The sequence below is a fragment of the Bacillus sp. SIMBA_031 genome (assembly GCF_046535225.1).
Taxonomy (GTDB): Bacteria; Bacillota; Bacilli; order Bacillales; family Bacillaceae; genus Bacillus; species Bacillus velezensis.
The window spans coordinates 458,257-573,599 of sequence record NZ_JAWRXC010000002.1; the positions used below are offsets into that span (position 1 = coordinate 458,257).

A 115,343-nucleotide genomic window follows, 5' to 3' on the forward strand; every position below is an offset into this window, starting at 1 on the left:
GTCTTTATGCGCGCCGCTTTTAATGGTTTCAAACTTGATGCCGAGCTCATCGGCGAGCTTGGAATAATTGACGCTTTCCATGATGACGCCCAGTGAACCCGTGAGCGTTTCCGGCGAAGCATAGATTTTATCGGCGGCCGTTGAAATATAGTAGCCTCCCGATGCCGCCATGGAACCCATGGATACATAAATCGGTTTCTTCGTTTCTTTCTTTAGTTCTTCCAGTTTTTTATGTATTTCCGCGCTTTCGTATACGCCTCCGCCAGGTGAATTGATTTTCAGCACAATTCCTTTGACGCTTTTATCTTCTTTTGCACGCTCAACCTGTTTTAAAAATGATCTGTGATCATACCCGCCTGAGCTGAGCAGGCCAGCGGACCCGCCGTTATCCTCAATCGTGCCGTCCACTTCAAGCACGGCGATTTTACTGCCGGGGCTGCCCTTATCCAGCGTCACTTCCTCTGTGTCATCTGTCAGTGATGCAAAGTCAGACCCTGTATCTCCGATATTCTTCAGCACCCCGACGGTCACACTTGCAATGACTGATACGCCGAAAATGCCGAGCGCGATGACGAGCGCAATCCATCTTTTTGCATTCATTTGTTCTCCTCCTTTTCTGTCAATATTCGTACGTTCCCCCGTAAAAAAAGATTCATTTTTTTCATGAAGCGCTTTCCCTTAACGGATAAACAGGAAACATGTTACACTATTGCCACAGGTATTTTAACACAATACCTGCTGGGAGAAAAACGTAAATATGACAGCAAAGGGGAATGGGGATATGACCGATCTTCGCCGCAATGTTTATTTTTTCCACAAACAAAACAACGAAACAAAAGAACAAGTCAGCTCTTTGAAGCAGCTTGCTGAATCGCACGGTTTTACAGTTGCGGCTCAACCGGAGGATGCCGGAATTATCGCCAGCATCGGCAGCGACGGCTCATTTCTGCAAGCCGTCAGAAAAACCGGATTCCGTGATGACTGCCTGTATGTCGGCATCGCTAAAAAAGGGAAAGCCCATTTGTACTGTGATTTTCACAGCGATGAGCCTGAAAAAATGGCGGCCAGCATGACCGCGGAACAGCTTGAGGTCAGAAAATACCCGCTCATTCACGTCACGGTGGACGGCAGCAATCATTTTCACTGTTTAAACGAGGTTTCCATCCGTTCAAGCATTATTAAAACGTTTGTGATGGATGTGTTAATTGATGATCTTCATTTTGAGACGTTCAGAGGAGACGGGATGATCATTTCCACCCCGACGGGCAGCACCGCCTACAATAAATCTGTTTCAGGCGCCGTTGTTGATCCTTTGATTTCCTGCATGCAGGTATCCGAACTGGCGTCGTTGAACAACAACACATACCGTACACTCGGATCTTCGTTTATTTTAAGCTCAGACCGGAAGCTGACACTGCAGGTGGTGCAGGACGGCAATGAGCATCCGATTATCGGGCTTGATAATGAAGCGCTCAGCACGCGGAATGTCAAAAAGGTTGAGATTACACTATCCGATAAAAAAATCAAAACGGTGAAACTGAAAGACAACTCTTTCTGGGAAAAAGTAAAACGATCATTTTTATCATAAAAAAAGAGGACGGGCATCACTGCCTGTCCTCTTTTTCATATACGATACGGCCGCCGACGACGGTTTTGACAGCTTCCAATTCATGAAGCTTTTTCGGGTCCGTTCTGAACGGATCACCGCTGAGTACGGTAAAGTCGGCATCATAGCCGGGGGCGATCCGTCCGCGGCTATGTTCTTTATGGATGATGGCCGCGCTTCCCTCCGTGTAAAGCTGAATGGCTTCGTACACGGTCAGGCACTCTTTTTCATAATAGGCCGGCCCTTCCGGGTGCTGCTTGCTCGTACGGAGCACAGCCGATTGAATGCCCAGAAGCGGATCGGCCGGTTCTATCGGGGCATCTGAACCTCCGGCGCACAGCAGCCCTTTTGACAGCAGTGTTTTCCAGGCGAAAGCCGTTTTCATCCGCTCTTCTCCGAGCCTGTCAATCACCCACGGAAAATCACTGGCCACAAAATGCGGCTGAAGATCAAGTCCGATCGGCAGCCGGGCGGCTCTTTCAATCAATCCGTCATCTAATACTTGCGCATGAATGAGCCTGTCTAGCTGTCCGGGCTTTGCCGGGTATCTTTCGATAACATCCAGCACCTTTTCAAATGCAAGGTCGCCAATCGCGTGCACGGCGATCTCCATCCCTTTCTCTCTCGCTTTATAAACAAGAGCGGCAAGGGTTTCGTCATCATGCACCTGAACGCCGGAAACTGACGGATCATCGTGATAAGGCTTTTTCAATAGAGCGGTTCTGCCGCCGAGCGCGCCGTCTGCGAAGATTTTCATCGCTCCGTATTCCAGATAAGGTCCGGTCGTTTTGTCCAGAGCGCTCCAGCTGTCGACGGCTTCGTGATGAACGAGCAGATGGGCGCGAAAAGGATAAAGGCCGCTGCCGGTTAATGACTCGTACGCGGCAACGGGAACGGACGCGTCTCCGTAGTATGCCAGATCTTCTGAATGCCCGCCGGTCAGGCCTTTTGACCAGCAGTCCGTAATCGCCGTTTGAAGCGCGCGTTTGACATAGTGAAGTAGACGGGCGGCAGGGCCTGTGTCACAAGCTCTTGGGCTTTATCCAGCAGGAGGCCTGTCGGACCGGTTCCGTCCCGGACGATAATCCCGCCGTTTGGATCAGGTGTTTCGGTTGTAATTCCCGCCGCGCGCAATGCGGCCGAATTAACCGCCGCGGCGTGCCGGCATACCCGCTTCAGCAGGACGGGGCGGTCGGGAAAGAGCGGGTCAAGGTCATGCTTCGTGACGTAAACCGGCCGTTCAAACAGATTTTCATCCCAGCCTTCGCCGATCAGCCATTCGCCATCTTCCAATTCACGCTCTGCTTCTTTTGCGGCCCGCAATATCGCTTCTTTTGACGTCAGCTGCGACAAATCGAGGCGAAGCTGTTTTTCCCCGTGTCCGATTAAATGCATATGACTGTCCGTAAATCCCGGGAACATGACAGCTCCATGTAAATCGATTTCCTCTGTATCAGGCGAACCGTATGTTCCTTGGAGCTCCCGGAAGCTGCCCGTCTGCCTGACGACGCCTTCTTCGGTATAAACGGCTTTAGTGACATGATTCTTGTCCAGCATTGTATAGATGGTGCCGCCGTGCCAAATCGCTTTCATCCCCGCTCACCCTTTATCCTGTATTATGCTTTTTTATCAGCCTTCAGCCGTTCTTCACGCTGTCTCAGCTCCACACGTCTGATTTTTGCGGACGCCGTTTTCGGCAGGCTTTCGACAAACTCAATTTCTCTCGGATATTTGTAAGGCGCCGTAATCGTTTTTACGTGGTTTTGCAGTTCCTTGACAAGTTCGTCACTGCGCTTTTCATCGTCTTGTAAAACGACATAAGCTTTTACGATTGAACCTCTGATTTCATCCGGGCTCGCCACGACGGCACATTCTTTCACTTCCGGATGCTTCACGAGCGCGTCCTCTACTTCAAAAGGCCCGATTGTATATCCGGAGCTGACGATGATGTCATCATTGCGGCTCTCAAACCAAAAGTAGCCGTCCTCGTCTTTTTTCGCGCGGTCTCCTGTAAGAAAGTAATCTCCGCGAATCTGCTTTTTCGTTCTTTCAGGATCTTTATAATATTCCTTGAATAAGGCCGGTGTGCTCAAATGCACGGCGATATCGCCCGTTTCGCCAGTTTCGCATATTTCGCCTTTATCGTTTATAATCTCCACTTGATTTCCAGGGGTCGGTTTGCCCATGCTTCCCGGCTTAATATCCATGTCCTTCAGGACGCCGACTAACAGGGTGCTCTCCGTTTGGCCGTATCCGTCTCTCACTTTAATGCCGAAATGCTTCCGGAATACGTCAATGACTTCCCGGTTTAATGGCTCACCCGCAGAAACTGCGCTGTGAAGGGCAGAAAGATCATATTTGTCCAACTCCTCCACTTTTGCCATCAGGCGGTATTCCGTCGGGGTACAGCAGAAGACATTTACTTGATGGCGCTCCAGCAGCTCTAAATACGTCTTGGCGTTGAATCTGCCGTGATAAATGACTCCTGTCGCGCCGCTTCCCAGAATTGCGAGCAGCGGGCTCCACACCCATTTCTGCCAGCCGGGCGCCGCGGTGGCCCACACTGTATCGTCTTCAGAAATATCCAGCCATGCACCGGCTGATGTTTTTAAATGGGCAAAGGCCCAGCCGTGTGTATGTACAACGCCTTTAGGCTGGCCGGTCGTGCCTGAAGTATAGGACAAAAACGCCATGTCTTCTCTTGTTGTATCAGCTGTTTGAAAACTGTCTCCGTCCGCTTCAATCGTTAGGAGGTTTTTCCAGCCGACATTGTTTTCACCGATTGACAATGTCACCAGCTGCTCGGTATTCACCTCGTCAAACGCGTTTATAAATGAAGGATAAACGATAGCGCCTTTCACTTCGGCGTGTTTGATCCGGTATTCAAGGTCTTTGGCGCGCAGCATTTCCGAGCAAGGAATGACGACCATCCCCGCTTTTAAGATCGCTAAATAAACGGCATACGCTTCAAGCACTCTCGGAACCATGACAATCAGCTTATCGCCTTTTTCAAATCCGAGACCTTTCAGACGGGCTCCGATTTTATTCGTTTCTTCCATCAATTTTTCATACGTCCAGACTTTCTTGCCGCCTGTTTGATCTTCCCATATAAGCGCGTTCTTCTCTTTGGAACGGCTGAACTTTTCGATTTCATTTACAAGGTTATAGTTCTTTGGGGCGATTAAATCTTCTCGTTTTAACACGAACAACTCCTCACTTTCTTTCCCCATTATACATAAACATAGGCCATTACAATAAAAATATGCATAAATTGCTTCCCGCCTTCTATCTATACTCATGAAAAAAGAGCGGGGAATTCCCCGCTCTCTTAGCCATTATGTGAAGTTGTGATTAAAACTGCTGCTGGCTGCTTCCGCCCATGCTTTGCTGAGCAAAAGAGACAAGACGTTTTGTGATTTCTCCACCGACAGAACCGTTAGCGCGAGAAGTTGTTTCCGGTCCAAGGTTTACACCGAATTCAGAAGCGATTTCATACTTCATTTGGTCGATAGCTTGAGCAGCGCCTGGCACTAAAAGCTGGTTGCTGTTTCCGCTGTTTGATTGTTGTGACATGTGTATCACCTCCTTGTGAGTATAGAATGTGATAAAACACATGTCTTCATTCAAAAAAACTTTGGTAATTGTATACAGTTTTAAAACAGGCCGGCAAACTTATCGTGAGCTTCCTGCTCTGAGTAAACAGTGATGGTTTCGATGCCGGCAGCGGCCTCTGCAATCAGCGGTTCAAAATCAACGAAGCTTTCGAAGTGCTCGATTTTTTCTTTTTTCGGGCGTGTTTTCGGACTTGGCGGCGTAAAGATGGTGCAGCAGTCCTCAAACGGCTGAATGCTTGTTTCATAAGTGCCGATTTCTTTTGATTTCTCGATGATTTCTGTTTTGTCCATTCCGATTAAAGGGCGCAAAACCGGCGTTGCCGTCACGGCATTGATCGCATACATGCTTTCAAGCGTCTGGCTCGCTACCTGCCCGAGGCTTTCTCCCGTAATGATCGCGAGCGCTTTTCGTTCTTCTCTGATTCTGTCCGCGATTTGCAGCATAAGACGCCGCGTCGCCGTCATCGTATAGTTCTCCGGGATTTGTTTTTGGATGAGTTCCTGCGTCTTTGTAAACGGCACGATATGAAGTGTCATACTGCCGCCGAACTTTGCGAGGCATCCCGCGAGATCCATGACTTTCCGCTTTGCCCGTTCACTCGTATACGGCGGACTGAAGAAATGTACGGCTTCAACAGATAATCCCCGTTTCATCGCGTAAAAACCGGCGACCGGACTGTCAAAACCGCCGGAAAGCATCAGCATCGCTTTACCCGCGGAACCGACAGGAAGGCCTCCGGCGCCTTTTTCGTTACGAATGGTCAGGAATGTCGCTTCCTCCCTGATTTCAATCCGAAGCGGAATATCGGGATGTTTCACATCGACGGTTAATCCATCCGTGTTTTTCAAAATATGGCCGCCGATTTCAGCGTTCATCGCATTCGTATCTAATTCAAACTGTTTGTAAGCCCGTTTCGTCTCGACCTTAAACGTATTCCCCGGTTTATATTCGCCTTCTATCGCGGCTAAAGCCGTTTTTTTAATGTCTTCCAGCTTGCTTTCGCATTTAATTGCGAGACTAAAGCTTTGAATGCCGAATATATTCTTTAATAAGGAACAAATTTCCTTCGGATTTTCTCCATTAAGTGTAATTGACAACCGGTCCCGGTTTGAAAAGTATTTTACTTTTTTATAATCCTTTAATACCAGGCGGATATTCTGTTTTAATCTTTCAATAAAACTGCGTCTGTTTTTTCCTTTTGTGGATATTTCACCAAAACGGATTAAAATATGATCGTAATTCATATGCTACCTCATCATTTTTTTTAGTTTTTGAACAGCCGGCGCCAGCACGGCCATAAACGGCTCCGTGATGTCAGCCGTATGGCTGAAGTTCAGGCTGACTCTGATGCTGCTTGATGCAATCTGTTCGCCTTTATTCATTTTCAGAAGAACACGGCTCGGTTTGTGCTCTCTTGCCGAACATGCCGCGGTTGTGGAGACATATATTCCTTTTTCCTCAAGCATGTGCAGCAGCACTTCCGCCTTCACGCCCGGAACGGAAAAATTAATGATATGCGGCGCGCTGTTTTCGGCGGGAGTATTGATGACGACCCCGTCCGTCCCGCTCAGCCTTTCCATGAGCGCATTCTTGGCAGCCTCCATGGAAGAAAGCCGCTCGTTCATGTCACGCGCGGAAAGATTGATCGCTTTCGCAAGGGAAACGGCGCCTGCCGTGTGTTCTGTTCCGGCGCGGACGCCTTTTTGCTGCGAGCCGCCCGTTATAAGCGGAATGAGCCGCGTTCCTTTTTTGACGATAAGCGCTCCGGTTCCTTTTAAGCCGTGAAACTTATGCCCTGAAACGGTGCAAAGGTCAATGCCCGCTTCTTCTATAGACAGAGGAACTTTATGAATGCCCTGCACATGATCAACATGAAACAGAATATTCCGGTGCTGCTTCAAAAACCCGCCGATTTCCTTTACGGGCTGAATGGAGCCGACTTCGTTATTGACATGCATGACGCTGACGATTATCGTATCCGGCCTGATAGCCGATTTGACGTCTTTCAAAGAAACGAAGCCGTTTTGATCGGCCGGAAGATATGTGACTTCAAAGCCGAACAGCTCTGTCAGCTGATCAAGCGTCTCCGTCACAGAAGGATGCTCAATCGCCGAAGCAATGATATGTCTTCCTTTACTCATGTTTGCCCAGGCTGCTCCCTTTAACGCCGCGTTATTCGCTTCAGTCGCGCCTGATGTAAATACAATATCATAATTTTTTAAACGCAAGGTTTTTTTTATTTGCTGAGCGGCCGCTTCAAGGAGCTGTTCCGTCTCAGTTCCTAACTGGTGCAGGGACGAAGGATTGCCGAAATAACGGCTGCTCGTCTGTTTATACACTTCCAAAACCTCTTCATACGGCTCGGTCGTTGAGCTGTTGTCTAAATATATCATTTTTTTTACTCCTTTAATGAAAACGGTACATCGTATGATATTTATGCTACCATAACAAAAGTAAATATAAATTCGCAATAAATCGAGTATTGACTTCTCTGTACATTGCCATATAATAAGTAATGTTCGTTTTGTTATATTATCTGACAATTAATTGACAGAATATTTAAACATAGTATTTAGGAGGATTTTTATGAAACACTCACTACCTGTCAAAGATACCGTTATTATCGGTTTCATGCTTTTCGCACTTTTTTTCGGGGCAGGAAATATGATATATCCGCCGGAGCTCGGGCAAGCTGCGGGGCATAATGTCTGGAAAGCGATGGGCGGTTTCTTACTGACCGGCGTAGGTCTGCCGCTTTTGGGTATTATCGCCATCGCATTAACGGGCAAAGACGCAAAAGGGCTTGCCGATAAAGCTCATCCGGTATTCGGGACTATTTTCACCGTTGTGCTTTATTTATCAATCGGGCCGCTTTTCGCGATTCCGAGAACCGGAACCGTTTCATATGAAATCGGTGCAGTTCCGTTTTTAAGCGGCATTCCGGAAAGATTATCTTTATTTGTTTTCACGTTGATCTTTTTTGCTATTACGTATTATTTAGCTCTTAATCCTTCCAAAATCGTTGACAGAGTCGGAAAGATTTTGACTCCTATTAAATTCGGTATTATTCTAATCATCGTCGTAAAAGCCATTGTCACTCCGATGGGCGGACTGGGCGCCGTACATCAGGCATATTCCGGAATGCCGGTGTTCAAAGGATTTTTGGAAGGCTATAAAACAATGGACGCGCTCGCCTCAATCGTCTTCGGCGTCGTTGTCGTCAACGCTGTTAAAAGCAGGGGCGTCACCCAGCGTAAAGCGCTCGCGGCCGCTTGTATTAAAGCGGGTCTGATTGCAGCGGCAGGTTTGACATTCATTTATTTATCTTTGGCCTATTTGGGAGCGACAAGCACGGACGCTGTGGGGCCGCTCGGCGAAGGCGCAAAGATTTTATCAGCTTCATCAGATTACCTGTTCGGTTCACTGGGAAACATCGTTCTCGGCTCTGCCATCACCGTTGCGTGTTTAACGACAAGCATCGGGCTTGTCACATCTTGCGGCGAATATTTTTCAAAATTGATTCCCGCTTTATCATACAAAATGGTGGTTACGATTGTCACGCTGTTCAGTCTGGCGATTTCAAATTTCGGACTTGCTGAGATTATTGCATTTTCAGTTCCTATTTTATCAGCGATTTACCCGCTGGCGATTGTCATTATCGTCCTTTCCTTTATTGATAAAATCTTTAAGGAAAGACAGGAAGTCTATATCGCCTGCCTGATCGGAACAGGGCTGTTCAGTATCTTGGACGGTTTGAAGGCAGCAGGCATTCCGCTCGGATCATTAGATTCATTCTTAAACGCAAATCTTCCGCTTTACAGCATGGGAATCGGCTGGGTGCTTCCGGGCATTGCCGGAGCGATCATCGGCTGCATCATCACGTTTTTTACCAGCCCGCCCATCGAATTAAATAAAGCAAAATCGTAACATTCAGCGCTTGCGGCTTGACGTATATCAGCCGCAGGCGCTTTTTATATTCCGTGAGAAACTAAAAAACTGCACCTCTGATTTCCATCAGGGTGCAGTTTTTGCTTATGCGTCTATGAAGCAGATTGATCAGCTTTAATTTTTTTCACGGCGCCGGGAGCTGCTTTTTCAACAGCATCTGCCGCCATCTCATAAGCTTCATTATAGCTGTAAGCGTAAAACAGCCGTTCCGCTTCTTTCAGCTGTTCGGATAAAATATGATTCTGGCTTCGGAAGCGGTTGCCGTACTGGATGATCCGCTCAATCAGCTTCACCTGAATCACAAGATCTTCCGCCTCTTCGCTGACTTCCTCAACCGCCTTTTCGGCTTCGGTCAGATGTTTGGCGGCTTCCTCCATGTTCAGCGGCAGCACTTCCAATTGGCTGACGGTTTCTTCTATATGATGATTTGCCGTCTCGAGCTTGTCCTTGACTTGTTCAGGAATTCCCGGCACGTTGCTTTTTTGCAGCATTCGGGCCGTGTCAGAAATGGTTTTCCGAAGATGCATCAGCGTTTCCCGCGCCTGCAGTTCTTCTTTTCTGAGCGCCTGCAGATTTTCACGGTATTCGGCATGTTCTTTCTGAGCCTCTTCCATCTGCTTTTCGATGGCCTCGACTTCTTCAATCAATAGAGAGTAAGCGACATGCTCACCATCAAGCTTTTCTCTCGCCTGCTCAAGGAGCCGGCCGATCGTTTCCAGCTGTTTTTCGAAGGCATGCTGTCTGCCGATTTCACCCGCCGTCAGCTGATAGCTTTCCTTGACGAGCTCCGTTTCGGTTTTTGTGCGGTCTTTTTCTTCCTCAAGCTTCTCATACGCGATGATCAGCTCAGGCATTTTGCTTAATACGGACTGTCCGGCTTCCACTTCGCCTTCCAGCTGGTCATACATCGATTGAATGGTTTCATCAATCAGCTGAAGAATGGCGGACGCTTCGTCAACATCCAATTCTTCCAAAAGCGCGTTTTCGGCCCGTTTCAATTGATTTGTGAGTGTATCCAGCTCTTTTTCGATTTGAATATGCTCCAATTTGTAGCCTTTTTCCGTCATTTCCCGGTAGCCGTCTTTCAGCTTGGCAATTTGGTTCGGCACGGTCTGTTTACAGTCCGCAAGCAGTTTCGGAACGTCATCTATGTATGTCTGAAGCTGATCCAGTCTGCGGTCCTGTTCAAGCAGCACTTTTCTCGCTTTGATGTAATTGCCGCTTTCCGTCTCTTCTTCGAACTCTTTTATGCCGCTCCAGATTTCGTCGAGATCCGTCTCCAGGCTGTTATAAAGCTCTCCGTAGAGATGGCTGTACGCCAGAAGGTTTTTTCGCGCTTTTGAATACCGCTCACGCACCTGTTCAATCTCTCCGCGGCTTTTTTCCTCGCTCGTCACAAGGTCGCTGATCTCACGCAGTATGCCTTCTATATTTGATTCGGCTGCAGTGAGAAGGTCGTCGATGTGGACAAGCACCTGATTCGCTTTTTTAAACCGGTATTTGTCGGCGTTCTCTTCGGCATCATAAAGGAGCTCTTCTACTTTCGGCAGATGGGCTGTGACAATTTCATCCCACTCTTCGCGCCATCTTTCAAAGAACTCTTCCGTCTCTCCGGTCATTTTCAGATGTTTGATCTTGGACATTTCTTCCACTATCGAACGGTTTAAAATTTCAATCTTCCATGACTCCAGCCGGTCAATTTCCGTATAAATTTTTTTCCTGAAAAAGTAGCCCGCCGCAAAGAGCGCGAGCAGTATAACCAATAATCCGATGACTAACTCCATAATGAGCCCCCTTGTTGTTCTCTTAATCTGTCAGGGTGTTTTATGTATTCAGAAAGATTTCAATATATGTATTGAGAAAATCTGTCGTTTTCATTGTTATTATGATACCATGTAACCAACATTTTTTGACCAGAAATCAAAAACTTTTTGCATAATTTCGGCAGGATTCTGCAATTTTTTAATGGAGTGACACAAATGGAAAAACGAGACGCTCATATCCACACGCCTTTTTGCCCTCACGGCTCGAAGGATGCGCTGAAACAATATGTCGAAAAGGCCCTGGAAAGAGGCTTTGACTCGATCACATTTACAGAGCACGCCCCCCTTCCTCCGTCATTTCAAGATCCCGTACCGCTTCAGGACAGCGCGATGGATCTCAGACAGATGGAGGTTTATTTGGAGTGGCTGTCAAACCTGAAAAAGGAATACGATGGACAAATCAGCATTCTGACCGGGCTAGAAACCGATTTTATCACAGGGTATGAAGAGGAAACCGCGGCGTTTCTGAACACGTACGGCCCCTCACTGGATGACGGCATTTTATCCGTTCATTTTTTGAAGACCGGTCCGTCTTATATATGTCTGGATTTTGACGAGCACGCCTTTCAGCAGCTTGCCGACCGCTTCGGAAGCGTTGAAGCCGTATATGAACAATACTATGAAACTGTGTATTCTTCCATTGTAACACCGCTCGGCCCCTTTAAGCCAAAACGGGTCGGCCATATCACGCTCGTCAAAAAATTTGCGCGCCTTTTCCCTTACAGCATGTCACCTCAAATAAGAGAGCTTGCGGTCCGCTGTCTTGACGCCGTGAAAGAACACGGAATGGAGCTGGATGTGAATACATCCGGGCTCAGAAAGAAATTTGCCGGGGAAGTATACATGGAGGATTGGATGGCTGAGACGGCGAAGCAAAAAAAAATCCCGCTCATATTCGGGTCGGACGCCCATCAAGCGGAAGATGTCGGCAGTTCCTACGAAACGTACAAAAGCATCATTACTTCATAAGCGCCGCATCAGGCCGTCGGAACACGCTTTCGATCCAGATCTTCACCTCTTCAAAATACCTTTTATAAAAGTACGGTTCATGAGGCTGCATATAGAGCACCTCCGTAATGTATTGGGGCTGAAGATACGGCATCATCAAGAGGGATTTCAATTGCAGAATAAAATGCGGCACGGGCAGCGTCAGCCGTCTGTGGCGTGACTGCCCTTCTTCAATCACCAGCTGGAAAATATATTTTTCTTTCATTAAGTAAGTAGACATAATTTCCCTGATAAGCACGGAATCAATCGTCACTTCCCGGTACACAAACCGCGTTAATTGACGGTTATCGTGCTGATAGGATAAAATATCGAAAATCACCCGCAGGATGCGTTCCTGCGCGTCTTCACCGTTCATACTGACGGCGGCTTTTTCCAGCGCTTCAGTATAGCCTTCGTAAAACTCGGAAACTAAATGTTCCATTAATCCGCCTTTCCCTTTAAAATAGTAGGAGATGTGCGCAACATTTACATCAGCTGACTTTGCGATTTCACGGACGGACGTGCCGGAATAACCTTTTTGGTTAAACAGCTGGACAGCGGCGTTAATAATTTTGTCTTTGGTGCTTACTTTCATACGGCTCACCCCTTTATGTGTAACAATTCAAGCAGAAAGGCGCCGTTCCTGTAAGAACTTCTCGACAAATGCCGGCAGAACGGCCGGAACTTTGTTTGATATTATAGAAAAAGTGAGGGTTTTCCATGTTTCATGTCGAAAAACAATCCGGAGATAAAGAAAAAAGTTATCAGCTTCTGCTTAAACAGCTCGAAGCCATGACAGAAGATGAAACGGATGCGATCGCAAATTACGCGAATGCGTCAGCGCTTTTATACCATTCATTACATGAAGTCAACTGGGCGGGGTTTTACTTCGCTAAAGAGGGCGAGCTCGTGCTCGGACCGTTTCAAGGACTTCCTGCCTGTGTGCGCATTCCGTTCGGCAGAGGCGTATGCGGCACTGCCTACTCTAATGGCGACGTGCAGCGGATTGCCGATGTGAATGCGTTCCCGGGACATATCGCCTGTGACGCGGCTTCCCAGTCAGAAATTGTCCTCCCGATCCGCGTAAACGGTGAAGTGATCGGTGTGCTGGACATTGACAGCCCCGTGAAAAACCGTTTTGATGAAACGGACGAAACCTATTTAGCAAAGTTTGTTGAAACGCTTGAAAAACGATTAGGATAAAAAAAGGAGCCCGGCCGGCAGGCCGGCTCCTTTTTTATGTCGTCGTGCTGTTTTGATGGATGATCAGCCGGTTTTTGCCGTTCCGTTTGGCGATATAAAGCGCCTCATCCGCTTGCTGAACGAGCAATTTCAACGGCATCGGGCCGGTCTTTGACCAGCAGGAAACGCCGCAGGAAATCGTCACGCGCGGCTCGGTATTTTCCCGGATGGCGCGAACCAGCCTTTTAGCGATGCGTTCTCCGGATGACACATTGATATTCGGCAGATAAACAGCCAATTCCTCGCCTCCCCACCTCGCAGCGACATCATGCTCACGAATATGGTTCTTCATAACGGAGGCCACCTGAATCAGGATCGAATCTCCCGTTTGATGACCGTATGTATCATTAATCTTTTTGAAATTATCGATATCAACGAGGATGAATACACCCCGTTTATGAATTTTCATGCTGTATTGAATTTTCTCATCCAAATAGGTTCTTGAATACAGCTCCGTCAGCTGGTCTGTCTGAACAAGATGCTCAAGCCTGTCGCGCAGCATGGAGTTCGTAACCGCCAATGTCGCATGGTGAATGAGCGCTTGAAAAAGCTTATACATTTCAAACGTAAAAGCATACAAATCCTTTTTCAATAAAATCGCGAACCCGAAGACGGTGTCATTTTCGATCATCGGCACCGCCATCAGCGAGCCGAAACCGTTTTCGCCGAATACAGTCTTTCCGCTGCCGATAAACACGCCCTTTTCTCCCTCGAAGAGCTTTTCTTTCACAATGCTGATATAGGGGTTCGCACGTTCTGTCTTAAAAAAAGCGGTATGTCCCGGAAGCAGATTTTGCGTCTCAAAATGATCAATATGAAAAAAAGCCACTTCTTCCGCATGAAACGATTGGGTCATAATGGCGGCGAGCTCCCGCATCGTATCAGTGAGTCTGAGGCGCTGATTCAGCTGGCGCGATGTTTCATTAATGAGCTCCAGATTCGCAATGCTTTTTTTCGATTGCTCATAGAGCTGCGCATTTTCAAATGCTTTTCCCGCTGCGCCCGCAAGCAGCAGCATTTCACTGAGAGTACTGCACGAAAGAACGGCATCCTGCAGCCCCTCCGTCTTCAGAACCCCGTAAGTCCCCTGCTGGCCTTTGATCGGCAGGTAAGCAGATGACCTGCCTTTTCTGAGCAGTCTCCCCGATAAATAAACCTTCTGGGCAGACGGATCGGCATCTTTTCCGTCCATATGTAATTCTTTTGCGGGAAGCTGTCTGTCCGTATCCTGATCCTGCGTGATAAACAGTGAAAAACGGAAAGACCGGAAAGCCGTACTCAAACTTGCCTGCAGTTTTTCCAAAACCTCATTTTGGTCCAAAAGCGAATGGAACATTTCTGTCATTCTGTGAATTTTCCGCTGATGCTTCGTTTTGTCAAACAGCCCGCTTTGTCTCACAGATTGATTAATAAACTGAGTAACGATCTCAGGCAATGATTCCGGGATCGGCAGCCCGACTTCCGAGCGCAGATAAAAGGATCTGCCGGACGTCTGATTCCTGATCATAAAACGGCCGTCACTCTCTTTCAGCGGAGCATAATGCGGTTCATCTTCTGTTTTTATGGTGAAACGTGTTGATTCTGCCGGTGAAAGGGTCAATGAAAGAGATGTAAAGCAGGATTCTAGAGCTGAGGCCAGCCATAACAGCGAGTCGGATAATGAGACGGATTCAGATTTCGTTAAGAAAAAAGAAAGCATTTTCTGATGAAAGGCCGTCACTTCATCAATTGTTTGTTTTTTCATTTTTATCACCTAAACATGTACTACTCATTTTTGTACATTATATCATAAACCGGCACTCTTCATGGAGAAATGGTTGACGGCGGCGGGGAAAAATCATATAATGTTCTTTGTGTGAAATATTGCAGCCTTTTTGTTCAGCTTCTGTGTTTGCATTTTGTTCCTTAGCTGTAAGGTGTATCGTGTAACTCTCTGCTGCTGGAGCGAGGATACATGAAAACAAAATGTGCACGGTCGGATCGAACAGACGGTTTTTATTTTCCACAAAATAAAACCAAAGGAGGAGTCACATTATGGCTCGCTATACAGGTCCATCTTGGAAACTGTCTCGCCGTTTAGGAATCTCTCTTAGCGGTACAGGTAAAGAATTAGAAAAACGCCCTTACGCACCAGGCCCCCACGGTCCGGGACAGCGTAAAAAACTATCAGAATACGGTTTGCAATTGCAAGAAAAGCAAAAACTTCGTCACATGTACGGTGTAAACGAACGTCAATTCCGCACATTGTTTGACAAAGCTGCAAAAATGACTGGTAAACACGGCGAAAACTTCATGATTCTTTTAGATGCACGTCTTGATAACGTTGTGTACAAGCTCGGTCTTGCGCGCACTCGCCGTCAAGCTCGCCAATTAGTTAACCACGGTCACATCCTTGTTGACGGAAGCCGCGTTGACATTCCGTCTTACCAAGTAAAACCTGGTCAAACAATCGGTGTTCGCGAAAAATCAAGAAACCTTTCTATCATCAAAGAATCTGTAGAAGTAAACAACTTCGTTCCTGAGTACCTTACTTTCGACGCTGAAAAGCTTGAAGGTACATTCACTCGTCTTCCAGAGCGCTCTGAGCTTGCTCCGGAAATTAACGAAGCGCTTATCGTTGAGTTCTACTCCCGTTAAGTAAAACGCTCTTTAAAGAGCATTGGATTAAACCCCGGACATGTTGTGATAACAATGTTTCCGGGGTTTTTCTTTTGGGCTGTCGAATAATGGACAGATGCTCCCTCTCTTTATTAAAAAAAGCCCCTGTCCGGGGCTTTTTTTATGTGCCTACTGGCTTTTCAGCTATATGTACATTAGAAACCCCCATTTGACAAGCAGAAGAAATTTTCCACATAATAAATCACCATACCTTACAAAAAGGAGAGACGAAATGAACAGCATCCCCTCTATCGTCAGCAAGCACAAAGCCTATTTTGCGGCGGGGCATACGAGACAGCTAGAATCGAGACTGAACATGCTGCAAAAGCTGAAACAAGCCATCAAAACACAAGAAGCCGATATAACAGCCGCTCTCTATCAGGATCTCCACAAATCCGAACAGGAGTCGTACACAACAGAAATCGGAATTGTACTGGAGGAAATCAGTTTTGTGATGAAGCGGCTGGGAAAATGGATCAAACCGAAACGAGTCAAAACGCCTCTGACTCACCTAGGCTCGAAAAGCATCATTATCCCTGAGCCATATGGAACCGTTTTGGTGATTGCACCTTGGAATTATCCCTTGCAGCTGGCGCTTTCACCCTTGATTGGAGCCATTGCGTCCGGAAACACAGTCGTTCTTAAACCGTCAGAATATACGCCGGCGGTTTCCGCTGTTCTTTCCAAACTTATCAGCAGCGTTTTTCCGAGTGACTATGTCGCTATGGCGGAGGGCGGGCCCGACGTCAGCACTGTGTTATTACAGCAGCCCTTTGACTATATTTTCTTCACTGGAAGCGTTGCCGTGGGAAAAATCGTCATGGAGGCCGCCGCCAAACAATTAATTCCCGTTACCTTGGAGCTCGGCGGCAAAAGTCCCTGCATTGTCCATAAGGATGCTGATATACAGCTTGCCGCCAAACGCATTGTCTTCGGGAAATTTACAAATGCAGGGCAAACCTGCATCGCACCGGATTATTTATTTGTCCACCAAGATATCAAAACGAAGCTCACAGAAGAAATGAAGCGTGTGATCAGTGAATTTTATGGCCCTCAGCCTGAACAAAATCCGCAGTACGGCAAAATCGTCAGTGAACGCCACTATCAGCGGCTGCTCAGCTTTCTGAATGATGGCATCCCGCTCACAGGCGGACAATCTGATCCCGCTCATCATAAAATTGCGCCGACCATTCTCGAACAAGTGAGGGATGACTCTCCAGTGATGCAGGAGGAGATTTTCGGGCCAATTCTTCCGCTGTTTACATACCGTGATATCGGGGAAGTCATTGAGAAAGTCCAATCGCGCCCAAAGCCGCTCGCTCTTTATGTCTTCACAACAAACAAAGAAACTGAGCGCACTGTTTTAGAGAATCTGTCGTTTGGCGGCGGCTGTGTCAATGATACGTTAATGCACGTCGCAACACCGTATTTGCCATTCGGCGGCGTCGGGGAAAGCGGCATCGGCAGCTATCACGGATTTGACAGCTTTAACACGTTTACGCACAAAAAAAGCGTCGTCAAACAAACGAACCGCTTCGACTTCGCTTTCCGTTATCCTTCTTCCAAAAACGGGCTGCGAATGATTAGGAAAATACTTAAATAAAAAAGCGCAGAGTATCTGCGCTTTTTATAAATCCTCTATACACCAATTAATCGGTTCGTCTTCCATTTCATCTTTTGATCTCTTCAAAATATTTCTCAGCAGACTCAGCGTCTTGTTGTTTTATCGCGATATACCAATCATTTAATATATTTGCAACATTTTTAGAGGCCAGTTTACTCATATGACTAAAAGGCCCTTCCGTCTAGGAAAGGCCTTTCTATTTGAAAAATTCAATTTTTATATGACTTTCTCTTCTCAAAGATAAAGGAAACAATGATGAGAATCAGAGCAACAAAAATATATGGAATATCATTGTTACTAAAATCCAAAGAAAAGGAAACTATGATATACACCAATAACAAGCCTACCAAGATGTAATTAATAATTTTATGCATTTAGCCCACCCTGAACTCTTTTAATTTTTAAAACGCTGGCACACAAGTGAAAAGGTTAGCAGCATAGATCAAATAAAAACCCTTGTCATTCCAATCACATAGGCCAGCTCCGGCTGCTAGTGCAGCTAAACCAGAAGCCACGAGAACCGGAACACCTAATTCAGAAGCAAGCAAAGAAACTCCTGCACCCGCCAAAATTAATTTTTGGGCTTTTGCAGATTTAGAATGAGAGATGAACCATGATGCTTGAGCAGAAACATCACTATCTTCTGCTCCAGAAACTTTTATATCAGATATATTACTACCCAATTTATATTGACCGTTTTTTTACACCTTTATTTAAATTTTCCAATGATGCATTAAATTCCTCGAAAGCTTTTTCGCTAACATTTGCATCTTTTGCATTCTTGTAAAAGTTTTCAGCAAAACCCTCTTTATTAACTACTGCCTTTTCTTCTAAATCAGATTTTGCAATCTCTAAGGCAATTTTCATATCAGTATCCGTATCTTTTAATTCAATAGGTTTCCCGTATTTATCGGTCACCTCTCCCTCTGATAATGGTTGTGAACACTCCTTAGAAACTTTTAGGGGCTGAGAAAGTTTCAGCCGAAGCAAATGACGGCAAGGTTAAACTAGATGCAATTGCGATAGACATTACTGAACCAAAAATCTTAAATTTCAAAATACATTTCTTCTTTTAAAAAACCATATCAAACTCTGGTTTTCAAAAAAACCCCAGCACCATACTTCGGTTCAAATTAACCAGTAAAGCTTTTTTCACCCCTGATCATTTAGTTTTACCCACTTGACCACCGGAAGGTATAAACAACTACTTATCTCAATAATTGCAGGATTTTATATCTAGTTTCCTGCCCGTAAATACCATCAGGGGTCAACCCATACATGGACTGTAATCGTTTGACTGCATTTGATGTTTTAGCCCATATGTGCTATCAATCCCACTGATACTCCTTTTGTCCGGATAAAAATAAAGAGCCGCCAACGCTGTCATGTATTTATTTTACGGCTGCGCCCCTGATTAATGGGTTTGTGACTTTGAAACTTTGTTTTGGGCTTTACGGCAGCGTTCTTTTTTCCGCTGCTTTTCAGCTCATTATCACTCTTTATATAAAACATTTTCACGTATCCGTGAAATGTCTGGCCTTTTGAATTGGTGTACTCAATATATCCCCACCCGTTCACAGTTGAAACGAGTTGATATATTACAATCGTGTCGGCCATTCGCTTTTTAACGCGGGTCTTAAAGATAAAACGGAAGGGCCAATAGCTGTTCCTGAAATTACTGCAGATAATCAATAATCTTTTTTAAGCAAATTCATGTTTCATTTTTTCTGACCTTTGACCATATTTCGTTAACTGTAAACGCCTGTGCGGTCAAAAGTTCCGAGATCAGCAGAGCCGAGAACCCCGTTTACTGGTAAAAGCAATATTTCCAAGGATGGAATGGCATTTCAGGAACTGCTTTTTCAAGGAAGAAAATACCCACTCCCCAAACGGGGCCGATATAATATAAAAAGCACCCAATCCGGGTGCTTCATACATTAAAAGATCATCGCCCTTCCTTCTTCAATCACACCATACTCAGCTGCGGTTCGAATAATTCATAGTGAATGGATTCCGGCGGTGTATTGAATTCAGAAATCAGCTTTTTCATTTCTTTAATGAACGACGGTGATCCGCACAGGTAAAAATCAGCATCTTTATCTGTCATCACTTCTTCTAACAGCTGTTTGTCAATCCGGCCTTCCCGAAAACGAATGTTTTCTGAACGGTCTTGTTCGGACGGCTCGCTGTAAATAAAGAGGGTGTCAACGGATGAGTGTTCCGCGGCTTCTTCAGCTTCATGCCGCAACGCATGATACTCTCCGCTCCTTGCCGCATGGATAAAGAGAACGTTTCGCTGCGGCTGGGTTTTGGCAACCGTCTTTAACATGCTGATCATCGGAGTAATTCCGACACCGGCACTGATGAGAACGAGATTCTTTTTGGAATCAGGATCTAATACGAAATCCCCGGCCGGAGCGCTGATCTCAATTGAATCCTTTTCGTGTAATTGGTCATGCAGATATGAGGAAACAACCCCTTCTTTTTTCACGGAAATCCGGTAATAATCCTTACCGGACACGTCGGATAAGCTGTATTGGCGGATATGCGTATAGCCCGTGTCCGGAATGTATACTTTTACACTGATATACTGTCCCGCTTTGAATTCGGGGAGAACTTGTCCGTCTTCCGGTTTTAAATAAAACGACGTTATCTCTTTGCTTTCTTTTACCTTTTTATCAATTGTAAACGCCTTATAGTCTTTCCAGCCGCCTTTTTGCGTTTCCGCTTGTTCATACATGTCCTTCTCAATTCCGATAAAAGCGTCTGCAATAACGCCGTATGCTTTTTCCCACGCCTGAATGACCTCAGGAGCAGCTCCGTCTTTTAGCACATCCTTTATCGCGATTAACAAGTACTTTCCAACGATTGGGTAATGCTCGGGCTTAACACCTATACTCCGGTGTTTATGGCTGATTTGTTTGACGACGGGAACGATGTTTTCCAGCCTGTCAATATTGGCTGCGGCCGCAATCACAGCATTCGATAAGGCCGTACGCTGTGTTTTTTTCTTTTGATTCGTCTGATTAAAGATATTCAGCAGCTCAGGGTGATGCTGAAACAGCAGGTCATAAAACCGGCCTGTGATTTCTTCACCATGCTCTTCTAAGACCGGCACTGTGCTTTTAATGATTTCAATCGTTTTTTCATCGAGCATTCTGAAATCCCCCTAAAGATGTATGCATCTCGATTGACCTGAGAAAAGAATCGTTTTTGAATTCTTTTTTATAGATTTCCCCGCTCAAAAAGGGTTAGCCATTCCAATTTGAGGCGGATTCAGGAAAAATCGAAATTGCATATGAAAAATTGTGGACTTGCCATGGTGTACTTGTCCGATGCAAAATCCTCCTTGTCAGCATTTAATAAAGTACGGGAGGTGAGATGAATGGGTAAAAAATCGAAAGTGTATTACTGTGACCCTAAGTATATTGTGACTGACAAGTATACTGACAAAGAAGTGGTTTACGTCCATCCCATCAAACACATTAACAGAGAGCATATCCGTTATGTTCCCCGCCACGTTTATCAGGAAGAAACAATTCACGAAGTCATTGATCCGGGAGATCCGGGGAAATGCGGGTGTAAAAAGAATAAAAAAAGACACAAAAAGTAATTGGTTCGATTTCTTGCCTTATCTCAGGTTAAACACGTAAGTTTCAGCAGACCTCCGTACCTTTTGGCTCCTCTTTTTCAGAGGGGTCTTTTTTCATAAGCAAATACGTTGTGAGGCGGGAATCTGCCTGATATTCTTGTCATATACAAATTCACAGGAGGCTTGATGTATGAGCAAAAAAATCGCAGTTCTGATGACAGATCAATTTGAGGATATTGAATATACAAGCCCGGCGGAAGCATTTAAAGAAGCGGGCCACAGTGTGGTGACAATAGATTTGGAAGCAGGGAAAGAAGTGACGGGCAAGCACGGTGAGAAAGTAAAGATCGATCAAGCGATCTCAGACGCAGACGCCAAGGAATTCGATGCGTTATTGATTCCCGGAGGCTTTTCACCGGATCTTCTGCGCGGAGATGACCGCCCGGGTGAATTCACTAAAGCATTCGTGGAAAATCAGAAACCCGTTTTCGCCATCTGCCACGGCCCGCAGCTGCTGATTGATACCGACCTTCTTAAAGGAAAAGATATCACGGGATTCCGCAGCATCCGCAAAGACTTAATCAATGCCGGCGCACATTATAAAGATGAAGAAGTCGTCGTGAGCCATAACATCGTAACGAGCAGAACACCTGACGATTTGGAAGCCTTTAATCGTGAATCATTGAACCTGCTGAAATAAGAGAAAAAAGCACAGACCCGTTCAGTCTGTGCATTTTTTATGGACTCTTAAAGAAACACCGTTCGTTTAGACCTATTCTCCCGCCCATCCATAATAAGTAAAATAAAGAGAGAATGTTTTAAAACCCGACAGGAGGTTCACTTATGTGGATGATCATTTTGCTGCTTATCATTTTAATCGGTTTTACCGGTAATATCGTCTCGCTTTTGAGAGCGCAAAAACACGCATCTCAAAGAATAATTGAGCTTTTAGAAAAGCAAAGCCGAAAATAATCTGTTAGCGCTGTGTTACCCATAATAGTAATAATAATTCCGGCAGATTTCCTGAAATATGATTTGATGCCCTTTCTCGTTCGGATGAAGACCTTCTGACATGCACATGCTGCGGAAAGCGGGATTATACGGGTCGATGAGATCTGTATCAAACAGGTCGGCATACGGTACAGAGAGGAGTGTGCAGGCTTCTTTTTGGGCTTTCACATAGTCAGCCAGCTTCAGACCCAGTTTATTTTTATCAGTATCACGGCGGACGATTTTTCCTTTTGATATTTTTGCTTGTCTCGTTGGGGTCACCACAATGATGCTCGCGCCTTTATTTCCGCTCCGCAGCTGCTGGATCACTTGGCAGAAGCCTCCGTAAAATGTGGTGATATCCTTTTCATCTGTGCCGATGGGAATGTGGTTGCACCAATCATCATCTGTTCCCTGGACAATGATGACATCATGTCCCTTTGTTTTAAGCGCCTGCTGATAAATGTTATCGCTTCCGTTGTTGCTCATATTAACGCCGCTGACAGACAGATTGGTTATTTCAGCGTTTGTCCGATCTTTCAGAATGTCACCAAAGCCGTATTCCGCACGCAGCCCCCGGGCGACGCTGTCACCTAAGATCGCGATTTTTGAAGCCTTCCGCAGCCTGCTTATACTGATGAAGTCAACGCTGATATGCCCGCTGTCCGTGATATGCAAAAGCTTGCTGCTTATGTTTGGCAAAGAGACTGTCTTTCCTTCAGAGTTATAAAAATCCTCATTCAGCTTCATTCGGCGTCATCCCTTCCTTTTTATCCTCCGGCATCTTTGTTGACATGAAAAACGGACACGAACAAACAGCGCCATGTTGTCAGTTCAGTGTCCGCAGATGATGATACCGGATCTTTTATGCAGTTCTCTTGCCATTATAGCAGATCTCCGTTACTTGTAATAGAGTCTGCAGTCAGCATTTAAAACAGCGTTTGCGGGTACGTTTTTGATGAGACCGTCTGCTGCGGGAACGGTGTGTCCGGCGATGCGTCCGTCTTCTGCTGCGGGAACGGTGTGTCCGGTGATGCGTCCGTCTTCTGCTGCGGGAACGGTGTGTCCGATGATGCGTCCGTCTTCTGCTGCGGGAACGGTGTGTCCGATGATGCGTCCGTCTTCTGCTGCGAGAACGGTGTGTCCGTTTTCTGCTGCGGGAACGGCGCGAACATTTTTTAGAAACCGGTTCTTGGTATAAATACTCCCCTAAACCTTCTCTTTCCGCAACGGCAACTCCATGTTCAATTTCTTTAACAGAAATAGCGTTCAATTCTGTTCACCTCCCTTTTTCTTTACAACATAACGTATGAAATGAACCCCTCACGTGTATAAGCTTCTCTCTCATATGAGCGAGAAATAGTCATTTATACAACAAAAAGACCCGTGGGAACGGGCCTTTTGCAGGCATTTTGCCGGGAACAAACGCAAACATAAGATCGGTTTATTTCTTCCTCTCGCTCTCCGGCTCGGGGTGAATCATTACCTGTGCTTGTTTGAATTCATTCGTAATATCTCTTTCAATGCGGTCACACAGGTCGTGCACGTCTTTAATCGTCACGTGAGAGGCTACGACCAGGTGAAAATCAATATACTCCTGCGGGCCGGAGCGTCTTGTACGAAAATCGTGAATTTCAATAAATTCCTGTTGAAATGTTTCAATAATCTTTAAAATTGTTTTTTCTTCCTCTTCCGACAAACGGGTATCAATCAGCGGCGGGAATGCTTCTTTCATTAACTTAAACGCTTCATATATGATATACACCGCCAGCACCATACCTATAATGGGATCAAGTATGTACCACTCCGTTACGGTAACGACCAAAAGGCTTGCCGCTACGCCTAATGATGTGTACACGTCAGTCAGTAAATGCAGGGCATTTGATTTCATTGCCACGGAATTAACCTTTTCGGCTTCTCTTTTTACGAACTTCGAAACGATCAAATTAATGAGAGCCCCCGCAAGCATCACAACAATTCCCAATAGAGGCAGATGAACCGGCGCGGGGTTGACCAGTTTTTGAACGCATTCATATATCATCCAAATCCCTGCCGCAAAAATCAGAATCGTCTCGATAGTCCCCGACAGATTCTCGACTTTTCCATGACCGTACGGATGCCCTGTATCAGCCGGCTTTTTTGAAATCCTGACGGAGATAAAGGCAATGAAGGCGGCGATCAAATCCAAAAAAGAATGAATGGCTTCAGAAAGTATCGCGACAGATCCGGTTATTATCCCCACCACTATTTTGAGCATGACGACCAGGGAATTGCTTATAACCGATAAAAAAGCGATTTTAGAGGTGTTTTCCACCGTGATCCTCCTCTTTTTAACTTCTTGAATTTATCGTATCAAACGGCATTCGTGTGGGTCTACGGCAACGTTTTTCACAAAAGCCATACATGTAACTCACCATAAACTAAGTTGGAAAGCGACAAAACAGAGGCACCTTTCTTTCAGCACTCAAGTCCCATTGACAAGATATAACCGCTTACATTATAGTAGTTTCATGAATAACCACTACGGAGGATGCTTATGGAGGATGTTCTGAAAGAATTACAGAAATTTGGATTTTCTCAATATGAATGTAAAGCATATATCGGCTTGTTGAAACACTCGCCTGTTACCGGATATGAAATCAGCAAAAGGTCAGGCGTTCCCCGCTCAATGATCTATGAGGTATTGGGGAAATTAGTTGATAAAGGCGCTGTCCATATTGTGCCGTCTGATCCGGTTACATATGCCCCGCTGGCCGGAAAAGAATTAATCGACCGGCTCCGGCACGATTTCGAGAGCTCATTCGGCTACCTTGAGGAAAAGTTATTGGCGCTGGAAAGCGAGCAGGAGATGAATGTTATCCGCCGCATCAGCACGAATGATCATGTCATCAATGAGATGAAGGATATGATTGAAAAAGCCGAGGAAGAGTTGTGGCTGTCTGTCTGGGAACAGCAGATTCCCTTTATTCAAGAAGCCGCTAACAAACGGGCCGCCGAACAATTGCCCGTCTTTTCGATTGTGTTCGGCCCTCCGGAAGTGAAGCTCGGAAATACGACACATCATAATATGTCTCCTGAAGTGGCGGAGAAACGGATGGGCGGGAGATTAACGATAGCTGCCCGCGATAATAAAGAAGTCTTAATCGCCAATTTTTCTCCGCAGACGAATGCCTGGGCCATTAAATCAGAAGATCCCGCTCTCGTTCTCGTGGCCATGGAATATATGAGGCACGATCTGATGTTCGCGGAGCTTGTGAAAGAAGTAGGGGCTGAGAAAGTTGAAGGCCTGATGAAACAAAACCATTCGTTATTTCATGTCGTCACCGGAAATCGGTTCATTTAAATGTGAACCGTATTTTCTTTGATTTTTTCATTAGTCGTTATCATTATAATCTCTATGAAAGGAGTATAAAAAATGATTAACACAGAAGTGCAAAAAACCGCCGTTTCCCGGGAAATGAACGATACGTTTTTACAGGGGGTGCGGGATTGTGTGCCTACGCTGCTGGGCTATATGAGCATCGGTTTTGCTTTCGGCATCGTTGGCGTTGCCTCTCATCTAAGCATTCTTGAAATTTGTTTGTTATCCTTGTGTGTCTATGCCGGCGCCGCCCAATTTATTATTTGCTCACTCCTTGTTTCCGGGAGTCCGATTTCCGCCATTATTTTAACGACGTTTATCGTCAATCTGCGGCACCTTCTGCTGAGCCTGACCATCGCGCCTTATTTCACGAAATACTCTTTGCTGAAAAATATCGGCTTCGGGGCTTTGCTTACTGACGAATCTTTCGGGGTAGCGGTGAACAAAGCGGCTCAGAACGGCAGGTTATACGATAAGTGGATGAACGGCCTCAATATAACCGCTTACATGTGCTGGGTTATTTCCTGCGTGATGGGCGGGCTTCTCGGACAATGGATATCTGATCCTTACGCGCTCGGCCTGGACTTTGCTTTGCCCGCTATGTTTGCGGCGCTGCTTGTGCTGCAATTGCAGTCGTCCGCTTCGGAAAAGCTGAAGCACAGCCTCTCCTTAATTCTCTATATGATCATTTTTATGGTCTTGTTATCGTATTTCGTCCCGTCACACATCGCGGTTATCGCCTCAACCGTGATTGTGGCAACGATCGGGGTGGTGACGGACAAATGAGCATCAGCACACAAATGATCTGGATTATACTCGGCTGCATGATTGTTACGCTCGTGCCGCGCATTGTTCCGTTTATATTTGTCCGGAACATTCAGATGCCTGAGTTGGCTTTAAAATGGCTCTCCTTTATTCCGCTTTGTATTTTGACGGCTCTGGTAACGGAAAGCATGATTGTGAAAACAAACAGCGCTTTGACCTTTGATTGGAAAGCCATGATCGTTCTCATCCCGACATTGCTTTGCGCGATGCGGACAAAAAGCTTATCCATCACGGTCATCACAGGAGTCGTGCTGATGGCCGCCGTCAGGCTGATATGGTGACAAACAAAAGCCTCCAATCCACAGAATGGAGGCTTTCCCTTTATGATGTCGGATTTTCTTCTTCCGTCTCTGATTCCTCGGCTTTGGCTTCGGCGTTTATGCTTTGCTGCTGTTCCCAATGATCCCGCTGCAATCTTTCTTTTGCGATGGTAAACATGAAATTCACGGCGCAGCACCCCTTCCCTGTTTTGCTTATACTATGTACTGTACTCATTTCCCCGTGCAGTATTCACAAAACATAAAAAAGCAGCCTGCCGCATTGAGCGGCCGGACTGCTTTTTATTTTCAGTACGTGATCAGGAAGTATTTTTTCTTTCCGCGGCGCAGTACGGTAAATTGATCTTCAATGCGGTCTTCAGCAGTCAGAAGATGCCCGATGTCCGTCTGGCGCTCGCCGTTAATGTAAACAGCTCCGTTTTGAATGTCTTCGCGTGCCTGCCGTTTTGAAGGCGACAATTTAGATTCCACAAGCACGTCTACTAAAGACAGTTCTTCAGAGCGGTCTTTTTCAAACGAAGGTACATCTTTAAATCCTACCTTGACGTCTTGAGCGGAAAGCTCTTTAATATTGCCGCTGAACAGCGCCTGGGAGATATGAACGGCCTGCTCAAGCGCTTCACGGCCGTGCACAAGAACAGTCACCTCTTCAGCGAGACGTTTCTGCGCTTCTCTTTTCTCAGGAGCCGTCTCCGTTTTTTCAGCATAAGCTTCAATTTCCTCTTTTGATAAGAAAGTGAAGTATTTTAAGTATTTGACGACGTCGCGGTCATCTGTATTGATCCAGAATTGGTAGAATTCGTACGGCGATGTTTTTTCTTTATCAAGCCAAATGGCTCCGCCTTCTGTTTTGCCGAACTTCGTGCCGTCAGCTTTTGTGACGAGCGGAATGGTAAGACCGAAAGCTTTCGCCCCTTCTTCTTCTGATTTTCTGATCAGTTCAAGACCGGCCGTGATGTTGCCCCACTGGTCACTGCCTCCGATTTGGAGTTTGCAGTTCTTTTCTCTGTACAGATTCAGAAAATCGTAGGATTGCAGGATCATGTAGCTGAATTCCGTGTAAGAAATCCCGGTTTCAATTCTTGAGCTTACAGTATCTTTCGCAAGCATGTAGTTAATTCCGAAGTTCTTTCCGACGTCGCGGAGAAATTCAATGATGCTCAGCTTTCCGATCCAATCAAAGTTGTTCGCTATGACAGCGGGGTTTTCTCCGGCCTCGAAATCTAAAAATCGGGAAAGCTGATTTTTAATTTTTTGCGACCATTCGACAACGATATCCTGAGTATTTAACGTACGTTCCGCTTTTTTACCGCTCGGATCGCCGATCAGTCCCGTCGCGCCGCCTACAAGCGCAATCGGATGGTGGCCTGCAAGCTGGAAACGGCGCAGTGTCAATATCGGCAGAAGGTGTCCGATGTGCAGGCTGTCAGCCGTCGGGTCAAACCCTGAGTATAAACGGATTTTTTCTTCGTTCAGCTGTTTATTCAGTCCTTCTTCATCCGTCATTTGCTGGATTAAGCCGCGGAATGATAAATCCTCTAATAAGTTAGTCATTTTGTCTGCTCCTTTGTTTATGAAATAAAAAACGCCCCTTCGTTTTAAACGAAGGGACGATATAATCGCGGTACCACCCTACTAATAAAAGCATAAAAAAGCTTTTATCACTCTTTTTGATAACGGACCGTGTCCGTTCTTTCACTACTGAAAGCCTTGGAATGGCTTTGTTCGCAAAAGCGGTTCATGAGTGTATTCGGCATATCTTATGTGCTGATTTTCACCGGCCATCAGCTCTCTTGAACAATCAGATACCCTACTTGTCTCAATCAAAACCTTTTCGTATGAAGCTTACTCATTTTTAACATAAATAAGATACGATGTCAACGCCGGCTTTAATCTTCCATTGTGGACAGATCTCCTGCCGGCAGGTTCAGCTCCCACGCCTTCAGCACACGTCTCATGATTTTTCCGCTCCGTGTTTTCGGAAGTTTATCTTTGAATTCAATTTCCCGCGGTGCGGCATGCGCGGCAAGCCCCTGTTTTACAAAGAGGCGAATGTCCTCCTTCAGCTGATCGGATGGCTCATGCCCTTCTCTGAGCGCGATAAACGCTTTAATAATTTCTCCCCGGACAGGGTCCGGCTTTCCGATGACGCCGGCTTCGGCAATCGCCGGATGTTCAACAAGTTTGCTTTCGACTTCAAACGGGCCGACGCGCTCGCCGGATGTCATGATGACATCATCGACTCTGCCTTGGAACCAGAAATAACCGTCTTCATCCATATAAGCAGAATCTCCGGAAACATACCAGCCGCCCGGCATGAAATAAGAATCATATTTCTCTTTGTTGTTCCAAATGGAATCCATCATCGACGGCCAGCCCTTTTTAATGGCGAGATTTCCCATTCGGTACGGCGGAAGCTCATTTCCCTGATTGTCAACGATCGCCGCTTCCACTCCCGGAATCGGTTTCCCCATTGAACCCGGCTTGATCTCCATGCAAGGATAATTGCAGATGAGCTGTCCGCCCGTTTCTGTCATCCACCACGTGTCGTGGATGCGCTTGCCGAATACTTTATGTCCCCACTTGATGACCTCGGGGTTCAAAGGTTCTCCGACACTCAGGACGTGACGAAGTGAAGTAAGATCAAATTTGGATGCCATTTCATCTCCTGCGCCCATAAGCATTCTGAAAGCCGTCGGAGCGCTGTACCAGACGCTGACACCGAGCTTCTCAATCGTGCCGTACCAGTTTTCCGGACTGAACCTGCCGCCTACGATCACATTCGCCGCTCCGTTCAGCCACGGCGCAAATATCCCGTACACCGTCCCGGTCACCCAGCCCGGGTCCGCAGTGCACCAGTAAATATCGTCTTCTTTAAGATCAAGCACCCACTTGCCGGTCTGGTATTGCTGAATCATGCCTTCATGAACGTGGAGCACACCTTTGGGCGTTCCGGTAGATCCTGATGTGTAGTGAAGCAGGTAGCCGTCTCTTCTGTCCATCCATTCAATATCAAGTCTCGTGCTTTCTCCCTCAGCCGCTTTATCATAATGGATGATTTTATCTCCCGCTTCTTTGCTGCCGCCGACAATGAAAATATGCTCGAGGTCAGGCAGGCTGTCCGCCGGAATCCGTCCGGCCAGTTCAGGTGTCGTCACGACAACCTTCGCCTGGCTGTTCAAGAGGCGGTCTTTGACGGCGCCTTCCATAAACGCTTCAAATAAAGGACCGGCGATCGCACCGATTTTAATTGCGCCGAGCATGATAAAGTAAAGCTCCGGCGAACGCGGCATGAAAATAAAAACGCGGTCCCCTTTTTCCACGTTTCCATACCGTCTCAGTACATTTCCCGCCCGGTTCGATTCCTCCATCATTTCTTTAAATGTGTATTTTTCATCCCGGTTCGCGTCCTTGTAATACAGCGCTACTTTGTTTTTTCGAAATGATTCGGCATGACGGTCAATCGCTTCGTACGCCGCATTCAGCTTCCCCGTCTGATGCCAGGAAAACGCCGCTTCGACCTCTTTCCAATCGAAGCTTCGGTACGTTTCCTCATAATTTCGCAGATGATAATTCCCCTTTTCCGCCGGCAACGCTTTCAAATTCATGCAACATCCCCCTTTGCTTATCTATAGACTAATTATAGTAGATGTTCACAGTTTTCTCAATTTTTAAAATATAAATTACAACACTATTGAAAACGCTTTATATTTTGTTATGCTTAAAAGAGATGTGTTTTTATTAAGAACCGACAGGCGGTGAATCAGTGAAACATCATAAAACGTACCATTCTTCATCAATTCAGACAGCAGCCGGCCCTCTTTTAGTAGAAGGGCCCGTACCTCCAGAGGACCTAGCACAGTATGAGTTTCATGAAGGCCTGACAGCCTTTCGCCTTCCTCATGAACAGCACAAAGCGTTAATCGAGATCGCCGGGCTTCCTGAAGGTCGGATCATTATCGCCAGGGACGGACAGACGATTATCGGCTATGTGACGTATTTATATCCTGATCCGCTTGAACGGTGGTCTGACGGAAATATGGAAGACCTCCTTGAACTCGGGGCGATCGAGGTCGCTCCCGGCTACAGGGGCTGTTCTGTCGGAAAAACGTTGCTGACAGTCAGCATGATGGATGAACAGATGGAACGGTACATCATCATGACGACGGAATATTACTGGCATTGGGATTTAAAAGGAATGAAAAAAGATGTGTGGGAATACAGAAAGATCATGGAAAAGATGATGAATGCCGGGGGTCTTGTCTGGTTCGCAACGGATGAACCGGAAATCAGCTCTCATCCGGCCAATTGTCTGATGGCCCGCATCGGCAGGCACGTCAGTCAGGAGTCAATTGAACAGTTCGACAGGCTTCGTTTTTATCAGCGATTTATGTATTGACTGACATACAAAGGGGATAAAAAGATGATTGCAGAACAAATCATGAAACGGGACGTTATCACCGTCTCAAAACACGACTCCATTGAAACAGCCGTCCGTAAAATGAAGGTATATCATATCCGCCATCTCCCTGTCATCGACGACGAACTGCACGTCATCGGTATTGTCACAGACAGAGACATTAAACAGGCCGGCCCCGGCAGCTTTGAACAAAAGGAACGCGGCGTGTTTCTGACAAACAAAGTGGAGACCATTATGAAGCGGAATGTCATCTGCGCTCATCCGCTTGACTTTGTGGAAGAAATATCCGCTTCCTTTTATGAGCACGGCATCGGCTGTCTGCCGATTACGGTAAACCATAAGCTGACGGGCATTTTAACGAAAACCGACGTGCTCCGGACTTTCGTCAGCCTGACAGGCGCGGCCCAGCCGGGATCACAGGTGGAAATCCTGGTGACGGATATGACAAAAAGCCTTGCTGATCTCAGCTGCATGTGCCGTGATCTTCAGCTGCAAATCCTGAGTGTGCTCGTCTATCCCCATGATTCCGCCGGGTCGAACATTCTCGTCTTCCGGGTGAAGACGATGAATCCGCTCCCTTTTATCCGTGCCGTTCAAGAAGCCGGATACAATGTCTTATGGCCGAAACATTTGAGGGATCAGCCATGAGAGACAGCGTTTTTGTTTACTCGCCTTCTTATCAGACGTATCAATTTCATCAGGAACATCCGTTCAATCAGCGTCGCGTGCTTTTAACATACGATCTGCTTCAGGCGGCGGATGCGTTTGACGAAGGAGATATCGTCACACCGCGCACGGCCGCTAAAGAAGAGCTGGCTCTCGTTCATACGGAGGATTATATACAGGCGGTGGAACTAGCGGGTGCGGGCCGGCTCCCTGCCGCAGAAGGAGAAAGCTACGGTCTCGGAACGGAAGACACCCCCGTTTTTGCCGGCATGCATGAAGCCGCGTCACTTCTGGTGGGCGGCACCTTAACGGCGGCTGATTATGTCATGACGGGACAAGCTAGGCACGCCTGCAATTTAGGAGGCGGCCTTCACCACGGCTTCCGCGGCAGGGCCTCAGGCTTTTGTATCTATAATGACAGCGCTGTGGCCATCCAATACATCCAGAAGAACTACGGGGCAAAAGTGTTATACATTGATACAGACGCCCATCACGGCGACGGCGTTCAATTTACGTTTTACGACAGGTCTGATGTCTGCACTGTTTCTTTTCACGAGACCGGGCGTTATTTATTTCCCGGGACGGGACAGGTACTGGAAAAAGGAAGCGGGCAAGGCTATGGCTATTCTTTTAACATTCCGCTGGATGCTTTCACAGAGGACGATTCCTTTCTTCACGCTTACAATACGGCCGCCTCAGAAATCGCGGCTTTTTTTAAGCCGGATGTGATTCTTACCCAAAACGGTGCCGACGCCCATTATTACGACCCATTGACACACCTGTCCAATACAATCTCCATTTATCAGGAGATCCCGCGGCTCGCTCATTCATTAGCCCATCAATATTGCAGCGGCAGATGGATCGCGGTCGGCGGCGGCGGATACGATATTTGGAGAGTCGTCCCGAGAGCATGGAGCCGCATTTGGCTTGAGATGAAAGGGATTGATCCCGGGGAGTGCATACCGCAGAAATGGATCGATAAATGGCAAAAGCACTCCCCATGCACGTTGCCCGCTTTTTGGAGTGATCCTGAACAATTATATCCTCCGATTCCCCGCAAAGAAGAAATTTCAGAAAAAAATGCCCAAACCGTGGAAAAAGCACTTTTTGCCATCCGGTCTGAGCAGCGGTATAAAACAAAATAAAAAACGACCTTATGAGGAGGTCGTTTTTTTGATCACAATTTCTACACGGCGGTTTTCTTTCATATGTCCGGGACTTTTGTTGTCCTTCACAGGTTTCGTATCCGCATACCCGGCAGAGATAAACCGTTTGGCGGAAAAGTCTTCATTCGCGGTAAAATACCGGATCACACTCGCCGCTCTTGCAGACGACAGCTCCCAATTTGACGGAAATTGATAGGTGGAAATCCGGCGGCTGTCCGTATGGCCTTCTACCTGTATGTCATTCGGAATTGTTTTTAAAAGCACCGCGATCTGATGCAGAACCGGCTCGGCGTTTTTCAGCACATCCGCTTTTCCTGTCTGAAACAGAACGGCCTCCTGCAGCACAAGAACCACTCCGCGCTCATCGCGCTTCGCCGTCAATTTTGAACTCAAATGATGCGCTTTTATGTATGTCTTCACGTTTTGTAACAGCAAATCCTGTTCTTTATTTTCGTTTGCTTTGTCTGATGACGCCGATTCACCCCCGCTGCCGTTTGTATGAATCGATGAAACGGCAGATTGAAATTTTTCCGCGTCTATTTGCGACATCGAAAAAAGCAATATAAAGAACACGAGAATGAGCGTGATCAAGTCAGCGAACGTCACCATCCATCTCGGTGAACCGCCGGAATGTTCCGGTTTGTTTCTTCTTTCAAAACGCTCTTTTCTAAGCTTCATGGACAGCGCCCTTTTTCTTGTTCGCAGGCTGTCCTTTACGCCAGTCTTCTCTTGAGCTGAAGACAACGAGCTGACTTTCGAGGTTGCGGGGATTTTTGCCCGATTGGATGCCGACAACCCCTTCGATCATGACCTGTTTGATGAAAATTTCACTTTCCGTTTTTTCTTCAAGCTTTGCCGCGATTGGGATAAACACCAAGTTGGCAAGCAGCGCTCCGTACAGCGTCGTCAATAGCGCAACGGCCATGTTCGGTCCGAGGGTATGCGGGTCATTTAAGTTTTTGAGCATGAGAACGAGTCCGACGAGCGTCCCGATCATTCCCCAGGCGGGTGCGAAATCACCGGCTTTTTCAAAAACGCGTCTTCCTTTTCTGTGTCTTTCTTCCATCGCGGCGATCTCAGAATCCATCACCAGCCGGATCGTTTCCTCGTCCCAGCCGTCAATCGCAAGCAAAAGCCCTTTTTTTAAAAACGGATCCTTGATCTCACGCGCCTGGTCATCCAGAGACAGCAGCCCCTGCCTGCGCGCCTGCTCCGAAAGGCTGACAAATACTCTGACAAGCTCTTTCACATTGTCATCCTGACGGGAGAATACCTGTTTCAGAACAGAAGGAGTTTTCTTTAAATCCCTCGGCGGAAAGCTGATAAAGATCGCCGCAGCAAGGCCGCCTGTGACGATTAAAAAAGAAGTCAGATCTAAAAATGAACTGATTCCCGCCAGTCCCGTCCCTGACAGAATACCGATTGCAACAATAATACAGCCTAACATAAAGCCAACGGGCGTCAGATAATCAAAACGTTTCATATCTTCTCCTTACTCAAGTAAAAAAGCAAGATTCCACCCCTCAGAGTGAAGCTTGCTTTTCCGTTTTTTTATGACTTGGTTGATTGTCTTAATTCGATGCGGTGAGGCAATTCGACGATATGCTCTTCAACCGGCTCTTTGTTCATCAGTTTTGTCAAAAGTCTCATCGCCACAGCGCCGATATCGTACGTAGGCTGCACGACTGTTGAAAGCTGAGGGCGGACCATCAGGCTCAATCTCGTATTGTCAAAACCGATAATATCAAGATCATCAGGAATCGAAAGACCTTGATCTTGGGCCGCATGGATAATGCCGAGGGCCATTTCATCCGTCGCAGAAAGAATCGCCGTCGGTTTCCGGTCAAGGCCCATCAAGCTTTGAAGCGCCTCCATACCGGAATCATAGGTGTAATCGCCTTCCGCTACGAATTGCTCGTTAAACGGAATCGCCGCTTCTTCAAGCGCCCGTTTGTACCCTTGCAGCTTTTTCGAACGGTTGATCGGCTCTTGCATCGGTCCGGAGACGAATGCAATATCGCGATGCCCTTTATCAATGAAAAGCTTAACGGCATCATAAATCGCCTGTTCATAATCAATGGCGACAGAAGGCGTCTCGCCCTGTTCTTCCACTGATGCCGCCAAGACGATCGGCACAGGAGAGCGCTTAAATTCTTCGACATGCTCGTCCGTAATGTTGCCGCCCATAAATACGATACCGTCCACTTGTTTGCCAAGCATCGTATTTAACAGATGCAGTTCTTTCTCAAGATTTTGGTCCGAGTTGCTTAATATAATATTATATTTGTACATCGTCGCGATATCTTCAATTCCACGCGCAAGTTCAGAGTAGAAAATGCTTGAGATATCAGGGATGATGACGCCGACCGTTGTCGTTTTTTTGCTTGCAAGCCCTCTTGCCACCGCGTTCGGGCGGTAGCCGAGCCGGTCAATGGCTTCCAATACTTTTTTTCTGGTCGTCGGTTTTACATTCGGGTTGCCGTTCACGACGCGGGAAACAGTCGCCATACTGACATTTGCTTCTCTGGCCACATCGTATATCGTAATGTTGCTCACTGAAACCACTCCTTTTACTGGATACACTTATCCTTATCTATAGCATAAACACTTTATGTAAAGAAATGTCGTACGATTTCGCATTCTGTCGTTTATGATTGTAAGCGTAAGTCAGTAGTGTACATTATTTTTCATTATTCATCAAATTTAAATATCTCTCATGAAATTATACACGTTTTTCCCAGTGATGAAAACGTTCACTTTCATTTTATAATTAAATAAAATGAAGATACGAAAAAAAGCCGCGCGAGGCGGCCTTTAAAGAGCGGAACGTTGTATTATGCTTTTACTTTCAGCATTGGCTTTAATTCGTTCAGCCATTTCTCGAATTCAGGTATATCCATCTGCTGCGCAGAGTCTGAAAGGGCAACGGAAGGATCAGGGTGAACTTCGGCCATCACGCCGTCAGCGCCGATCGCAAGCGCCGCTTTTGCTGTCGGAAGCAGGAGATCGCGGCGGCCTGTTGAGTGTGTGACGTCAACAAACACCGGCAAGTGAGTTTCCTGTTTCAAAATCGGCACGGCAGAAATGTCGAGTGTGTTTCTCGTTGCCGTTTCGTACGTTCTGATTCCGCGCTCACAAAGAATGATTTGGTCGTTTCCTTGTGACATGATGTATTCAGCTGCATTGATGAACTCTGAAATTGTTGCGGCAAGACCGCGTTTTAACAATACCGGCTTTTTAACGGAACCGGCGGCTTTCAGCAATTCAAAGTTTTGCATGTTCCGCGCGCCGATCTGAATGACATCAATGTAATCAATCGCTTGCTCAATGTGTGCGGGCGTTACGATTTCACTGATCACCGCGAGGTCATATTCATCAGCGACGCGTTTAAGAATTTGCAGGCCTTCTACGCCGAGACCTTGGAAATCATACGGACTTGTGCGGGGTTTAAACGCGCCCCCGCGCAGGATTTTAATGCCTTGTTTTTTCGCTGCGGCCGCTACTTCGGCAACCTGCTCATAGCTTTCTACGGCACAAGGTCCGACGATGAATCTCTGATCGCCGTCACCGATTTTTTCACCTTTTATGTCAACGATCGTATCTTCTGCTTTTTTCTTCCGGGAGACGAGCAACGCTTTGCTGTGGTCCTCTTCTTGAAGTTCAAGTCCGGCTTTGAAAATTTCTTTGAAAATATGCTGGATCGTTGAGTTTTCAAATGGGCCGTCATTGCTTTCAATTATGCGGTTAAGCATTGTACGCTCTCTGACAGGGTCAAATCGGTTGACACCTTGTGCTTCCTTTGCTTTACCGATTTCTTTTACAACGGCTCCGCGTTCATTGATTAATTTAAGGATTTCTAAGTTTAGTGCGTCTGCCTGCTGTCTTAGGCTCTCTAATTCCTTGTTGCTCATCTTTTTCATCCCTTCTATGCTATGTTTTATTTTAATGGTTAACATGCATCTTACTACAGTTATGCGAAAATAGGAATATGAAATAATAAATTTTTTCACATTCGGCTTTATCACAAAAACGCTTTTAAGCTTTTATGCGTTGAAGCAGTATATATTGATATCCTACATGATCCGGCTGAAATGATCAATAGTTTTTTTCAAAAAAAAAACCGCCGGTATCAACCGGCGGCCAGCAATTATGAAAGGTGCTGCTCTATTGCGTTTTTTGTGATTTGTGAATGAGACGCGTGCCATTTCACTTCGCCGTTTGCAATGACGAATACTTGCGGGCTTTCATGTTTCACGCCGTATGTCTCGGCGATATAGTTTGAAAGCGGCCGGCTGTCCTGCACCTGCAGGTAATAAGAAGGCACTTCCGAATGCGCCGATGCAAAGGCGTCAAACTCCTGAAACGCGGCTTGGCTGATCGGGCAGGTTGTGCTGTGTTTCAAAAACACGAGCGTGTTTTCTTTCTCAGCGGCATTTTTGAACTCTTCTTCAGACGATATCAGCTGTTTTGTCATGTCGGTTATCTCTCCTTATTGAAGATCAGCGATTTGCCTGACCGGCTTTTTCCCCGGCGTCTTCCGCTTCGGCCTTGATGCTTTGGGCCGTGTCCTGCATTTCGCTTCTCGTCTCTTCGGCTTTCTCGGTTAGTGTGCTCTTAGAACGGTCTTTTAAATCCTTCACTTTATTCATAATCTGGCCTGACTGATCAGCTACCAGCTGGGTGATATTAGATGTTTTGTCCTTGGCAATGCTGACATATTGAGAGCCTTTTTCTTTCGCGTCGGCCGTCATTCTGTCCGTCTTATCCTTTAACGCAGAAGCCTGACTGCCGAGATCGTCGCGCAGCTCCTTACCTGATTTAGGCGCCAGAAACAACGCCGTTGTCGCGCCGATAATTCCCCCGATCAGCGTTCCGATTAAAAAATCCTTACTATTGATTCCATCTTTGCTCATTATGATTCCTCCTTAGTGGATTTTTCTTATGATTAAAGCGATGTTTTTTTCTTTTGCTTCCACTTGTCCCATATTTCCATAGCGGCCTGGCTCCAGGTGACAACCTGACTGATCTTATCCTGATTCTCTCTTACAGAGGCCGTAACGGAACCTGCTGCCTGCTTTATGGATGTATTAAACTGCTGGATGGAAGTTCCCACTTCCTGGACAGCATGGACAACCGTATTTAATTTCTCTGATTTTTCCTGAATGTCTTCCGCGAGACGGTTTGTCTTATGTAACAGCTCGGTTGTCTCTGCGGTAATGCCTTTCATCTGCCCTTCAAGGCCGTCTAAAGTCGAGGCAACGTTTGTTAAGGTCATCTGCACGGACTTTAATGTTTTGGACAGATAGATGACGAGGATGAGAAATGCAACGGCAATGAGTGCGACGCTTAAGTAAAGAATGATGATCATCTAATACCTCCTTATTGCAGGATATAGTGGTATATACCCAATTCTTAAAATGATAAACATATATGAAAGATCTGTATGTATACTATTTCTCCGTTTATCGGTAAATCCCTTTGCAGCACGCACAAAAAAGCAGTGAAAGCCCCACTGCTTTTTCGTTACGCTATGACGTTTTCATAGGCTCTCATATATTTTTGAATGTCTCCGGCGCCCATGAAGATCAGCACTGCGCCTTCATGCGCTTTTAACACGGATGTGTCATTTTCTTCAATGAGTTCTGCGTTATCGATTTTTTCCTGAAGATCCGTGATCGTGAGCTTGCCGACGTTCTCGCGGGCAGAGCCGAAAATGTCGCACAGATACACGCGGTCGGCCGCGCTTAAGCTTTCTGCGAATTCATCCAAGAATGATTGCGTCCGTGTAAACGTATGCGGCTGAAATACCGCGATGATTTCACGTTCGGGATATTTTTGGCGCGCCGCCTCAATCGTGACTTTGATTTCAGTCGGATGGTGGGCGTAGTCGTCGATCAGCACCTGGCTGCCGATCACTTTTTCATTGAATCTGCGTTTGACGCCGCCGAATGATTCAAGTCCGAGCTTAATCATGTTCACGTCTATCTCTTCATAGTGGCAGAGCGCAATGACCGCTAAGGAATTGAGGACATTGTGATGCCCGTATGCCGGGATGTAGAACGTATCGTAAAACGTATTGCGGACAAAGACGTCAAATGTCGTGCCTTCCGTATTTTTTACGATGTTTCTCGCTTGAAAATCGTTTTCTTCTCCCGTGCCGTAATACACGACAGGCACATTGGCGTGAATTTTCGGCAGGTACTCATCATCACCGCAGGCAATGATGCCTTTGTTGACTTGAAGCGCCATGTTTTGGAAAGCATCAAACACATCGTCAATGTTGGCGAAATAATCAGGGTGGTCAAAATCAATATTCGTCATAATCGCATAATCAGGCTGATAGCTTAGAAAATGACGGCGGTACTCGCAGGCTTCAAATACAAAGTATTCGCTGCTTTCATTTCCTCTGCCCGTTCCGTCCCCGATAAGAAACGAAGTCGGCTTCGCCTGCTGCATCACGTGTGCCAAGAGGCCCGTTGTGGACGTCTTGCCGTGTGCACCCGTTACCGCGACACTTGTGTATTTTTTCATATATTCAGCTAAAAATTTATGATATCTGATGACAGGAATCCCTTCAGCGAGCGCCTTTGCGATTTCCGGATGAGAATCAGGGAATGCGTTTCCGGCGATTATCGTTAAGCCGGGTTTGATGTTATCGGCGCTGAACGGATAGATCGGGATATTTCTTTTTTCAAGGGCAGCCTGAGTGAAAATCTGCTTCTCGATATCTGATCCCTGCACCTGATACCCCGTATCATGCAGGATTTGAGCAAGCGGGCTCATACCTGTCCCTTTTATTCCAACAAAATGATAAACAGTCATAATCGTACCTCCAACAAACGTCTATCTGTTCCCCAGTATATGACGCTCATTTCATTTTGCGACCGCCGCGGGCAAAAAGCCCGCACAGCGGCGCTTCCATTTATTTTTACGTTATCGTCAGTATCTGTAACTTTCTTTTTGATTAAACCTGCCGCATGATATTTCAGCGCGTGACAGTGATGCAGTTTTGATGGTCCATCCACTATCATACCATGTTTGTGAGAAAAATGAACGATATTCTTATTCTTGAGCAATGTCAGCGGCTGTAATCAGCACTTCACGGGGTTTGCTGCCCTTCGCTTCTGAGATCATGCCTTCGGCTTCCATCATGTCAATCAGCCTCGCAGCGCGGTTATATCCGATTCTGAACCTTCTTTGAAGGCTTGAGGTGCTGGCGCTGTTTTGCTCCACGACGAATTGGCACGCCTCAGGAAACAGTTCGTCTTCTTCCTTGAGGGCGGTTCCCTGCCTGATCAGTTCTTCCTGTTCAAACAAATAAGAAGGCGGCAGCTGCTTTCTGACATGAGAGACGACGCGGTCAATCTCTCTGTCGGATACAAAGTTGCCCTGCAGGCGCACCGGTTTTCCGGTACCGTTTTCCCAGTACAGCATGTCGCCTTTTCCGAGCAGCTTTTCCGCTCCCGCCATGTCGATGATCGTTCTGGAATCTACCTGGCTTGAGACGGAGAATGCAATCCTCGTCGGTATGTTTGCCTTAATCATTCCGGTAATGACATCGACAGACGGACGCTGTGTCGCGACAAGCAGATGAATGCCGCAGGCTCTCGCTTTCTGCGCGATTCTTGCAATGCTTTCTTCCACATCGTTCGGCGCGACCATCATTAAATCGGCAAGTTCATCAATAACCACTACGAGGTACGGGAGCTTTTCGCCTGTCTTATGATCGGCGGTTAATTCATTAAAGCGGCCGATATCTCTCACACCCGAATGGGCAAACAGTTCATATCGCCGTTCCATCTCTTCCACAACCCATTTTAACGCGGCGGTCGCGGCTTTGGCGTCCGTGATGACGGGGCTGACCAAATGCGGAATTTGGTTATAAGGCGCAAGCTCGACCATTTTCGGATCAATCAGAAGCATTTTGACATCACTCGGATCCGCCTTATAAAGCAGACTGACCAAAATGGTATTGATGCAGACGCTTTTTCCCGATCCTGTCGCACCCGCTATCAACCCGTGCGGCATCTTTTTCAAATCAATGACGACCGGGTTTCCGGAAATATCGACACCGAGCGCGGCTGTAAGCGGAGACGGATTCGTCCTGAAAGCGGCGCTTCTGATCATCTGCCTTAAATCGACGACTTTGCTTACACGGTTCGGAACTTCAATGCCGATCGTGTTTTTACCGGGAATCGGCGCCTCAATCCGAATATCCTTGGCAGACAGGCTCAGTTTTATATCATCTGCTAAGTTTGTAATTTTGTTCACTTTCACTCCGGGCTCAGGATGCACTTCAAAACGTGTGACGGACGGGCCTTGTGTGACATGAACGACTTGGGCGCGCACATTAAAGTTTTTCAGTGTAACGTTTAAAAGCTCGCGCTGTTCTTCAATCCACGATTGGTCGTCATGTCTTTGCGCCGGCGGTACGTCCAGAAGCGACAGATTCGGAAAGACATAGCTCGCTCCGCCCTCCGGCGTCTTCGTCTGCTTGTGTTTATCGCTTTTAAGCATCATGACGTTAAACGGAACATTGCGCTCTTTCGGCCGCTCCGCTTTTCTCACAGTCTGAGGCTGTCCGGGATGCTCCGTTTTTTCTTCGGCAGGCCGGGACGGGGCATCGGCCGTCTCGATGCTTGCAGGTTCAGGCTCGGGGTCTGAATGCCGCGTGACTTCATTGTACTCAGGCTGAGAGTCTGCTTCCTGTTTCGCGTCGGTTTCAGCTGATTCGGGCTTGTCTTCAGACTGCGGCTGAACTTCCTCATCGTATCCGGGTTCTGTGTATGTATACACCGGTTCTTCTGCGGTTTCAAAAGGCGGTGCTTTTTCCGGCTCAGGCTCCTGATATTCCTCCTGCGGCGCCGCTTGTTCCTCTGTGTTTTCAGCCGTTCGGGATGCTTCATACTCAGGCTCTTCAATAGGCTGCGGGCGGGTTTGTTCATGCTCTTGTTCTTCTGTAAAGCCGGCAGACTCCGCGCTTTCCGTGTGCTCCCGCTCTTCAGTCTGCTGCGGTTCTGCTGCTGCAAACACTTGCTCTTTTGCATTCTCAGCCTCGGTGTGAAGCTCCTCTTTTTTAACGGCCTGGATTTCTTCCGTTTCTTGTTTCGCAAACGGGTCTGGCCGGTCATTCGTCTGTTTTGTTATCCCGGATGTTGTGAAGACGGGCTCTTTTTCCGTTTCCTGACCGGCTTTTGGCGGAACAAATTGCTCCTCTGACAGCAGTGTTACGTTCTCTTCACGCCGCTTTTCGGAAATAGGCGCTTTTTTTATGCTGTGCTGAGATTGAAAGCCGTAAACCGGTGAAGGAATGGATGACGGTTTAAAGGGCTTTTTCACCGTATCAGGCTCTTTATGTGTATGCTGTTTCCGCTCGGTTTGCTCCTTCCCGGCGGCATAATCCCGGGACGGCTGGCGGCGTTCGTGCCTTTCCCGCTGTCTTTGGTTTTGCTCCGTTCGCTTATAGCCGTCCGGAACGACGGGGAAGCGGAAATTCCCTTTCGGATATTCGTAATATATTTTAGGATCTTCCATGCGCGTGAATTTGCCTTCTGGCTGATCCGGTATCTGCTGTTTCGGGATTTGGGCATGCGTGTTCGGTTCACGTTCATGCTCTTCTTCTTTTTCACCTAAAAATAAGTCAAAAAATTTATTCAGCCAACTCATGTTTAATCACTCTCTAACTCCCTTTTTAGTAGTCTGGGACGATATTTAGTATACCATTGCCGGGCGGCTCAGAAAAGATTAAGCTCCCAACTGAAGAAAGCCGTTAAGCAGGCCTGCTTAACGGCTTTCTCTCACATCATTCGATTCTGTGTGCTTATTTATGGGAGTTAGAATTGAAATGCTTCGCCGGCCTCGCGGCTGTCTTCAAGAACAAGAATCCCTTTTTCCGCCGGCGCATCCGGCAAAGCGAGTTCTTTCGCGGAGCAGATCATGCCGCTTGACGGAACGCCTCTTAATTCAGCGTCTTTAATCACAAGTCCGCTCGGCATTACCGCGCCGACTTTAGCGACGACGACTTTTTGCCCTTTGTCCACGTTCGGCGCGCCGCAAACGATTTGAAGGGTTTCCTCTCCCACATTCACTTGGCAGATATTCAGTTTATCCGCATTCGGATGTTTTTCTTTCGATTCAACGTGACCGACAACAAATTTCGGAGAAAGGTCAACCGTCAGCGTTTCTGAGACGCCGTTTCTGTTCAGTATTTCATTCACATCCTGAACGAATGTCTCAGACAAAGCGACGGGGCCGTTGTCCTCAATCTGTAAGTAAGAAGATACGTTAAAAATGTTAAAGCCCGTCGTTTCTTTTGTTTCTTTGTTAAAGATTCTGACGACATCGCCTTCTCTTTCATAGCCGATTTCTTCGCGTGCTGCATCTTTAAGAGAGATCAGAAGCGTATCTCCCACACCTTCTTTATTGTAAAAAGCGTTCATAAGAAAAATCCTTTCTAATCCTTTTTCGGCCGGCTTTTCGCCATGATAAACACAGGTTCCAGTCTGCCTTCATTATACAGAAATGAAAGGGCCGTAATCGGCACCGTGCCGCTTGCAAAGAAGCTCATGGACATTTGCCCTAAAATATCATAACCCGATTCATTTCGAATGTCAGCAAGTATTAATACATCCTGATGCGGGACGGAAATCGCCAATTCGCCTTCAGCGGCCTGCTTGTATTCATGAAGAATCGAATCATTGAGAATCCGGCTGGCGTCATAGCCGTCATTTGCCCTGAAAAAATAAAAATAATTGTCCGCAACCGTATCCTGTTTCACGACCGAAGGAAGAGAGCGGAGATTGAATGACGCCGTCTCCCTGATGCGTTCTTTTGTCCAGTTTTCTTTCTCGAGCATCCGGCTGTCAATTAAGCGGTACGTCTTACCGAGGTCAAGCGCGTAGTAGATTCTTGTTTCGGCCGTATGGTCATCATACACGAGCGGGATGCCGTCGCTCGTTTGATCGGGAAATGATGTGGAGCGGATGACCGGATAGATTCCGGCTTCCTTTCCGGACATCTCCTGTCCGCTGCCTTCCATCGCCTCCATTGCTTCTGACACATAGTAGACGATTTCGTCGATCGCTTCTTCTTTTTTCGTCTCCCACTTCGCAATGATCGGCGGGAGCTCCAATGTGATGCCTTTTTTGGTCGTTTGATCCTCAACACGGAGGGTGTCTTTTTCTCTGTCAAAAAAGAAGGATCGGTTCTCGTGCTGCAGGCGCTGTTTTAATAAATCCGCCAGCTTGCTTGACGTCATTTTCAAAGCCCGTGGCCTCCTTTATGCTTTAGCAAGGGAATCGGTTAAAAATTGCTCAATTTCTTCTTTTGTTTTACGGTCTTTGCTGACGAAGCGGTTCACTTCTTTTCCTCCGTTAAACACAACAAAGCTCGGAATGCCGTAAATTTCCCATTCCGCGCATGTATCAATAAATTGATCGCGGTCTACGTAGTAATAAGTGAATTCAGGAAAGTCCGCTTCCAGCTCAGGGAGAAACGGCTCCACAAAGCGGCAGTCCGGGCACCAATCCGCTGAAAACATAAATACCGCCCAATCGTCTTGTACCGCTTTTTGCAATTCTTCCGTGCTTTCAATCTTTTTCATTGTCATTCCTCCATCTGGATTATGAGTTTTTTATATGCTGATGTTTGTCCAATTGGATCATACCAGACTGTGTACGGCAAGACCAACTATATGCAATATCATTATCATATTTCATTTGCATTATCAAGCAAGTTTCGTTTACCATTTTGCTTGTAGCCGTACGAAAATCTGAATATGTACATAAGGAGGGGCAAAAGATGCAGTTTGTCGTGTATTTAGCGGGTGAAATCCACAGTGATTGGCGGGACGAGATCAAACAAAAAGCAACAGCGCTGGACCTGCCGATTACGTTTGTCGGCCCGATGGAAAACCATGAACGCTCAGACAATATCGGAGAAGAGATTATGGGCGTGCAGCCCGATTCTGTTTTAAAAGACGCCAGAGCTTCTGATATCAACAATTTCCGTACAGAGGTGCTGATGGAAAAAGCCGATTTTGTGATCGCCCTGTTTGGCGAGAAATATAAACAGTGGAATACCGCGATGGATGCTTCTTATGCCATCGCAAAAGGAAAGCCGCTCATTCTCATCCGTCCGAAAGAACTTCATCATCCGCTGAAAGAGCTTTCCGGAAAAGCCAATATCACGGTCGAAACCGTCAATCAAGCGATGAAAGCACTCTCTTATTTATTTGAAACAGAATAAGCAGGCCGCCTTTATGCGGTCCTGCTTACCTATTTACAATAGAAAGGTGTCAAATTTTACCATCCAGACTCTTTTTTCGAACCCAAAACAAATTATCCGCAATCAATTATTCCCACACCCACTCCATTCCTAAATGGTGTTATTCAACTTCACACAAACCATATATTGTTTTCTTTATATGTAAGAAAGAAGAGCGAAATCTGCGCAATAACGGATACATATGCGGATCGCCGAAATTGATTAAAACCAAAAGGCGGGATACTGCCGATTATTCCGTAAGTTATTAATAAGCACTGCTGCCGCAACAATAATTACAGATCCCGCAAGAACCGGAAAAGCTAAATAGCTCCAGGCATACGCCCCTTGAATCACTACAATAGGGTCCGCTCCAGCAGGTGGATGAGTAGTCTTTGTAACCGCCATAAAAAATATAGATAGCCCCACTCCTAAAGCCAATGTCCAGGGATGAGAACCAAGAAGATTATATATAACAAGTCCAGTCAATGTCGAAATGAAGTGTCCCCCAATAATATTTCTAGGTTGTGATAAAGGGGCATTCCACGCTCCGAAAGCCAGTACACAACTTGCCCCAAAAGGCGCCATCAGCCACAGAGATCCAGTTTTATAGGTTATCAATGACAAGATTAAAATTGTTATAAAACCACCTAATAAGCCTGTTGAAGCATCTTTAACATTTACTTTTAAAGGACTTTTTCCTCCCCCTTTCATTTTTTTGAAATAATATCCTTTTTTACTTTGTACATTTTCTGCTGTTTGCTCAATCTTCAATATAACCCCTCCTTTTCACTAAGTTTAAATCATCTTAACTAACCTGTAAATGATATTTTAAGAGGTTATAATTTTAGGGTTACAATCCATCCCTCTTTATAGATCATTCTTCTCTTCAAAAGTGATCCTTTAAGAACGCTTGCGGTAACATTTTTTTGTTTGAAATTTTAAACGTTCATTTGGTTTTAGATGCGAATGAGTTGTTTTATGAAACCATATTTTTGTTTTCCTTATGAATTGTTTTCAAAAAAGACAAACAGCCTTACTCAAAAAAATATTGAGATAAGGCTGTTCATTAAATTTTATTTATATATGAAGATTCAACATTAAAATAAAGTGCAAGATTTATTCCGACCACAATGTAATAGAGGAAATTCGTTTTATGTTTTCTTAAGATGACGGGAAACCTTTTCTCTGTTGCCGCATATCTTCATTGAACACCATTTTCTCCTTCCGGTGTTATCAAGGAATAATAAGACGCATTCTTCATTAGCACATCGCTTCATTAACTTGATCTTTTTTGTATATATAAGCGATAAACCTTCATAAGCGATGAGCGATATAATTGCATCATCAATTTTTCCAATCGGAATACGAGCGAGTTTGCCATCGAGAATCTTATATGTAAATGGAGCCGATTCAATCTTTTTTTCTAAAAAAGTGATAAAAGATTCTCCAGGTTCTTCACCATCTGCAATTTTCTCAAAATTTTCTCTTAGTGCTGATCGTAACTCAAGTATTTTTTCAACCATCACAGTAGTCAGTTCATCTTGTGCTTTTTTTAAAGTTAATTGATTGAAAAAAGGGGTTCCTTTCCCCATTAACCTTAACCATTCCAAAAGATCCTCTTTTGACTTTAACAAATTATGACGTTTACCATAACTCACCACCTCAGTATTAACCAGATCAAGAGGAAGATTGTTAGAGATGAGAGGAAATTTTATGTTTGTCTTTTTTGTCATAAATATACCTCCTTGCAGAACAAATAAAAAATGCAAATGTCACTCGATTTTGTGAAATCGCTACTCAGCTCAATGCTCGGATTGGAACAATTTTGATAATAATATTGAAAAACAATATGTGTTACCTACTTCTATTTTTAATACGCTTTACACTTATATTCACAACAAAGAACTGTCTCGATCATGCGGCTTAAAGCAGAATGTAAAAACAGCAGTCAATAAGTATTCAAAGAGACTTATTGACTGCTTATTTTTTTTACACATTTTCTCTGATCGTTTCGACCGTCTGTTTGTCACTCGCCATGACCAGCTTAATGAGCATTTCTTTCGCCGCGGCATAATCATCGACATGGATGATCGCGGCATTTGTATGAATGTATCTTGAACAAATGCCGATGACGGCAGACGGAACCCCGCTGTTTGATATGTGAACCCGTCCGGCATCCGTTCCCCCGCCTGAAGCGAAATATTGATAAGGGATATTGTGCGTTTCCGCCATATCAAGGACGAACTCTCTCATCCCGCGGTGCATGACCGTCGTTCTGTCGAGAATGCGGAGCAGCACCCCCTCGCCGAGACGGCCGAACAGCTCCTTATCGCCGCTCATATCATTTGCCGGGCTGGCATCAAGCGCGAAAAAGAGATCAGGCTGAATCATATTGGCCGCTGTCTGCGCCCCTCTCAAGCCGACTTCCTCCTGAACGGTGGCCCCGGCGTACAGATTGTTCGGCAGGTCTTTTCCTTGCAGCTCTTTTAATAATTCAATGCTTAACCCGCAGCCGTAGCGGTTATCCCACGCTTTGGACAATATTTTCTTCTCGTTGGCCATCGGGGTGAACGGGCAGACCGGCACGACCTGCTGTCCCGGTCTGATCCCCATTTTGACCGCGTCCTCTCTGTCATCGGCACCGATATCAATCATCATATTTTTGATCTCCATCGGCTTTGCGCGTTGGGCATCTGTTAAAATGTGGGGCGGGATGCTTGAGATGACGCCGATAATCGGTCCGTTATCCGTCTGCACCTCGACGCGCTGGGCAAGCAGCACCTGACTCCACCAGCCGCCGAGCGTCTGAAATCTCAGCATGCCATTATCCGTAATCTGCGTTACCATAAACCCGACTTCGTCCATATGGCCGGCTACCATAACGGTCGGCGCATCTTCAGCGCCGCGCCTTACTCCGAAAACACTTCCGAGTCTGTCCTGCACGATGTCATCCGCATATTTCGCAAGCTCCCGTTTCATAAAGGAGCGGACCTGATGTTCATTTCCCGGTGCGCCGGGAAGCTGCGTCAGCGTCCGGAAAAGCGTTTTCGTTTCCTCATTCATATTTTCCCCTCATTTCTATGTAATGCTTTTATTTTATTAGAAAAACAACCGTTTTCCAAGCGCTCAGATTGAATGGGCTGGAAAACCGCCGCTTTACTTAACACCGTCTGGCATCTTCTGTATAATAAAAACTACGACATAATTGGAGGTGCTTCATATTGAAATTACGTCATTTTCTCTTAGGTGCAGGAGTCGGATTATGCGCTGCCATCGCAGTGAAAAAGTATGCGATGAAACCTTATATCTCTTCAGAAAAAGCGCTCCGTATCGTGAAAGCGGCTTTTAAACAGCGCGGGCCGATAGACGGATCATGGATTTACACAGAGCCCGAGCCCTACCAGGTAAACGGAGAAACCATCCAGGTATACAAAACCGGCGTGACACGTTCGGCATTCGGCGAACTGGAGCAATATGAAGTTATGGTCAATGCAAAAACAGGCCAGATTGTCGATGTCATTGATTCTGTCGCCTCATAATTCGGACAAGCAAAAAATAAAGCCCAAAACCATCAGCGTTTTGGGCTTTATTCGGTTACATCGGCCGAATTCGTTTATATACGGGGTGCCACATCGCATCCTGCACCGTTTGAATCAGATCCTCGGGTTCCGTTTCCGCTACACCGTCCTGAATGGCCGCTTTCGCTACGGCTACCGCCACAGTTGCCGATACCGTCCTGAGATCCTCCACTTTCGGAAGCATCGGGGCCCCCGGCTTGCCGACGTCCACCATACCGGCGATGGCATTCGCGCAGGCAACGAACATATTGTCCGTAATGAGCCTTGCTTTTGTCACAATCGTGCCGAGTCCGAGTCCCGGGAATACGAGCGCGTTGTTCGCCTGTCCGATATGGTAGGTAACGCCGTTATACGCGACAGGCGGGAATGGACTACCCGTAGTGACAAGTGCGCGGCCTTCCGTCCATTTAATTAAATCTTCAGGTTTTGCTTCTGATAATGTGGTCGGGTTTGACATCGGCAAAATAGCGGGCCGTTTGACATGCGAGGCCATTTCTTTGACGATTTCTTCCGTAAATGCGCCTGATACGGTGGATGTGCCGATCAGAATCGTCGGCTTGGCCTGACGCACCGTCTCCGCCAGATCAATTGATCCGCCTTCACCGCTGCGGCCGTACTCTTTCACTTCATCAGCAGAGCGCGCGTACGGAACCTGAAAATCACGCAAGTCCTTCATATCATCCGTTAATAATCCGTTTCTGTCGATACACCAAAAATGGCTGTAGGATTCATCTTCGCTTAATCCGTCATGCACCATAGCTTCGCGCAGCTGCTCAGCAATTCCGATACCGGCCGTTCCCGCGCCGAAGACGACGACTTTATGCTCTTTTAAAGGCACTTTTGATGCTTTCGCACACGCTAAAACAGCTGCAAGCGATACCGCGCCCGTTCCTTGAATGTCATCATTAAACGTACAGACTTTATCTTTATACCGTTTTAATATGCCGCGGGCGTTAGCCGTACCGAAATCCTCCCAATGAAGGAGCGCATTCGGGAATGTTTCCCGGGCAAGCGAGACATACTCATCAATAAAGCGGTCATATTTCTCGCCGCGCACTCTTGAATGCTGGTTTCCGACATACAGCGGGTCATTTAAGAGGCTTTCCTGATTTGTCCCCGCGTCCAACACGACCGCAAGCACTCGTGACGGATCAATTCCGGCCGCCGCCGTATACACCGCAAGTTTCCCGACAGAAATGGCGATGCCGCCGACGCCCCAGTCACCGATTCCCAGAATGCCCTCGGCATCTGTGGCAACGATTAAGTCAATGTTTTCATTTTTTCCGAACTGCTGAAATGCGGCGCGCATTCCTTCAGGGTCATCTATTGACAAATACAGACCGCGGGGTTTTCTGTACTCATGGCTGTAACGCTGGATCGCGGTGCCGACGGTCGGCGTATATACGATCGGCAGCATTTCGCCTAAATGATCATTTAACAGCCTGTAAAATAACGTTTCATTCCGGTCATGGAGAGCGGTCAAGTAGACATTTTTGCTCAGCTCATCAGGCTGCGAACTGAATTGTTCGTAGGCCCGCCTCGCCTGCTCTTCGATTGTCAATACTTTCGGCGGCAGAAATCCCTCGAGGCCGAGTTCCTCTCTTTCCTCCTGTGTAAAGGCCACCCCTTTATTTAAAAAAGGCGTAGAAAGCACTTCTAATCCGCGCAGAGTTGTTTTGATTTCTCCATCTTTCGTCACTTGAAATTGATTCACCTGTCTCTTCCTTTCAAAGCAATTTGTCTTAGGTTTGCTTTTATTCCCGAAATTCATACAGGTAAATCATCGATCCGCCTATTTTTTCTCCCGTCTGACAGATGCAGCCACTTCGCCGTCTTCTCCCCATTTTACCGCTCTGTAAATCGCGTCGTGATAGAAAATCAGCCAGGCGTCTTTTTCTGCCGCAAACGTCTGCCATTTCTGCTTTTGCGGAATAGAGGTCATCGGATAATCATCATAGGCCAGCACCCATAACGGATTTTTATGCGCGTTCGTCGGCATCAGGTCGGCAAAATGCACAGCCGTCTCCCCTCCGTCTTCTAAGACGATGACGCTGTGGCCGTCGCTGTGGCCGCCGGTGTGGTGCATCGTAATGCCTTCTGTCAGCTGATACTCGTTCTCAAAGGTTTCGACCTGATCTTGTACCGCCTCCCAATTTTCTCTCCAATATGTATTTTTCGATCTGATATTAGGGTTTCTCATTTCGCGCCACTCTGTTGCAGAAGTGACAATGCGGGCATTCGGGAAAACAGAGACAAGCTCCTCTCCGCTGTATTCCGTCAAGCCGCATGCATGGTCAAAATGAAGATGGGTCATCGCAGCAATATGAATGTCCTCACAGGAAAGCCCGAGTTCACAAAGAGATTGTTTCAGATTGGATTCCTGTGTTACGCCGTAATTCCTTTTTTGTTTATCAGAGAATTTCCCTCTGCCGATACCCGCGTCAACCAATATATTCAGGCCGTTTTTTCTGATCAGAATCGGGTCTGTTCTTAATTCAATCTGGTTTTTGTCATTTACGGGGTATTTTCTCGACCATAAAGGCTTCGGGACAACGCCGAACATCGCTCCTCCGTCCATATGCGTTACACCGCCGTCCAGCCATCTTAATGAAATATTCCCAATATTCAATGTCTCCATCTTGATCCCTCCTGATGTAATGGTAGCAAATGGCGGCATAAAAAAACAGACTCCCGCATCAGAGTCTGTCTTTTGTTCTCCATTCAACTTCGGCCCGGTAAATCGGCTGGCCGAGCGCGGAGAATTTTTCTTCGTATTCTGTCATAATATTGCCCTTCGGATCGCTGTTGTGCAGATCAAGGCTGACTTCCGTCAGAAGCAGGCCGTATTCGGAAAAGCTTTTCAGAGAGTATTCGAATAAACCGCGGTTATCGGTTTTAAAATGAATCTCACCTGTTTCGCCCATCACTTCTTCGTATTTTTTCAAGAACGTTTTAAATGTTAAACGGCGCTTTTCGTGACGGTTTTTCGGCCACGGGTCAGAAAAGTTTAAATATACGCGCTTGATTTCTCCCCGTTCAAATACGTCATTCAGTGTTTCCGCGTCTATATTTAACAAACGGACATTGTGAGCCCCGCTGTCCTTTACTTTTTGGACGGCAGTGACGATGACGCTTTTAAACAGCTCAATTCCGATATAGTTGATATCCGGATTCTGCTTGGCCATTCCTGAAATGAACTGCCCTTTTCCCGTACCGACTTCAATATGGATCGGGTTGTCATTGCCAAAGACCGTGTTCCATCGCCCTTTATACTGGGCCGGATCACTGATGGCGATGTCAGCGTTTTCTGCCAGAAAATCATTCGCCCAAGGTTTATGGCGCATTCTCATATGATTGACACCTCTATCTATAATTTCGAGTAACAACATACCATGAAACATAAAGAGCCGCAAGCGCCTTTTAAAGGCGCCGGCTGCATAAAAAAAGAGGCTCCCCGGTCCGGAACACTCATGTGATGCATAAAACCGCACCGCTTTGCACAATGTATGACACAGAAAGGATGTGTATATGAATCATGGGCTTAACAAGCGAACATCAGGTCCGGTTATTAAAGGACATACTGGCCGACCATCAATTGGATTGCTGCGGCACGGTTGCCGAGTATGAACAGCTGGAGCGCGTCATCAAATCACTGATGGCCAACACCGGGCTTGATTCAAATATAAAAAACGTGCTCGAGGACATCTACCGCTACAGCCAGTCCGGCATCACGGCCGATTCCATCGACACGCATATTCAGGAGCACCAAAACCATTTGTCCCAATGGGTGGAGCAGATGGATTCGTACTCCTGACTACTTGACAATCCGCTTCATCAGGGCATGAAGCTCTCCCATGGCATCATGATACGCTTTGTCGTTTCCTTTTGATTTGTGCCAGGCGATGAAGGTGATGGTCTCCGATAACATGTACCACGCCATCCGCAGCCGAAGCCCTTCCGTGAGCTTCATGCCGTACATCCCAAGCCAGCTGTCCCACGCTGGCTCTTCGACGTAATGATACAATAAAGGGCCGAGATCCATGGCCGGATCGGCTATCATGGCGCCGTCCCAATCTATTAAATACAGCTGGTTGTCTTCAGACAGAAGCCAGTTATTATGATTCACATCACAATGGCAAACGACTTTTTCACCGAATTGCACCTGATCCACATGAGCTTCCAAATAAGCAAGGCCTTCCTGAATAAGCGGCGAAAATTGCCGCACGGCAAAGACGGCCTGCTTCAGCTGCGACAAAAGGGCGCCCGGATCAAGCGGTTCTTTTCCCAATCTTTTCAGCATGTCGAGCAAAGCTTTTGATGTGTGGATTTTGCGGAGCAGCTCAGCCACCGGGCGTCCGCTCATATCCTTTGCCTTCAGCTCCCTGCCCGCCATCCAATGCTGAGCCGTAATGACGTCTCCGTTTTCCATCCGTTTCGTCCAAACCAGCTTCGGAACAATGCCTTCGGCGGATAACACGGCTAAAAAGGGCGAGCTATTACGTTTTAAAAAAAGCTGTTGGCCGTTATGTTTCGCATAATATGCATCTCCTGTAGCTCCTCCGGCGGGGAAGATCTCCCAATCGCTACCTAGTAATTGTCCCAACCAGTTCATATCAATGTTCAACCCATCATTTCTTAAAATATTTTAGAATAGGCCTCCAGCCTTTCTCTATTGGCGGAGCGGCCTGTCATAAACAATTTCATGAGAATAAAAAAGACAGCTATTGAGAGTCTCATATGCTAATCAATAGCCGTCCTATAAATTTTAGCGCTACAGCACAAACTTCGTCAAGCAAAACTAGCAAGAACACCTGTGAATTCTGAAGATTTATGCCGGAACCGCTCTTTGCCGTGAAACATTTGACGGGTTTCATTTGTTTATTATGTTTTTATTTTCAACGGCGCACCGCCCGGCATAAGCCGAAACGGCGTCGTTCCGATCAGCTCGCCGTCAGCGTGAAACGGAATTTTCCCATCTGTTTCAAAAACGAATTCCTTCCCCTTTATCATCGTCACTCCGTCCATTTTGATATGCCGGCCGAAGCTCATCGCCCATAAAAAACGATACAGAGAGAAAAAGGACAGGTTTTCTGCGATGACAATATCAAAATGGTTTTGACGGGGATTTGCTGAAGGCGCCGCTTTCATGCCGCCTCCGTAATAAGGGTGATTAGCCGCAATGACAAACCAGACATTGCGGAATTCACGCCTCTGGCCGTCTGCCGTGCAAACAAATCTGAACGGCTGAAACCCCGAGGCCGTATGTAAATGCGCGAGCGGGTAAATCACAAAGCCGAGACGCAAAAACCGAAGAACGCGCGAAAACGGAAAATTCGCGGCTGCCTTCAAAACTGAGGCATCGAAGCCGACAGACAGGTGGTTAATAAAATAAAGTGATTGCGCTTTGTCATGAAAAAAGTTGATGTTTCCCGCAAAAAATTTCCGTGTGAGCGGGCGGTGCAGACTTTTGATTTCTTGGAGGAGCGCCGACTTCTTAATACCGAGCCCTTTGGAAAAGTCATTGTACGAACCGGCAGGCACAAAGGTCAGCTCAATCTGATCCGTTCCTTTCAGTCCGTTAATGACTTCATGAATCGTCCCGTCACCGCCGATGACGAACAGCCGCTTAAGCTTATGATCCTGCATCATTGAAATCTGTCTCGCCAGCACCTCCGCATGTCCGGGATGCCCGGTCAAAAAAGAGCGGTGGCTGACCCCGCGCCTGGTCAGCTCTTTTTGAACTGATTTCCAGACACGCCGGCCCCGCCCGCCTCCTGAGACCGGATTAATAATAAAAAACCATTGATTCATCGTTTGTTTTCACCTGCTTCATAGATGAAGAGACAGCCGCCAAACGTCCGTTTTAATCAAGCCATTCCTGTCTCCGGCTTGAATCGCTTAAGCCGTAAGACAAAAGAGCCTTCGCCGCCTTGAGCTGGTGGTGCTTGATCGGCGCCGTATTTTTCTGCTGCTTTTCCAGCCACTCTGCGGCAGTCCGTTTATCAGCTATTTCCAGCCCGTACGGCGGCTCCGGGTAATCAATATAAGACGTTCTGCTGAGCAAAAGCTTCCGCACGGGAATGTCGGCCTGCTTTTCTTTTACGATTTGCGAAACGACCGAGCCTGTCCGGTGCAGGCTGAGAGACGGATTCAATACTTGGCGCGTGCTGCCGGAGCCTCTTTCTTCCCAAAAACGGTGTTTTGATCCGATATATACGCTGTCCTCTTCCGCTTCCATAAAAGCGGCGCAGAAGATCTCCAGCGGCGAGATGATGATCATGCTCAGTTCGACGGACGCCTGCTGAATTTGCAGAACCGGATGATACATCACAAAATAGGAATCGGGCAGCTTTTGAGCCAGCATTTTTAACATCCTGTCCCTTTTGACCGCCTGCGAAAGCTCAGACTTTTGAGAAAGCGTGGAGCTCGCCCATTTTAATTGAAAGTCATACAGCTGATCTTTGAAAAAAGGCGCGAGCTCAGACTTTCGAGACGGGAGATTCCCGAACAGCGCCTCTTCTCCCTCCGGCTCATCAAACCATTGGTGCCTCTTTTCATTTATATCGGCCGTATTTTCTTCTTTTCTCTTTTTCAAGGAAAATTTTTTCCTGGCCGGCGCTTGATCGGTTTCCCCGCCGGCAGCCGTTTCCGTTTCTTTTTCTTCCGTCATCCGGTCAAACGCTTCAAGAAGCGCCTCCCAGCGTTCTTTCTTCAGCCGAATAAACTGGTTCATATAATGATATGGATCAAGTTCATATCTGGATATGCAGTCGTGAATTTTGATGATCTGTGCCATGTGATTTCTCCACTCCGAATATTTGTTTATGTCAATTGAAACTGTGCGATTTCTTCGTATTTAGGCGACCGGTCAAGATGGGTCTGAAACAGGGAAAACCGGCTGACGGCACTTTTCACCCTGCCGCTTTCAAACGGCACATCGTCAGGAAACGGCCGGTCTCCCGCCCACTTCCGCGCCATCGTCATATGAGGGTGATACGGGCGTTTTTCCACTTGAAAACCGGCTTTCAAAACAGCCTGTTTTGTTTTTTCCCGCAAATCAAAGAGCAGTTCATTCCGTTCGGGCTCAAGGTGAAGCACTCTCGGCTGTCTGCGGTCGCCGAAAATATCCAGATGCTGAAACTGTACGGTAAACGGCTGCGCTGCCGACGCAGCATCTGCGAGCAGAGACGATAATTTCGCAAGCCGTTCTTCATCCGCGGCTCCGAGAAAAATGAGTGTAATATGATAGTCATGCGGGTGCACCCATTTTTTGAATGATAACGCCGGCTCCTTTTTGGCTGCTTCCCAAATCGGTTCAGCAATGTCAGCCGAAATCGGAATGCCGATAAAATAATGCGGCAATGAAGCTCTCATACGAGGATCTCCCCCTCTTTGGTTATGGTGTTATTATAAAACGGATAAGCGGAGAGGAGAACCCTGTCCGCTCATTATGATAGGATATTATGTACCGAACGTTTTATACAGAAAGGAATGAGCCGGCCTTGAAAATCGTAAACAGCACGGCGGAGCTGATCGGCGGCACACCGATCGTAAAGCTCAATCGCCTTCAGCCAGAACATGCAGCGCAAGTCTATTTAAAATTAGAATCGTTTAACCCGAGCGGCAGTGTTAAAGACAGAGCGGCTTACAATATGATCATTGAAGCGGAAGACAGCGGGCATTTAAAACCCGGCTCTGTCATCATCGAACCGACAAGCGGCAACACAGGCATCGGCCTGGCGATGAACGCGGCGGCGCGCGGCTACAAGGCAATCCTCGTCATGCCTGACACGATGACGAAAGAACGCATCAACCTCCTGAAAGCGTACGGCGCGGAGGTTGTGTTAACACCGGGGGCGGAAAGAATGCCCGGCAGCATCAAAAAAGCGAAAGAACTCGCCGAACAGATTCCGGGAAGTTTTATCCCGATGCAATTCGATAACGGCGCAAATCCAGATGCCCACCGAAAAACGACGGCCATTGAAATCTATCAGGCCGTTCAGCTGCTCAACAGACCGCTCGGTGCTTTTGTGGCAACGGCGGGAACGGGCGGAACCATTACCGGAACCGGAGAAACGCTGAAAGAGCTTTTTCCGGATATGATTATTCATGTCGCCGAGCCTGCGGGATCTCCCGTCCTGTCTGGCGGAAAACCCGGCGCTCATAAGCTTGTCGGGACAAGCCCCGGATTTATTCCCGGCATACTGAATCAGGACGTTTACGATGAAATCATGAAAATATCTGATGAAGATGCGTATACGACAACACGTCGTCTGGCCCGGGAAGAAGGTATACTCGTCGGCCCGTCTTCAGGCGCCGCCTGCTTCGCCGCCATTGAAACCGCCAAACGCCTCCCTTCCGAACAGATCGTCATCTGTATGACGGCCGATACGGGGGAACGTTATTTATCAACGGATTTATGGTCATTTGAATGATAAAAAGGGATGCCGCTTTCGGCGTCCCTTTTTATTATCACTTGGCAAGCTCATAAATGGCTTCGGCATATAAAGCAGTTGACCGGAGCAGGTCATCAATTTCGATGTACTCATTCTTTTGATGCGCGCTGTCAGGCCGGCCGGGGAACAGCGGCCCGAACGCGACGCCCGCCGAAAGAGATCTCGCATACGTTCCTCCGCCGATTGAAATCAGATCCGCTTTCTTTCCCGTCTGTCCTTCGTAGACCTTTTGAAGCGTCTTTACGAGCGGATGATCGGCAGAAACGTGGTGCGGTTTGCTGTCTTTAAATTCTTCAAGCCGGAATTCTTCAGCAGACGTAAAAGCATCACGGATGACTTTGCTGTCTGAAGTGACAGGATAACGGATGTTGATGCCGAGTTCTCCTTCCTCACCCTTTCTGTATGTAAAGGTGCCGACATTCAATGTAAGCTCTCCGCTGATGTCATCCCTGCAATCGATTTTCAGTTTTTTGCCTCGTGTATCATTTAAAAAATAGTCACTGACGGTTTTGACAAAGTGCTTTCCGGCTTCATCCAGCTCCGTTCCGTTAAGGCATTCAGCAAGCTTTAAGCCGGCATTGACACCATTATCCGGTTCCATCGCGTGGCATGATTTTCCGTATACCCGAAGCGTCAGTTTTCCATTTTCCGAAACTGCTTCACCTTGTGTTTTTGACTGCTCAAGCCATTTGCTGAAATATGCGTGCACGGCATCAAGACCGTCCCCTTCAATAACCGCTTCAGCCGCATCCGGCACCATGTTCAGGCGCAGTCCTGAACGGAATGACAGAAGCCCGTTTTTTGCGTCTTTGTCAGAAGCGCTTTTTGCAATGCGCAGTGACGCATCTATAATTCCTTTTTCCGCGTTAATGATCGGAAAATCCGCGTCTGGAGCAAAGCCGATGTCAGGCATTTTTTCGTGTTTGAAGTAGTGATCCACGCATCTCCAATCACTTTCTTCATCCGTTCCGATGATGATTCTCACGCGTTTGGATAAAGGAAGCTGCATGTCTTTGACGATTTTCAGCGCATAAAACGCCGCCATTGTCGGCCCTTTATCATCTATGGCGCCTCTGGCATATATCCGGCCGTCCCTGATATCGGCTGAAAACGGATCGCTCGTCCAACCGTCTCCGGGCGGAACGACATCGACGTGGCACAAAACGCCGACGATTTCGTCACCCGTTCCCCATTCAATATGGCCCGCATAGCCGTCAAGATTCTTTACGGTGAAGCCTTCTTTTTCACCGAATTCCAGCAGTGACGTCAGGCTGGCATTGACGCCTTCTCCAAACGGCCGGCCGGGACCGGCTGTTGATTCGTCCATTACGCTGTTGATCTGCAAAAACTTCTGCGTGTCACGGATCAGATCTTCTTTGTTTCTGATGACTTCAACTTCCCAGTTCATCACAAATCCCCTTTCTTGATAAAGACTTGCAAAATGTCGATAAAACGAATAATATAGATGATGTTTTGAAAAAATGTTCGTCATTGGAGGTACTTATGTTTCATCTCGACAAGCATCAAACGACAATAAAAAGAGAAATTACCGCGGGATTGACCACCTTTTTCACAATGGTGTATATCATTGTCGTCAATCCGGTGATCCTTTCCAATGCGGGAATTCCGTTTGACCAGGTGTTCACCGCGACGATTATCGCTTCCATTGTCGGAACTTTATGGATGGCTCTCGCTGCGAATTTTCCGATCGCCATTGCCCCCGGCATGGGCTTAAACGCGTATCTTGCCTTTCACGTTGTCGGCACAGGCAGCGGCATTACGTATCAGACGGCTTTCAGCGCCGTTTTTATCGCGGGAGTCATCTTTATTATTTTATCGTTAACGCCTTTAAGAAAACAACTTATAGAAGCGATTCCGGACAATTTAAAATACGGAATTACGACCGGCATCGGCTTATTTATCGCTTTTATCGGCTTACGCCAATCCGGAATCATCACGGCTGATAAATCTAATCTGGTTGCACTCGGCGATCTTCATTCGCCTGCCGTCATTTTAACGCTTATCGGACTTATCATCAGTATTGTACTGATGGTGCTGAATGTAAACGGGGCTCTGTTCATCGGAATGGCGCTGACCGCCGTCATTGCCTTTTTGACCGGGCAGATCCATTTCGCGAAAGGATTTATGTCCTTCCCGCACCTGCCGGAGGGGCTTTTGATCACAAATCCGTTCGGTGCCCTCGGGGATGTCGTGCATCACGGTCTGTACGCCGTTGTGTTTTCTTTTCTTCTCGTTACGATTTTTGACACGACCGGCACCATGATCGGTGTCGCCGAACAAGCGGGATTGATCAAAAACAATCAGCTGCCGAATGCCAGAAGAGCGCTTTTGGCTGATTCGACCGCTACGACGGTGGGAAGCATCTTCGGCACCAGCCCGACGACCGCGTTCGTTGAATCTTCAGCAGGTGTGGCGGCCGGCGGAAGAACGGGTCTGACGGCGCTGACGATAGCCGTTATGTTTGCCGTTTCCATGTTTTTCAGCCCGCTTGTCAGCGTCTTATCGGAAGTGTCCGCGATTACGTCACCGGCTCTGATTATTGTCGGCAGCCTGATGATGGGCGCGGTATCGAATATCCGCTGGAATGAGCTTGATGAAGCGTTCCCGGCCTTTCTCGTCATTTTGGCGATGCCTTTAACGTCCAGTATTTCAACCGGAATCGCACTCGGCTTCATTTCATATCCGCTTGTTAAAGCAGCTAAGAAAAAATGGCGCGAAATCCATCCTTTAGTCATCATCTTCGCCATACTGTTTTTTATTCAGCTTTTTATTTTGAACGGACATTAAGAAAAATCCCTTTCCTTTTTCGGAAAGGGATTTTCACATATAAAGAACGGAAAGAATCGCGGCAATGAGACACCAGGCGGAACAGATGATTTGAATGACGGTTAATGCGCTGTTTCGCGCCCTGAAATAGTCATCACTGTCTCTCTTGATACCGCTTAAAACCGGTTTATCCGTGATCCGGTCAAATAAAAGCGACGCGGCATAGCGGCTGACGATCGCAAACAAAATGAGGACTGCCGGCTTCACTAAGAGCGGAAGAACGAGAATAAGAGCCGTAAAAGCCGCAGTTAAAAGGTAAAGCTGCCGGAGATACCCGCCGTTTCGGATCAGCACTTTAAAGAACAATTCTTTCCACGCCGTATACGCCGACCGTTTTGTAAAGATGTGCTTTGAGCCGGGATATAAAAACGGCTTGCTCCGCCCTTTATTTTTACCATTCGGGAGCTGCACATCATGGCTGAGCATCAAAACAGAGGCCGCGAATGAAAGCTTGCGCCTGTTCTCCTCAAGCACTTCTTCCTCAAAGGCTGATAATGTCTCCGTCCCTTTCCAAGTCAAAAGAGCGGAACAGATGAACAATATACAGCCCGCCGGCCAAAGCCAATACCATTCGGCGGCAAAGACGATCATAAAAAACGCACCCGCCATCAGAACCATCACTTTCAGCCAGCCCGCCGCCTGATTCCCGAATGTCCGCCTGCTGTTTTTTCTGTGCCGATGTACGGCTAATATCGCGGTATGGAAGCCGAACAGACAGCAAAACATACCTGAATATGCCGGTAAGGTACAGTCACCGTACTGGCGCCATAAGGGAAATAACAATACGGCAAGCGCACCCCATTTGATAAGGGAAAGGAACATCGAATACAAAAGCGCATACCGTTTCAGCTTTTGCATCAGATGTTTTGCATGCACCAAAAATACGTGATCCGCTTCCAGCAAAAAGGTATGAATAAAACCCGTGCACAACAGCAGGGCACTGAATACATACAGCCAGCCCCATCCTAATACTCCTGCCGCTCCATTAAGAAGCCCCCTGCCGTTCAGCCAATCAGCATATTGATAAACGGCAAATGCGGCAGCCGGAAGAACGATATACAGCGCGACCGTCCAATCAATGACCGTCTGGAACACCTTCCATTGATACCGCCAATAATGAGACAGCCTTTGAAAAAACAAAGCCCGCCCGGTCATCGCTGACTGCTCCGAACCGCTGAATAAAAGCAATCCAGCAGTGAACGGCTTCCCGTTTTTTCCTGAAGCTCCTCTAACGTGCCTTGAAGAAGCAGAGCGCCCTGATCCAGCAAATAAAACCGGTCGCAGATTTTTTCCGCCGTATCCAGAACATGAGTGCACATCAAAATCCCCGCGCCCCTTTCTTTCTCAGCAATCAGCATGTCGGTAAACAGCTTTGTTGAGATCGGATCAAGTCCGATAAAAGGCTCATCAATGATGTAAATATCCGGCTTCGCCAAAAATGCCTGTATGAGCATCAATTTTTGCTGCATCCCTTTTGAAAAGCCGGAAGGCAAATCATGTTTTACAGACGTCAGCGAAAACTCTTCAAGCAGCCGCCCTGCCCGCTCACGGCATTCTTCCCCTTCTATACCCCGCAATGACCCGGTCAGCTCGAGGTGCTCCCAAAGCGTCAGTTCATCGTAAAAACTCGGACGCTCCGGTATGTAAGCATAAGATGAATCATTCCACTCAATACCGCCTTCTATATCCCGGGACAGCCCGAGAACCGCCTTTATCACTGTGCTTTTTCCCGCGCCGTTCGCTCCGATTAAACCGGCAATTTCACCAGCGTTGACTGACAGAGATACATCATAAATCACCTTCGGCCTGTCAGCATAACCGGCGCAGACAATGTTTGCATTCAATAATTCTCCCAAACTTCTCACTCCCCCGTTTTCATACGGACATGTATAAAAAAAGTTTCAGTTTCCATAATAATAAAAGCGGACCGGGCATAGTAATGCACCAAGGCGGCACCCATTTGGAAAAAATTATCTGCGCTTATTCCTAGATTCATGTTGTCCATATCGTGTATAATGGAGGCAGTTAAAAGAGAAAAAACAGAATGTCATCCTTTGTTGCTTATTCGTACGAAGTTTTAGAGTCGAAAGTTGTGGTATATCAAGTCCATCCGATCTTATGATAGGGAGTGGTTTTTTGAAACCTTCAACAAATCGTATGCTGACTCGGATTAAATCAGTTTACATGTTCATCCAGGAAAAAGGCCTTGTGACAACACAGGAACTGGTTGATGAATTCGGCATTACACCTAGAACCATTCAGCGAGACTTAAATGTGTTAGCATACAATGATCTTGTTCATAGTCCTAGCCGAGGCAAGTGGGAGACAACACGAAAAAAAGTGAAAATTACATCTTAAGTGAACAATTACATAAGGCCCTTTTCGGCCTGACATGCTGCAAGGCAAAGCAGCGTCTTTGCCTTGTTTTTTGTTCCTCTATATAAAAAGCCCAAAACAAATCTGTTTTGGGCTTTTCTGATATCGATTACACTTCAGCGCCTCTCAGCGTTTCGAGCTCCTCTTCAGTCAGCTCGCGGAATTCTCCCGGTTTAAGATCCGGGTCAAGAGAAACAGCCCCCATCGAAAGCCGCTTCAAATAAGCCACTTCATTTCCGACAGCCTTTGCCATCAGCTTCACCTGATGATATTTGCCTTCTGTAATGGTCAAGTGAATCACCGTTTCATCCGGGCTTTCTGTAATGATTTCAACGGCTGCCGGCTTCGTCTTATAGCCTCCTTCAATGACGACGCCTCTTTCCAGATGAACGATGTCTTCCGGTGACAGAGGTGAAATTAACCGGACCTCATATGTTTTGGGCACATGCTTTTTCGGAGAAAGCAGGCGATGAGCGAGCTGCCCGTCATTGGTCAGAAGCAAAAAGCCTTCCGTATCCTTATCAAGACGTCCCGCCGGAAACGGTTCAAAACGCTGTTCTTCAGGCGTCAGCAGATCAACCACCGTTTGCTGGCGGCTGTCTTCTGTAGCGGACAGCACTCCTTGCGGCTTATTCATCATGACATAAATAAATTCACGATAGTCTGCCGGCTCTCCGTATACCGTGATGTCCTGTTTTTCCGGATCAACATGGGTCTTCACATCTTTCGCCGGCTCTCCGTCAATCATGACAGCCCCAGCCTTGACGATTTTTTTCACATCTTTTCTTGAGCCGAATCCGCTGTTGGCAAGCAGCTTATCAAGTCTCATCCTGATCCTCTCCTTTAAAAAGAAAAGCCCGCGATAAGCGGACTATTCATTATTCTTAATGGGCGGAATGCCTGCCTCTCCTCAAAACGCGGGGCAGACGGTTTCCAAACATTTTCTGTAAAAATCCGATTCGGTACGCGGCAAACATGTATACTGCACCGCCGACAGCGGCGCAGACAAAGACGACAATCGCCGCATGCACCTGGCCGCTTTGGTATGTTACAAAGAAACTGAGCAGCCATTGAGTCAGCTTGACCGCGACTCCCATCACGACGGACAGGACCGCGATTAAAATGACCCGTTTTATAAGTACCGTATACGAATAGCCCGCATGGCGCTTAATCATAATAAAACCGTACAGAAGAGAAGCGATATAACCGAGCGCCGTTGCCAAGATGGCCCCGTCTCCCTGAAACAGCTTGATCAGCGGCACGTTCAGCATCACTTTTATAATGACGCCGATGAAAAGGCTCACGACAGCAAATTTCTGCTTATTAATCCCTTGCAGGATCGCGGCGTTTACGGTAAACAGAGAAAACAGAATCGCGACAGGCGCGTACCAGAACAATATATCCTGTCCGATATCCGGGCGAAGACTTTCAGAGCCGTAGAAGAACGTATAGGCCGGACCCGATAACACGGACATCCCGACAACAGCGGGAATAACCAAAAACAGAATGATTTGCATCGTCTGGTTAATCTGCTGGTTCAAAAGCTTATAATTCCTGCTCGTAAACGATTCAGTAATCGTCGGAATCAGCGTCAGACCGAAAGCGGTCGCCAGAGAAACCGGGATCATCACAAGCTTCGGCACATAAAGGGTGACAATCGCAAGCATGTCCTGGCTGATATCCTTATGGCCCGCCGCAATCATCGCTTTATTAAACGTATTCGTATCGATATATGAATACAAAGGAATCGCCAGTCCGACAAATACGTAAGGAGCGGCATAACTGAAAAGCTCAATGAACATTTTTTTATAACTTAAGTTCGCAGACGGGACGAGATTCGGCTTCATCGCCAGAAGATCGCCCTTCCGCTTATTCCAGTAAATATAAAGGACGACAAGCCCTCCGAATGATCCGATCAGCGCCGCGAAAGTCGCGTATCCGACTGCGATGACAAGGCCGCCGTTGATCACTCTTAAAATCAAATACGTTGCGCCCAATAAAAAGATGATCCGGGCAAGCTGCTCCACAACCTGTGAAACGGCTGTCGGCCCCATCATCTGATGACCTTGGAAAAAACCGCGCACAAGACTCATAATCGGCACGACCAAAAGTGCCAGACTGACCATCCGGATGACATAAACGACGTGGTCAATCGTAAGTCCGTTGTTACTCGTGCCGCCGAGAGATGTTTCCGCAAAAAACGGCGCTGAAATATAAAGAATTGAAAAAGCGATCATCCCGGTTACGAGCATAACCGACATTCCCGCTCTCAGCATCCGCCTGCTCGTCTCATAGTCTCCCTTGGAATTATATTTCGAGACAAATTTTGAAACCGCGGCGGGAAATCCCATCGTGGCAATGTTTAAAAACAGTGTATATTGATTATATCCGTATTGAAACAAAGCTCCGCCCGTCGCTCCGACCATCGCTCCGAACGGGATCAGATAAATCATCCCTAAAATCCGCGATATATAGGTGCCGAGCGTCAGCACGAACGTGCCCCTTAACAATTTGCTTGACATGTTTCCTCATCACCATTTTCTACGAAGATTCAACTTTTCTATTTTAACACAACTGGGCAATTAGACGGTAATAATTACAGCGGGAAACTTTTTGGGAAAACCCTTTAAAAACAAAATACGTTTAAGGATTCCCTTTCTTTCGCTATAATAGCAGAAAGCGGACATTTTCGCCTATTATACGTGAAAAAGAAAGTTGTTGATGAAATATGAAACATTATGACGTGATTGTGATCGGCGGGGGTCCCTCCGGTTTAATGGCTGCGATTGCCGCAGGCGAAGAAGGGGCGGACGTATTATTAATCGATAAAGGAAACAAGCTGGGACGGAAGCTGGCGATTTCCGGCGGCGGGCGCTGCAACGTGACCAACCGCCTCCCCGTTGAAGAAATCATCAAACACATCCCCGGCAACGGCCGCTTTTTATACAGCGCGTTTTCCGAATTTAATAATGAAGATATCATCGCCTTTTTTGAAAAACTCGGCATTCAGCTGAAAGAAGAAGACCACGGGCGCATGTTCCCGGTGACGGACAAAGCGCAAAGCGTTGTCGATGCGCTTTTGAACCGATTAAAACAACTGAATGTCACCATCCGCACAAATGAAAAAATCAAAGAAGTGCGGTACGAGAACGGCAGGACAGCAGGCATTACGACAAACAATGACGAACACATTAACGCAGACGCCGTCATTATCGCGGTCGGCGGAAAATCAGTCCCGCATACCGGAAGCACCGGAGACGGCTATGCATGGGCGGAAGCGGCCGGTCATACCGTGACCGAACTCTTTCCGACGGAAGTGCCGGTTACGTCGTCAGAACCGTTTATTAAACAAAAAACACTTCAGGGGCTGTCTCTTAGAAACGCGGCCGTCAGCGTCCTGAATAAAAAAGGCAAACCAATCGTCACACACGTGATGGACATGCTGTTTACCCATTTCGGCTTGTCAGGCCCCGCCATTCTCCGCTGCAGCCAATTTGTCGTCAAAGAACTGAAAAAGCAGCCAGAGGTCAAACTCCGCATCGATCTGTTTCCCGGCATCAACGAGGAAGAGTTATTTCAAAAGATGCACAAGGAACTGAAAGACGCACCGAAAAAAGCGCTCAAAAACGCGCTGAAGCCGTGGATGCAGGAACGGTACCTGCTTTTTCTTCTGGAACGGAACGGTCTTGATCCGCAGACAAGCTTTACGGAACTGCCGAAGGATCAATTCAGGGCTTTTGTCAAAGACTGCAAACAATTTACGGTTGCCGCTGACGGAACGCTTTCTTTGGACAAAGCATTTGTCACAGGCGGAGGTGTTTCCGTAAAAGAGATTGAGCCGAAACAAATGGCGTCAAAAAAAATGGAAGGCTTATATTTTTGCGGAGAAATACTCGATATTCACGGCTATACCGGGGGCTACAATATCACTTCAGCCTTTGTCACGGGGCGTCTCGCCGGTTTGAATGCAGGACGTTTCTCACGCTCGCTCTAAATGGTTTAAAGCGCATTTACCTGAGCGTTCCCGTTGATAATTGACCAAAAACATGATAGAGTTTTCTGCGTTTTGTTTCACCTGATTGAGGGAATAGGAAGAAAGGAATGATCTGCAATCGTACGACCATACTAAAACAAAATGGCGTATTGAAAAAAATAGTCAGAGGGTGAGAACGTTTGAAGAAGAACATCTCCAGTGTTTTTTGGATTGTGATTGTCATCACAGCCGCTGCGGTTTTATGGGGGGCCATTTCTCCTGACAGCCTGCAGCAAGTCACTGATACGGCACAAAAATTTATTACGGATTCTTTCGGCTGGTATTATCTGCTGGTCGTTTCTATATTTGTCGGTTTCTGTCTCTTTCTCATTGTGAGTCCGATCGGCACAATAAAACTCGGAAAACCCGGGGAAAAACCGGAATTCGGCTTATTATCATGGTTTGCCATGCTTTTCAGCGCGGGCATGGGAATCGGTTTGGTATTTTACGGGGCTGCGGAACCGATCAGCCATTACGCCATCAGCTCTCCCTCAGGTGAAACAGAAACGCCCCAAGCATTTCGTGATGCGCTCCGGTACACATTTTTCCACTGGGGGCTGCACGCTTGGGCCATCTATGCGGTCGTCGCTTTATGTATCGCATATTTTCAATTCAGAAAAGACGCGCCCGGTTTGATCAGCAGCACACTGACACCGCTTTTGGGTGATAAAGTAAACGGGCCGATCGGCAAAGCGATTGACTGTATCGCGGTGTTTGCGACCGTTGTCGGTGTGGCGACAAGCTTAGGGCTCGGAGCGACTCAGATCAACGGCGGTCTGCATTATTTATTCGGCATTCCGAAAACATTTTCCATTCAGCTGATCCTGATCGCTGTCGTGACCGTGTTATTTTTGATTTCTGCGTGGAGCGGAATCGGCAAAGGGATTAAATACTTAAGCAATACCAACATGGCGCTCGCGGCTATTTTAATGATCTTTATGCTCATTGCAGGCCCGACGGTGCTGATTATGAACTCATTTACCGATTCTATCGGCCAATACATCCAAAATATCGTGCAGATGAGCTTTCGCTTGTCTCCGAATGATCCCCAAAAACGCGAATGGATTAACAGCTGGACCATTTTCTATTGGGCCTGGTGGATATCCTGGTCGCCGTTTGTCGGCATTTTTATCGCCCGTGTATCAAGAGGCCGGACGATCCGGGAATTTTTGATCGGGGTATTGGTGACACCTTGTATATTGGCTTTCTTATGGTTTGCGATCTTCGGTGTATCCGCGATGGATCTTCAGCAGAAAGGCGTATTCAATGTCGCGGGAATGTCAACGGATACAATGCTGTTCGGCACACTCAGCCACTATCCGCTGACAATGGTGACATCCGTAATAACGCTTCTTCTGATCGCTGTATTCTTTATTACATCAGCTGATTCAGCGACATTTGTGCTTGGAATGCAGACGACTTACGGCTCGCTGAACCCTTCAAACCGGGTGAAAGTCACCTGGGGCATTATCCAGTCTGCCGTAGCAGCGGTTTTATTATATTCCGGCGGTCTTGCCGCACTGCAAAACACGGCCATTCTCGCCGCGGTTCCGTTTTCAGTCGTGATTCTTCTGATGATTGTGTCTCTGTACAAGTCATTAGCGAGCGAGAGAAAAGGAATCAAACAAGCGGAGAAATACCAAAAACCAAGAAGTCCCCGCGTCAAAAAAGCATAATGAACAAAGAAGTCCGGCATTTCGTCCGGGCTTCTTTATTTTCGGTATAAAATGAGAGCGGAAAAACAATAAAGCTGCTCACCTTCAGGATCACAGGCCGCCGCTACCGTATATTTAATATCAACGAGCTGTTCATCAGAAATCCCCTTTAAAAATGTATTGACTTCCGTCTGCAGATCCTTTTCATGCTCCTCATCAAAAACAGCTATCTTCAGCACATCACCCTCTCCTTTCTCTATCAATTTATTCCGGTTCAATTGAAATATGATAGAGAAAAACAGATTTTCTTTTTTACTGATTTTTTACTAAAAGTGACCGAAAATAGTTGTTGAAAACGCTTACTAACGTATGATAATATCACTTTAACAATAACCAGTTCATTTCTGTTTAGTAAATATTTAGTAAAAAGGAGATGCGAAATGGTCCGTCTCAAAGATATTGCCTTACAGGCATCTGTATCCAGCGCGACAGTATCGAGAATTTTGAATAAGGATGACTCTTTAGCCGTGACTGATGAAACAAGAGAAAAAGTTCTGAGGATCGCCGATAAGCTGGGCTATCAGCCGTCGGCAAAAAAACGGAAGAACCGCAGCCGCAGCGATTCAGCGCCCCTGATCGGCGTTGTCAGCTGCCTGTCACCCGAAGAAGAACGGCAGGATCCTTATTTTTCAGCGATCCGAAAAGGCATTGAGGAAGAATGCTTTCGGCAAAAAGTTTTTATCACATCTTCTATCCATCTCGGTTCTTTTCAAGAGCATATGTTTCACGAACTGGACGGCGTGATCATAATCGGCAGCCTGCAAGACGAGGCGCTTACGAACATCAGCGCCGCTTTCAGGCACGCGGTATTTGTTAACGGCACCCCCGATCCCGCCCGCTACGATTCCGTCAGCGTGGATTTTTATGCCGCAGCGCAGAAGGCGATAGAACATCTTCTGTCGCTCGGTTACCAGCGGCTCGGTTATATCGGCGGACGGGAGCGGGAGCATACCGTCATAGACGGTGTAAACAGCAATAAAACGATTGAGGATAAGCGTCTGACCGCTTTCTTACAAACGGCCGGCGCCGAGCCGGAGCATGTACTGATCGGCGAATACAGCATGCATGAAGGGTTCCGGCTGATGAATGAAGCCATCAAAGGCGGAAGTCTCCCCGATGCCTTTTTTATCGCAAGTGATTCGATGGCTGTCGGCGCTTTAAAAGCCTTGCAGGAAGCCGGCCTTCAAGTCCCGCGCGATACGGCGGTTGTCAGCTTCAACGGAATTGATGAGGCAGAATACGCCAGCACGCCGTTATCAACGGTAAAAGTATACACGGAAGAGATGGGCCGGACGGGTGTCAAATTGCTTCTCGACCGTTTAAACGGCAGAACCGTCCCGCTGGCCGTGACGCTCCCCACTTCATTGATTGTCAGACAAAGCTGCGGCTCACAAGAAAGGAGGTGACGTGTCCCGCAGCGTTTATATCATATTTAAAGGAGGAAAAGATGAAACGCTTACTGGCTTTGTTTCTTTCTTTTACTTGCATGATACTTCCCGGCTGCTCGGCAGAACAGAGCGGCGCCGGAGAAAAGCAGAAAACATTGACAGTCTATTCCACCATATCCTCAGACAGCGAACGAGCCGTATTCAGAAAGTTGGCTGATTCATTCCAAAAAGAACATCCGGACATTCAAGTAAACGTTCATTTCCCAGGCAATGACTACGAAAATATGATGAGGGTCAGAATGGCAGCCGGTGACATGCCTGATCTTTTCGACACACACGGCTGGGCCAAAATCCGCTACGGAGAATATACCGCCGACCTCAGCGGCATGTCTTGGACGAAGCGGCTCGATCCGAATTTAAACAGCATGCTCAAAGACGCCAAAGGCAGAATATACGCCTTCCCTTTGAATCAGGCAAAGGACGGACTGGCCTACAACCGCACGCTGTTGAAAAAATACGGAATCAAACCGCCGGAAACAATGGATGATTTTATGAAGGCACTGCGACAGATTAAAGAAAAAAGCGGCGGAACAGTCACCCCCTTCTGGTTTGCCGGCTATGAGAAAAGCTCCTTTGCCCAATATTACGATCAATTCGCCGCACCGCTTCTCATCACAGATCCCGCACACCGTTACAAAAAACAACTGTTAAACGGAACCTTCCGCTGGACACACTTCACCTATTTATCTGACAAACTGAAAGAGATGCAAAAGGAAAACCTGCTCAATATAGATGCCGTGACGGCAAAACGATCCCAGCTCATCGAACTGATGGCGCAAAACAAAATCGCCTTTACGCTGCAGGGCGGCACCCTCGGCCAAGACGTCGCTCAAATCAATCCGAAGGTAAAAGTCGGCATCATACCGACCCCGGCCGTCCACAAGGGAGACGCGCCGGTTTGGATCGGAGGCGAACGTTACACGCTGGCGGCATTCAAGGATTCCCTGCGGCTTGAAGAAGCGAAACAGTTTATCGCATTTATGGCCCGCCCCGAGCATGCAAAATCAATTGCCGAAGCGACCTCGCTTCCGGCCGGATTAGTGAATGTGCAAACGGACATTTTTTACGCAAATGACTATAAGCGCTATCAGCATATTAAGGTGCAGCCTTATTTTGACCGCCTTTATTTGCCAAACGGAATGTGGGATGTGATGGGAACAGCCGGGCAGGAGCTGATGGCCGATATCTTAACCCCCGCTGAAATTTCAGCGAAACTCGGCAGGGAATATAAGCGGCTACGGCTTCAATCTGATTCACAGGGAGCTGAAAAAAATGAGTGATCTTGCAAGAGAAACCCAAGGATTTCAACATCAAAAGCCGGTAAAATCCGCGTCACTATGGTGGATGTACGTTCCCGCTCTTGCCACGGTTTTTATTTTCATGATTTTTCCGTTTGTCAAAGGCGCTTTTATCACATTTACAAACTGGAACGGCTTCTCACAGACGTATCAATGGGTGGGAGTCACTCAATATAAAAGGCTTTTTACAGATCCGGACACGTGGCTTGTTGTGAAAAACACTTTGCTTTACGGCATCGGAAGCACTTTTTTTCAGAATATGCTCGGACTTTTATATGCGCTGCTTTTGAATCAAAGCTTAAAAATGAAGGCGCTCACAAGAACGATCGTCTACTTGCCCGTCATTATCAGTCCGCTGATAATGGGATACATTTGGTATTTTATTTTCTCATATGACGGGGGTGCGCTGAATGATGTGCTTGGCGCACTGGGAATCGGTCCTGTCAACGCCTTGGCAAGCCCTGCGGCAAACCCATGGATTATCGTCATGATTAACACGTATCAATACGCAGGCATTGCGATGATTGTATATTTGGCGGGGCTGCAAAGCATACCGAAAGATTATTACGAAGCCGCAAAAATGGATGGCGCGGGAGGTCTTCAACCGTTTTTCACCATCACTCTGCCTCTATTGATGCCGGCTGTCACCATCAACATGGTCATCAATATCATCGGCGGGCTGAAGCTGTTTGATGTCATTTTCGCGCTGACCGCAGGCGGGCCGGGCAATTCCTCTCAATCGATGTCGACGTTTATGTATGATTTATATTTTAAACGGCAGGATGCGGGATATGCCGCCGCCCAAGGCGTGTTTATGTCCGTCATTATTCTTGTCATCAGCTTTTCGGCTCTCGTGTATTTCAAGCGAAAGGAGACAGAAATGTCATGAAAACAGCCCGAATGCGGATTTTTACGCTGTTGGCAGCCGTTATCTCGTGCGTTCATATTGTCCCCTTTTATATTTTGCTGACCACGTCATTAAAAGCAAAAGGAGACTACAGTTCAAAATGGTCGCTGCCATCCGCCATTTCATTTCATAATTTTCGTGAAGCATGGGAACGTGCCTCTCTCGGGCAATCCTTTCTGAACACGATCATCATTACAGCCGTTTCCGCCGCCTTGTTAATTTTCATGGGTTCGCTTGCCGCATACCCGCTTGCAAGAAGAAATACAAAGCTGAACAAAATCGTCTTCGGCCTTTTGATTTCAATCATGATCATCCCGCCTTTGACTTCCATGGTTCCTTTATACAAGATGGTCGCTGATGCGGGGCTGATCAATACGCATGCCGCAGCCATTCTCATTAATACGGCTGCATATATGCCGCTGACCGTTTTCTTATATTCAGGGTTTATCCGCTCTTCCATTCCGAAAGAGCTTGAGGAAGCCGCCAGGATGGACGGCGCGGGATTGATCAGGACTTTTTATACAATCGTGTTTCCTTTGTTGAAACCGATTACCGCAACGGTCTGCATTATTTCCTGCGTGTTTATCTGGAACGATTACCAATTTGCGATTTTCTTTTTACAAGATCAAAAGGTGCAGACATTGACCGTGGCCATGGCGGGATTCTTCGGCGAAAACGCGAACAATCTTCACTTAGTCGCCGCAGCCGCAATTATGGCGATGCTGCCGATGGTCGTATTGTTTTTGGCGCTTCAAAAATATTTTATCTCAGGGCTGTCCTCCGGGGCGGTCAAAGGCTGAGAAGAAAAGGGAGGAATTTCTGTTGAAGAAAATTACGTTTATCGGAGCGGGAAGCACGATTTTCGCAAAAAATGTACTGGGGGACTGCTTACTGACTGAAGCATTAAACGGGTTTGAATTCGCGCTTTATGATATTGACGCTGTACGGCTGAAAGAATCCCAGCTCATGCTGGAAAACATGAGAGACCGCTACAATACGAGTATATCCATCATCTCCTACGATGACCGAAAACAGGCGCTGAAACACGCCGGCTATGTGATAAACGCCATTCAGGTCGGCGGCTATAAACCCGCGACGGTCATTGACTTTGACATCCCGAAGCGGTACGGTCTCCGCCAGACGATTGCCGATACCGTCGGGATAGGCGGCATTTTCCGTTCCCTTCGCACCATCCCCGTTTTATTTGACATCGCAAAAGACATGGAAGAGGTCTGCCCGGATGCGTGGCTGTTAAACTATACAAATCCGATGGCCTCTCTGACCGGAGCGATGCTCAGACATACAAATGTAAAAACGGTCGGCCTGTGCCACAGCGTCCAGGTATGTACCAAAGATCTGTTTGACTCACTCGGCATGGATCACGAAGGTACGGAAGAACGCATTGCCGGCATCAACCACATGGCTTGGCTTTTGGAGATTAAAAAAGACGGAATTGATTTATATCCGGAAATTAAAAGACGGGCACGCGAAAAACAAAAGACGAAACATAAGGACATGGTGCGGTTTGAGCTGATGGATAAATTCGGCTGCTACGTAACGGAATCATCTGAGCATAATGCCGAATATCACCCGTATTTTATAAAAAGCCGGTATCCTGAGCTGATAGATGAACTCCAAATTCCGCTTGATGAATATCCGAGGAGATGCGCGGAACAAATCAACAATTGGGAAACGATGAGAGACGGCATCATCAACAACCAAAACCTGACGCACGAACGCTCAAAAGAATACGGTTCGAGAATTATAGAAGCGATGGAGACGGGCCGTCCGTTCACATTCGGCGGCAATGTGCTGAATACCGGGCTGATACCGAATCTGCCCGCGAAAGCGGTCGTTGAAGTGCCTTGCACAGCCGTCAAAAACCACATTATGCCGTGCTATTCGGGCGAACTTCCGGAGCAGCTCGCGGCGCTCAACAGAACAAACATTAACACACAGCTTTTAACCATCGAAGCGGCCGTTACATTAAAAAAGGAAGCCGTATATCAGGCGGCCATGCTTGACCCGCATACGAGCGCCGAGCTTTCCATGAATGACATCATATCTTTGTGCGATGACTTATTTGAAGCGCACAAAGACCGGCTTCCGGCTTATCACTGATCATTCGCGATCCGGTCCTGGGCGGGCTGGATCGCTTTATATGTTCAGCACCAGTTTGACCGTCTGTAAAGTGTGTCCTTTAAAATCTTCTTCAAATTCACATACCCATTGAAACCCTTTCGCTTGATAAAAGGACAAGGCGATGCGGTTCTCTTTTTCTGCATGGACATAAAGCTTTTTTACCCCGCCGGACTGCCTGATGCATTCTTTAAGGAATGCCGTTCCTATCCCGCTTCCCTGGCAATCCGGGTCAATATAGATGGCGGTCAGCTCCGCATTTCCGTCTTTTTGAACCGGAGTGACATTTGCAAAACCGAGCACTCGCCCCTCTTCTTCTGCCACAAAGAACAGAGAATGCAAGAGCCGGCGTTCCATCATCTCATCCTGATAGGCGGATTCGAGAAACTGATCCTGAATGTGTCTGGGAATAATCCCTTCATACGTATGATGCCAGCTGCGTTCTGCGACTTGCCGGACCTGTTTGATATCGTTTGTTTTCATAGCGCGGATCATCGGTTTCACCTGATTCGCCTCCCGTTTTTTATAAAAAAAGAAGAAAAAGACGCACGTCCCTTTTCTTCTTTCACTTCAAAGCGTTATTTCTTCGGCTTTGTTTCGCCTTCCCACTCCAGCATGCCGCCTTCAACATTAACCGTACGGAAGCCCTGCTCATGTAAATACATACAAACGTTCATGCTTCTTTTTCCGGAGCGGCAGATAAATACATACTCCTTGTCCTTGTCTAACGCATCCATCTTCTCAGGGATATCCCCCATGCGGATGTGAACGGCCTGCGGAATCATTCCTTCGGCAACTTCTTCGTCTTCTCTGACATCAATCAGATACAGCTCTTCTCCCGCTTTTAATTTTTCTTCCAGTGCGGCTGTGCTGATTTCATTTATTTTCAATGTGTGACACTCCCATTCATCTTTATGGTGTTAAGTATACCAAAGCCCGCGGTGCAATTTCTATGATAGAGGCCTGATAAAAAAGCCCCTCTCTGTAGGAGAGGGGCTTCGTCCGGTCAGTTTGCCACGATATTGACAAGCTTGCCCGGTACGGCAATGATTTTTCGGATTGTTTTTCCTTCAAGCTGCTCTTTTACTTTTTCGTCAGCTTGTGCGAGCTGTTCTAACGCTGCTTTATCAGCATCAGCCGGAACCATTAATTTCGCTTTCACTTTTCCGTTCAGCTGGACGACGATTTCAACTTCATCATCCACCAGTTTTGATTCGTCATAAGCAGGCCAAGCCTCGTATGCAATCGAACCTTCGTGGCCGAGTTTTTCCCACAGTTCTTCAGCCAAATGCGGCGCAATAGGAGAAAGCAGCTTCACAAAACCTTCAATATATTCTTTCGGCAGTTCATTCGCTTTGTAAGCTTCATTAATGAAGACCATCAGCTGAGAAATGCCCGTGTTAAAACGAAGGGCTTCGAAGTTTTCTGTCACTTTCATGACCGTTTCATGATAGACGCGCTCAAGAGTTTCGCCCGCGCCTTCTGTCACTTTGCCCGTCAGCTCGCCGTTTTCCTCGATAAACAAACGCCATACACGGTCAAGGAAGCGGCGCGCTCCGTCAAGACCTGATTCAGACCAGGCGATAGATGCATCAAGCGGCCCCATAAACATTTCGTACAGGCGGAGCGTATCTGCTCCGTGAGACGCCACAATTTCATCCGGATTGACGACGTTTCCGCGGGATTTACTCATTTTTTCATTATTTTCCCCGAGAATCATTCCTTGGTTATACAGCTTTTGGAACGGTTCTTTCGTCGGCACGACACCGATATCATAGAGGAATTTATGCCAGAAACGAGCGTACAGAAGGTGAAGCACGGCATGCTCCGCTCCTCCGATGTAAATATCAACGGGCAGCCATTTATCCAGTTTCTCAGGTGAAGCGAGCTGATCCGGATTTTTCGGGTCGATAAAGCGGAGGAAATACCAGCAGCTTCCCGCCCATTGCGGCATCGTGTTCGTTTCTCTTCTGCCTTTTTTGCCCGTTTCAGGATCAGTGACTTCCACCCACTCTTTAATGTTGGCAAGCGGTGATTCACCTGTTCCGCTCGGTTTGATCTCATCGGTTTTCGGCAGAATCAGCGGCAGCTCTTCCGCAGGAACGGCTGTTGACGTGCCGTCTTCCCAATGAATAACCGGAATCGGCTCGCCCCAATAGCGCTGGCGGCTGAACAGCCAATCACGCAGGCGGTATGTCACTTTTTTCTCACCGTTTTTCGTTTCTTCAAGCCAGGCGATCATTTTTTCAATCGCTTCCGCTTTATTCAGTCCGTTCAGAAAGCCGGAATTGACATGCTCTCCGTCTCCCGTGTACGCTTCTTCTTCCGTGTTTCCGCCTTTTACGACTTCTTTGACAGGCAGGCTGAACACTTTGGCGAATTCAAAATCACGTTCATCATGCGCCGGCACGGCCATTACAGCGCCCGTTCCATAAGAGGCGAGGACATAATCCGCTATCCAGATCGGCAGCTTTTCTCCGTTTGCAGGGTTTACGGCATATGCGCCTGTGAAGACGCCCGTTTTTGTTTTCGCAAGATCCGTCCGTTCCAGATCACTTTTCGCCTGAACTTCTTTAACATAAGCGTCTACCGCTTCTTTTTGTTCAGGCGTCGTGATGGCCTTCACAAGCTCATGCTCAGGAGCCAGTACGGCATAAGCCGCGCCGAACAGCGTGTCCGGTCTTGTCGTAAACACCGTAAACGTGTCATCAGTGCCGTCGATCGCGAAATGCACGTTTGCGCCTTCTGAGCGTCCGATCCAGTTGCGCTGCATGTCTTTAATGCTTTCCGGCCAGTCAAGCTCTTCTAAATCTTCAAGAAGCCTGTCCGCATAAGCGGTGATTTTCAGCATCCATTGTCTCATCGGGCGGCGTTCAACCGGATGGCCGCCCCGCTCGCTTTTGCCGTCAATGACCTCTTCGTTCGCTAGCACCGTTCCGAGCGCCGGGCACCAGTTGACCGGCACTTCGTCTACGTAAGCGAGCCCTTTTTCGTACAGCTTGGTGAAGATCCACTGCGTCCACTTGTAATAGTCCGGATCAGTCGTATTGATTTCACGATCCCAATCATATGAAAATCCGAGCGATTGGATCTGGCGGCGGAAATTATCTATATTTTGTTTTGTGAACTCAGCCGGATCATTCCCCGTGTCAAGCGCGTATTGCTCAGCAGGAAGCCCGAACGCGTCCCATCCCATCGGATGAAGCACGTTGTACCCTTGCATGCGTCTCATGCGCGAAAGGATATCGGTTGCCGTATAGCCTTCCGGATGTCCGACATGAAGGCCGGCTCCTGAAGGATACGGGAACATGTCAAGCGCGTAAAACTTCGGCTTGTCATTCTCTTCACTCACGGCGAACGTTTTATGATCCAACCAGTAATTCTGCCATTTCTTTTCTATTTTTTCGTGCTGAAAACTCAACGTAAAAACCTCCTTCTGATTGAATACGGCGTATGTAGTCCAAGTATTGACGGGATGAGGAAGATTATATTCAGATTATTCTAAAACTAAAAAAAACTCCCTCATCCCAAAAAGGGACGAGAGATTTTTATTTCCCGCGGTACCACCCTCGTTAGCGCGGTTTTAGGCCGCACTCACTTGATACTTTTAACGCAGTTATGCGTCAGCGGTTTTGCCGCTGCAACTCTGAGGCGAGTTCGGAAACAGACTTGATTGACTTGCACCGGCCGTCAACTCTCTGATTGCAAAATCTGCTTCTTACTGCTCCTCTTCACTGTTCTTATCGCTACCGTAATCTTACCTGTATTTTATAGAATTCTGTTCATAAGTGCAAGCAGGTTTGTATACAATGGGAATGTACCCAGAACGGGTCATGAGCGGGGATATTATTTTGATGGAGGATTTTTTTGCTGGTGTGGTTTTGCTTCGGCCGAATCACTGTTTTGTTCTCTGACAAAATCAAAGCTCCTGAGAACAGCTTCTCCGCCGTAGCCTGCGATTATGGATAAGATGACGAGTTGAATTCCTGAATCGGGGTCAGCGGATAAGACAAGTAAGATGGAAGCAGCCATTCCGATAAAACCATCTTCCAAAAAACCGAGATAGATAAACCGCTTTGTCATTCTGGGTTTCTCCAGCCTGCCTCTCTTTTTCACATGACCGAGAACCCCCATGATGCCTCCAATTACACAAGCAATTATTACCTGATGCAGCATCTTCATCACCTTCCTAAAGCCCTTATTTAGTAAAGCGACTTCAGGCCATCCAGCCCCCTTACGAATACGATGATATTCGATATCTACATACCGGCGATTGAGCAGGAAAGTAAAAAGCTTGTTTCTTCCATTATATGTGAACACATGATCGGTAAGCTTGATGCATTAGATTCATTTTTCACCCAGTGACAATGACCTAGTCACTTACTTAGCAATGATGTGCCTTCCCCTTATATATTCAGTGTATATGAGGACAAGCCCGAATGACAAATTGCAAACTTCGGCTGCTTGAATCAGAACATATGTTATGCTACGGTTACTGTAGATTCATTTAAAAAGGGGAGAAACAACGGCTGAAAAAGCGCGCAGCTTTACGGCCAAAAGGGGGTTTTACATGGCTGACTCAAATGTATTCGGAAAACTGGAGCAGCTGGAGCTTATCAAAAAGGCGCTTGATCACGCACGCATCGGCGTGGTGATTACAGACCCCTCTCTTGAGGACAATCCCATCATATATACAAATCAGGGATTTATGGATATGACAGGCTACTCTTCCGAAGAGATATTAGGTAAGAACTGCAGATTTCTGCAAAGCAAAGAAACCGACCGTCAACAAGTCGCGAAAATAAGAAAGAGCTTAAACCAGAAAGAAAAGATCACGGTGCGGCTGAAAAACGTCAAAAAAGACGGCACCCCGTTTTGGAATGAACTCAACATTGATCCTCTGTATGTTGAAGACAAGCTCTATTTTGTCGGTTTTCAAAAAGACATTACAGAGCAGAAAGAATACGAAAAGCTCCTTGAGGATTCCCTCGCAGAAATCACGACGCTGTCAACGCCGATTGTTCCGATCCGAAACGGCATCTCCGCTTTGCCGTTAGTGGGAAACTTAACGGAAGAACGATTTGATTCAATCGTGACAACTTTGACGGACATATTAACCGCATCTAAAGATGATTACTTAATTATAGACTTATCAGGCCTGGCCGAGGTAAACGAACAGACCGCAGACCGGATTTTCAAATTGCACCATCTGCTTAAATTAATCGGCACGGAATTGATTATCACCGGGATCAAGCCTTCCCTCGCCATGAGAATGAATCAGCTTGATGCCAGCTTTTCTTCATTAAAGACATATTTAAACGTTAAGGACGCGGTCAACGTGCTTCCGGTCGTATAAACAAAAAAATCCCGCCGAAACAGCGGGATTTTTTTATGTCGTCATCGCACTTGGACGTTTTGTTTATTAACGGTTTTCAAGCGTTTGTCGTACAGCACCGTCGCTGCGATGCTGACAACAAGAAGCACCATCAGGATCAACAGCAGCACGCTCATGCCGTACTGATCAACCAGCACGCCGCCAAGGAGCGGCCCGATCATTCTGCCGCCCGTCGCCGCACTGTTGACGAATCCTTGGTAAAACCCTTCTTTCCCCTTAGGCGCAAGCTGATTGGCAATGGTAGGCACGGCAGGCCAGACAAGCATTTCTCCGACGGTTAAAATCACCATTGCGGTGAGGTACATCGGAAATTGCTTGGCGCTGAGAAGCACGCCGAACGAGACGATAAAAATACAAAAGCCGATGACCATCTGCGTTTTTAACGCACCGGACCATTTTTTCAGAACAGCTCCTATGAGAGGCTGTCCGGCGACAATTAATATTCCGTTTACGGTCCAGAGCACACTGTATAATGAAAGCGGCATACCGATGCTTTGAGTATGTGACGCAACGGTTGTGGACCACTGCGAATAGGCAATCCACCCGAGAACATACCCGCCGCTCAATATGAGAAGCGCCGTAAATTTCGTTCTGCTGCTGACAGGCTCATAGTCCAGAACAGAGACCTGGCTCGCATTTCCGGTTTTGATATTTCGAAACCCGAAAAATACGATAAGGAAAAACAGCACATACAGCAAAGCATTGGCTAAAAACACGTACGTAAACGAGTACGCCGCAACCATCCCGCCGAGTGCCGAGCCCACGGCGACACCTGCGTTCTGAGCTACATAAATCGCATTAAAAGCTCTCCGCCCGCCTTCTTTCCATACCGCTCCCGCCATGGCATAACTGGCCGGAAACACGATACCGGAACCGAAGCCGACAATGATGAGCAGCCAAATATAAACAGGCCATTGATGAAACAGAACGAGTCCGAGAAGACTTGCCAATGTGATCATAATGCCCAGCATAATGGATTTGAATCCGCCGATTTTATCAAACAAAAATCCGCCGCATAAATTCCCCGCCACACTGGCCCCGGAATTCAGCATCAGAACAATCCCCGCAACAGTCAGCGATTTCCCTAAATGATTATGAATATAGATCGTATTCAGCGGCCACAAAAAAGATGCGCCCGTCACATTGATAAACATTCCGATGATTAATATCTTCAAAGCGCGCGGCATACCGATCCCCCTCTCTCTATAAAAAACCCCATGAAAAAACGGAAACCGCAAGCCGCGGCTCCGTATCGAACACGTTATCATAGCACATTCATTCTATCGCCGCGGACGTCTTTTTTCAACATCAGAATCTGAAAAAAATAATGCCGGAATGTTGAAAAAATTACAAATGATTGGATTCACAAAAACAGGCCGGCCTCATGCTCTTTTCCTCAGCAGCCAAAACGGAATATACAGAATGAAAAAGCTCAATATCACCGCCGCTTCCATTGATAGAAGATACCACGGCCAAGGTCCGAAAACATTCAGAAGCGAAGCGGTCTTCGGTTTTTTCATTAAATATAGGTAATTTGCATTCAGCACACGATCAATAAAAAAGACACACGCCCCGTACAGATTTACGATCAGCACCGATACCCACAGCCCGCGCGCCGACGGCCTGTACCTTTCTGAAGCGGCCATGAATAGACAGGTAAGAAAAACACTGCCGTGGGAGACGAAAAACACGATGTACCGAAAATGAGGGAAAGAATACGCCCCTAAGTCAGGTGTTGCCATCGCCTGTACGGCGCTGCCCAAACCGGCAAAATAGAGGAAGGCGAACAGTTTTTTGCTTTTTGTCATGACCATCAGCATCGCCAAATAGACGGAAAGGTCGCTCAGCTGCAGCGGCAGAGCTGTTTTCAGCGACCAGGCATGATGACAAAGCAGCCATATATGATAGCTGATCTGCGACACGGCAAGGAGAATGAACAGTACATAGCGGATCATGCGATTCGGCCGGCTCTGGTTGAGCTTTTTCCGGAACATGATCACGCCCGCCCCCAGCAATCCGATGATCAACAGCGTGAAAATGTGTTCCTTGGAAAAAAGATGAAAGGCCCCTGTTTCAGGTTTCAATTGAAAATACTTCTGCATAAGGCTCCCCCGCGCGAAAAAATGACGTATGTCTATTCTTTTAAAAATCGCTTTCTTCTATTCATACAAAAAAAGCCTCCGCTTATGCGGAGGCTCCTCAACTTGTTTTACAAGGCGGATTGAATGACCTTTTTATAGTATAGCACCGACAGCATGCCGAAGATGGAGTACAGCAGCGTATACAGCGCCATGACGATGATCATCGGCGTCCACACTTCCGTTCCGAATAAAAACCATCCTGACTGAACGGCAAAATAGCTGTGGAACAGCCCGAGAACGAGCGGAATCCCGAAATGATACGCCTGCTTCCGGCGGATGCCTTTCAGCAGATCCCCCGTTGTGAAGCCGAGCTTCCGCAATATCGTGTAATCAGCCTTCTCATCCTCACACTCGCCCATTTGTTTAAAATAAAGGATACAGCCTGAGGTGATCAGAAAGGTTAATCCCAAAAAGCCGACAATAAACATGATCAGCCCCATGTTTTTCTTTTGGGTGTCAGCCGTTTCAAATTGCGAAAGCGCGCCGTCTGAATAGTGCTGCGCCTGAAACAGACCATCAGCTTTTTGGATGTCCTCTTCACGTTTGAGTGTAATGCCGAAAAACCGATTTGATTTTCCCTGGATGGACGGGTCGATATCTTTCTCGATCCGATCAAATACCTGCTGCGTGACAATAACGGTCGGCAGCCCTCCGCTTGTAAATGTATATGACAGGAGGAAGTCGTTCTTCAAGCCCTTATACGCCAGCGGTATTTTATCCGTTTTGCCGTTTATATCAATGGAACCTGACGTTTTCAGGTCGAGAAATCTTTTCATCATATCATTATATCCGGTAAACACGGCTTCTCCGTCAGAAAGCTCCGTCCCTTCTGCGTCTTTCTCGCTTATAATCGGCAGCGCCAAGCTGGACGGGTCTTGTTGAAAGCTTTTCATGTCGCCGTTTATGATGTTCTTCATATTGACACCGGCTTGAATGGTTTTGATTGTTTTCACTTTGTGTTCAATTCCGTTTTTCTTCAATAAAGCGGTAAATGAGTCAGTCTCCTTTTGGTTATCAAACGCAAAGTCCGCGGCTGTATTTTGCTCAGCCGATTTTTCCGCGGAATAGTACGAGATATAGCTTAAAGACAGCAAACCGATTGCCAGCGCCGAAAGAGTCGTAATAATCGTCAGCAGGACGGCGTTTGACTTCATCCGGAACATGATGGATGACAAAGACAGCACTTCACTGACATTCAGATACCCGCCTTTTGATTTCCGGATGAGATTTGCCAGAAAGCTGACCGAACCTTTATAAAACAGATAAGTTCCGATAATGACCGAGCCGAGAATAAACACCATGGCCGAAAACAGTTCATTCATGCTCGTAAAACTGCCTCCGAATAAATCCGCGGACACGGCATAGCCGGCGATAATGGCCCCGATACCGACAACACCGATCGCCATCTGCACCCAAGAGAGCCGTCTTATGCCGCTTTCTGACGATGACGCGGTTTTAAATAAAGACAAAATGCTTTGCCGTTTAATAAATAAGTAATTCATCATCATAATCAGCACGTAAATTGCCCCGAATACAATTAACGTCTGAACGAGCGCCTTGCTTGAAAAAAACAGTGAGACAGAGGCTTTCACACCGACTGTATGAAACAGCATCATCATACATAATTTCGAGAGAGAAAAGCCGGCAAAAATACCGATCCAAATCGATCCGAAATACAAAATGAAATTTTCTGTGCTGAGTATGCGGAAAATGTGCATTTTCGTCATGCCGATTAATCGGAATAAGCCGATTTCCCGGCCGCGCCGTTTAATAAAAATGGTGTTGGCGTATAAAAGAAATACCGACACGATCGCCACAAGCAGTACAGAGGCGGCCCGGATTGCCGCCGCTCCTTTTATGGAGCTTTTCATTTCATCAAGCGCCGGATCGTATTGCATCGTGACAAACGCGAAATAAAGGGCGGCGCTGAACACCAGCGCAAAAACGTAAAGGTAATAGTTTTTCATATTCTTTTTCAGGTTCTGGAAGATCAAATGATGAATACTCATGCCTGAACCCCGCCCAATACACTTTGCGTTTTCATAATATCCTGAAAAAAGTCCGGTCTGTCCTGGCCGCCTTTATTCAGCTGTGTATACACACGGCCGTCTTTAATGAAAACCACACGGCCGGAATAGCTGGCGGCAACCGGATCATGCGTCACCATCACAATGGTGGCGCGGCGTTTTTGATTCAGACGGCTGAGTTTATTCAGTAAATCCATGGCAGCCTTTGAATCGAGCGCTCCGGTCGGCTCATCAGCAAAAATAATGCCCGGTTCGTGAATAACAGCTCTTGCGGCAGACGTCCGCTGTTTTTGCCCGCCGGAAATTTCACTCGGATACTTATGTCGCAAATCATAGATCCCAAGCTCCTCTGCCGTCTCGGCAAATCGCAGGTCCGCCTCTTTCTTAGACATTTTCGTAATGGATAACGGCAGGAGTATGTTTTCCTTCACGGTCAGCGTGTCCAATAAATTATAATCCTGAAAAATAAAGCCGAGATGCCGTTTTCTGAATTCGGCAAGCTGTTTTTCTTTCATGGATGTAATCTCCGTCTCATTCAGTTTAATGGTGCCCGCGCTCACTTTATCAATGGAGGAAAGCACATTTAAAAGGGTCGTTTTCCCTGATCCCGACGGGCCCATAATGCTGACGAATTCCCCTTTGTGAATCTGAAGATCAATTCCTTTCAGCACCTCTTGTTTATTCAGCTTGTTTCCGTAGCTTTTTTGGATATTGCCTGCTTCTAAAATCATCTCGTTATGATTCTCCTTTTACATTGGTTATCTTTATTTTAAAAACAGAAGCCGTTTTTTTCGTTTGATTAAGCGAACAAAAGAGAAAAGCATGTGACACTTTTGTCACATGCTGAACATGCTGACGGCATCGTTCTGTTTCGGAAACACCAAGGTAAAAACCGTGCCGCTTTCCGGCTCAGAGCGCACGCTGATCTGGATGAGAAGAGGAGCCGCGGCTTTTTGAGCCAAATACAGGCCCATCCCCGTTGACGCGTGATCACGCCTCATTCGCGTCGAAGTAAATCCCTTTTCAAAAATGCGCGGAAGATCTTTGGGCTCGATGCCGATGCCGCGGTCTTCAATATTCACATGCACCCGGCCGTTTTGTTCATAGCTTTTTACGGTAATGTCATCCGCCTCACTGTATTTGACGGCATTGCTTAACAGCTGCCTGATGATGAAGGAAAGCCATTTTCCGTCACTGAGAACGTCCGGTGAATCAAGCTGAATGTCAAACCCAATCCCTTTTTGTATACACCATGATTGCAGATTTTTAATTTCTTTGAAAACGAGCGGTCTGAGCTGAATGCGCTGGAATGATAAATCATTTTCAATAAAGGACAATCGTTTCTGATGAAGCTGCTGGTCCAGAAGATGGTGAATCCGCAGCCATTCATACAGCAAAGGGGCTTTCAGCGGCTGTTCATCAAGACGCTCAATCATGAGATGCATCGCTGTCAGCGGTGTTTTGACCTCGTGAATCCATGACATCAGATCGTCCTTTTCATGCTCTGACGCCGTCTGAAGATCAAGTGAGCTTTTTCGTAATTGCTCTGTCTGCCCTTCAATGCTTTCTTCAACGATAGACTCAAACGGACTGTCAGGCGCTTTAAGATAAGACATGTCTAAATTGGCGTCCCACTCTCTTAAGCTTTTATAATAGGCGGTCTCTTTACGATAGCGGAACAAGAGAAATACAAGAAACACAAGAAGCGACAGGTAAACGAAATACAGCACCGAAAAAAACGGAATAGACGGATCAATATATGCCGCAAAAAGGAGCACAGCCTGCTGCAAAAGAAACATCGCAATCCAGCTTTTTCTTTCGAGCAGAAATGATTTAATCATAAAGACCGTCTTCTTCCTTTGCGATGTATCCCTGCCCCACCTTGGTTTCAATCATTTTCCCGATGCCTAATTGTTCGAGTTTTTTCCGCAGCCGGTTGACATTCACCGTCAGCGTATTATCACTGACGAAACGTTCATCATTCCAAAGGCTTCTGATGAGTTCTTCCCGGCTGACGATTTTATTTTTCTGCTCAGCCAGCAGTTTTAAGATCAGCAGTTCGTTTTTGGTCAGCTCGACCGAACCGTTTTTACGGCTGACCGTGTTGGTTTCTGTGTCAATGACCGCCCCGCACCATCTTTTCATCAGCGCCGGTTCTGTGCCGTATTGATGCACACGGCGGAACACCGCCTGTATTTTCGCGATTAACACATCAAAGTGAAAAGGCTTCTGAATAAAATCATCTGCCCCGAGCTGCATCGACATGACCATATCCGCGGGATGATCGCGCGAGGACAAAAAGAGAATCGGCACGTTTGATTGGGAGCGTATCATTCTGCACCAATGAAAGCCGTCAAATTTCGGCAGCTGTACATCAATGATCACCAAATCAGGCTTGATTTCGGAAAACTCCCGGATGACCCGGCTGAAATCTTTTATTCCGTGCACCGCAAATGACCAGCCCGTTAATCTCTCTTTCATCTCGTGAAACAAAGTGTTATCATCTTCTATTAACAAAATGTGAAACATGGTATCCGCCCTTTTCTGATAAATAGAGGAAAAACCGGCTGATGTCCAGCCGGCTTTTTTCCTTTACAGTTCTCTTCTTAATGCGGTCAGAACGTTGGTTTTTGTTGCTTTGCGGGCCGGATTCATACCGGAAATCACCGCGACCCCCGCACAAATGACAACTGCGATCACAACGAGGCTGAGCGGGATATAGGAGAAGGTATAATGAAGATCTTCTGCTCCGGTGTTTCCCCCTACCGCTTTTAAGATAACCGGCACAGCCAGATTGACGGCAAAACTCACTCCGTAAGAAATGATAATCCCGATGACAGAACCTAATATCCCGATATAGGCGCTTTCCATCAGGAACATTCTGCGGATGATGGACGGGCTTGCGCCGATCGCTTTCATAATCCCGATTTCCTGCGTTCGTTCCGTCACCGCCATCGTCATCGTATTGAAAATACCGATGGCAGAAATCACGACGGCGATAAAGCCGACAAAGATCAGGCCGATTTTAAAGACGAGGAAAAAGGTATTGACGCCCTTCAGCTCGGTAGTGACAGACCTGACATAAAAGCCGTCATCCGTGAGGTCTTGGGTAAGCTGATCAACATGATCGAATTTGTCCGCATACACATTGATGCTTTTTTCCGCATTTCCATTCTTCAGATCCAAGAATGTCGAGAAGTCTTTCTTGAATTGATCACTCACAAAAATATTTGTATCCTCCATCCAATCTTGGGACGGTTTTTTTGTAATTCCGACTACTTTAAAGTCGTACGTTTTCGTTTTCTCAACGTCTCCGTCTTTGTTTGTTTTGGAGATGCTGAGCTGTATCGTTTTATTAAGCAGGTCTTTCGTATAGCCTTTTGGTTTTTTCACCTCCGACATGTCGCCTTGGTGATCCTTTAACTCTTTGTCGTAAGCGTCAGCCTCTTTTTTCGTCAATAGGTTCTTCGCAAAATCATAGCCGACCACGATTTCATTCTCTGTGCGGGCGACCCTTCCCTGATCAAGCTCCATATTGGCTTTGACTTCATCGTTCATGTTTGTCAGCACAATGGCTGAATCTTCATTTGTTCGGTTTCCCAATGACGCTTTGTTCGGTTCATACACTTGTGTTCTTTCAACGACAGACTTGACATTTTTATACTTTTCCAAGTCTGATTTCTTCACGGCTTTTCCGTTATCTTGGCCGAGCACATTGATTTCCGTAACAATCTGCTGGCTCATCGTAATGTCTGTAATCGTTTTTTGGATGCCGAATCCGACGGACGCCAGCACCACTAAAAACGCGCACGCCATTGTCGTCGCCAGCACCGTCATGAAAACACGCAGCCGGTTTTTCTTCATATTTCTTCTGATAAAGTGAATCTGATCCTTAAATCTCAACCGTAACGCCCCCTTTTAATACACCGTCATGCAGCTGGAATTTTGAATGCGCGATCGAAGCGACTTCATCGTCATGCGTAATGATGACAAATGTAATCCCGCGCTCCCGGTTCAGCTGCTGAATTAATGCAAGCACCTCAAGTTCTGTTTCTGAATCAAGGCTTCCCGTCGGCTCATCAGCTAAAATAATTGACGGATTTAAAATCAGGGCTCTTGCGATACTGACACGCTGCTGCTGGCCGCCTGACAGCTCATTCGGATAATGATTCGCATGATTCTCAAGTCCGACCCGTTTCAGCATGTCCGCGACTTTCTGCTTGCGTTCAGACGGTTTGACGCCTTTTAAGGCAAGCGGCATTTCAACATTTTCATAGGTTGTCAGACTTGGAATGAGCTGAAAACTTTGAAAAATAAAGCCGAAATGCCCGAGGCGGAACTGCGCCCACTCTTTTTCACTGAAGCCCGTCACATCAGTGCCGTTAATGACGATACGGCCCTTCGTCGGCGCTATGTATCCGGATATTAAATTCAGAAGCGTTGATTTTCCGGAACCGCTCCGACCGACGATACAGGCAATTTCCCCTTTTTCAACGGTCAAAGAGACATCCTTCAGCACCGGAACCTCACTCTCTCTGCCTTTCCTGCCGATTTTAAATGAATGATCAATATGCTGTACTTCTATCACGTACACCACTCCCCCTTATATCTGTTTCGTTTTTTTATAGATGAAGTAATAACTGATGAAAAACCCGATAATCGCACCGAGAAGCATGCCGAATATGTAACCGGTATACGAGCCGTTATAAGCATATCCGCATACCCCCGCACTTCCCAGCATACTGAGCACCATGACGAGCACTTGAATGATGCGCTCAATGTGTTTGCTCAGGATAAAATGACCGCTTCGTTCACTCGGCATTTTCAGGAAATTCGCATAGCCGAATAGATAGAAACAAAATCCCATTAATGCGGAGATTAACAATGCGTGTTTGTAATACATCCATGATATATGGATGTAAGCGGCAGGCATGAAATAGATCAGAAATCCGCTCCAAGGGAAATCAATATCCGGCACAGCCTGCCTGCCAAAAAGGAACTCAGCGTTTAACAGGTAAATCGTCATAACCACGATCGGAAAGACGGAAACCGTGAACGCTGTGATCAGCTGCGCCGCTAAATTGCCCGTTATCGTGCCGGCAGCTGTCACTAATGCATAAATCATCAAGCTGATGACCAGCATCCCTGAGCTGAACGATTGAAAATGATTGACAGCGTCAGGTTTAAGCGCTAGAAACAATATGTCAGATACTCCGTAAGAAACAAACTGCGAGCTGGCTAACACGGCTGCTCCCAAGAAAAACTTCGTATGAAATATCCGGCTTCTCGAATACGGAAGACTCAGTGTAAACATCCTTTCAGCCCGGCCTCCTCTTATCAGAAAAAGCCCCATCATAACCGGAGGAATGAAATGCAGCCCAATCAAATTCCGATTGCTGTAATCAATGCTGAACGTACAAACTGAACCTGAATATTGATGAAGCGCACTCAAACAATCCTTATAGTGAAAATACTCATTTATAATTGCCAAAGGGCCTAAAATAGCTAAGAACCCCGCTGTAAGAAGCAGCAGCGTCTGCCGCTGCTTCCATTCTTTATAAAGCAAACCGCTAATCGGCACCTTGCTTTCCTCCAAACTGTTCATTTTCAAACAGATCTACATATGCTTTGACTTCCTGTAAACCGTAAAATAACTGATGAAAAACCCGATAATCGCGCCGAAGATAATGCCGGCTAAATAGCCGAACATCGTGTCTGTGACCCCATATCCGAAAACGCCGAAACCCATAACGGCAAAGGCAATCACCAAGATCTGCACCGGCCGGTCCAATTTTCTCCAAAGAAAGAATCTGCCGTTCCGTTCATTCGGATGTTTCAGAAAGCTGACGTAACCGATCAGATAAAAGACAAGGCTCATCACAATCGGAATGATTAAAACCAAATCCCTTTCTCTGATCCAGTCGTTAAACACATATCCAATAGGGGTTACAAATATAAAAAGACGGGATTCGATATAACTGCTGATAAAAGAAAATTGATCTCCGACACTAAAATCGAAAACGACCTCCAAATTCGCGGCCGGCAGACCGATGAGTAAAAAGGGCAGAACCGTTACTGTAAACGCCGTTAACAGCTGGGCGAATATCTGTCCCGTTAATGCGCCGGATGCCATTAACAAGGTGTAAGCCATAAAACTGATGACAATCATTCCGATTGAAAAATGATCAAAATCGTACGTATGGCTCGGTTTCAGCAAAGATATCAGCAATGACGCCGCTCCATAGCCTATCGCCTGAGGAACAACAATGACGGCCCCGCCGAGCCAGAATTTCGTCTGAAAGATTTGGCCTCTGCTGTAAGGCATGCTTAACAAAGCATCCATCGTTCCCTTTGTCCGTTCCAAGCCTAATAAGAAGACAGCAATGATGACACTCACAACCCAGCTGAAGGAAAGAGGCGACCCATTCGTATAATTGACAACGAATTCACAATCTTGAAGAGCTGGGTTATTCAAACATTCTTGATATGTTGAGTAGTTGTTATAAACCATAAAAGGGTTTGCCGCCATTAAAAGAATGCCGCTGCATAAAAACAACCACTGATTTTTTTTCCATTCTGTGTACAACAATCCCCGCGGTATCATTCCGGTCCTCCTCTCTTACACATGCTTCGTTTTTTTATAAATCACAAAATAACTGACCAAAAATCCGATCGCTCCTCCGACCAGCATCCCGGCCACATACCCTGTCATCGTATGTCCCGTCGAGTACCCCGCCAGGCCAAAACCGAGAACGGCGATTATGATCACCACAATCTGAATGGGCCGGTCAAGCTGTCTCCAGAGAAAAAAACGGCCGTTCCGTTCCACCGGCTGCCTGACATAGCAAAAGTACCCGATGGCATAAAATACAATGCTCATCACTGCCGGGATAATTAATATATACTTGCTGGCAGATACCCAATCTGTATCAATGTACATGATCGGATTCAAGTATTGAAAAAGATTGTATACTTTGATATAAGCATCGACTGACGGCATCAGCTCATACATGCCGGCTCCGAAGATGACTTCTACATTAGACAACGGCAACGTAATGATCAGGTATGGTGATATCGACACAGCAAACGCCGTTAACAGCTGGGCGAACGTATTCCCCGTTAAGCAGCCCGCGCTCGCAACCAATGTAAAAGCCAAAACACTCACAATAATCTCTCCGACGCTGTAATGGTGAAAGAAATATACGCGCTCAGGCTTTAACAGAAGAATGAGCAGCTCAGCCAGCCCGTAGCCGATCACCTGAGCGCCGGCAATGACCGCCGCCCCGAGCCAAAATTTAGTGTGAAACACCTGAGCGCGGGAATAAGGCAGACTGAAAAGCGTATCAATCGTTCCTTTTGTGCGCTCCAGTCCGAATAAGCAAACCGCTAAGATGACAGCGGGCGCCCAGTTTAAGTTCAGCATTCCGCTCTCCAGAGAATTCACATAAAAGTTACAATATGCTTCCGGGGTGTCCAGACAGCCTTGATAGACCAGATAGGTATTTAACACTTCAAATGGATTGACCGCCGCTAAAAAAATGCCGACCATCACAAGAACAGTTCGATTCTGCACCCATTCCCTGTACAGCAATCCCCTGTCTACCATCTCCGGTTCCCTCCAAACTTCGCGATGAAGACTTCTTCTAAGTTCACAGGAAGTTCGTTCCATACTTTCGGCTGCAGCTCTTGCAGAAAGTTCTTTTTCTTTTCATCGTTCTTTTGAATCAGCACCGTATAAAACACACCGGCATGGTCGAGAATCGGTATGTTTTGTTCTCTGATCTTCAAGGCGACGTTTTCTTCAAATGCCATTTGGATTTTCATGTACTCTTCCTTCATATCATCCAAGTCCATCACATTCGTCAGCTGATTTCCTTCCAAAAACCCGATCCGGTTGCACATTCGCTCAATATCTTCTAAACGGTGTGAGGTAATCAGAATGCTCGTTTCCCGTTCAGCCACTTCATCCACCATAAGCTGCAGCACATCATGACGCGTTACGGCGTCAATTCCGTCCGTCGGTTCATCCAAAAGAATAAGTGCCGGGCGTGAAGCAAAGGCAAGGACGAGCGCAAGCTGTTTTTTCAGGCCTGTCGATAATTCACGGTATTTCTTCGTTTCCGGAATGCCGTACCTGTTCATCAGCTCATTGGCGTAAGTCACATCAAAATTCGGATAGATTCTGCTTACAATCGCAACAAGCTGTTTATATGTATACTTGTCATAAAAAGGATTTTCAACAGGCATATAAATGATGTTCTGTTTTACTTTCGGATGCCGCTTTATTTCCACCTGATTAAATAAAACCGTCCCTTGATCCGGCAGCAGAATCTGCTGAATGAGCCGGAGCAGTGTTGTTTTCCCTGATCCGTTTCGCCCGAGCAGCCCGAAAATTTCCCCCTTTCCGATGGTGAGCGAAATATCCTTGAGCACTTCTTTACCGTCTATCGTTTTTGAGAGATTCCGCAATTCAATCATGATCCTTGCCTCCTTTCACATCAGCGCTGATTTCCTTTATCCATTCCTGCAGCTTCTCCAGCTCAACTCCCGCGTAATGGGCATCGATGATGAGCTGTTTCAATTGCTCTTTTATCATCGTCATCTTCCCTTCAACCAATGTCGTTTTTGCATTCTCCGATATATACGTTCCTCTTCCCCTCAGCGTTTCAATGACACCATCGCGTTCGAGCTCCTTGTATGCTTTACTGACTGTGTTCGGATTGGCGATAATGATCGTTGCCAATTCCCTGACAGAAGGAAGTTTATCCCCCGGCTTCATGATCCCTTTTAAACAAAGCTCTTTCAGTTGCTGTATGATCTGCTCATAAATCGGAGTTGAGCTTCTCGGATCGATTTGAATCATTTACTTCCCTTCTTTCTTTTACGAGCTGCTCTCTTTCTTTAAATGTTCTGCCATTGAAAACCGATGACGACAAGAACGACAAACAGACTGCTGGCCAAAACCGAGGCGGCGATAATAAGAGGCACATCTTGTTTTACGGATCTTTTGTTTTTCATGAAAGTTCCCCTTCCCTATGCTTAACATTTATATGTCGATTTCATTTTTTGAGTGTTTTATGTGTATTACACCAAGTAGTACACGTAATACAATAAACACACTCCGCCCTATTGTCAATTCTTTTTTAAAAAAATACAAAAAAACCCGCCGGGATTCCGGCAGGTTTGCTGAACCATTTGAAACGGCGCGGTCAGTAATCAAAATTACGCTGCAAAATCATATTGTTTTGCAAGGTCTGCAGCTGCAATCTCATTCGATAAAGCTGCTCTCTTTGCTGATCATTCGCAGATAATGACAGCTTGTTTAATTCATTCACCGCGTTTTCAAGCATCATTTGCGCTTCACTGTACTCATTATCATTATAATGCTCTTGTTTCGAAGCGGTCATAAATTGCTCATTCGCAAATTCATACGCCTGTTCGCTTCTTTGGAGATGTTCATCTACTGATTGTCTTGTTGCCAACGAAACCCCTCCTCAGTGAATGGGAAATCAAACTTAGTTTGAGCGGACCAAAAATAATAACACCCGAAGGTTGAAGGAAAGAGAACCAAATTTTCCGTGTTTAACTAAAGGAATGAGAATCCTGCCTGCAGTCATAATAAACAAAAGAAAGCCGCATCCTGTTTTCAGATTGTGAACCCCCATCATTCATGCTACAATTTTAGGATGCATCTGATGTGAGGGAGGCTTTTTGAACATTGAACGAGAATAACCCTTTTCCTTATTCAAATACGGAAAAACGGTACCATACATTAAATTATCATCTGCGGGAGCATTTCGGGCATAAAGTGTTTAAAGTCGCGCTTGACGGCGGTTTTGACTGCCCGAATCGGGACGGCACAGTTGCACACGGAGGCTGCACATTCTGCAGCGCGGCGGGCTCCGGCGATTTTGCCGGCAATCGGGCCGATGACTTACTCACGCAATTTCACGATATTAAAAACCGCATGCACGAAAAGTGGAAAGACGGCAAATATATCGCATATTTCCAAGCGTTCACGAATACGCATGCCCCGGTAGAGGAGCTGCGTGAAAAATTCGAATCCGTCCTCAAGCTTGACGGCGTTGTCGGCATGTCGATCGCGACCCGTCCGGACTGCCTGCCGGACGATGTCGTGGAATATTTGGCCGAACTGAATGAGCGGACCTATTTGTGGGTTGAACTCGGGCTGCAGACCGTGCATGAGCGGACCGCCCTTCTGATCAACCGCGCCCATGATTTTGACTGCTATGTTGAGGGTGTCAATAAACTGAGAAAACACGGCATACGCGTTTGTTCCCATATCATTAACGGGCTTCCGCTTGAAAACAGGGACATGATGATGGAGACGGCCAAAGCCGTCGCTGATTTGGATGTGCAAGGCATTAAAATTCACCTGCTTCACTTATTAAAAGGCACACCGATGGTGAAGCAATATGAAAAAGGAAAGCTGGAGTTTCTTTCTCAAGAAGAGTATGTAAGTCTTGTATGTGATCAGCTCGAAATCATTCCCCAGGAAATGATTGTTCACCGCATTACGGGAGACGGGCCGATCGAATTAATGGTCGGACCGATGTGGAGCGTCAATAAGTGGGAAGTATTGGGCGCCATTCAAAAAGAGCTGGAAACACGTGGAAGCTATCAAGGGAAGCTCTTCAGAAAGATCGGGGAGGAGACCGCCCTATGACCTTGATGCACATCCTCCCTTTCAGTAAAGAATTGCTGAAGTCCGCCGCACAGGAAGGTGATATCACGGTTGACGCGACGATGGGCAACGGACATGATACATATTTTCTGGCCGGCCTTGTCGGTGAGACAGGACATGTTCATGCTTTTGATATTCAAGCGGACGCACTCGCTAAAACGAAGGAGCGGCTCGGTGCCGACTTCAGCCCGCGCGTCACACTTCACCATAAGAGCCATGATCAAATAAAGGCATCGCTGCCTGAAGATGCGCACGGCCGTGTGGCTTGCGCCGTCTTTAATCTCGGCTATCTGCCCGGCGGCGATAAAAGCATTACGACAAACGGTCACTCAACCATTTCCGCGATCGAACAGCTCCTTGAACTGCTGAAGGAGAACGGGCTGATCGTTCTCGTTGTGTACCACGGGCATCCTGAAGGCAAGACGGAAAAAAGTTCATTACTGGAGTACTGCAGCAATCTTGATCAGGAAAAAGCGCGCGTGCTGAGCTACGGCTTTCTCAACCAGCGAAACGACCCGCCGTTTATTATAGCGATTGAAAAGAAATCTGCCGGCAAATAAAGAATCGGCCTGTCATAAGCGGGCCGACTCTTTTTGTGTTTACTTTTCAAGAAAAATCAATTACTATGAAATAATGGAAAAAAGCACATCTTTTTAGTGTATCATCTGGGAGGAGCGGCAGTTTGAATATTCTTCGCATCATATTTTCAAGTGTTCCCTATGTGATGTTCGTCATCATTTTATCAAGACATTTAGGATTTGAGTTCGCGAAAACCTATTACTGGTGGTTTGCTGCATTTTTTGTCATCGGGCTGATCGGCAAATTCGCAATGCACCTTGCGGCAAAAAAGAAACCGTTAAAAAAAGAGACAGCGTAAAATGCGCGTGTCTCTTTTTATTTACTGTTTTGCAGCACGCTGCGTGTATAAGCGGGATTGTTTGTAAAGATACCATCTGCTTTTTGTTTCAGCATAATAGGCGTCAGCGTATGCTCGTCTTCCTTATCAAAAAACACGTGCACTTTCATCTTATTGTGATGAATGCGCTTCACGACTGCTTCATTTGCCAATTTGGCGTTGAGCCCGACTGTATCAGCATACGTTCTGATGGTTTGCAGCTGCTTATCATTTATCTCCTCAGCTTCGTTATCTTTTAATAATCGAACAAGAGGAACTTTTTTATTCATAGATCGAACTTTTTTTAAGCTCTTCCCGCTAAAAGACTCAATGACTGCTTTTTGGCTGGAAATCAGCTTATGTTTTTGTAATATGTCAATCAGTTTCTTTTCCATCACCAGGCTGCCGTTGCTTTCTCTTGTCTCAATATAGTAATTGGCAGTTTGTCCGAATTTCTGTATGATTTCTTCTAATGTTAAAATCTTTTCTCCTTTTCCCGCATTCAGTTTCTTAATCTGAGCCAAAGACAGATCATCTGTCATCCCTTTACCATCTGTTGTCCGGTCTACCGTTTTATCGTGAATTGCAATCAGACGGCCGTCCTTCGTCTCCCGTAAGTCTATCTCAATATAATCTGCTTTGTCTTTAATCGCACGTGCATAAGACAAAGCGGTATGTTCCGGCTCAATCGCAGAAGAGCCCCTGTGCGCTATCAAGACAGGATGATAGCCGGCGGAAGCATGGGTGACGGAGCAGCCTCCGGAAATGGAAAGTAATGCTATGACCGCTAAATACTTTAATTTTTTCATAAAATTAAAGTATCATATTCTGCAGGCGCAAACAATGTTTCATTCTTCACATCATAAATAAAAAACTGCGCCGTCATGATGTACACGAGAGGCGCAGTTCACCCATTACGAACTTTTCGTCCAAGCCATCTTCTGAAATTTGCGGTAGGCTCTTCCGTTGATATAAAAGAAAAATGACGTTTTTCCGCTTGCCCTGATCAGCTTTCGCGCAAGGCGGCCCATTTCTTTTTGGCCGGCGACTTTGTCATCGGATAAATAGACACCGAGCAGCCCCCTGTTGATCAGCCGGTGAAAATTTTCATGCGGAATGCCTTGCAAATGTTCATCCGCTTTTTCAATAAAATGCTGCAGTCTCTGCATCATTTCTTCATGAGACTGATAATACGTACAGAAATTCAGATCGCCTTCAAGCAGATCCTCTTCCTGGTCAATTAAATAATCGAGCAGTATGTGCAGCCCTTGTATGTACGGAAAATAACTGCTGCGGATTTTCTCAGCGGTATGTTCGTTAAAATCAGGCTGGAATGAGTAAGCAACGAGACAGAAAATGCCTAACGTCGATCCGGCGCAGGCCGAGAACTCAAACCACTCCATTTCCGGAAGCTGTGACCGGTACTGCTCAAACCAGCCTTTAAGCCTCGGCACGCGTTCATGCTCAACGACATGCTTATGAACCTGAAGGTCGCAATAATAATCACACAGCTCAAGCAAATAAGGTTTAATGATACCGTAATGTTCTATTGACCCGAGCACCCGCTGGCATGTTCTCACCAGCTCATGAAGATAACCGCCGTCATCCCGCTCGTCTCTGTACTGATAGTACGGCCGCACCTCGGCGCCGACCGTCAGCGCGTCACGCATGGAGAGATGAAGCATGCGGAAGTCCTCGGGATCAAGCGAGGTGCTGCGGTCGCACAGATTGTCCAGATAATCACTGATTGTCTGATACGCGATGATAAATTGCACGCATTTCTGTTTCTGCTCTCCCGAAAGCAGGGCTAAAATGCCGCCGCCTTCACAATGAAACGATTTATCGCGGATACTTGCGGCCGCCTGCTGCCGCAGTTCGGTATTTTTAATGGAATCTGATTTTTCCCGCCACATGTTCAATTCCTGATGAACGAGCGGAAAAATTTCCCGATACACTTTTGCCATAAGGTTAAAAGGATGTTCCGGTACTGTCAACATATGCACCCCCAGCGAATTCAAATATACTGATCTGTAAAGGCTTTTGCCGCCTTAAACACAGTTTCTCTTTCCGGTTCATTAAAAATTTCATGATAAAGCCCTTCCCATTCCCGGTACGATTTATTATGGGAAGCCACACCGGAAAACCATTTGCGGACCTTCATTTTATCGACGATTTTGTCATCACCGCCCTGCATAAGCAAAAGCGGCACCTTTAAAAACGAATCAGTCGGCACCATAGCGGCATCAATGGTTTTTAAAAGCTCTCTGTACCATCTTACGGATACCTTCGTGACATATAAAGAATCGTTTTGATCCGCTTCAATCATATCCGCATTCCTCGTTGCCATATCAGGTGATAAGCCGGAATCCACTCTGAGGGACGGAGCGAGGACGTTCAGTCCTTTAGACGCAAAATCAAGGACTTTATTGACTTTTATTTGCAGACCCAGACAAGGTGATGATAAAATGAGTGCCGTAATACGGGGATTTCTCTGCTGCTTAAACCATTCTATCGCAATCAGTCCGCCCATGCTGTGGCCCAAAAGGAAAACGGGCGCTTCAAGCGTTCTCGCTTTATCAATCCATATATCTACTTCATCAATGTATTCTTGGAAAGAGCGAATATGCCCTCTGGCGCGGGTCGACGTTCCCTGACCGGGCAAATCGCCCATCACCACGTTATATCCGGAAGATCTCCACATTTCAACGAGCCATTTATAGCGCCCGTGGTATTCGCTCGCCCCGTGGATAATGACAATGGTACCGACGGGCCTGTCTGCTTTCCAAGTCCACATGCAGTTCACCTCTTACATAAATTTAGAGAAAGAAGGATGAGACATGATAATCTACCCTTATAAACAATTTACGCCTGACATACATCCTGAAGCGTTCATTGCGGATAACGCCGTCATTACGGGCGACGTCGTGATCGGAGAACAATCGAGCATTTGGTTCTCAGCCGTCATCCGGGGGGATGTTGCGCCGACAAGGATCGGAAAAAGAGTCAGCATACAAGACTTGAGCTGTCTGCATCAAAGTCCGAACCGCCCGCTTCTTATTGAAGATGACGTCACGATCGGCCATCAGGTTACACTGCACAGCGCAATCATCAGAAAGAATGCTTTAATCGGTATGGGCTCCGTCATTCTTGACGGGGCGGAAATCGGAGAAGGCGCATTTATCGGCGCCGGAAGTCTCGTTCCTCCGGGCAAAACCATTCCTCCCGGCTGTCTTGCGTTCGGCCGGCCCGCAAAGGTTATCCGCCGGCTGACAGAAGAAGACATACGGGACATGGAAAGAATCAGAACGGAATATGTTGAAAAAGGCCGATACTATAAAACACTGCAAGAGAAATAAAAATAGATCAGCTTTGTTTTACTACTGTACCATTTTTCAAAATATTATTTAAGTAAAAACCATTTGCATTCTCCCGATTGTCAGGAAACAGAAGCAAAATGTTCAGGAATTTGTTTTATTCTTCCCCCGCCGGCCCGATCCTATGAAAAAAAGAGCCCATGTCCCGGGCTCTTTTTTTACGCTTTTTCGGCGAATGTCTGTCCGTTTTCCAGATCTATGTCTTTTCTTTTATGGAAACCTTTTCCGTAATAGGCGGCTAATAATATGCCGAACCAGACAGGACCGATGATGACGGCCACCCGGGTCTCTGCATCAAAAGCCATCAGCACAACGACAAAAGCCAGAAATGCCAGCGAGATATATGAGGAAAAGGGGTATAAAGGCATTTTATATTTCAGTTTTTTCCGTTGTTCCGGCTGTAAGCTTTTACGGTATTTCATTTGGGAAAGCAAAATAATCGACCATGTCCAAATCGCCCCGAACGTCGCAATGCTCGTCACCCACGTAAACACTTTCGCCGGCACCACGTAGTTCAGCAAAACGCCGATGCACAACGCGCCCGCTGAAACCAATACCGCTTTTCCCGGCACACCGCCTTTTGTGACCGTACCGTATGCTTTAGGCGCTTCATTTTGCTCCGCCAGATTGAACAGCATGCGCCCCGTGCTGAAGATCCCGCTGTTGCAGGAAGAAAGAGCCGCCGTCAATACGACAAAATTAATGATTCCGGCTGCAGCGGGTATTCCGATTTTTTCAAATGTCAAAACAAACGGGCTTCCGCCTGAACCGATTTCCTGCCACGGATAAATTGACATAATGACAAACAAAGCTCCGACGTAAAAAATGAGAATGCGCCAAAAAACAGTATCTATGGCCCGCGCCAGTGATTTTTCCGGATTTTTGACCTCACCGGCTGTAACACCGATCAGCTCAATCCCGAGATAGGCAAACATGACCATTTGAAGCGACAGCAGCACCCCTTTAATCCCATTCGGGAAAAAGCCGCCGTGGCTCCATAAATTGCTGATTCCGAGCGCAACGCCTCCGTTTCCGAGACCGAATACGATCATCACCAGACCGATCGCGATCATTGACAGAATCGCCAAGACTTTAATGAGCGCAAACCAGAATTCAAGCTCACCGTACGCTTTGACCGCCAGAAAGTTGACAGCCGTCATAATGACGAGTGCACAAAGCGCCCAGATCCATGACGGCACGTCAGGGAACCAGTAGCCCATATAAATGCCGACCGCGGTGATTTCCGCCATGCAGGTAACAACCCATAAAAACCAATAATTCCAGCCTGTTAAAAACCCGGCAAGCGGACCGAGATAATCTCTGGCATACCGGCTGAATGAGCCGGCTACAGGCTTTTGAATCGCCATTTCCCCTAATGCCCGCATAATAAAAAACATAATCAGTCCGCTGCAGGCGTAAGCGGCTAAAATCCCCGGCCCGGCAAGCTTTATGGCAGAAGCCGACCCGAGAAACAGCCCGACTCCTATCGCGGCGCCCAACGACATAAGCGAGATATGCCGCTCTTCCAAGCCGCGGTGAAGCGTTTTTTCTTTGTTTTGCATAACTCTCCCTCCCCCTGATTTTGACAAAGAAACACAAACCGAGACGAAATAGCCAGAAAACACTTTCCGGAATCTACCCGATTAGTCCTATTATAACCTTTTTCTGAATATTGCGTAATACTTTGTCGAAAACAGAGCGGAATAGACGGTTTACAAAAAAACAATAGAAAAAAGGCTTTCGATAACATCGAAAGCCTTTTGGATTAAACGAAAATGACTTCTTTCGGCTGATGATTCAGCTCTTCCGGCACCAGTCTTTTTTCGACATTGATGCTGTGCCAGATCATGAAGATCAGCACGGTCCAGATTTTGCGGCTGTTGTCCGCTCTGTCGGCACAATGATCTTCCAGAAGCTGAAGGACATAATCCTTTTCAATATAAGCATCTGTTTCACTTTCACGAATGATGTTGCGAACCCATTCGTTCATTTCATTTTTCAGCCAGTGGCGGATCGGCACAGGGAAGCCGAGTTTTTTGCGGTTAAGCACATGATCAGGCACTACTCCTTCAGCAGCTTTGCGCAGAAGGTATTTCGTCGTGCCGTTTTTCGTTTTCAGTTCATCCGGAATTTTAGAAGCCACGTCAAACACGACTTTATCAAGGAACGGCACGCGCAGTTCCAATGAGTTGGCCATCGTCATTTTGTCAGCCTTTAACAGGATGTCGCCGCGCATCCACGTATGGATGTCAACATACTGCATTTTATTAATGTCGCTGTATGAACGGCTTTCCGTAAAGTACGGCTTCGTGACATCACGGTATGAAAGCTCTGGATTGTAATGTTTGAGCAGCTGTTTTTTCACGGGCTCTTCAAAAATCTTCGCATTACCGATATAGCGCTCCTCAAGCGGTGTGCAGCCGCGGACTAAGAGGCTTTTCCCTCTCATTCCTTCAGGCATGACGGACGCCACATGAAGAAGCATTTTTTTCAGACCGGACGGAATGCGTTCAAACGGTTTAAGCGAAAGCGGTTCGCGGTAAATATTGTACCCGCCGAACAGCTCGTCCGCGCCTTCCCCGGATAACGCGACTGTTACATGTTTTTTCGCTTCTTTCGCGACAAAGTACAAAGGAATCGCCGCCGGATCTGCAAGCGGGTCATCAAAGTGCCAGACGATTTTCGGAAGCTCGTTCATATACTCCTCAGGAGAAATGACTTTGCTGATGTTTTCAATCCCGAGCGCGGCAGCCGTTTCCTTCGCTACGTCAACCTCACTGAAGCCCTGCTGCTCAAAACCGACGGAAAATGTTTTAAGGCTCGGGTGAAATTCTTTCGCAACTGAGACGATAAAAGAAGAGTCGATACCGCCGGATAGAAACGAACCGACAGGCACGTCACTTCTCATGTGGACTTTGACAGAGTCAAAGATTGCGTCTCTGACTTCTTTCACCAATTTATTTTCATCAGACTGAACAGGCTTAAAGTTCGCTTTGAAATATGTTTTAAACGCGATGTCGCCTTCCGGGCGGATCGTAAACTGGCTGCCCGGCTCGACTTTTTTCACTTCAGCGTCAAGCGTGCTCGGTTCAGGAACGAATTGGAAAGACATATATTGCTGTAAAGAAGTTGTATCAAGATCAATGCCGTTTTGAGCGGCCATTAAACTTTTTCTTTCAGATGCAAAATATACTTTATCCCCGATGGTTGTGTAATACAGCGGTTTAATGCCGAACGGGTCTCTCGCGCCGTACATGACGCGGTCAGCTTTGTTCCAGATTAAAAACGCAAACATTCCGCGAAGCTTTGAAGCAGCTTCTTCTTTATAATGACGGTATGTCGCAAGGAGCACTTCGGTATCGGAATCTGTATTGAAAGTGTAGCCTTTCGCTTCAAGCTCTTCTCTCAATTCAATGTAGTTATAGATTTCGCCGTTAAAAATGATCCAATATTTTTCGTCTTCATATGATAAAGGCTGTCCGCCGTTTTCTACGTCAATAATACTGAGCCGTCTAAAGCCGAATCCGACGTGCTCATCATGATAATACCCATCGCTGTCAGGACCGCGGTGAACGATCATTTGGTTCATTTGTTTGATTAGCTCTTCTTGATCTGCGGTTTGAGTTAATGGATGCTTATTAAAAACACCGACAAATCCACACATAGTATAGCCTCCATAAGTGTAATTTTCTAATTGGACCCCCTTTTTATAGACGCTTTGTTACGCCATTGGTTTCACGCTATGTAAAAAATAAGCATGGCAGCATCTACAAAAAGGGAAAGCCGCTTAAGTAAGCGGCTATAAAATTATTCTCCTAGTGCTTCTTTGCGAAGCGCATCCGCCTTGTCAGTACGCTCCCAAGGAAGATCCACATCATGACGTCCGAAGTGGCCGTAAGCAGCTGTCTGCTTATAGATCGGGCGGCGCAGATCAAGCATTTTAATAATGCCGGCAGGTCTCAGGTCGAAGTTATTCCGTACGACTTCGATCAGTTTTTCTTCAGAAGCTTTTCCTGTATCAAATGTATTGATAGAAATAGAAACAGGCTGTGCCACGCCGATTGCGTATGCAAGCTGCACTTCACAAGAATCAGCAAGACCTGCTGCCACGATGTTTTTCGCTACGTATCTCGCAGCGTATGCCGCAGAACGGTCTACCTTCGTCGCATCCTTACCGGAGAATGCACCGCCGCCGTGGCGTGCATATCCGCCGTATGTGTCAACGATGATTTTACGGCCCGTAAGACCCGCATCACCTTGAGGTCCGCCGATTACGAAACGTCCCGTAGGGTTGATGAAGTATTTTGTCTCTTCATCGATCAGTTCCTCAGGCACGACAGGATTAATGACATGCTCTTTCAGATTGCGCTGAATCTGCTCAAGCGTAATTTCCGGGTGGTGCTGAGTTGAAATAACGATCGCGTCGATGCGGACCGGCTTGTTGTTTTCATCATATTCAACGGTAACTTGCGTTTTGCCGTCAGGGCGAAGGTACGGAAGAATGTCTTCTTTGCGGACTTCGCTCAAACGGCGGGCTAATTTATGCGCCAAAGAGATCGGAAGCGGCATAAGCTCTTTCGTTTCGTTACACGCATAACCGAACATCAGGCCTTGGTCTCCAGCTCCGATTGCTTCGATTTCAGCATCGCTCATTGTGCCTTCACGCGCTTCAAGAGCCTGATCGACACCCATTGCGATATCCGCAGACTGTTCATCAATTGATGTTAAAACAGCGCAAGTCTCCGCATCAAATCCATATTTGGCGCGTGTGTAGCCGATTTCTTTAATCGTTTCACGGACTGTTTTCGGAATGTCAACGTATGTTGAAGTAGTAATCTCTCCGCTTACCAGCACAAGTCCTGTCGTTACAGATGTTTCGCAGGCCACGCGCGCGTTCGGGTCATTTTTTAAAATCTCATCTAAGATACTGTCAGAAATTTGGTCACAGATTTTGTCCGGATGACCCTCAGTAACAGATTCAGATGTAAATAGTCGACGGTTTTTACTCATTCACTTTTCCTCCTGAAAAAAGATCTTTTGCAAGACCTTCTCATATGATACGGAACTCGCTCCCTCTTAATACAATGTCATACTATATCAGAGAATGTTAATTGGCATATTTTATGAAATAAAAAAACCTTTTCCACTCGAGGAAAGGGTTTGGTCTGTGTGCCTTTCACTCTTATCGCTCAAGGAAAATATTAAACCTTGCATCAGGTTAGCACCTTGGTTTCCCACAGTGTTTTCACCTGCTTTTTTACAGAGAAACCGGTTGCTGGGCTTCATCGGGCCTGTCCCTCCGCCAGCTCGGGATAAGAGTATCCGCTCAATGAAATATCTTATCGTAAAAGGGCGGAAAGTGTCAATATGAATTAAAGCGATTACGCGCCTTTATTTCGGGAAGCAATGGAAAAACACAAACAAAAAACCCCAAATAGTATAGACTATTTTCAGATATATGTTATACTAATTCCACATTCAGCGAAATACAAATAAACCGGCAAAGGAAGGTTTTTATGAAATTAGTTGATTTAACCGCAGATCTTCAAGCATTACTTGCAAGTCCGAATGTGCATCATAATTTATCGGCTCCAAAACTTACCGAAAAAGTGATCAGCCGAAATGAAGGAACGCTGACATCAACGGGCGCCGTACGCGCCACCACCGGCGCATATACAGGCCGGTCACCTAAAGATAAATTTATCGTCCGTGAACAAAGCACAGAAAATCAAATTGATTGGGGCGCGGTGAATCAGCCCATTTCTGAAGAGGCGTTTGAAAAGCTGTACGCCAAAGTCGTCAGCTACTTAAAACAGCGGGATGAACTGTTTGTTTTTGAAGGATTCGCGGGAGCGGATGAAAAATACAGACTCCCGATTACGGTCGTAAATGAATTTGCGTGGCACAATTTATTCGCGCGCCAGCTGTTTATCAGACCGGAGACGGATGAAAGAGATCCGCAAGCGCAGCCTTTCACCATTCTCTCGGCTCCGCATTTTAAAGCAGATCCGGAGACGGACGGCACGCATTCGGAAACATTTATCATTGTCTCTTTCGAAAAGCGCGTCATTTTAATCGGCGGCACCGAATACGCCGGAGAAATGAAAAAATCAATATTCTCCATTATGAACTTCCTGCTTCCGCAGCAGGATATACTGCCGATGCATTGCTCAGCCAACGTCGGTGAAAAAGGCGATGTCGCCCTGTTTTTCGGCCTTTCCGGCACAGGGAAAACGACGCTTTCAGCCGATGCGGACCGCAAACTGATCGGCGATGACGAGCACGGCTGGTCAGATTCCGGCGTTTTCAACATTGAAGGCGGATGTTACGCTAAATGTATCAATCTGAGCGAGGAAAAAGAACCGCAGATTTTTCGTGCGATCCGCTTCGGGTCTGTTCTTGAGAATGTCGTGCTTGATGAAAAAACGGGTGAAGCGGATTACGACAATTCCTTCTACACGGAAAACACAAGAGCCGCATATCCGATTGAGATGATCGGCAATATCGTGCAGCCGAGCATTGCCGGCCATCCGCAGGCGATCGTCTTTTTAACGGCGGACGCATTCGGCGTGCTTCCTCCGATCAGCAAACTGACGAAGGAACAGGCGATGTATCATTTCTTAAGCGGGTACACCAGTAAACTCGCGGGAACCGAGCGCGGCGTGACATCTCCGCAAACGACTTTCTCGACGTGTTTCGGTTCACCGTTCCTTCCGCTTCCGGCGCATGTATATGCCGAAATGCTCGGGCATAAAATCGACGAACACGGCGTTCAAGTCTTCCTGGTCAACACAGGTTGGACCGGCGGAGGGTACGGAGTCGGAGAACGGATGAAACTTTCGTATACAAGAGCGATGGTCAAGGCCGCTATTGAAGGCAGACTGAACCAGACTGACATGACGGCAGACAGCATTTTCGGCCTGCGCAGCCCCGTTCATGTTCCGGGCGTTCCGAATGAAGTTCTTCAGCCTGAAAACACGTGGAGCGATAAACAAGCATACAACGAAAAAGCGCTGTTTTTAGCCAATGAGTTTAAAGAAAACTTTAAAAAGTTTTCCCATGCAGACTCGATTGCCAAAGCCGGCGGACCTCTCGTGTAATCAAAAAAGCCAAGGGCGTTTATGCCCTCGGCTTTTGTTTTTTCAGTTTGTCGAATGAAGCGACGTGAGTCTGTATGTAATGCTTGTCCGGCCGTTCGCCCATTCGAGCTTTTGGACCTCGCCGGTGCCGGATTTCTCGCCGGTTTTCGTTTTGCGCACGTCCATCGGAATATCAAGAGGATAGACGCGGTAGCCCTCTTTCTCCAATAAAAAGATATTTTCCTCTATCCGTTTTTCATTGCCTTTTGTCACAATCATGGTATTAAATTCAACAGGCATTCCCAAAATGAAAATCCCCTTTCATTCTCTTATTCTTTATTATCATATCATAAATCAGACATCTTACCGTGTCTTCATCCATTCCGCCAGCCGCCGGACAATGCGTCTGTTTTCCTGCGGCGGAAAATAATGCGTAAAACCGCTGTAATACCAAGTTTCCACCGGTTTCCCCGCCTCTTTCAGCTTGTCCTCGATCATCCGGGCGTGTTCGATCGAAACATTCTCATCATTCTCTCCATGGATGAGCAGCACAGGGGCCTGAATGCGGTCTGCGTTTTCAAACGGCGAACGCCGTCTGTATTCATCCGGCACCTTTTTCGGCGTGCCGCCGATCACCCGCTTCATCATCCGCCGCATATCCTTCCGCTCTTCATAAGTAAGCACCATATCGCTCACACCGCCCCATGATACGAGCGAAGCCGCTTGATGCCCCATTTCAATCGCGGTCAAAAGCCCCATGATTCCGCCCCGGGAAAAACCGAAAATATGCACCCGCCCTTCCCTGACGTTCGGATGCTCCCGAAGCAGGCGAAAAGCGGAAAACGCGTCCTCTCTGTCCTCTCCCGCAAAATCTTCATTTCCCTCGCCGCCCTGGTTGCCTCTGTAATAAGGCGCAAACACGACAAAGCCTTGGGAAGCGAATTGAATGATTCTTCCGGGGCGTACCATGCCGACATTTTTTATGCCGCCGCGCAAATATAAAAAACCGTCATATGTTCCCGGCGCCGCAGGCTCGGCAAGGAGCCCCTTTACCTTCAGCCCTTCTGACTCATAGCATACCTCAAAGAGGCGGACATGCGGACTCGGAGACGGGAACCTTTTCTTTTCTGCCAGCAAAACAATGCGCCTCCTTATATCATCAGTTTTTTTATTCTATCCCAACGTGAATATGGGCACTCACACATTTTTTATACCCATCATACGATATGTAAAGCAGAAAAGGTTATTTTAACGCTTAAAACAAGGAGGTTACACCGTGAACAAATGGCTCAAAACGGGCTGCGTTTTTGTCATATGCGCCTTTTTCCTGCTCATTCTTCCGGCTTGCAGACAGGAAGAAAGTCTGACGAAGGTAAAGGTGGCGGAAGTCACACACTCCATCTTCTATACGCCTATGTATGTCGCTGAGGCAAAAGGTTTCTTTAAAAAAGAAGGGCTCCAAGTGTCACTTCAAACAACATGGGGCGGGGACAAAACGATGACATCGCTTTTGTCAAACGGGTCTGATATCGCGCTGGTCGGTTCTGAAACATCCATTTACGTGGAGGCGCAGGGAGCAAAAGATCCGGTCATCAACTTCGCGCAGCTGACACAGACGGACGGCACATTTCTCGTGTCGCGGAAGGATGAGAAATCATTCAAATGGAGCGATTTAAAAGGAAAAACATTTCTCGGCCAGCGAAAAGGCGGCATGCCCCAAATGGCCGGTGAGTACGTCCTGAAAAAGAATCACATAGAGCCGAAAAAAGATATTAACCTCGTTCAAAACATTGATTTCGCCAATATTTCCAACGCATTCGCATCCGGAACGGGTGATTATGTGCAGCTGTTTGAACCGACGGCATCCCAGTTTGAAAAAGAAGGCATCGGCCATATCGTCGCATCCTTCGGAGAAGCTTCCGGCCAAGTGCCATACACAACCTTTATGGCAAAAGAAAGTTATTTGAAAACCAATGAAAAGACGGCGGAAAAATTCACCCGCGCCATCTATCGCGCCCAGCAATGGGTGGAAAGCCATCCGGCCAAAGACATCACAAAACTGATTCAGAAGGAATTTGCCAATACCGATCCGGTCATTATCGAAACATCGATAGAGCGCTATAAAAAACAAAAGTCATTCTCTGCAGACCCAGTACTGCAAAAGGATGAATGGGAACAGCTTCAATCTATTATGGATGAAGCCGGAGAGCTCCCGAAACATATTCCGTACAGCAAACTCGTCAACACAAAAATCGCCAAAAAAGTCACCTCAGAACAATAGGAGGAACATGAATGTCTTTTTTACATGTCGATCATGTAACACATACTTATTTCTCGCTGAAAGAAAGAACAACCGCCGTGAAAGATATACATTTCCAGATTGAAAAAGGGGATTTCATCTCCTTTCTCGGGCCGAGCGGATGCGGAAAAACAACACTCCTATCCATTCTGGCCGGCCTTATCACCCCTGCGCAAGGCCGGGTTCTGATTGAAGGAAGCGTGCCGAACCATAAAGAACACCAAATCGGTTATATGCTTCAGCAGGATTATTTATTTCCTTGGAAATCAATTGAGGAAAACGTGCTGCTCGGTTTACACATTTCAAAAACATTAACAGAAGAAAAAAGAGCTGAAGTTCTCAGCCTTCTGCCTAAGCTCGGATTAATCGGCGTTGAAAAAAAATACCCGAAAGAGCTGTCAGGCGGAATGCGGCAGCGGGCGGCACTTGCCAGAACTCTTGCGCCGGACCCGGGCCTGCTGCTCCTTGATGAACCGTTTTCCGCGCTGGACTTTCAAACGAAGCTTTCTTTGGAAAACCTTGTCTTCAGAACATTAAAGGATTTTCAAAAAACCGCCGTGCTCGTCACCCACGATATCGGTGAAGCCATCGCCATGAGCGATACGATCTATTTATTTTCGAATCAGCCGGGCACCATCCACCAAATATTCACCGTGCCTAAGGAGCTCGCGGCTTTAGATCCGTTTGACGCGCGTCAGGATCCGGCCTTTCAGCCGCTGTTTCAAACCATATGGAAGGAGCTGAATTCCCTTGAAAAACAGCAGCGGCACGATTGAACAGCTTCATCAGCAGTTTAAGAAAAGACACCAAAAAGAAAAGCTCCGGGTTCGTGCGTATCAGGCCGCCATTTTCATCGTATTTTTTGCCGGCTGGGAAATATCGAGCAGGGCGGGCTGGATCGATCCGTTAATCTTCAGCTCACCCTCCGCCGTTTGCAGGCTTTTAGTTGAAAAGATTGCGGACGCATCCCTTGCGGCGCACATCGGCGTAACCTTAGGAGAAACCGTTCTCGGCTTTTTGCTCGGCACGCTCCTCGGCACATGCCTCGCCGCTCTGTTATGGTGGTCAAACAGGCTCGCCCGGGTTTTAGACCCGTACCTCGTCATTTTAAACGCGATGCCGAAGGTCGCACTCGGACCGATTCTCATCGTGGCACTCGGACCGAATTTCACAAGCATTGTCGCCATGGGAGCAGTCATCAGTGTCATTATCACGACAATCGTCGTCTTTACGGCTTTTCAAGAAGTGGATGAAAACTATATTAAGGTCATGAAAACCTTCGGCGCGAAAAGAAGCATCATGTTTAAAGAAGTCATTCTGCCGGCATGCGCCCCCGCGATTATTTCCGCGCTTAAAGTGAACGTCGGTTTATCCTGGGTCGGTGTCATCGTCGGCGAGTTTCTCGTTTCCGAAAAAGGTCTGGGCTACATGATCATTTACGGATTCCAGGTCTTCAATTTCACTCTTGTGTTCTTAAGCCTTCTGATCATCGCGATTTTTGCGACATTGATGTATCAGGGAGTCGAACTGTTAGAAAGAAAATGGACGAAAGGAAAAATATAAAAAAGACCCGTGCGTAAGCGCCGGGTCTCCGTTTTTTATGATTGAAATACGCCGTCCTCTTTCAGCTTTTTCAGGCTGATCGGAAGCACCGAATCTTTCATAATGAAACTGAACTTTTTATTTCGCGGGAGATTCTCCGGCAGTTCGCTGAACAGCACCGGCCCCTTTGTTTCAAAATAATCAGCCTGTTTTTCAAGCTTTTCAATATCGGCAAAATAAATATTCTTCACGATTACCTTTTCTCTGCCGAGAACTTTATACTGTCCGACGTACTTCAGATGTCTTACCGCGGCACCGGTTTCTTCTTTCACCTCGCGCAGGGCCGCTTCCTCCGCACATTCCATCGGCTCCACTTTTCCGCCCGGAAATTCAAACCCCCGGTCTTCGTGCTCAGTCAAAAGCCACTTATCTCCGTATCGGCATATGACCCATACGTGCTTCGGGCTGTCTGAAAAAGGCTGGTGTTCAAAGGAGAGCTGAACAGTGTTCTGATAATAGTCTTTAAACTCGTACATGTTTATCCCTCTAATCCGTTCCTTCATATCTTCCATACATCATACCACAGTTGCGTTTGTTCGGAAGCCCTTTATCAAAAATTCAGAGGAAAACCATCATACCCGCTAGTATAGCCTCCTTTGAAGCAAATGTTACGGTTTGCGCTTGAATTTATTTTTCAGGGTATCCAATAGATCGACGAGCACCTGCGGGACCGGTATGCCCAACGAGCTTGCCGTAATCACGATCTGAACCGATTCGTATAAGATATAAAACATGATAGCCAAATTACGGATGGCGCCTTCGGTATGAAGCAGCTGGTCAAAAAAATGGCAAACTGAGACTAATGCCAGGGTCACGATTTTTTTGACCAGCCGCGCAAAAAGCTTTCTTGCGCTCAGCTGCTGCAAAAGAGATTCTTTTAAGCTTGTACTGATAAACTCAATCGCCATGACCGATAGCAAAATCAGAAACGAATACTGAAAACCTCCGAAGAAAAACCCCGCTGCCGACACGATCACTGCAAAAAACGAAAAGATGCCAAAGTCTTTGCCCACTTGATCCAACATCCTTTCACAGAAACGGCCTTACATTATTCTATGAAAAGTGAATGGAACGGACTGGATTTTTCAGAAAAATGGACAACACCTCTCTTCGGCAGCAAAATAAAAGACCGAGTGCTTTATAGCCCCGGTCTTCCCTTGTTGATTATCCTAAATACGCTTTCAGCATCCAGTTATGTTTTTCGATATTCTGGTGAATAGCAAGCAGCATATCACCGGTCGTTTCGTCTCCTACCTCATCTGCGAGGTCCATGCCGCTTTTCAGCTCTTCCGCAATGACAGTGAAATCATCATAAATGTTCTGTACCATTTGTTCTGCGCTCTCATTGCCTTCCGCTTCTTTTACAGACGCCGTCTTCAATGATTCCGTCATTGTGCCGATCGGCTTGCCGTTTAATGCCAGCAGACGTTCTGCCAGATCATCAATATATGTAGCCGTTTCGTTATACAGCTCCTCGAACTTTTCATGCAATGTGAAAAAGTCCTTCCCTTTGACGTACCAATGATAGTTATGTAATTTCACATACATGACCGTCCAGTTTGCAACTTGCTTATTGACTGCATCCAATAGTTTTTCTGACATGCCTATCTTCCTCCTTTGGTTTACTATTGATATACCCTATATATCGTGTGTTAAAACATAAATTTTTAGCCCTTGATTTTATGAATGGAAAATATGTTATGATTTGTTAAAAAGGAGGGATTTCATGCTGCTTCTTCTGAGCTTCGGCTTTCTTATCGTGCTCGCCGTGCTGCTTTTATCCATCTGGTCGACTGTAAGAGCTTATAATGTAAAACATACGATTGACCCGCCGGAGGACGCATCAAAAGGCTTGACGGATAAAAAAAATCCTTAATGATGATGTGTCTGTTCCTCATGGCCGGAGGAATCATCGGCAGCCTTAGCATCCCCGACACGCACTTTTACAGTCGGCATATTATGCTGCTGTTTTGCCGTTACGTGGGATTGAACGGTATACACACCCTCTTCATCAAATTCAGTCCGCAGGTGATACGCCCCTTTTTCCTCCTTGGCCTTGCTTGTTTTGCTGCTGCCTTTTTTTCCTTCTTTCCATACTTCAAACATGACTTCATCCGCATCCGTGACACGCTTGCCGCCGTAAAAAACCTCCGCCTTGTATTCCGCTTTTTCATGCGGCGCTGCCGTTTCCGGTCCTGTAAGCTTGACCTCAAGCGCTTTAGGCTCTTCATCCGCGGAGGTTTTGTCCGAATTGCTCCCGCAGGAAGATAATAGAAATACCATACCGCACATACCTGCCAATACAGCCCGTTTCATCCCATCACTCCTTTATGTTTGCTTCTATTTTAGCAAACGCTTACACATAAGGTGTGACATTTTTTAGAAATATGTAAAAAAGCCTTTTTGCATGTCAGCAAAAAGGCCTGTTTTTTATCCGAACACTTTCAGCAAATCTTCTTTATCTTGTGACAGCCAGAAACGCATCAGACGTTTCGCGCCTTCTAAATCATGAAGTTTCGCCTGGCCGCACTGTTTTTCGTTGGCCGCCGGAATCTCCGTAATATCGATGGCTTCTTTCAGCGTAGCGTCAAGCAGGTCTACAATTTCTTCCGCTGTCGGCTCGCCGCTGACAACAAGATAATAGCCTGTCTGGCAGCCCATCGGTGAGATATCTATGATGTCGAAGTGATCGTATTTCTCAGAATGTGTGCGAATCGTAAACGCAAGCAAGTGCTCAAGCGTATGAATCGTATCCGGCTTCATCGCCTGTTTGTTCGGCTGGCAGAAGCGAATGTCAAACTTATTCACGACGCCGTCTGTTCCGACTTTATGCACTCCGCAATGTCTTACATACGGAGCCACAACCGCATTATGGTCAAGCTCAAAACTTTCTACTGAAGGCATAATGGCACTCCCTTTTTTTCAGAATATGCATCCATTATAACACAGTTTTCCGATAAGAATTGTGGCGGAAGCTTTTCAATCTCAAATTTTTTTTCTATACTAGCATCAGAAAGGTGGTTTTTTGATGAAAACCATAATGATTGCTTTAATCCGCGGATACCAGAAGTTCATCTCTCCGCTGACACCGCCGTCATGCCGCTTTTATCCGACGTGTTCACAGTACGGAATCGAAGCCGTCAAGACTCACGGCGCATTAAAAGGCGGATGGCTGACACTGAAGCGGATTTTAAAGTGCCACCCTTTTCATCCGGGCGGTGTTGATCCCGTACCGGACAAAAAACAAAAACATTAGTCCATATGCTGGTAGCCGTCGATCACCAGATCAAGTTTACCGGTTTCAGGATCAATCACCAGACCGTGCACCGGCACATTGTCAGGGAATAGCGGATGGTGTTTAATGACGTTTACGCTGTCTGTAACACTCGCTTCTACTGAATCAAAGCTTTTCAGCCATTGATCAAGATCAACTCCTGAGTGCTTCAGCATGTCAATCCGCTCTTTCGGAATACCGCGGTCGATAATTTTATCGAGCATATCCTCGCTGTTGATTTTGCTCATGCCGCAATCATGGTGGCCGATAACGCAGACTTCATCGGCGTTTAATTCGTATACGGCCACTAAAAGGCTGCGCATGATACTTCCGAACGGGTGGGCGACAAGCGCGCCGGCACTTTTAATAATTTTCACATCGCCGTTTCGCATGTTCATCGCATGCGGAAGCAATTCTACAAGACGTGTGTCCATACAGGACAAAATCGCCATCTTTTTATCCGGGAATTTAGATGTTTGGTATTTTTCATAATCTTTGTTTTTAGTGAACTGCTCATTAAATTGCATGATATCGTTTAGAAGACTCATCTTGGTGTTTCCTTTCTGCTTTTTTATTCACAATATAACATAAGACGGGTCATTTCGTCACTCCCCGCACGGATGACAAAGTGCTCAATAAATAAGACAAGCCCCATTGGGCTTGTCTTATTTCCCCATATTGTATTTTTTGTTGAACTGTTCGACTCTCCCGCCTTTTTCGTTGAATTTTTGGCGGCCTGTATAAAACGGATGCGTATCTGAGCTGACCTCTACTTTAATCAGCGGGTATGTTTTTCCGTCTTCCCACTCCGCCGTTTCCTCTGATTTTTTCGTAGAATGGCTTAAAAAGCGATAGCCGCTGTTCACATCTTGAAAAATCACTTGATGATTATCCGGATGAATATCTTTTTTCATGCTGATCTCCCTTTCTCAAATCGTAATAATTACGTTTTATTTTAAACCTTAAATACCCTCTTGTCAATCATATATGCCCCGATCCCTTGATTTCTAAACCCTGCACATATATGGAATCGAAAGAATAATCTAATCGCTTCAGCAAATAATATAACCACATTACATAAAACGGTAATTTAGAAAGGCGGTTTATGATCGTGGATGATTTAGTGTTAGCCAGAAGCCTGTTCGGGACAACCATGGGCTTTCATATTATTTTTGCGACGCTTGGTGTCGGCTTGCCTCTGATGATTTTAATGGCTGAATTGATTTATCAAAAAACAAAAGATCCGCATTATGCCATTATGGCGAAAAGGTGGACGAAGGCGCAGGCTGTTCTGCTCGGCGTGGCGATACCGACCGGAACGATCGCGGGTACACAGCTTGCCCTTTTGTGGCCCGGATTCATGGAAGTCATCGGCAGGGTGATGTCCCTCCCGTTTCAGATTGAAATTTATGCTTTCTTTATCGAAGCGCTGTTTATGTCCATTTATGTCTACGCCGCTGACCGGCTGACTCCGGCTATGCGCATCATTGCCGTTATTTTCGTTTTGATCGGCGCCGCGGCATCCGCCGTCTTAATCACAAATGTTCACGCATTTGAAGGAACGCCGGCCGGCTTTAAAATTTTAAACGGCAAAATCACTGACGTCGAACCTTGGGCAGCGTTTTTTAATCCAAGCTTTTTCACCACCGCGGGCCATGTCGTACTGACGGCTTTCATGACCGGTGCATTTATCGTCGCGTCTGTTGCGGCTTATAAAATGCTGAGAACGAGAAAACAGGAGCAGGTATACCGCTTTCACCGAAAAGCGCTGCTGCTCGCCTTAACGATCGGCGGGATATTCTCCATTATTGCCTCTTTAAACGGTCACGAGTCAGCCCAGCTTCTTTACGAATACCAGCCTGAGAAGCTTGCGGGCGCAGAAGGGCTGTTTGAAACTAGATCACACGCTCCGCTTGCGATCGGGGGTTTTACTGATGCAAAAGAAGAAAAAGTAAAATGGGCGATAGAAGTGCCGTGGGCTTTAAGCTTTTTGGCTGCAAACAGCTTTGATACCGTCGTCAAAGGATTGAACGCGTTTCCGAAAGACGAGTGGCCGCCTTTATTCATCCATACACTGTTTAACGGAATGGTCGGCATCGGAATGCTGCTCATTTTGTACTCAATCATCGGCATCGTGTGGAGAAAAATTTTAAAGAAAGACAGCTTTCCGACTTGGCTTTTGATTTTATTTTTAACCGCAGGACCGCTCAGTCTGATCGGAATTGAATTCGGGTGGATATTCGCTTGTACGGGGCGGCAGCCATGGGTGATTTACCATCTCCTGAAAACGTCTGATGTCGTCACGACAACCGGTTCAATCGGTTTGCTGTTCATCCTGTTTACAGTGGTTTACGCCATTTTGGCAGCCGCAGTCATTTATGTGCTGCTTTATTATTTCCGCAAACATCCCGTTGAGGAGGATGTAAAAGCGGCGGAATCCTAACAATAGAAAGGGCTGAATTGAAATGGACATTACCATGGATGCTCTCATTGCGATATCAATCGTATGGGGCTTCGTGTTTATCTACGCGGTCATGGCAACGATGGACTTCGGAGCCGGCTTTTGGTCGATGATTTATTTAAATAGAGAACAAACAAAGGCGACAAACATCGCCAACCGTTATTTGTCCCCGACATGGGAAGTGACCAACGTCTTTATCGTCGCAATCGTTGTCGCCCTATTCAGCTTC

General features: G+C 46.7%; 121 protein-coding genes, 3 pseudogenes, 1 riboswitch and 2 other annotated features (2 of these 127 only partly in view). Of the genes and pseudogenes, 42 read left to right on the forward strand and 82 right to left on the reverse strand.

Annotated elements, in window-relative coordinates; genetic code table 11:
* A protein-coding gene (gene sppA, locus SB724_RS09155; protein ID WP_007613097.1) for a signal peptide peptidase SppA crosses the window boundary here: on the reverse strand, positions 1–600 show its 5' portion. It extends 408 nt beyond the left edge of the window; only the first 600 of its 1,008 coding nucleotides appear in the window; it begins with the start codon at positions 598–600; its stop codon lies beyond the left edge, outside the window.
* A 181-nt stretch (positions 601–781) separates the two neighbouring features.
* Between sppA and SB724_RS09160 the strand changes: the two genes are divergently transcribed.
* Positions 782–1,588, forward strand: a complete 807-nt coding sequence (locus tag SB724_RS09160) for an NAD kinase (protein WP_015240378.1) — start codon at positions 782–784, stop codon at positions 1,586–1,588.
* 16 nt (positions 1,589–1,604) lie between these two features.
* Here SB724_RS09160 and SB724_RS09165 read toward each other — a convergent pair.
* The 5 genes and pseudogenes from SB724_RS09165 to SB724_RS09185 form a co-directional block, all read right to left on the reverse strand.
* Positions 1,605–3,199 (reverse strand): annotated as a pseudogene (locus SB724_RS09165) (amidohydrolase).
* Between the two features lie 23 nt (positions 3,200–3,222).
* On the reverse strand, positions 3,223–4,809 hold the full coding sequence (gene mbcS, locus SB724_RS09170) for an acyl-CoA synthetase MbcS (RefSeq protein ID WP_012118182.1): 1,587 nt from the start codon (positions 4,807–4,809) through the stop codon (positions 3,223–3,225).
* 148 nt (positions 4,810–4,957) lie between these two features.
* A complete protein-coding gene (locus SB724_RS09175) occupies positions 4,958–5,179 on the reverse strand; it encodes an alpha/beta-type small acid-soluble spore protein (RefSeq protein ID WP_007408043.1) in 222 nt (73 codons plus the stop codon).
* Between the two features lie 80 nt (positions 5,180–5,259).
* On the reverse strand, positions 5,260–6,465 hold the full coding sequence (gene thiI, locus SB724_RS09180; protein WP_410570850.1) for a tRNA uracil 4-sulfurtransferase ThiI: 1,206 nt from the start codon (positions 6,463–6,465) through the stop codon (positions 5,260–5,262).
* Positions 6,466–6,468: 3 nt separating this feature from the next.
* Complete coding sequence (locus tag SB724_RS09185) at positions 6,469–7,614, reverse strand: cysteine desulfurase family protein (RefSeq protein ID WP_342018649.1); 1,146 nt, start codon at positions 7,612–7,614, stop codon at positions 6,469–6,471.
* A gap of 193 nt (positions 7,615–7,807) precedes the next feature.
* On the opposite strand from SB724_RS09185, the gene brnQ reads away from it, so the two are divergent.
* Positions 7,808–9,148, forward strand: coding sequence for a branched-chain amino acid transport system II carrier protein (gene brnQ, locus SB724_RS09190; RefSeq protein ID WP_410570853.1), 1,341 nt, complete (start codon positions 7,808–7,810; stop codon positions 9,146–9,148).
* Between the two features lie 113 nt (positions 9,149–9,261).
* On the opposite strand, the gene ezrA is transcribed toward brnQ, so the two are convergent.
* Positions 9,262–10,953, reverse strand: coding sequence for a septation ring formation regulator EzrA (gene ezrA, locus SB724_RS09195; protein WP_082998833.1), 1,692 nt, complete (start codon positions 10,951–10,953; stop codon positions 9,262–9,264).
* Positions 10,954–11,148: 195 nt separating this feature from the next.
* Between ezrA and hisJ the strand changes: the two genes are divergently transcribed.
* Positions 11,149–11,961, forward strand: a complete 813-nt coding sequence (hisJ, locus tag SB724_RS09200; RefSeq protein WP_410570855.1) for a histidinol-phosphatase HisJ — start codon at positions 11,149–11,151, stop codon at positions 11,959–11,961.
* Here hisJ and refZ read toward each other — a convergent pair.
* Positions 11,951–12,574 carry a forespore capture DNA-binding protein RefZ gene (gene refZ / locus SB724_RS09205; protein ID WP_007408038.1) on the reverse strand — a complete coding sequence of 208 codons (624 nt, stop codon included), beginning with the start codon at positions 12,572–12,574 and terminating at the stop codon, positions 11,951–11,953. The genes hisJ and refZ overlap by 11 nt on opposite strands.
* A 125-nt stretch (positions 12,575–12,699) precedes the next feature.
* On the opposite strand from refZ, the gene SB724_RS09210 reads away from it, so the two are divergent.
* Positions 12,700–13,182 carry a GAF domain-containing protein gene (locus tag SB724_RS09210; RefSeq protein WP_007408037.1) on the forward strand — a complete coding sequence of 161 codons (483 nt, stop codon included), beginning with the start codon at positions 12,700–12,702 and terminating at the stop codon, positions 13,180–13,182.
* Positions 13,183–13,216: 34 nt separating this feature from the next.
* Here SB724_RS09210 and SB724_RS09215 read toward each other — a convergent pair whose 3' ends face one another.
* Positions 13,217–14,965, reverse strand: a complete 1,749-nt coding sequence (locus tag SB724_RS09215; protein ID WP_285979151.1) for a sensor domain-containing diguanylate cyclase — start codon at positions 14,963–14,965, stop codon at positions 13,217–13,219.
* A 290-nt stretch (positions 14,966–15,255) separates the two neighbouring features.
* Between SB724_RS09215 and rpsD the strand changes: the two genes are divergently transcribed.
* Complete coding sequence (rpsD, locus tag SB724_RS09220; protein ID WP_003152406.1) at positions 15,256–15,858, forward strand: 30S ribosomal protein S4; 603 nt, start codon at positions 15,256–15,258, stop codon at positions 15,856–15,858.
* 253 nt (positions 15,859–16,111) lie between these two features.
* Complete coding sequence (locus tag SB724_RS09225) at positions 16,112–17,482, forward strand: aldehyde dehydrogenase (protein WP_410570858.1); 1,371 nt, start codon at positions 16,112–16,114, stop codon at positions 17,480–17,482.
* Between the two features lie 67 nt (positions 17,483–17,549).
* Here SB724_RS09225 and SB724_RS09230 read toward each other — a convergent pair whose 3' ends face one another.
* The 5 genes and pseudogenes from SB724_RS09230 to hmpA all read right to left on the reverse strand — a co-directional run bounded on the left by SB724_RS09230 (position 17,550) and on the right by hmpA (position 20,660).
* Positions 17,550–17,663 (reverse strand): response regulator aspartate phosphatase, encoded by a 114-nt coding sequence (locus SB724_RS09230; RefSeq protein WP_235600199.1) that lies wholly within the window; start codon positions 17,661–17,663, stop codon positions 17,550–17,552.
* 241 nt (positions 17,664–17,904) lie between these two features.
* The gene (locus tag SB724_RS09235) at positions 17,905–18,186 is read right to left on the reverse strand and encodes a hypothetical protein (RefSeq protein ID WP_061581288.1); all 282 of its coding nucleotides are present in this window, start codon (positions 18,184–18,186) and stop codon (positions 17,905–17,907) included.
* Position 18,187: 1 nt separating this feature from the next.
* Entirely contained in the window at positions 18,188–18,421 is a 234-nt protein-coding gene (locus tag SB724_RS09240) for a hypothetical protein (RefSeq protein ID WP_061581289.1), read from the reverse strand.
* 290 nt (positions 18,422–18,711) lie between these two features.
* A pseudogene (locus SB724_RS09245) lies at positions 18,712–19,111 on the reverse strand (peptidoglycan-binding domain-containing protein); the annotation flags it as partial.
* 358 nt (positions 19,112–19,469) lie between these two features.
* A complete protein-coding gene (gene hmpA / locus SB724_RS09250; protein ID WP_032873653.1) occupies positions 19,470–20,660 on the reverse strand; it encodes an NO-inducible flavohemoprotein in 1,191 nt (396 codons plus the stop codon).
* Between the two features lie 151 nt (positions 20,661–20,811).
* Between hmpA and SB724_RS09255 the strand changes: the two genes are divergently transcribed.
* The 4 genes from SB724_RS09255 to SB724_RS09270 all read left to right on the forward strand — a co-directional run bounded on the left by SB724_RS09255 (position 20,812) and on the right by SB724_RS09270 (position 22,067).
* Entirely contained in the window at positions 20,812–20,883 is a 72-nt protein-coding gene (locus SB724_RS09255; protein ID WP_141137932.1) for an SWIM zinc finger family protein, read from the forward strand.
* Positions 20,884–20,888: 5 nt separating this feature from the next.
* Positions 20,889–21,116, forward strand: coding sequence for a hypothetical protein (locus SB724_RS09260; protein ID WP_007613133.1), 228 nt, complete (start codon positions 20,889–20,891; stop codon positions 21,114–21,116).
* 169 nt (positions 21,117–21,285) lie between these two features.
* Complete coding sequence (locus tag SB724_RS09265) at positions 21,286–21,795, forward strand: type 1 glutamine amidotransferase domain-containing protein (protein WP_007408760.1); 510 nt, start codon at positions 21,286–21,288, stop codon at positions 21,793–21,795.
* A gap of 143 nt (positions 21,796–21,938) precedes the next feature.
* The gene (locus SB724_RS09270) at positions 21,939–22,067 is read left to right on the forward strand and encodes a hypothetical protein (protein WP_007408761.1); all 129 of its coding nucleotides are present in this window, start codon (positions 21,939–21,941) and stop codon (positions 22,065–22,067) included.
* A gap of 15 nt (positions 22,068–22,082) precedes the next feature.
* On the opposite strand, the gene SB724_RS09275 is transcribed toward SB724_RS09270, so the two are convergent.
* The 4 genes and pseudogenes from SB724_RS09275 to SB724_RS09290 all read right to left on the reverse strand — a co-directional run bounded on the left by SB724_RS09275 (position 22,083) and on the right by SB724_RS09290 (position 24,399).
* Positions 22,083–22,835 carry an SGNH/GDSL hydrolase family protein gene (locus tag SB724_RS09275; protein WP_044801552.1) on the reverse strand — a complete coding sequence of 251 codons (753 nt, stop codon included), beginning with the start codon at positions 22,833–22,835 and terminating at the stop codon, positions 22,083–22,085.
* A 179-nt stretch (positions 22,836–23,014) separates the two neighbouring features.
* A complete protein-coding gene (locus tag SB724_RS09280; protein ID WP_410570862.1) occupies positions 23,015–23,260 on the reverse strand; it encodes a hypothetical protein in 246 nt (81 codons plus the stop codon).
* A gap of 47 nt (positions 23,261–23,307) precedes the next feature.
* A pseudogene (locus SB724_RS09285) lies at positions 23,308–23,358 on the reverse strand (hypothetical protein); the annotation flags it as partial.
* Positions 23,359–23,529: 171 nt separating this feature from the next.
* On the reverse strand, positions 23,530–24,399 hold the full coding sequence (locus tag SB724_RS09290; RefSeq protein WP_410570864.1) for a cation diffusion facilitator family transporter: 870 nt from the start codon (positions 24,397–24,399) through the stop codon (positions 23,530–23,532).
* A gap of 222 nt (positions 24,400–24,621) precedes the next feature.
* Between SB724_RS09290 and SB724_RS09295 the strand changes: the two genes are divergently transcribed.
* The 3 genes from SB724_RS09295 (at position 24,622) to SB724_RS09305 (ending at position 26,552) form a co-directional block, all read left to right on the forward strand.
* Positions 24,622–25,428 (forward strand): TrmB family transcriptional regulator, encoded by an 807-nt coding sequence (locus SB724_RS09295; protein ID WP_044801551.1) that lies wholly within the window; start codon positions 24,622–24,624, stop codon positions 25,426–25,428.
* Positions 25,429–25,500: 72 nt separating this feature from the next.
* Positions 25,501–26,232, forward strand: coding sequence for an AzlC family ABC transporter permease (locus SB724_RS09300; RefSeq protein WP_007613144.1), 732 nt, complete (start codon positions 25,501–25,503; stop codon positions 26,230–26,232).
* Positions 26,229–26,552: an AzlD domain-containing protein gene (locus SB724_RS09305; RefSeq protein WP_007408767.1), complete on the forward strand. Its 324-nt coding sequence runs from the start codon at positions 26,229–26,231 to the stop codon at positions 26,550–26,552. Before SB724_RS09300 ends, SB724_RS09305 begins: the two co-directional genes overlap by 4 nt.
* A 40-nt stretch (positions 26,553–26,592) precedes the next feature.
* On the opposite strand, the gene sr7p is transcribed toward SB724_RS09305, so the two are convergent.
* The 3 genes from sr7p to acsA form a co-directional block, all read right to left on the reverse strand.
* A complete protein-coding gene (gene sr7p / locus SB724_RS09310) occupies positions 26,593–26,718 on the reverse strand; it encodes a small protein SR7P (protein ID WP_007408768.1) in 126 nt (41 codons plus the stop codon).
* Positions 26,719–26,837: 119 nt separating this feature from the next.
* A complete protein-coding gene (tyrS, locus tag SB724_RS09315; protein WP_007613147.1) occupies positions 26,838–28,103 on the reverse strand; it encodes a tyrosine--tRNA ligase in 1,266 nt (421 codons plus the stop codon).
* A gap of 49 nt (positions 28,104–28,152) precedes the next feature.
* Positions 28,153–28,385, reverse strand: a binding site (T-box leader).
* A gap of 53 nt (positions 28,386–28,438) precedes the next feature.
* Positions 28,439–30,157: an acetate--CoA ligase gene (gene acsA, locus SB724_RS09320; protein WP_410570868.1), complete on the reverse strand. Its 1,719-nt coding sequence runs from the start codon at positions 30,155–30,157 to the stop codon at positions 28,439–28,441.
* Between the two features lie 158 nt (positions 30,158–30,315).
* On the opposite strand from acsA, the gene SB724_RS09325 reads away from it, so the two are divergent.
* The 3 genes from SB724_RS09325 to SB724_RS09335 are packed head-to-tail and all read left to right on the forward strand — an operon-like array spanning position 30,316 to position 32,780.
* Positions 30,316–30,948, forward strand: a complete 633-nt coding sequence (locus tag SB724_RS09325) for a GNAT family N-acetyltransferase (RefSeq protein WP_015240397.1) — start codon at positions 30,316–30,318, stop codon at positions 30,946–30,948.
* 24 nt (positions 30,949–30,972) lie between these two features.
* Positions 30,973–31,617, forward strand: a complete 645-nt coding sequence (locus SB724_RS09330; protein WP_082998841.1) for an acetoin utilization AcuB family protein — start codon at positions 30,973–30,975, stop codon at positions 31,615–31,617.
* Positions 31,614–32,780, forward strand: a complete 1,167-nt coding sequence (locus SB724_RS09335; protein WP_038459523.1) for an acetoin utilization protein AcuC — start codon at positions 31,614–31,616, stop codon at positions 32,778–32,780. The genes SB724_RS09330 and SB724_RS09335 overlap by 4 nt, the downstream gene beginning before the upstream one ends.
* Before the next feature lie 9 nt (positions 32,781–32,789).
* Here SB724_RS09335 and motS read toward each other — a convergent pair whose 3' ends face one another.
* From motS to SB724_RS09395, 12 genes are all read right to left on the reverse strand, one after another.
* The gene (motS, locus tag SB724_RS09340) at positions 32,790–33,479 is read right to left on the reverse strand and encodes a flagellar motor protein MotS (protein WP_044801548.1); all 690 of its coding nucleotides are present in this window, start codon (positions 33,477–33,479) and stop codon (positions 32,790–32,792) included.
* A complete protein-coding gene (gene motP / locus SB724_RS09345) occupies positions 33,469–34,284 on the reverse strand; it encodes a flagellar motor protein MotP (RefSeq protein WP_007408775.1) in 816 nt (271 codons plus the stop codon). Before motP ends, motS begins: the two co-directional genes overlap by 11 nt.
* A gap of 68 nt (positions 34,285–34,352) precedes the next feature.
* A complete protein-coding gene (gene ccpA, locus SB724_RS09350; RefSeq protein ID WP_003152385.1) occupies positions 34,353–35,357 on the reverse strand; it encodes a catabolite control protein A in 1,005 nt (334 codons plus the stop codon).
* 278 nt (positions 35,358–35,635) lie between these two features.
* Positions 35,636–36,712, reverse strand: a complete 1,077-nt coding sequence (locus tag SB724_RS09355) for a bifunctional 3-deoxy-7-phosphoheptulonate synthase/chorismate mutase (RefSeq protein WP_003152383.1) — start codon at positions 36,710–36,712, stop codon at positions 35,636–35,638.
* Between the two features lie 236 nt (positions 36,713–36,948).
* The gene (gene ytxJ / locus SB724_RS09360) at positions 36,949–37,275 is read right to left on the reverse strand and encodes a bacillithiol system redox-active protein YtxJ (protein ID WP_007408776.1); all 327 of its coding nucleotides are present in this window, start codon (positions 37,273–37,275) and stop codon (positions 36,949–36,951) included.
* 25 nt (positions 37,276–37,300) lie between these two features.
* Positions 37,301–37,714 carry a YtxH domain-containing protein gene (locus tag SB724_RS09365; RefSeq protein ID WP_003152380.1) on the reverse strand — a complete coding sequence of 138 codons (414 nt, stop codon included), beginning with the start codon at positions 37,712–37,714 and terminating at the stop codon, positions 37,301–37,303.
* Between the two features lie 32 nt (positions 37,715–37,746).
* The gene (locus SB724_RS09370; protein WP_265971074.1) at positions 37,747–38,169 is read right to left on the reverse strand and encodes a DUF948 domain-containing protein; all 423 of its coding nucleotides are present in this window, start codon (positions 38,167–38,169) and stop codon (positions 37,747–37,749) included.
* A 155-nt stretch (positions 38,170–38,324) separates the two neighbouring features.
* A complete protein-coding gene (gene murC / locus SB724_RS09375) occupies positions 38,325–39,623 on the reverse strand; it encodes a UDP-N-acetylmuramate--L-alanine ligase (protein WP_410570872.1) in 1,299 nt (432 codons plus the stop codon).
* Positions 39,624–39,863: 240 nt separating this feature from the next.
* Positions 39,864–42,467, reverse strand: a complete 2,604-nt coding sequence (locus SB724_RS09380; RefSeq protein ID WP_410570874.1) for a DNA translocase FtsK — start codon at positions 42,465–42,467, stop codon at positions 39,864–39,866.
* A 167-nt stretch (positions 42,468–42,634) separates the two neighbouring features.
* Positions 42,635–43,240, reverse strand: coding sequence for a YtpR family tRNA-binding protein (ytpR, locus tag SB724_RS09385; protein ID WP_003152375.1), 606 nt, complete (start codon positions 43,238–43,240; stop codon positions 42,635–42,637).
* Positions 43,241–43,254: 14 nt separating this feature from the next.
* Entirely contained in the window at positions 43,255–44,064 is an 810-nt protein-coding gene (locus SB724_RS09390) for a DUF1444 domain-containing protein (RefSeq protein WP_410570876.1), read from the reverse strand.
* A 15-nt stretch (positions 44,065–44,079) separates the two neighbouring features.
* Positions 44,080–44,403 carry a thioredoxin family protein gene (locus SB724_RS09395; RefSeq protein WP_003152373.1) on the reverse strand — a complete coding sequence of 108 codons (324 nt, stop codon included), beginning with the start codon at positions 44,401–44,403 and terminating at the stop codon, positions 44,080–44,082.
* A gap of 197 nt (positions 44,404–44,600) precedes the next feature.
* Here SB724_RS09395 and SB724_RS09400 point away from each other — a divergent pair, with 197 nt between their 5' ends.
* Positions 44,601–45,047, forward strand: a complete 447-nt coding sequence (locus SB724_RS09400) for a YtoQ family protein (protein WP_014418659.1) — start codon at positions 44,601–44,603, stop codon at positions 45,045–45,047.
* 240 nt (positions 45,048–45,287) lie between these two features.
* Here the strand turns inward: SB724_RS09400 and SB724_RS09405 are convergent, their stop codons facing one another.
* From SB724_RS09405 to SB724_RS09415, 3 genes are all read right to left on the reverse strand, one after another.
* Entirely contained in the window at positions 45,288–45,776 is a 489-nt protein-coding gene (locus SB724_RS09405) for an HPP family protein (protein WP_265972394.1), read from the reverse strand.
* 440 nt (positions 45,777–46,216) lie between these two features.
* Positions 46,217–46,798 (reverse strand): CGNR zinc finger domain-containing protein, encoded by a 582-nt coding sequence (locus SB724_RS09410; RefSeq protein ID WP_061581298.1) that lies wholly within the window; start codon positions 46,796–46,798, stop codon positions 46,217–46,219.
* Positions 46,799–47,054: 256 nt separating this feature from the next.
* On the reverse strand, positions 47,055–48,128 hold the full coding sequence (locus tag SB724_RS09415) for a M42 family metallopeptidase (protein WP_014418662.1): 1,074 nt from the start codon (positions 48,126–48,128) through the stop codon (positions 47,055–47,057).
* A 158-nt stretch (positions 48,129–48,286) separates the two neighbouring features.
* Here SB724_RS09415 and SB724_RS09420 point away from each other — a divergent pair, with 158 nt between their 5' ends.
* Positions 48,287–48,604 carry a PepSY domain-containing protein gene (locus tag SB724_RS09420; RefSeq protein WP_003152366.1) on the forward strand — a complete coding sequence of 106 codons (318 nt, stop codon included), beginning with the start codon at positions 48,287–48,289 and terminating at the stop codon, positions 48,602–48,604.
* Positions 48,605–48,659: 55 nt separating this feature from the next.
* Here SB724_RS09420 and SB724_RS09425 read toward each other — a convergent pair whose 3' ends face one another.
* The 3 genes from SB724_RS09425 to trmB all read right to left on the reverse strand — a co-directional run bounded on the left by SB724_RS09425 (position 48,660) and on the right by trmB (position 51,993).
* Entirely contained in the window at positions 48,660–50,357 is a 1,698-nt protein-coding gene (locus SB724_RS09425; RefSeq protein ID WP_044801542.1) for an NAD-dependent malic enzyme, read from the reverse strand.
* Between the two features lie 78 nt (positions 50,358–50,435).
* Positions 50,436–51,281, reverse strand: a complete 846-nt coding sequence (locus tag SB724_RS09430) for a YtnP family quorum-quenching lactonase (RefSeq protein WP_410570880.1) — start codon at positions 51,279–51,281, stop codon at positions 50,436–50,438.
* A 58-nt stretch (positions 51,282–51,339) separates the two neighbouring features.
* A complete protein-coding gene (gene trmB, locus SB724_RS09435) occupies positions 51,340–51,993 on the reverse strand; it encodes a tRNA (guanosine(46)-N7)-methyltransferase TrmB (RefSeq protein WP_003152359.1) in 654 nt (217 codons plus the stop codon).
* A gap of 185 nt (positions 51,994–52,178) precedes the next feature.
* Between trmB and SB724_RS09440 the strand changes: the two genes are divergently transcribed.
* Complete coding sequence (locus SB724_RS09440; RefSeq protein ID WP_032873610.1) at positions 52,179–52,457, forward strand: YtzH-like family protein; 279 nt, start codon at positions 52,179–52,181, stop codon at positions 52,455–52,457.
* Here SB724_RS09440 and SB724_RS09445 read toward each other — a convergent pair whose 3' ends face one another.
* The 4 genes from SB724_RS09445 to thpR form a co-directional block, all read right to left on the reverse strand.
* Positions 52,458–53,255, reverse strand: a complete 798-nt coding sequence (locus tag SB724_RS09445) for a phosphotransferase family protein (protein ID WP_410570883.1) — start codon at positions 53,253–53,255, stop codon at positions 52,458–52,460.
* 269 nt (positions 53,256–53,524) lie between these two features.
* Positions 53,525–54,454, reverse strand: coding sequence for a YegS/Rv2252/BmrU family lipid kinase (locus SB724_RS09450; RefSeq protein ID WP_410570885.1), 930 nt, complete (start codon positions 54,452–54,454; stop codon positions 53,525–53,527).
* A gap of 52 nt (positions 54,455–54,506) precedes the next feature.
* Complete coding sequence (locus SB724_RS09455; protein ID WP_045208530.1) at positions 54,507–55,439, reverse strand: hypothetical protein; 933 nt, start codon at positions 55,437–55,439, stop codon at positions 54,507–54,509.
* Positions 55,440–55,465: 26 nt separating this feature from the next.
* The gene (gene thpR, locus SB724_RS09460; protein WP_410570887.1) at positions 55,466–56,017 is read right to left on the reverse strand and encodes an RNA 2',3'-cyclic phosphodiesterase; all 552 of its coding nucleotides are present in this window, start codon (positions 56,015–56,017) and stop codon (positions 55,466–55,468) included.
* A gap of 89 nt (positions 56,018–56,106) precedes the next feature.
* Here thpR and cysK point away from each other — a divergent pair, with 89 nt between their 5' ends.
* A complete protein-coding gene (cysK, locus tag SB724_RS09465; protein ID WP_410570889.1) occupies positions 56,107–57,078 on the forward strand; it encodes a cysteine synthase A in 972 nt (323 codons plus the stop codon).
* A gap of 37 nt (positions 57,079–57,115) precedes the next feature.
* On the opposite strand, the gene pepV is transcribed toward cysK, so the two are convergent.
* Positions 57,116–58,507 carry a dipeptidase PepV gene (gene pepV, locus SB724_RS09470; RefSeq protein WP_061581301.1) on the reverse strand — a complete coding sequence of 464 codons (1,392 nt, stop codon included), beginning with the start codon at positions 58,505–58,507 and terminating at the stop codon, positions 57,116–57,118.
* A 95-nt stretch (positions 58,508–58,602) separates the two neighbouring features.
* Here pepV and SB724_RS09475 point away from each other — a divergent pair, with 95 nt between their 5' ends.
* On the forward strand, positions 58,603–59,907 hold the full coding sequence (locus SB724_RS09475) for an NCS2 family permease (RefSeq protein ID WP_045208534.1): 1,305 nt from the start codon (positions 58,603–58,605) through the stop codon (positions 59,905–59,907).
* 33 nt (positions 59,908–59,940) lie between these two features.
* On the opposite strand, the gene SB724_RS09480 is transcribed toward SB724_RS09475, so the two are convergent.
* Together SB724_RS09480 and SB724_RS09485 are read right to left on the reverse strand one after the other, a co-directional pair.
* On the reverse strand, positions 59,941–61,101 hold the full coding sequence (locus SB724_RS09480; RefSeq protein ID WP_410570892.1) for an ABC transporter permease: 1,161 nt from the start codon (positions 61,099–61,101) through the stop codon (positions 59,941–59,943).
* The gene (locus SB724_RS09485) at positions 61,098–61,802 is read right to left on the reverse strand and encodes an ABC transporter ATP-binding protein (protein WP_410570894.1); all 705 of its coding nucleotides are present in this window, start codon (positions 61,800–61,802) and stop codon (positions 61,098–61,100) included. The genes SB724_RS09480 and SB724_RS09485 overlap by 4 nt, the downstream gene beginning before the upstream one ends.
* A 280-nt stretch (positions 61,803–62,082) precedes the next feature.
* Here SB724_RS09485 and SB724_RS09490 point away from each other — a divergent pair, with 280 nt between their 5' ends.
* Positions 62,083–62,304, forward strand: coding sequence for a DeoR family transcriptional regulator (locus SB724_RS09490; RefSeq protein WP_003152337.1), 222 nt, complete (start codon positions 62,083–62,085; stop codon positions 62,302–62,304).
* A 127-nt stretch (positions 62,305–62,431) separates the two neighbouring features.
* On the opposite strand, the gene SB724_RS09495 is transcribed toward SB724_RS09490, so the two are convergent.
* Together SB724_RS09495 and SB724_RS09500 are read right to left on the reverse strand one after the other, a co-directional pair.
* Positions 62,432–63,151 carry a pseudouridine synthase gene (locus SB724_RS09495; protein WP_007613195.1) on the reverse strand — a complete coding sequence of 240 codons (720 nt, stop codon included), beginning with the start codon at positions 63,149–63,151 and terminating at the stop codon, positions 62,432–62,434.
* A 55-nt stretch (positions 63,152–63,206) separates the two neighbouring features.
* A complete protein-coding gene (locus SB724_RS09500; RefSeq protein WP_061581304.1) occupies positions 63,207–64,844 on the reverse strand; it encodes a putative polysaccharide biosynthesis protein in 1,638 nt (545 codons plus the stop codon).
* A gap of 206 nt (positions 64,845–65,050) precedes the next feature.
* Between SB724_RS09500 and SB724_RS09505 the strand changes: the two genes are divergently transcribed.
* Both SB724_RS09505 and opuD read left to right on the forward strand, forming a co-directional pair.
* Positions 65,051–66,316 carry a BaiN/RdsA family NAD(P)/FAD-dependent oxidoreductase gene (locus SB724_RS09505; RefSeq protein ID WP_007408798.1) on the forward strand — a complete coding sequence of 422 codons (1,266 nt, stop codon included), beginning with the start codon at positions 65,051–65,053 and terminating at the stop codon, positions 66,314–66,316.
* A 179-nt stretch (positions 66,317–66,495) separates the two neighbouring features.
* Positions 66,496–68,031, forward strand: a complete 1,536-nt coding sequence (gene opuD / locus SB724_RS09510; RefSeq protein WP_061581305.1) for a glycine betaine transporter OpuD — start codon at positions 66,496–66,498, stop codon at positions 68,029–68,031.
* Positions 68,032–68,066: 35 nt separating this feature from the next.
* Here the strand turns inward: opuD and SB724_RS09515 are convergent, their stop codons facing one another.
* Positions 68,067–68,249: a sporulation protein Cse60 gene (locus tag SB724_RS09515; protein WP_003152309.1), complete on the reverse strand. Its 183-nt coding sequence runs from the start codon at positions 68,247–68,249 to the stop codon at positions 68,067–68,069.
* 201 nt (positions 68,250–68,450) lie between these two features.
* Between SB724_RS09515 and SB724_RS09520 the strand changes: the two genes are divergently transcribed.
* Genes SB724_RS09520 through melA form a run of 5 tightly spaced genes read left to right on the forward strand, consistent with a single transcriptional unit; the run spans position 68,451 to position 73,844 of the window.
* Positions 68,451–69,476, forward strand: a complete 1,026-nt coding sequence (locus SB724_RS09520; RefSeq protein ID WP_410570896.1) for a LacI family DNA-binding transcriptional regulator — start codon at positions 68,451–68,453, stop codon at positions 69,474–69,476.
* Between the two features lie 41 nt (positions 69,477–69,517).
* Entirely contained in the window at positions 69,518–70,798 is a 1,281-nt protein-coding gene (locus tag SB724_RS09525) for an ABC transporter substrate-binding protein (RefSeq protein ID WP_410570898.1), read from the forward strand.
* Positions 70,791–71,705: a carbohydrate ABC transporter permease gene (locus tag SB724_RS09530; protein ID WP_368222790.1), complete on the forward strand. Its 915-nt coding sequence runs from the start codon at positions 70,791–70,793 to the stop codon at positions 71,703–71,705. The genes SB724_RS09525 and SB724_RS09530 overlap by 8 nt, the downstream gene beginning before the upstream one ends.
* Positions 71,702–72,523 (forward strand): carbohydrate ABC transporter permease, encoded by an 822-nt coding sequence (locus SB724_RS09535; RefSeq protein WP_410570901.1) that lies wholly within the window; start codon positions 71,702–71,704, stop codon positions 72,521–72,523. The genes SB724_RS09530 and SB724_RS09535 overlap by 4 nt, the downstream gene beginning before the upstream one ends.
* Positions 72,524–72,545: 22 nt before the next feature.
* The gene (melA, locus tag SB724_RS09540; RefSeq protein WP_021494482.1) at positions 72,546–73,844 is read left to right on the forward strand and encodes an alpha-galactosidase MelA; all 1,299 of its coding nucleotides are present in this window, start codon (positions 72,546–72,548) and stop codon (positions 73,842–73,844) included.
* 36 nt (positions 73,845–73,880) lie between these two features.
* Here the strand turns inward: melA and SB724_RS09545 are convergent, their stop codons facing one another.
* The 4 genes from SB724_RS09545 to SB724_RS09560 form a co-directional block, all read right to left on the reverse strand.
* On the reverse strand, positions 73,881–74,357 hold the full coding sequence (locus SB724_RS09545; protein ID WP_265972392.1) for a GNAT family N-acetyltransferase: 477 nt from the start codon (positions 74,355–74,357) through the stop codon (positions 73,881–73,883).
* Positions 74,358–74,440: 83 nt separating this feature from the next.
* Positions 74,441–74,752 (reverse strand): rhodanese-like domain-containing protein, encoded by a 312-nt coding sequence (locus tag SB724_RS09550; protein ID WP_007613212.1) that lies wholly within the window; start codon positions 74,750–74,752, stop codon positions 74,441–74,443.
* A 116-nt stretch (positions 74,753–74,868) separates the two neighbouring features.
* Complete coding sequence (gene leuS, locus SB724_RS09555) at positions 74,869–77,283, reverse strand: leucine--tRNA ligase (protein WP_410570904.1); 2,415 nt, start codon at positions 77,281–77,283, stop codon at positions 74,869–74,871.
* 109 nt (positions 77,284–77,392) lie between these two features.
* Positions 77,393–77,606 (reverse strand) — a binding site (T-box leader).
* 102 nt (positions 77,607–77,708) lie between these two features.
* Positions 77,709–78,044 carry a DUF4257 domain-containing protein gene (locus SB724_RS09560; protein ID WP_015418038.1) on the reverse strand — a complete coding sequence of 112 codons (336 nt, stop codon included), beginning with the start codon at positions 78,042–78,044 and terminating at the stop codon, positions 77,709–77,711.
* Between the two features lie 388 nt (positions 78,045–78,432).
* On the opposite strand from SB724_RS09560, the gene ytvA reads away from it, so the two are divergent.
* A complete protein-coding gene (ytvA, locus tag SB724_RS09565; RefSeq protein ID WP_022553638.1) occupies positions 78,433–79,218 on the forward strand; it encodes a YtvA family blue-light photoreceptor in 786 nt (261 codons plus the stop codon).
* Positions 79,219–79,259: 41 nt separating this feature from the next.
* Here ytvA and SB724_RS09570 read toward each other — a convergent pair whose 3' ends face one another.
* The 14 genes from SB724_RS09570 to SB724_RS09635 form a co-directional block, all read right to left on the reverse strand.
* Positions 79,260–80,444, reverse strand: a complete 1,185-nt coding sequence (locus tag SB724_RS09570; protein ID WP_014305612.1) for an MDR family MFS transporter — start codon at positions 80,442–80,444, stop codon at positions 79,260–79,262.
* Positions 80,445–80,639: 195 nt separating this feature from the next.
* Positions 80,640–81,359 carry a YwaF family protein gene (locus SB724_RS09575; protein WP_265971058.1) on the reverse strand — a complete coding sequence of 240 codons (720 nt, stop codon included), beginning with the start codon at positions 81,357–81,359 and terminating at the stop codon, positions 80,640–80,642.
* 107 nt (positions 81,360–81,466) lie between these two features.
* On the reverse strand, positions 81,467–83,407 hold the full coding sequence (locus tag SB724_RS09580; protein WP_100261963.1) for an FtsX-like permease family protein: 1,941 nt from the start codon (positions 83,405–83,407) through the stop codon (positions 81,467–81,469).
* Positions 83,404–84,156: an ABC transporter ATP-binding protein gene (locus SB724_RS09585; protein ID WP_007613227.1), complete on the reverse strand. Its 753-nt coding sequence runs from the start codon at positions 84,154–84,156 to the stop codon at positions 83,404–83,406. Before SB724_RS09585 ends, SB724_RS09580 begins: the two co-directional genes overlap by 4 nt.
* Positions 84,157–84,261: 105 nt before the next feature.
* Positions 84,262–85,266 (reverse strand): sensor histidine kinase, encoded by a 1,005-nt coding sequence (locus SB724_RS09590; protein ID WP_265971056.1) that lies wholly within the window; start codon positions 85,264–85,266, stop codon positions 84,262–84,264.
* Complete coding sequence (locus SB724_RS09595; RefSeq protein WP_265971054.1) at positions 85,259–85,954, reverse strand: response regulator transcription factor; 696 nt, start codon at positions 85,952–85,954, stop codon at positions 85,259–85,261. Before SB724_RS09595 ends, SB724_RS09590 begins: the two co-directional genes overlap by 8 nt.
* Before the next feature lie 63 nt (positions 85,955–86,017).
* A complete protein-coding gene (locus SB724_RS09600) occupies positions 86,018–87,328 on the reverse strand; it encodes an ABC transporter permease (protein ID WP_265971052.1) in 1,311 nt (436 codons plus the stop codon).
* The gene (locus tag SB724_RS09605) at positions 87,318–88,013 is read right to left on the reverse strand and encodes an ABC transporter ATP-binding protein (RefSeq protein ID WP_007408816.1); all 696 of its coding nucleotides are present in this window, start codon (positions 88,011–88,013) and stop codon (positions 87,318–87,320) included. Before SB724_RS09605 ends, SB724_RS09600 begins: the two co-directional genes overlap by 11 nt.
* 15 nt (positions 88,014–88,028) lie before the next feature.
* Positions 88,029–89,006, reverse strand: a complete 978-nt coding sequence (locus SB724_RS09610) for an ABC transporter permease (RefSeq protein ID WP_265971050.1) — start codon at positions 89,004–89,006, stop codon at positions 88,029–88,031.
* Positions 89,007–89,042: 36 nt separating this feature from the next.
* Positions 89,043–90,029 carry an ABC transporter permease gene (locus tag SB724_RS09615; protein WP_265971049.1) on the reverse strand — a complete coding sequence of 329 codons (987 nt, stop codon included), beginning with the start codon at positions 90,027–90,029 and terminating at the stop codon, positions 89,043–89,045.
* A 15-nt stretch (positions 90,030–90,044) separates the two neighbouring features.
* Positions 90,045–91,031, reverse strand: a complete 987-nt coding sequence (locus SB724_RS09620) for an ABC transporter permease subunit (protein ID WP_265971048.1) — start codon at positions 91,029–91,031, stop codon at positions 90,045–90,047.
* The gene (locus tag SB724_RS09625) at positions 91,025–91,903 is read right to left on the reverse strand and encodes an ABC transporter ATP-binding protein (RefSeq protein ID WP_007613240.1); all 879 of its coding nucleotides are present in this window, start codon (positions 91,901–91,903) and stop codon (positions 91,025–91,027) included. The genes SB724_RS09620 and SB724_RS09625 overlap by 7 nt, the downstream gene beginning before the upstream one ends.
* Positions 91,896–92,288, reverse strand: a complete 393-nt coding sequence (ytrA, locus tag SB724_RS09630; protein ID WP_003152275.1) for a GntR family transcriptional regulator YtrA — start codon at positions 92,286–92,288, stop codon at positions 91,896–91,898. The genes SB724_RS09625 and ytrA overlap by 8 nt, the downstream gene beginning before the upstream one ends.
* A 346-nt stretch (positions 92,289–92,634) precedes the next feature.
* On the reverse strand, positions 92,635–92,907 hold the full coding sequence (locus SB724_RS09635; RefSeq protein ID WP_003152272.1) for a YtzC family protein: 273 nt from the start codon (positions 92,905–92,907) through the stop codon (positions 92,635–92,637).
* A gap of 236 nt (positions 92,908–93,143) precedes the next feature.
* Between SB724_RS09635 and mnmL the strand changes: the two genes are divergently transcribed.
* From mnmL to SB724_RS09650, 3 genes are all read left to right on the forward strand, one after another.
* Positions 93,144–94,112: a tRNA modification radical SAM protein MnmL/YtqA gene (mnmL, locus tag SB724_RS09640; RefSeq protein ID WP_410570911.1), complete on the forward strand. Its 969-nt coding sequence runs from the start codon at positions 93,144–93,146 to the stop codon at positions 94,110–94,112.
* On the forward strand, positions 94,109–94,690 hold the full coding sequence (gene mnmM, locus SB724_RS09645; protein WP_410570913.1) for a tRNA 5-(aminomethyl)-2-thiouridylate-methyltransferase MnmM: 582 nt from the start codon (positions 94,109–94,111) through the stop codon (positions 94,688–94,690). Before mnmL ends, mnmM begins: the two co-directional genes overlap by 4 nt.
* A 122-nt stretch (positions 94,691–94,812) precedes the next feature.
* Entirely contained in the window at positions 94,813–95,007 is a 195-nt protein-coding gene (locus tag SB724_RS09650; protein ID WP_003152265.1) for a hypothetical protein, read from the forward strand.
* Between the two features lie 17 nt (positions 95,008–95,024).
* Here the strand turns inward: SB724_RS09650 and SB724_RS09655 are convergent, their stop codons facing one another.
* The 3 genes from SB724_RS09655 to SB724_RS09665 all read right to left on the reverse strand — a co-directional run bounded on the left by SB724_RS09655 (position 95,025) and on the right by SB724_RS09665 (position 97,819).
* On the reverse strand, positions 95,025–95,834 hold the full coding sequence (locus tag SB724_RS09655) for a glycerophosphodiester phosphodiesterase family protein (RefSeq protein ID WP_410570915.1): 810 nt from the start codon (positions 95,832–95,834) through the stop codon (positions 95,025–95,027).
* 105 nt (positions 95,835–95,939) lie between these two features.
* A complete protein-coding gene (locus tag SB724_RS09660) occupies positions 95,940–97,019 on the reverse strand; it encodes a tetraprenyl-beta-curcumene synthase family protein (protein ID WP_025285155.1) in 1,080 nt (359 codons plus the stop codon).
* Positions 97,020–97,039: 20 nt separating this feature from the next.
* Positions 97,040–97,819, reverse strand: a complete 780-nt coding sequence (locus SB724_RS09665; RefSeq protein WP_265971043.1) for an alpha/beta hydrolase — start codon at positions 97,817–97,819, stop codon at positions 97,040–97,042.
* A gap of 46 nt (positions 97,820–97,865) precedes the next feature.
* On the opposite strand from SB724_RS09665, the gene SB724_RS09670 reads away from it, so the two are divergent.
* Positions 97,866–98,381, forward strand: coding sequence for a gamma carbonic anhydrase (locus SB724_RS09670; protein ID WP_029326247.1), 516 nt, complete (start codon positions 97,866–97,868; stop codon positions 98,379–98,381).
* 176 nt (positions 98,382–98,557) lie between these two features.
* Here the strand turns inward: SB724_RS09670 and alaP are convergent, their stop codons facing one another.
* The 3 genes from alaP to metK all read right to left on the reverse strand — a co-directional run bounded on the left by alaP (position 98,558) and on the right by metK (position 103,409).
* The gene (alaP, locus tag SB724_RS09675; RefSeq protein ID WP_014418695.1) at positions 98,558–99,961 is read right to left on the reverse strand and encodes an alanine permease AlaP; all 1,404 of its coding nucleotides are present in this window, start codon (positions 99,959–99,961) and stop codon (positions 98,558–98,560) included.
* Between the two features lie 203 nt (positions 99,962–100,164).
* Positions 100,165–102,063, reverse strand: coding sequence for an asparagine synthase (glutamine-hydrolyzing) (asnB, locus tag SB724_RS09680; protein WP_410570919.1), 1,899 nt, complete (start codon positions 102,061–102,063; stop codon positions 100,165–100,167).
* A gap of 143 nt (positions 102,064–102,206) precedes the next feature.
* Positions 102,207–103,409, reverse strand: coding sequence for a methionine adenosyltransferase (gene metK / locus SB724_RS09685; RefSeq protein WP_003152253.1), 1,203 nt, complete (start codon positions 103,407–103,409; stop codon positions 102,207–102,209).
* 169 nt (positions 103,410–103,578) lie between these two features.
* A riboswitch (SAM riboswitch) is annotated at positions 103,579–103,718 on the reverse strand.
* Between the two features lie 197 nt (positions 103,719–103,915).
* Here metK and pckA point away from each other — a divergent pair.
* Positions 103,916–105,499, forward strand: coding sequence for a phosphoenolpyruvate carboxykinase (ATP) (gene pckA, locus SB724_RS09690; RefSeq protein WP_224182047.1), 1,584 nt, complete (start codon positions 103,916–103,918; stop codon positions 105,497–105,499).
* Positions 105,500–105,541: 42 nt separating this feature from the next.
* On the opposite strand, the gene SB724_RS09695 is transcribed toward pckA, so the two are convergent.
* Positions 105,542–105,784, reverse strand: a complete 243-nt coding sequence (locus tag SB724_RS09695; protein WP_003152249.1) for a DUF2584 domain-containing protein — start codon at positions 105,782–105,784, stop codon at positions 105,542–105,544.
* A gap of 57 nt (positions 105,785–105,841) precedes the next feature.
* A complete protein-coding gene (locus SB724_RS09700; RefSeq protein ID WP_265971042.1) occupies positions 105,842–106,615 on the reverse strand; it encodes an alpha/beta hydrolase family protein in 774 nt (257 codons plus the stop codon).
* Between the two features lie 139 nt (positions 106,616–106,754).
* Here SB724_RS09700 and SB724_RS09705 point away from each other — a divergent pair, with 139 nt between their 5' ends.
* The 3 genes from SB724_RS09705 to SB724_RS09715 are packed head-to-tail and all read left to right on the forward strand — an operon-like array spanning position 106,755 to position 109,340.
* Positions 106,755–107,759, forward strand: a complete 1,005-nt coding sequence (locus SB724_RS09705) for an ABC transporter substrate-binding protein (RefSeq protein ID WP_410570922.1) — start codon at positions 106,755–106,757, stop codon at positions 107,757–107,759.
* A gap of 11 nt (positions 107,760–107,770) precedes the next feature.
* Entirely contained in the window at positions 107,771–108,553 is a 783-nt protein-coding gene (locus SB724_RS09710) for an ABC transporter ATP-binding protein (protein ID WP_082998872.1), read from the forward strand.
* Positions 108,528–109,340 (forward strand): ABC transporter permease, encoded by an 813-nt coding sequence (locus tag SB724_RS09715; protein ID WP_410570924.1) that lies wholly within the window; start codon positions 108,528–108,530, stop codon positions 109,338–109,340. Before SB724_RS09710 ends, SB724_RS09715 begins: the two co-directional genes overlap by 26 nt.
* 35 nt (positions 109,341–109,375) lie before the next feature.
* On the opposite strand, the gene ytkD is transcribed toward SB724_RS09715, so the two are convergent.
* The 3 genes from ytkD to SB724_RS09730 form a co-directional block, all read right to left on the reverse strand.
* Positions 109,376–109,855, reverse strand: a complete 480-nt coding sequence (gene ytkD, locus SB724_RS09720; protein ID WP_003152244.1) for an RNA deprotection pyrophosphohydrolase — start codon at positions 109,853–109,855, stop codon at positions 109,376–109,378.
* 132 nt (positions 109,856–109,987) lie between these two features.
* Entirely contained in the window at positions 109,988–110,392 is a 405-nt protein-coding gene (locus SB724_RS09725) for a phage holin family protein (RefSeq protein WP_007408834.1), read from the reverse strand.
* Positions 110,393–110,543: 151 nt separating this feature from the next.
* A complete protein-coding gene (locus SB724_RS09730; protein WP_007408835.1) occupies positions 110,544–110,981 on the reverse strand; it encodes a Dps family protein in 438 nt (145 codons plus the stop codon).
* 124 nt (positions 110,982–111,105) lie between these two features.
* On the opposite strand from SB724_RS09730, the gene ytzI reads away from it, so the two are divergent.
* Positions 111,106–111,255, forward strand: coding sequence for a YtzI protein (ytzI, locus tag SB724_RS09735; protein WP_007408836.1), 150 nt, complete (start codon positions 111,106–111,108; stop codon positions 111,253–111,255).
* Here the strand turns inward: ytzI and SB724_RS09740 are convergent.
* Positions 111,252–111,695, reverse strand: a complete 444-nt coding sequence (locus SB724_RS09740) for a FixH family protein (RefSeq protein ID WP_410570926.1) — start codon at positions 111,693–111,695, stop codon at positions 111,252–111,254. The genes ytzI and SB724_RS09740 overlap by 4 nt on opposite strands.
* A gap of 114 nt (positions 111,696–111,809) precedes the next feature.
* The gene (locus SB724_RS09745; RefSeq protein WP_003152237.1) at positions 111,810–112,283 is read right to left on the reverse strand and encodes an S-ribosylhomocysteine lyase; all 474 of its coding nucleotides are present in this window, start codon (positions 112,281–112,283) and stop codon (positions 111,810–111,812) included.
* Positions 112,284–112,407: 124 nt separating this feature from the next.
* Between SB724_RS09745 and yidD the strand changes: the two genes are divergently transcribed.
* Positions 112,408–112,635 (forward strand): membrane protein insertion efficiency factor YidD, encoded by a 228-nt coding sequence (yidD, locus tag SB724_RS09750; protein WP_003152235.1) that lies wholly within the window; start codon positions 112,408–112,410, stop codon positions 112,633–112,635.
* On the opposite strand, the gene SB724_RS09755 is transcribed toward yidD, so the two are convergent.
* On the reverse strand, positions 112,632–113,201 hold the full coding sequence (locus SB724_RS09755) for a beta-class carbonic anhydrase (protein WP_003152233.1): 570 nt from the start codon (positions 113,199–113,201) through the stop codon (positions 112,632–112,634). The genes yidD and SB724_RS09755 overlap by 4 nt on opposite strands.
* Positions 113,202–113,318: 117 nt before the next feature.
* Positions 113,319–113,567, reverse strand: coding sequence for a type B 50S ribosomal protein L31 (locus tag SB724_RS09760; RefSeq protein WP_007613295.1), 249 nt, complete (start codon positions 113,565–113,567; stop codon positions 113,319–113,321).
* A 197-nt stretch (positions 113,568–113,764) separates the two neighbouring features.
* On the opposite strand from SB724_RS09760, the gene SB724_RS09765 reads away from it, so the two are divergent.
* Positions 113,765–115,096 (forward strand): cytochrome ubiquinol oxidase subunit I, encoded by a 1,332-nt coding sequence (locus tag SB724_RS09765; RefSeq protein ID WP_003152226.1) that lies wholly within the window; start codon positions 113,765–113,767, stop codon positions 115,094–115,096.
* Between the two features lie 22 nt (positions 115,097–115,118).
* Positions 115,119–115,343, forward strand: partial view of a cytochrome d ubiquinol oxidase subunit II gene (locus SB724_RS09770; RefSeq protein WP_224182042.1) — the 5' end (the start) only. The gene runs 816 nt beyond the window's last position; 225 of the gene's 1,041 nt are visible here — the first part of the coding sequence; it begins with the start codon at positions 115,119–115,121; the stop codon falls past the right edge of the window.

Coding starts and splice junctions, on each gene's coding strand:
- SB724_RS09475 (WP_045208534.1), top strand. CDS start 58,603: ATGTTTCATCTCGACAAGCATCAAACGACAATAAAAAGAGAAATTACC.
- trmB (WP_003152359.1), bottom strand. CDS start 51,993: ATGAGAATGCGCCATAAACCTTGGGCGAATGATTTTCTGGCAGAAAAC.
- SB724_RS09625 (WP_007613240.1), bottom strand. CDS start 91,903: ATGATTGAATTGCGGAATCTCTCAAAAACGATAGACGGTAAAGAAGTG.
- SB724_RS09405 (WP_265972394.1), bottom strand. CDS start 45,776: ATGAAAGGGGGAGGAAAAAGTCCTTTAAAAGTAAATGTTAAAGATGCT.
- SB724_RS09620 (WP_265971048.1), bottom strand. CDS start 91,031: ATGGTAGACAGGGGATTGCTGTACAGGGAATGGGTGCAGAATCGAACT.
- mnmM (WP_410570913.1), top strand. CDS start 94,109: ATGACCTTGATGCACATCCTCCCTTTCAGTAAAGAATTGCTGAAGTCC.
- SB724_RS09580 (WP_100261963.1), bottom strand. CDS start 83,407: ATGAGTATTCATCATTTGATCTTCCAGAACCTGAAAAAGAATATGAAA.
- metK (WP_003152253.1), bottom strand. CDS start 103,409: ATGAGTAAAAACCGTCGACTATTTACATCTGAATCTGTTACTGAGGGT.
- ytkD (WP_003152244.1), bottom strand. CDS start 109,855: ATGTACGAGTTTAAAGACTATTATCAGAACACTGTTCAGCTCTCCTTT.
- SB724_RS09280 (WP_410570862.1), bottom strand. CDS start 23,260: ATGTTCGCGCCGTTCCCGCAGCAGAAAACGGACACACCGTTCTCGCAG.
- SB724_RS09430 (WP_410570880.1), bottom strand. CDS start 51,281: ATGGAGACATTGAATATTGGGAATATTTCATTAAGATGGCTGGACGGC.
- ytrA (WP_003152275.1), bottom strand. CDS start 92,288: ATGATTCAAATCGATCCGAGAAGCTCAACTCCGATTTATGAGCAGATC.
- thpR (WP_410570887.1), bottom strand. CDS start 56,017: ATGAGAGCTTCATTGCCGCATTATTTTATCGGCATTCCGATTTCGGCT.
- SB724_RS09745 (WP_003152237.1), bottom strand. CDS start 112,283: ATGCCTTCAGTAGAAAGTTTTGAGCTTGACCATAATGCGGTTGTGGCT.
- SB724_RS09335 (WP_038459523.1), top strand. CDS start 31,614: ATGAGAGACAGCGTTTTTGTTTACTCGCCTTCTTATCAGACGTATCAA.
- SB724_RS09215 (WP_285979151.1), bottom strand. CDS start 14,965: ATGAAAAAACAAACAATTGATGAAGTGACGGCCTTTCATCAGAAAATG.
- SB724_RS09495 (WP_007613195.1), bottom strand. CDS start 63,151: ATGAGACTTGATAAGCTGCTTGCCAACAGCGGATTCGGCTCAAGAAAA.
- rpsD (WP_003152406.1), top strand. CDS start 15,256: ATGGCTCGCTATACAGGTCCATCTTGGAAACTGTCTCGCCGTTTAGGA.
- SB724_RS09525 (WP_410570898.1), top strand. CDS start 69,518: ATGAAACGCTTACTGGCTTTGTTTCTTTCTTTTACTTGCATGATACTT.
- SB724_RS09730 (WP_007408835.1), bottom strand. CDS start 110,981: ATGTCAGAAAAACTATTGGATGCAGTCAATAAGCAAGTTGCAAACTGG.
- SB724_RS09710 (WP_082998872.1), top strand. CDS start 107,771: ATGTCTTTTTTACATGTCGATCATGTAACACATACTTATTTCTCGCTG.
- SB724_RS09505 (WP_007408798.1), top strand. CDS start 65,051: ATGAAACATTATGACGTGATTGTGATCGGCGGGGGTCCCTCCGGTTTA.
- SB724_RS09185 (WP_342018649.1), bottom strand. CDS start 7,614: ATGATATATTTAGACAACAGCTCAACGACCGAGCCGTATGAAGAGGTT.
- SB724_RS09300 (WP_007613144.1), top strand. CDS start 25,501: ATGATTAACACAGAAGTGCAAAAAACCGCCGTTTCCCGGGAAATGAAC.
- SB724_RS09210 (WP_007408037.1), top strand. CDS start 12,700: ATGTTTCATGTCGAAAAACAATCCGGAGATAAAGAAAAAAGTTATCAG.
- SB724_RS09365 (WP_003152380.1), bottom strand. CDS start 37,714: ATGAGCAAAGATGGAATCAATAGTAAGGATTTTTTAATCGGAACGCTG.
- SB724_RS09330 (WP_082998841.1), top strand. CDS start 30,973: ATGATTGCAGAACAAATCATGAAACGGGACGTTATCACCGTCTCAAAA.
- SB724_RS09545 (WP_265972392.1), bottom strand. CDS start 74,357: ATGATCCGCGCTATGAAAACAAACGATATCAAACAGGTCCGGCAAGTC.
- thiI (WP_410570850.1), bottom strand. CDS start 6,465: ATGAATTACGATCATATTTTAATCCGTTTTGGTGAAATATCCACAAAA.
- SB724_RS09295 (WP_044801551.1), top strand. CDS start 24,622: ATGGAGGATGTTCTGAAAGAATTACAGAAATTTGGATTTTCTCAATAT.
- SB724_RS09585 (WP_007613227.1), bottom strand. CDS start 84,156: ATGATTTTAGAAGCAGGCAATATCCAAAAAAGCTACGGAAACAAGCTG.
- SB724_RS09230 (WP_235600199.1), bottom strand. CDS start 17,663: ATGAGTAAACTGGCCTCTAAAAATGTTGCAAATATATTAAATGATTGG.
- SB724_RS09225 (WP_410570858.1), top strand. CDS start 16,112: ATGAACAGCATCCCCTCTATCGTCAGCAAGCACAAAGCCTATTTTGCG.
- SB724_RS09655 (WP_410570915.1), bottom strand. CDS start 95,834: ATGAAAAAATTAAAGTATTTAGCGGTCATAGCATTACTTTCCATTTCC.
- SB724_RS09595 (WP_265971054.1), bottom strand. CDS start 85,954: ATGTTTCACATTTTGTTAATAGAAGATGATAACACTTTGTTTCACGAG.
- ezrA (WP_082998833.1), bottom strand. CDS start 10,953: ATGGAGTTAGTCATCGGATTATTGGTTATACTGCTCGCGCTCTTTGCG.
- motS (WP_044801548.1), bottom strand. CDS start 33,479: ATGAAGCTTAGAAAAGAGCGTTTTGAAAGAAGAAACAAACCGGAACAT.
- asnB (WP_410570919.1), bottom strand. CDS start 102,063: ATGTGTGGATTTGTCGGTGTTTTTAATAAGCATCCATTAACTCAAACC.
- SB724_RS09440 (WP_032873610.1), top strand. CDS start 52,179: ATGGGCTTAACAAGCGAACATCAGGTCCGGTTATTAAAGGACATACTG.
- SB724_RS09305 (WP_007408767.1), top strand. CDS start 26,229: ATGAGCATCAGCACACAAATGATCTGGATTATACTCGGCTGCATGATT.
- acsA (WP_410570868.1), bottom strand. CDS start 30,157: ATGAATTTGAAAGCGTTGCCGGCGGAAAAGGGGAATTATCATCTGCGA.
- SB724_RS09395 (WP_003152373.1), bottom strand. CDS start 44,403: ATGAAAAAGATTGAAAGCACGGAAGAATTGCAAAAAGCGGTACAAGAC.
- ytpR (WP_003152375.1), bottom strand. CDS start 43,240: ATGAACGCTTTTTACAATAAAGAAGGTGTGGGAGATACGCTTCTGATC.
- alaP (WP_014418695.1), bottom strand. CDS start 99,961: ATGCAAAACAAAGAAAAAACGCTTCACCGCGGCTTGGAAGAGCGGCAT.
- SB724_RS09400 (WP_014418659.1), top strand. CDS start 44,601: ATGCAGTTTGTCGTGTATTTAGCGGGTGAAATCCACAGTGATTGGCGG.
- ytxJ (WP_007408776.1), bottom strand. CDS start 37,275: ATGACAAAACAGCTGATATCGTCTGAAGAAGAGTTCAAAAATGCCGCT.
- SB724_RS09740 (WP_410570926.1), bottom strand. CDS start 111,695: ATGAAACGGGCTGTATTGGCAGGTATGTGCGGTATGGTATTTCTATTA.
- SB724_RS09455 (WP_045208530.1), bottom strand. CDS start 55,439: ATGGCACAGATCATCAAAATTCACGACTGCATATCCAGATATGAACTT.
- SB724_RS09275 (WP_044801552.1), bottom strand. CDS start 22,835: ATGAAGCTGAATGAGGATTTTTATAACTCTGAAGGAAAGACAGTCTCT.
- tyrS (WP_007613147.1), bottom strand. CDS start 28,103: ATGACTAACTTATTAGAGGATTTATCATTCCGCGGCTTAATCCAGCAA.
- refZ (WP_007408038.1), bottom strand. CDS start 12,574: ATGAAAGTAAGCACCAAAGACAAAATTATTAACGCCGCTGTCCAGCTG.
- SB724_RS09265 (WP_007408760.1), top strand. CDS start 21,286: ATGAGCAAAAAAATCGCAGTTCTGATGACAGATCAATTTGAGGATATT.
- SB724_RS09415 (WP_014418662.1), bottom strand. CDS start 48,128: ATGAATGAGGAAACGAAAACGCTTTTCCGGACGCTGACGCAGCTTCCC.
- murC (WP_410570872.1), bottom strand. CDS start 39,623: ATGACTGTTTATCATTTTGTTGGAATAAAAGGGACAGGTATGAGCCCG.
- SB724_RS09615 (WP_265971049.1), bottom strand. CDS start 90,029: ATGATACCGCGGGGATTGTTGTACACAGAATGGAAAAAAAATCAGTGG.
- pepV (WP_061581301.1), bottom strand. CDS start 58,507: ATGAACTGGGAAGTTGAAGTCATCAGAAACAAAGAAGATCTGATCCGT.
- SB724_RS09530 (WP_368222790.1), top strand. CDS start 70,791: ATGAGTGATCTTGCAAGAGAAACCCAAGGATTTCAACATCAAAAGCCG.
- SB724_RS09520 (WP_410570896.1), top strand. CDS start 68,451: ATGGTCCGTCTCAAAGATATTGCCTTACAGGCATCTGTATCCAGCGCG.
- SB724_RS09450 (WP_410570885.1), bottom strand. CDS start 54,454: ATGAATCAATGGTTTTTTATTATTAATCCGGTCTCAGGAGGCGGGCGG.
- hisJ (WP_410570855.1), top strand. CDS start 11,149: ATGGAAAAACGAGACGCTCATATCCACACGCCTTTTTGCCCTCACGGC.
- SB724_RS09570 (WP_014305612.1), bottom strand. CDS start 80,444: ATGCCGCGCGCTTTGAAGATATTAATCATCGGAATGTTTATCAATGTG.
- pckA (WP_224182047.1), top strand. CDS start 103,916: ATGAAATTAGTTGATTTAACCGCAGATCTTCAAGCATTACTTGCAAGT.
- ytvA (WP_022553638.1), top strand. CDS start 78,433: ATGGCTGACTCAAATGTATTCGGAAAACTGGAGCAGCTGGAGCTTATC.
- ytzI (WP_007408836.1), top strand. CDS start 111,106: ATGCTGCTTCTTCTGAGCTTCGGCTTTCTTATCGTGCTCGCCGTGCTG.
- SB724_RS09410 (WP_061581298.1), bottom strand. CDS start 46,798: ATGACAAAAAAGACAAACATAAAATTTCCTCTCATCTCTAACAATCTT.
- SB724_RS09445 (WP_410570883.1), bottom strand. CDS start 53,255: ATGAACTGGTTGGGACAATTACTAGGTAGCGATTGGGAGATCTTCCCC.
- cysK (WP_410570889.1), top strand. CDS start 56,107: ATGTACCGAACGTTTTATACAGAAAGGAATGAGCCGGCCTTGAAAATC.
- hmpA (WP_032873653.1), bottom strand. CDS start 20,660: ATGCTCGATGAAAAAACGATTGAAATCATTAAAAGCACAGTGCCGGTC.
- SB724_RS09260 (WP_007613133.1), top strand. CDS start 20,889: ATGGGTAAAAAATCGAAAGTGTATTACTGTGACCCTAAGTATATTGTG.
- SB724_RS09560 (WP_015418038.1), bottom strand. CDS start 78,044: ATGAAGATGCTGCATCAGGTAATAATTGCTTGTGTAATTGGAGGCATC.
- SB724_RS09270 (WP_007408761.1), top strand. CDS start 21,939: ATGTGGATGATCATTTTGCTGCTTATCATTTTAATCGGTTTTACCGGT.
- SB724_RS09355 (WP_003152383.1), bottom strand. CDS start 36,712: ATGAGCAACAAGGAATTAGAGAGCCTAAGACAGCAGGCAGACGCACTA.
- SB724_RS09175 (WP_007408043.1), bottom strand. CDS start 5,179: ATGTCACAACAATCAAACAGCGGAAACAGCAACCAGCTTTTAGTGCCA.
- SB724_RS09535 (WP_410570901.1), top strand. CDS start 71,702: ATGAAAACAGCCCGAATGCGGATTTTTACGCTGTTGGCAGCCGTTATC.
- SB724_RS09575 (WP_265971058.1), bottom strand. CDS start 81,359: ATGCAGAAGTATTTTCAATTGAAACCTGAAACAGGGGCCTTTCATCTT.
- SB724_RS09480 (WP_410570892.1), bottom strand. CDS start 61,101: ATGACCGGGCGGGCTTTGTTTTTTCAAAGGCTGTCTCATTATTGGCGG.
- SB724_RS09755 (WP_003152233.1), bottom strand. CDS start 113,201: ATGAGTCTTCTAAACGATATCATGCAATTTAATGAGCAGTTCACTAAA.
- SB724_RS09380 (WP_410570874.1), bottom strand. CDS start 42,467: ATGAGTTGGCTGAATAAATTTTTTGACTTATTTTTAGGTGAAAAAGAA.
- motP (WP_007408775.1), bottom strand. CDS start 34,284: ATGAAACGTTTTGATTATCTGACGCCCGTTGGCTTTATGTTAGGCTGT.
- SB724_RS09500 (WP_061581304.1), bottom strand. CDS start 64,844: ATGTCAAGCAAATTGTTAAGGGGCACGTTCGTGCTGACGCTCGGCACC.
- SB724_RS09760 (WP_007613295.1), bottom strand. CDS start 113,567: ATGAAAAAAGATATTCATCCGGATAATCATCAAGTGATTTTTCAAGAT.
- SB724_RS09665 (WP_265971043.1), bottom strand. CDS start 97,819: ATGTGGACTTGGAAAGCAGACAGGCCCGTCGGTACCATTGTCATTATC.
- SB724_RS09590 (WP_265971056.1), bottom strand. CDS start 85,266: ATGATTAAATCATTTCTGCTCGAAAGAAAAAGCTGGATTGCGATGTTT.
- SB724_RS09160 (WP_015240378.1), top strand. CDS start 782: ATGACCGATCTTCGCCGCAATGTTTATTTTTTCCACAAACAAAACAAC.
- brnQ (WP_410570853.1), top strand. CDS start 7,808: ATGAAACACTCACTACCTGTCAAAGATACCGTTATTATCGGTTTCATG.
- SB724_RS09370 (WP_265971074.1), bottom strand. CDS start 38,169: ATGATCATCATTCTTTACTTAAGCGTCGCACTCATTGCCGTTGCATTT.
- yidD (WP_003152235.1), top strand. CDS start 112,408: ATGAAAACCATAATGATTGCTTTAATCCGCGGATACCAGAAGTTCATC.